Raw genomic sequence first — 113,975 nt, 5'->3', positions numbered from 1 at the left:
ACGACGCTTTGCGGCGGGGAGGACACGCGGCGAACCACCGCACAGGCGCAAACCGTCGCACGAACGGTGAGCACGCTCAGAGGAGACCGGCCACGCGTACGCGGATCGCTTCGGCGATCTCGTCGATCGGCGACGAGGCGTCGACGACGAGGAAGCGCTCGGGCTCGGCGGCGGCGAGCTCGAGGTACGCCCCGCGAACCCGGTCGTGAAACTCGGATGCCTCGGCCTCGAGCCGGTCGTACCGCGTGCGTGCCCCGTCGAGACGGGTACGAGCCGAGGCTGCGTCGAGGTCGAGCAGGATCGTGAGGTCGGGCAGGAGCCCTTCGGTGGCCCACTCGGACAGCCCGCGCACGGCTGCGGGGTCGAGCACGCGGCCCGCTCCCTGATACGCGACCGACGAGTCGATGTACCGATCCTGGATGACGACGTCGCCTCGCGCGAGCGCCGGCCGCACGACGGTCGCGATGTGATGTGCTCGATCCGCGGCGTAGAGCAGCGCCTCGGCGCGGGGCGCGATGTCGCCGCGGTGGTGCAGCACGATCTCGCGCACCTCCACACCGACGTCGGTGCCGCCTGGCTCGCGCGTGCGCACGACGGTGCGGCCCTCTCCGGCAAGCCACGCCCCGAGGCGTTCAGCCTGCGTGGTCTTGCCAGACCCGTCGCCGCCCTCGAGGGTGATGAATAGCCCGGTGCTCACTTCTTGGCCGCCGCCTTCTTCGGGGCACGCTTGGCCGGAGCCTTCTTCGCGCGCGGCGCGGCCGGACCCTTGTCTCGCTTGATCTGGAGCAACTCCACGGCGCGTTCGAAGGTGATCTCTTCCACCGACTCCGCGCGCGGGATGGTCGCGTTCGTGGTGCCGTCGGTGACGTACGGGCCGAACCGGCCGTCCTTCACCTTGATGGGCTTGCCGCTCACCGGATCTGCCTCGAACTCCTTGAGGGCACTCGACGCCGTGCGGGCGCCGTACTTCGGCTGAGCGAACAGCTCGAGCGCTCCGTCGAGGCCGATCTCGAGGATCGCGTCTTCGCTCGGCAACGTGCGGGTGTCGGTGCCCTTCTTGAGGTACGGACCGTAGCGACCGTTCTGGGCGGTGATCTCGACACCGGACTCGGGGTCGATGCCCACGACGCGCGGCAGGCTCAGGAGCTGCAGCGCGGTGTCGAGGTCGATCTCTCCGACCTGCATGTCCTTGAACAGTGACGCGGTGCGCGGCTTCTCGGCGACGGGCTTCTTCGCGGCGCGCTTCGCCTTCGGCTTCGGCGCGTCGGCCACCTCGCCTGTGACGGGGTCGACGGATGCCGCGGCATCCGCCTCGGGTGCTGCTGCGGGCTCCGGTGTTGGCTCGAGCTCGGTGACGTACGGGCCGAATCGGCCGTCTTTCACGACGATCTCTTTGCCGTTCTCGGGGTTCACGCCGAGCACTCGGGCCTCTTGAACCGGCGCAGCGATGAGCTCACGGGCCTTCGCCTCGGTGAGCTCGTCGGGTGCGAGACCCTCGGGCAGGTTCACTCGGCGGGGTGGCGCGTCGGGCGCCGCCGTCTCGTCGACCGTCTCGAGGTAGGGGCCGTACTTGCCGATTCGCAGCGTGATGTCGGGCGCGATGACGACGGAGTTGATCTCGCGCGCGTCGATCTCACCGAGGTTGTCGACGACTTGGCGCAGGCCCCGGTGCTTGTCGGAGCCGAAGTAGAAGCTCGAGAGCCAGTCGACGCGGTCGGCCTCGCCTGCGGCGATGTGGTCGAGGTCGTCTTCCATCTCTGCGGTGAAGTCGTACTCGACGAGGTCGCCGAAGTGCTCTTCGAGCAGTCGCACGACAGAGAACGCGATCCAGCTCGGCACGAGCGCCTGGCCGCGTTGCGTGACGTAGCCGCGGTCGAGGATCGTCGAGATGATCGACGCGAACGTCGACGGGCGGCCGATGCCGAGCTCTTCGAGCCGCTTGACCAGGCTCGCCTCGGTGTAGCGAGGGGGCGGCGAGGTCTCGTGGCCCTTGGCCTCGAGGTCGGCCATGTTCAGCGACTGACCCTCTTTCAACGGCGGGAGCTTGGCCTCACCCGGCGTCTCCTCAGCGTTGCGCTCTTCGTCGCGGCTCTCCTCATAGGCGGCGAGGAACCCGCGGAAGGTGATGACGGTGCCGCTCGCGGTGAATTCGGCGATCGTTCCGGCGACCGGCACCGATGCCTCGGCGGGAGCCGCAGCATCCGCTGCCGTAGGCCCGACCTCGATGGTGACGGTGGCCGTCTGGCCCTTCGCGTCGGCCATCTGGGATGCGACGGTTCGCTTCCAGATGAGGTCGTAGAGCTTGAACTCGCTGCCGCGGAGCACGCTCTGCAGCTCGGAGGGTGTGCGGAACACCTCGCCCGACGGACGGATCGCCTCGTGAGCTTCTTGCGCATTCTTCGATTTGCTGGCGTACGCGCGGGGCTTGTCGGGAATCGAGTCGGCGCCGTAGAGCTTCGTCGCTTGCGTGCGGGCCGCGGTGATCGCCTGCTGCGAGAGCGACGACGAGTCGGTACGCATATAGGTGATGTAGCCGTTCTCGTAGAGCGACTGCGCCACGCGCATGGTGTCACGCGCCGAGAGGCGGAGCTTGCGCGCCGATTCCTGCTGCAGGGTCGACGTCGTGAACGGCGCCGCCGGGCGGCGGGAGTAGGGCTTGGACTCGACCTTGGAGACGGTACGCGAGACCGTGTCGGCGGAGAGCGCGGCGACGAGCGCACCGGCCGTCGCCTCGTCGAGCACGACGGCCTTGCCCTTCAGCTTGCCGGTGTCGTCGAAGTCGCGGCCGGTCGCGACGCGGTCGCCGCCGAGCCGCACGAGCTTCGCCTCGAACGAGGGTGAACCGTCGGTTGCCTCGGCCGAGAAGCGCCCGGCGAGGTCCCAGTAGCCTGCCGCGACGAACGCGAGTCGCTCTCGCTCACGGTCGACCACGAGTCTCGTCGCCGCCGACTGGACGCGACCGGCCGACAGGCCGGGCCCGACCTTGCGCCAGAGCACGGGCGAGATCTCGTAGCCGTAGATGCGGTCGAGGATTCGCCGGGTCTCCTGCGCATCGACGAGGGCGGTGTCGAGTTCGCGGGTGTTGTCTTTCGCCTTCTCGATCGCCTCTTTCGTGATCTCGTGGAATACCATGCGGCGCACCGGAACCTTGGGCTTCAGCTCCTGCAGCAGGTGCCACGCGATTGCCTCGCCCTCGCGGTCCTCATCAGTGGCGAGCAGGAGTTCGTCGGCGTCTTTCAGCGCGCGCTTCAGTTCGGCGACGGTCTTCTTCTTCGAGTCCGACACGACGTAGTACGGCTCGAAGCCGTTGTCGACGTCGACCGAGAACTTGCCGAGCGGGCCCTTCTTCAGTTCGGGCGGCAGGTTCTTGGGCTCGATGAGGTCGCGGATGTGCCCGACCGAAGAGAGCACCTGATAGCCGTCACCCAGGTATTGGGCGATCGATTTCATCTTGGTCGGTGACTCGACGATGACCAGCTTTTTCGCGCCTGACACCAGACTCCTAATTGTTGACGATTGAGACGAGAACGCACATTGAATGCCGCGCCCCCGAGCGGTGTGCCATCAGCCGGCGAATGCTGCGCCGACAGCCACACCATACACATATCAGCCGGGAGGACGCGTACTCGGGGCGCCCCGAGCCGTCGCGACGAGGGCGCGTCCACCCCTTGCGGTTCGCCCGCGGTTGAGGAGAATTGGCCTCATGGAAACCTCAACGACGGGCTCCTACACGGCAAAGCTGATCGACGGACCGCTCGAAGGCAAGACGGTGGCCACCGCCTTCCTCGATTCGGGCGATCCGCGCCCGCGGCTCGAGCTGAATGCCGACCGGGGCAAGCGCTACGTGTACTCGCGTGCGGCTGGCCTCGAGTTCGCGGCATCCGACGACGATCGTCCGAGCGCCGTCGAGTACCGCTTCACCGAAACCGTCTTCGACTGACCCGGTTCAGCAGTCGGTGCCGACTCAGTCCGGCGAAGCAGGCGGCCCCGGCCACCCTGGTGGGCCGGCGCGGGCCGAGGCGACGAGTTCGAATCCCGGCATGGTGCCGACGGTGACGGTGACGGATGCCACCGCGCCATTGCTCTCGCACGCCCCGAGCTCGCCGCCGTTTCGGGCCGCGACAGCGGCTGCGAGCTGACAGGGCACACCCGCCACGGCACCAGAGACCGCGTCGGCTGCAGCGAGTGCCGCAGCATCCGCGGCATTCTCCGCCCGCTGCGACATGACGAAGATGCCGAGCAGTCCGACGAGCGCCACGGTGAGCGCAGTCACCGCCCCGATGATTCCGAGGGCGAGCACGGATGCCGCACCGGACTCCTCGGGCGCGCCGGCATTCCGGCGCGCAGGTCGCATCCCTGCGCGAGCAGCCGCCGCGCCCATCATCGTCCGCCCGTCACGGCACAGGACTCTGCGCGGAGGTCTATGGCGGCGAGGAGCCCGGCGCCCGAGGTGTGGAGCGTCGCGCAGACGAACTGGCCGTCGGTTGCGACCGAGAGCTCTGCGCCGCCCGAGATCCGGTCGGCAATGGCGCCCGCCGCGGCATCGGACTCGCCGCGCCCGAGCGCACGGGCGGCGTCGGCAGCGGCATCCGTCAATCGCACCTGCAAGGCGACGAGCTGTACTGAAGCGAGGCACGCGGCGAGCACCAGCGCGATGGCGGGCAGCGCAACCGCGAACTCCGCGGTCACGCCGCCTCGCTCGCCGTCAGCCGACCGTGAGCGCATTCCGCACGAGGTCGGTGAGGATGCCGCGCACCTCGTCACCACGCAGGATGATGACGAGGAGCCCCGCGAATCCGACGGCTGCCATGGTTGCCACGGCGTACTCGGCCGTCGCCGCGCCGCGTTCACCGGCGAGGCGACGGGCGACGCGACGGGCGACCCGGCGAGCGTGGTTGCGGCTCTCCTGCCCTCGAGCGCGGTCGGCGGTGGAGTGTTCGGACATGGTGTTCCTTCCAGTGATGCCGGCGGGCCGGCGGTCGAGTGGCACGAGTCGGGTCGGGTCATACGGCACCGCCGAGGGTGCCCGTGATGACCGAGATCATGAGCGGCGCAACGCCGAGCAGCACGAAGGCCGGCAGCACGCAGAACCCGAGCGGAAGCATGAGGCGCACCCCGAGCGCGGCCGCCCGTTCTGCGCCCGCCGCGCGGGCGGCTCGACGCACTCGGAACGCCTCGGCCCGCAGGAGCTCGGCGACCGGCGCCCCGGCTCTGGCCGCGAGACCGAGCACCACCTCGACTTCGGCGCCGTCACCAGCGTGCGGCACGTGCTGCTCGATCGAACGGCGCGCGAGTTCTCTGGCGAGGTCGATCGAGACCCCGCTCGACATCGCGATGGCGAGCAGCTCGAGTTCGAGACCTGCGTCGGCCCGCGATCGACCGGCTCGCGTGGCGAGCGCGGCGTTCCAGCGGTGGCCGCCCCACAGGCACAACAGCCCGAGCCCGAGACAGGCGAGGCCGATCGGGTTGCCGAAGAGCACTCCCAGCGTGTCGAACCCGAGCGTCGCACCGAACACGACCGCGATCACCGGCAGGGCCATGACGAGCCGGGCGCTCGCCTCGGGTCCGGCGAGCGCCGCACGCACCTCGCGACGCAGCTGCGCCTCGTCACGCAGCACGGCTGCGAATTCCCGCAGGCTGCCGGCCAGTGGCGCGCCCGACTCAGCGGCGACCGCCCAAGCGGCAGCCAGTACGGGCCATGCGGCGGATGCTTCGGGTTGCGCGTTGCGCGCCGCGGTGATGGCCGGCGCAACGGGCTCGCCGTTCAGCGCCGCAGCGGCAGCCCCGGCGAGCACCAGAGCATCGGAATCAGCGGCGGAATCGGGTTCGGCATCGGCACCGATATGGCTCCACGCACTGGACGCCGGCACCCCGGCTGCGAGCAGCACCGCGAGTCGTTCGGTGACGGCGGCGATCGCATCGACCTCTGCCGCGGGATCGGGGCGCCGCCTGAGACGGGCGATGCGTTCGGGCAGACGCGTCGCACGCGGCATCCGCTCGCTCACATCGCCTCGACGACGAGTCGGTCGCCGCGCAACTCGAACCGCCCCATCTGCGCGAGACGCCGCTTGCCGTCGATGCGTTCGAGATGCAGCACCAGGTCGAACGCGCTCACCGTCTGCCGGGCGAGCGCGTCGGGCGAGAGGCCCGCGATCGACCCGAGCGCCTCGAGCCGGGCGGGAACATCGGCGAGCGAGTTCGCGTGCAGCGTACCGGCACCGCCGTCATGGCCGGTGTTCAGTGCGGCGAGGAGCTCCCGCAGCTCAGCGCCACGGCACTCGCCGACGACGAGCCGGTCGGGGCGCATGCGTAGCGCCTCGCGGAGCAGCGCGTCGAGGCCGACGCTGCCGGCTCCCTCGAGGTTCGCCTGCCGCGCCTCGAGCGAGACGACGTGCGGGTGCTCGACCTGCAGCTCGGCGACGTCTTCGATGATGACGAGCCGCTCTCGTTCGGGAGCCTCGGCGAGAAGTGCCGCCAGCAGGGTGGTCTTGCCCGTGCCACCGGCCCCCGTCACCAACAGGTTCTTGCGGGCGGCGACGGCCGCTCGCAGCACCGGCTCGTGCGAGGCGTCGACCATGCCGGCTCGTGCGAGCGCGGCGAGCGAGAAGCCCCCGGCTCGCGGAACACGCACCGAGATCGCCGTGCCGGTCGCCGACACCGGCGGGAGCACAGCATGAACTCGGATGCCGCGCCCCAGCCGCACATCGACGGCCGGCGTCGCCTCGTCGATGTGCCGGCCGCCGCGGGCGATGAGCCGCACTGCGAGCGCACGCACCTCGGCTTCGTCTGCGACCCATTCGGGCTCGCGCTCGGCGCCCGCGCCACGGTCGATCCAGAGGCCGCGCTCGCCATTGACGAAGAGATCGGTGACCGGCCCGTCTGAGGCGAAGGTCTCGAGCGGGCCGAGCATCGAGAGGTCGGCGGCGCTGCGGGCGGGCCCGCCGGAGGCAGGCCCGTGGGGGGAACCTCCGACCGACCGCGATGCACGCCCCGAACTCGACGATGACGAACCGACTCCGAGCGCGCGCGGCGGCGCGTCGCTGTCGTGTGGCGCGAACGCCTCTTCCGCGGCGAACGACACGCGCGGCTCGCTCTGCCATGACGGCGTCGCTACGAAGGGAGTACTCATGTCGCGAGCGTACGAAGCTGCAGTGGCTCAGCGGCATCCGATGCGCCGCAGGTATGGAAAGAGCCTCCCCCACGCCGTTGTGGAGGAGGACTCGACCTGCATGCACCGCCGATTTCGCGATGCCCCTTAACGAGAAGGGGGCGGCACCCATTGGGGGGAACAGGTGCCGCCTCGGCAGCGCAAGGATTGGGGGGAATCACGAGCGCTGCAGGCCACGAAACGAGTGTCCGGGCGGTAATCAGCATACGGCCTGCGGAAGGATGCGCAAGCATTTTCTGTCCTCATTTGTGCCGACACACAGAATTCTCTGCGCTTGACCACAGGAAGGCGCGCAGATCGGCCCGTGGAAGTCCACTGCGACGCTACGCGACAGTGCGATTCTTCACCCGCTCCGGGCGGCCGGTAGTGTGCTGCGTGGGGCAGGCGACCCATCCGAAGAAGCACTCGCGAAGGAGCGACTGAAGAAACATGACCATTCAGATCGATCACGCGCTCGAGGAGATCAGGCGATTCCGCCCGAGCCCCGAGTTCGCCGCCCAAGCCGTCGCCGACGAGCGTCTCTACGAGGAGGCAGCGGCCGACCGGCTCGGCTTCTGGGCCGAACAGGCTCGCGATCTCCTCACCTGGAGCACGCCCTTCACGCAGACCCTCGACTGGTCGAACCCGCCATTCGCCAAGTGGTTCCACGACGGCGAGTTGAACGTCGCCTACAACTGTCTCGACCGCCACGTGGAAGCTGGGCTCGGTGACCGCGTCGCCCTCTACTTCGAGGGTGAGCCCGGCGACAGCCGCGCCATCACCTACGCCGAGCTGACCGCAGAGGTCAAGCGCGCAGCGAACGCGTTGCTCGAACTCGGCGTGAAAGATGGCGACCGCGTTGCGATCTACCTGCCGATGATTCCCGAAGCCGTCGTCGCGATGCTCGCCTGCGCGCGCATCGGCGCCGTGCACTCCGTGGTCTTCGGTGGATTCTCGTCGAAGAGTCTCCAGTCCCGCATCGACGACGCCCAGGCCGAGGTCGTCATCACGGCCGACGGCGGCTACCGCAAGGGCAAGGCGTTCCCGCTGAAGCCGACGGTCGACGAGGCCATCGAGGCGGCCGAGACCACGGTGCGCTCTGTGCTCGTCGTCAATCGCACGGGCGGCGACGTCGCGTGGACCGAGGGCCGCGACGTGTGGTGGAGCGAGCAGCTCGCGGCGGTCGACGCCGAGCACGTGGCCCAGCCCTTCAATGCGGAGCACCCGCTGTTCATCCTCTACACCTCGGGCACCACCGGCAACCCGAAGGGCATTCTCCACACCTCGGGCGGCTACCTCACGCAGACCGCGTTCACGCACAAGAACGTGTTCGACCTGCACCCCGAGCGCGACGTGTTCTGGTGCACCGCCGACGTCGGCTGGATCACCGGCCACTCCTACGTCGTCTACGGCCCACTCGCGAACGGCGCAACCCAGGTGCTCTACGAGGGCACCCCTGATACTCCCCACCCCGGTCGCTGGTGGGAGATCATCGAGAAGTACAAGGTCTCGATCCTCTACACGGCACCCACCGCCATCCGCTCCTTCATGAAGCAGGGCCGCGACGTCGTGCGCGATTTCAACGTGCGCTCCCTCCGCCTCCTCGGCTCGGTCGGCGAACCGATCAACCCCGAGGCCTGGATCTGGTACCGCCACGTCATCGGCGGTGGCTCGATCCCCGTGGTCGACACGTGGTGGCAGACCGAGACCGGCGCGATCATGATCTCGGCACTGCCGGGCATCACCGATCTGAAGCCCGGCTCGGCGCAAGTGGCGATCCCCGGCATCTCGATCGACATCGTCAACGACGATGGCACGCCGATCGAGGGCGAGGGCGGCGGCCTGCTCACCGTTACCGAGCCGTGGCCGTCGATGCTGCGCGGCATCTGGGGCGACCCCGAACGCTTCAAAGAGACGTATTGGGAGAAGTTCGGCGACAAGTACTTCGCCGGCGACGGCGCCCGCCGCGACGAAGACCGCGACATCTGGCTGCTCGGCCGGGTCGACGACGTCATGAACGTGTCAGGACATCGTCTCTCGACCGCCGAGATCGAGTCGTCGCTCGTCGCTCACCCCTGGACGGCGGAGGCAGCCGTCGTCGGCGCCTCCGACGAGGCCACGGGCCAGGCAGTCGTCGCCTTCGTCATCCTGAAGACGAGTCAGGCCGACCAGGTGACCGACATCGTTGCGGCGAGCGACGAACTTCGCAAGCACGTCGCCCTGCAGATCGGCGCGATCGCCCGCCCCCGTCAGGTGTTCATCGTCAACGAGCTGCCGAAGACGCGCTCGGGCAAGATCATGCGGCGACTACTGCGCGACCTCGCAGAGGGCCGCGAGATCGGCGACACGACGACCCTCGCCGACACCTCGATCATGCAGGTCATCAGCGAGCAGGTGCGCTGAGGGACGTCAGCACAGGTGACGGATGCCGCGGCCGGGAGCATTCCCGCCGCGGCATCCGTCGTTCTCGATCTCGCGCGCCCTCTCGCTCTCCCTGCGCCCGTCGTTCGCCTTCGCTCTCGCCTCGCCTTTTCTCGCCTCTCCCTCGCCGCCCCCTCGCCGCGCCCGACGTGTTTGTAGGTCGAACGCCTGAATGTAGGACGGACTCGCGCGGGAGCGTCCTACAAACAGGCGTTCGACCTACATACCTCGGCGTACCGCTTCGGTGGCGGCAGCGGCGAGCAGCAGCAGCAGCAGGGCAGACAAGCTGCAAGGCAGGGGCAGGCAGGTTGCAAGGCCGTCGCAGACAAGCTGCAAGGCAGCGGCAAGCAAGCTGCAAGGCAGTGGCAGGCAGGCTGCAGCGAAACCGCAGTCAGGATGCCTGCAGGCGCGTTCCCGTCAGGTGCTTGCCCGCACGCACGAGGCCGAGGATCGTCGTCTCGATCATCGACCACTCGCGCAGCACGAGGTCGCGGCTGTAGCGCAACACGATGTAGCCCTTCTTGCGCAGCCGATCGTCTTGACGAAGGTCGCGATTGTGCTGACGGCGAGTCGTGTGCGGCCCATACCCGTCGAGCTGGAGCACGAGTGCGGTGCCGATGAGCCCATCGACCGGGTGACCGTCGATGACGACCTGTGGAACCATCACAATGCCGCGCCGAGCGAGACGGGTCCGCGCAACCGTCTCCGAGTCGGAGTCCGACGTCGAGCCGGAGTGGGCGAGCACCCTCGCGAGTGCGGCATCGACCGTCGCGAGTTCACCGAGCTCGCCGAGCCCGATGTGTCCGCGCCGCAGCGCGGAGTCGACCACGATCACCGCTTGCTCGAACGGTTGGCAGTGCGCGATCGTCACCAGCAGACTCGCCGCAGACTGGATCGGTGCGCGAACACGCGGCGCGACGTCTGGTTCAGGATGCCGCGTCCAGTGCGTGCGCACGGGCAGGTCGCACTCGAGATTCGACGGCGTGCTGACGTCGAGACGCGGAGTGTTCCGCGCGACGCTGAGGTGGAGCTCATCGGGCCTGACATCCCACATGCCGTGCACGGCCGCCGCTGACACGCACCCGAGAGTCGCTCCGGCATGGGTCGCACGAATCAACCGAGCGTCGCATCGTTCGCCGACGAACCAATCACGTCGAATCTGCCGCAGCTCGCCTCCGGTGAGCGCCGCACGCAGCAGGTGCGCCGATACGCCGTGCGCTCGCAGTTGTGCACGGTGAGCGATCTGCAGCGGGCCGAGCGCACGGAAGACCGGCCGGAGATCATGTGCCCGGCGCAGCGCGGGTGCAGGTGCGGGAGCGGGAGCGGGTGCGGGAGGACTCATCCACGAATCATCCGCTCGCGAATGCGAACCTGCTCGCCCGCGCGTGAAGACTGTGGATGCGTCGCGTCGTTCGTCACCTGTTGAGGCGTGCACATGGAGCGGTTCACGTGGTCGCCTGCTGAAGCCCCGCACATGAATGTAGGACGTAGGCCGCTTCGTAGGACACACTTCATCGGAGGTGACCTACAAAGCGACCTACGTCCTACATCACAATGTTCAGAAGCGGCAGCGCGGCAGCGCAGCGCGGGCTACGCGAACTCGACCACGAGCTCGAGCTCGACCGGCGAGTCGAGCGGCAGCACCGCGACACCGACCGCCGAGCGGGCGTGACGGCCGGCGTCGCCGAAGATCTCGCCGAGCACCTCCGACGCGCCGTTGATGACACCCGGCTGGCCGGAGAACGAGGGGTCGGATGCCACGAAGCCGACGAGCTTCACGATGCGGGTGACCCGGTCGAGTGAGCCGAGCTCGGCGCGCACGGCCGCGAGCGCGTTGAGCGCCGCCGTGCGGGCGTACTCCTTCGCGTCGTCGGCGGGCACCAGCCCGTGGCCGTCGCCGACCTTGCCGGTGGCGGGCAGGGCGCCGGCTATGAAGGGCAGCTGGCCCGAGGTGTACACGTGAGAGCCCGTGATGACGGCGGGCACGTACGCGGCGACGGGTGGGGCGACCTCGGGCAGTTCGATGCCGAGCTCGGCCAGGCGAGCCTCGACGGCGGCCATCAGGCTTCGCCCTCGAACTGCTTGGCGGCCTGCGCAGAAGCGGCAGCGCCGGCGGATGCCGCGGAAGACGACTCTCCGCCGACCGGGCGCTTCAGGTAGGCGACGAGCCCGCCCTCGGGACCCTGCACGATCTGCACGAGCTCCCAGCCCTCCGACCCCCAGTTGTTCAGGATCGCCGCGGTGTTGTGGATCAACAGCGGAGTGGTGATGTACTCCCAGGTCGTCATGGGTTCCTGTCTCTCTGTCGCGTGGATGACGCGCATTCTCGGAAATGTCGAACGAAGTATGGGATTCGCGGGCATCGGCGCGCCTGCGCCACGAAACGGCACAGCGCCTGCATAGCGGGATTTGCCAGCATTCTCCGTTAAGCTCCACTATATGTCTGCCCAAAAACGTACGATGAGCGACGTCGGTGCCGGAATCCTCGGCTTCGTCGGCATGAGCGCTCTCGCCGGCGTGCTCGTCACGGTGGCCGTGACTCCGGCACTCGCTGTCACCGGCATGGCCGCGAACAACAGCATCTCGATGTTCGAGAACCTGCCCGGGTACCTCAAGATCGACAAGCTCGCAGAGAAGTCGACGGTCTACACGACCAATCCCGACGGCACCAACAACGAGCTGGCGTCGTTCTACACGCAGAACCGTGAAGAGGTCGCGTGGGAGGCCATCTCCCAGTACGTGAAAGACGCCGCGGTCGCCGGTGAAGACCCCCGGTTCTACGATCACGGCGGCATCGACGTGAAAGGCACCGTTCGCGGGGCGCTGAACACGGTGCTGAAGGGCGACACGCAGGGTGGTTCGTCGATCACACAGCAGTATGTGAAGAACGTGCTCATCCAGAAAGGCATCTCCGAGGCGACCACTCCCGAAGCGGAGGAAGCGGCTTACGAGGAAGCGACCGAGACGACGATCGACCGCAAGCTCAAAGAGATGCGCTACGCGATCACGATCGAGAAGGAGTACCCGAAGGACGAAATCCTCAAGGGGTATCTGAACATCGCCCACTTCGGCGGTCGCGTCTACGGCATCGAGGCCGCTGCGCAGTATTACTTCAACGGCACCACGGCCGCCAACCTCACGCTCGCGCAGTCCGCGAGTCTCATCGCGATCGTGAACCACCCCGAGAAGTTCCGCCTCGACTACCCCGAGAGCGAGGCGAACGGCGCTGCCACCGTCAACGACAAGGGCGAGCCGGTGCCGTATGCCGACAACAAGGAGCGGCGCGACTACATCCTCGGCGAGATGTTGAAGCTCAAGAAGATCACGCAGGAGGAGCACGACGCCGCGGTCGCGGAGGTCGTCGCGCCCGTACTGAAGGAATCGAGCACCGGATGCCAGACAGCGGGTGGTTCCGCGTACTTCTGCGATTACGTCACGTGGGTCATCAAGGACAAGTTCGACTTGCCTGAGACACCCGACGTCAACGAAGGTTCGCAGATGCTCCAGAAGGGGGGCCTGCAGATCTTCACGACGCTCGACCCCGAGATGCAGGCCCAGGCCGAGGGCGCGATCAACGAGAATGTTCCGTACACCGACGCGCGTTTCGACGTCGGCTCGGTCGCGGTGAGCGTCGAGGTCGGCACCGGCAAGATCCTCGCGATGGCGCAGAACAAGAACTACTCGCAAGACGCTTCGGTGACCGACGTCGACCCCTCGTACACTGGGCTCAACTACAGCACCGACTACGCGCACGGCGGCTCGCTCGGCTTCCAGCCCGGGTCGACCTTCAAGGTGTTCACGCTCGCCGAGTGGCTGAATGAGGGGCACTCGCTGCGGGAGTCGTTCAACGGCAAGCGACGAAACTTCACGTCGTTCCCTGCCGCGTGCTACGGCGGATGGAAGGGCAACTACGACCCCAAGAACGATGACGGCACCGGTGCCAACAACGCGGTCGACGCGACGAAGTACTCAGTGAACACCGCGTTCATCGCCATGGCGCAGCAGCTCGACCTCTGCAAGATCAAAGACACGGCGCAGGCGTTCGGTGTGAGGCGCGCCGACGGCCTCGACCTCGGTCAGAGGTTCGACTACGACAGCGAGACCGGTGAGGCGATCTACAACGCCGACGGATCGCGCGCCATCGACGAAAGCGCCGTCTTCGGACCGGGTGCGATCCTCGGCACCGAGGAGATCGCGCCGCTCAGCATGGTGAGTGCCTTCGCGGGTATCGCGAACAATGGCCTCACCTGCTCGCCCATCGCGATCGCACGCATCGTGGAGACCAACGGCGAGGAGATTACGCCACCCGCCACAGAATGCACACAGTCGGTCGCACCGAACGTCGCGGCTGCGATGGGCTACGCCATGGCGCAGACCTTCAGCGGCACCGCGAGCGCCGCGAACACCTGGAGCGGTGTACCGCACATCGGCAAGACGGGTACCACCGACGACAACAACGACACCTGGATGAACGGCGCGTCGACTCGCGTTGCCACGGCGATCTGGGTCGGCAACGTCACCGGCGATGCCAATCAGCGTCAACTCGACGATTGGGACAGCGGCCCCGTTGCCACGGCACGCCACCGCATGTGGAAGAAGATCATGACCTTCGCCGATGAGAAGTACGGCGGCGGCGAGTTCGCCCAGCCCGACGAGAGCGCGTTCAAGCAGGTGCTCGTCGACATCCCGCAGGTTGCGGGCCTGTCCCTCGACGCCGCGAAGCAAGCACTCGAGGCGGGCGGCTTCGTCTTCGAAGACGGCGGCCAGCAGGACTCGAACCTACCCGCCGGCACCGTGACCGGCACCGACCCCTCGGGTCAGGCCGGAAAGGGCACGACCATTCGGGTGTTCACGAGCAACGGTTCGATGACCGGCGTACCGAATGTCGTCGGAATGACCGGCGATCAGGCCGAGGCGGCCCTCAAACAGGCCGGGCTCAAGGTGAAGCGACAGAACGAGGACACCACCGATCCCACGAAGGTCGGCGTGGTGATCTCGCAGAACCCGGCGGGAGGCGGTTCAGCGAAGCCAGGTGACCAGATCACGATCGGCATCGGAAAGCTCACAGCGGGCGGCGGGGGCGACAACCCTCCCGGCGACGGATAGTCGGCGACCCACCCGTGACGAAGGCTCGAACCTCCCCCGTCGCGGCGATCGCGATCGCCGCCGCCGCGACGGGAGCCGCCGCGCTCGCATGGGGCACCCTCGTCGAGCGCACCCGCTGGACCCTCAGGCGAGTGGATGTCCCGGTGCTGCCGCCGGGCGCCGCGCCCATCCGCGTACTGCACCTCTCCGACCTGCACATGGCGCCCTGGCAGCGCGACAAACAGGAGTGGGTGCGACACCTCGCCGAGCTCGAGCCCGACCTCATCGTCGACACCGGCGACAACCTCGGCCATGAACGCGGCATCGAGGGAATCCGCCGGGCATTCGAGCCGTTCCGCGGCATCCCAGGTGTCTTCGTCAACGGTTCGAACGACTACTTCGGACCGCAGCTGAAAAATCCGTTCGCGTACTTCACCGGCCCGTCGCGGTTCAGCACCAGAGCCGAGCGACTTAATATCGCCGAACTGCACGCGTACTTCGCCGACCTCGGATGGAACGACCTCGACAACACCGCCGCTGCTCTCGACCTGCGCGGCACGCACTTCGAGTTCTTCGGCGTCGACGACCCGCACAAGGGATACGACCGGCTCGACCTCATCACGGCGGCGATCGACGAGTTGCGAGCCGACGACCCGCTCGGCGACGAGACCTGGCCAGACGAGGCATCCGTTCGACAAGCTCCGGGCGGCGCCGACGGACTTCGTCCCACCGTCACGGTCGGCGTGACTCACGCGCCGTACCAGCGGGTGCTGAACTCGTTCGTGAACCATGGCGCACAGCTCATGCTCGCCGGGCACACACACGGCGGCCAGGTGTGCGTGCCGGGGTTCGGAGCACTCGTCACGAACTGCGACATCCCCCGCGACCAGGTCAAGGGACTCAGCGTCTGGCGACACGGCTTCCGTGCGGCGTTCCTCAACGTGTCGGCCGGTCTCGGCACCTCGATCTACGCACCGGTGCGGTTCGCGTGCCCACCCGAGGCGACGCTGCTCACCCTCGTACCGACGGAGTGACACGGAGCTGGACCGGGTGCGAACCTTCGGCCCATCCGACACCGCGACCGGTCAGAACTTGGTCGGGCGAGCGCCGATTATCGGCTATTCTTGTTGAGGCCCGTAAGGGCCACCCCGGGGTGTGGCGCAGCTTGGTAGCGCGCGTCGTTCGGGACGACGAGGTCGCAGGTTCAAATCCTGTCACCCCGACCGGGTGAAACCCCCTCCTCCGGGAGGGGGTTTTCGCATGCACGGGCGAGCCCGCCTTTTCAGGGCCGCCCGAGTCCGCGATAGTGCCACCCGGCCGCCCGCCATGCGGCTGGATCGAGCACGTTGCGCCCGTCGATGATACGGCGCTCCCCCACCATCTGCCCGGTCTTCTCTGGATCCAGCGTGCGGTACTCGCTCCATTCAGTGGCGAGGATGACCAGTTCAGCACCGAACAGCGCTTCGCGTGTCGTCTCGGCGTATGTGAGCTCCGGCAGTTTGATGCGTGCGTTCGCGATGCCTTCAGGATCGGTCACCACCACGATGGCACCCCGCTCGCGCAAGTGCGCTGCGATGTCGAGCGCAGGCGAGTCGCGGACGTCATCGGAATCGGGCTTGAACGTGACCCCGAGCACCGAGATGCGTCTGCCGACGACCGAACCTCCGAGGTCGGCCGAAGCGAGGTCGACGACGCGCCGGCGTTGCCGCATGTTGATCGCATCGACCTCTGTGAGGAACGCGAGGGTGTCGCCGAGTCCGAGCTCGGCTGCGCGAGCGGTGAATCCGCGAATGTCCTTCGGCAGGCAGCCCCCGCCGAATCCGACGCCGGCGTTCAGGAAGCGCCGGCCGATACGGGCATCGTGGCCGATCGCGTCGGCGAGTGCCGTGACATCCGCTCCCGTCGCATCGGCGATCTCCGACATCGCATTGATGAAGCTGATCTTCGTGGCGAGGAACGCGTTGGCGGCGACCTTCACGAGCTCGGCGGTCGCATAGTCGGTGACGATGCGGGGCGTGCCGGCCTCGATCGCGGCACGGTAGACATGATCGAGCACGGATGCCGCGTGGTCATCGCCCTCGCCGACGCCGTAGACCAGACGGTCGGGCGAAAGCGTGTCTTTCACCGCGAAGCCTTCGCGCAGGAACTCGGGGTTCCAGGCGAGGCTCGCGTGGGGGGCGTCGGCAGCGAGCCACGTGGCGAGCCGGGTCGCGGTGCCGACCGGCACCGTGCTCTTGCCGACGACGAGCGAACCCTCGGCGAGGTGCGGCAGGAGACCGCGGAACGCCGCATCGACGAACGAGACGTCTGCGGCGCCGGTGTCGGCTGCTTGCGGAGTGCCGACGGCGAGGAAATGCACCTCAGCCTCTGCAGCATCCGCGATGTCGGTGCTGAACCGAAGCCGCCCGCTCGCGGTCGCCGAGGTGAGGATCTCCGGCAGGCCCGGCTCGTAGAACGGCGGGCGCCCCGCCGCGAGCGCCGCGATCTTCCGCTGGTCGACGTCGATGCCGACCACGTCGTGGCCGAGTTCGGCCATGGCGGAGGCGTGTACCGCGCCCAGGTAGCCGCAGCCGATGACCGAGATGCGCATGCCAGTCCTTCGTTTCGAGCGAACGGGTTCCATTCTGCCGCACGCGATGCACGAGACGCTGAACCGGTGGTGCGATCAGCCCGTCATCAGCGGCGTCGTGAAGACCAGCGGCATCCGTTGGCGGGGCTCGGCCGAGACGAACCGGTAGACGACCGTGGCGACCTGTCCGGGCGCGAGGTCGACTCCGACGTTGTTGGCGATGCGCCCGTCGGCCGTGACCGACTGGTAGCCCACCGCGACGCCATCGAGGACGACGCCGGCATCGAACGCGCCCGGCGGCGAGTACACGGCGACGTTCGTCGCGATGACGCCCGGGGGTACGCCGAACGCGCCACCGTTGGTCGTTCGGCGGGGCAGTGAAACGGCGGCGTCGGCCGGCGCGGTGCTGGTCATCCGCACCGTCACCTCGATCTCCGAGCGCCCGTCGCTCCGGGTGTCGGAGACCTCGACGTTCGTCGCGACGTCGAGGTACGCGCCCATCTTGCCGCCGGACCGGTCGTTCAGGTACACCGCGTAGGCCTGATCTCCGAGCGAGAGCTGTGTGGCCTGCATGCCTGCGAGCGTCGTGTCGGCGAGCACAGCCTGTTCGGCGTCGTGAGCACTCCAGATCGCGATCCGGTGCTCCTCGGCGACGCGGGTGACCGCCGAGATGAGGGCGACCGGGTCGGCACTACCCGAAGAGACGGCCTGGAAGACCGCCGCTGCGGCTGAAGCGAAGTACTCGTCTTGCGCGTCTTCATCGTCGAGACGTTCGTAGGTGTCGACGAGGAGTGACCGCACGGCGTCGCCTTCGCTCAGCAGGCTGCCACCGGCGAGCGTGACAGGGCCGGTGGCGCCGAGCACATAGCTGAGCCCCACGGGGTCGACGGCGATGACTCCGTCGACGACGGTGCCGTGGTCCCTCGCCCACATCGCCGCCGCGAGCCGGCCACTGAGTGCGAAGTCGGGGGTCGCCGTCACATTCTGGATGTAGGTGCCGAGTTGATTGCCGAACAGCGCGACATCGGCTTCTGGAAGCGGGAGCACCGGCTCGCTCAGGTGCTGCAGATCTCCCGACGCCGCCTGCGAGGCGAGCGAGATCACGCCGTCTGCGGTGTGCACGAGTGCGAGGGCTCCGATGATGCCTCCGCCAGTGCGCAGCTCGGCACTGTTCTGAAACAGGATGAGGTAGTTGCGTGGCCCCTCGGCGCCGAGCATCTCGGGCAGGATGCGAACCGCCCGATCGAGTGTGGCCATGGCATCGGAAGCCGACTCGAGCGCGCCGGCGAACTCGTCCGTCGCTTCAGCGACCGGCCCGATGAGTGCGTCGGCATCGATTGCATTCACGCGTGCGGATGCCTCGTCGAGCGCTTCGACCGCGTCGCCGACGACGGGCCGGGCCTCGACCAGTGGAGCCAGGTCGATGCGGCCGTCGGCGGAACGCAGCTGCGTGGTGTCGATGGATCCCGCGATCTCGGCGAGCGGCACGATGACGTGCGAAGAGACGCGATCGAGCTCGCTCGACAGTTCACGCACCACCGACAGGTTGATGCCCGCTGACGGCACCGACTCGGCCGCGCGCCAGATCGGATCGCTCGTGAGCTCGGTCGCCGTCGACGCGTGTGCGGCGAGCGCCGCCGCATGACTCGAAGCGGCCTCCGTGTCTCCGCCACCGATGTCCTGCTGGATCTGCGTTGCGAGCGGCACCGCGGCTGCGAGCTCGTTGCTCGCGAGCCAGCCCCGGACGCCGATCCAGACGAGAACGCCGACGAGCAAGCCCAGCGTCACCGCTGCGATCCAGATCGCGATGCGTCGGCCCTGCCCGGCCGTTGAAGCGGCCGCTGCCACGAGCTACCGCTTCACGAGCCGACGAGTCAGCAACACGACGCCACCGATGGCCATGAGCCCGAGAGCGCCGAAGGCGATCGTGAACGTGGCGTCGGAGACACCGGTCTCGCTCAGCATCGCGGTGTTCTCGACCACGGGTGCGGAGCCGGAGCCTCCGCCCGACGGGCCAGTCGCGCAACTCGGGGTGGACGGCGGGTACGACAACGGCACCGAGATCGACGGGTTCACCGTGATCGTGGCACTCGTGATGCTTCGCGTCCAGGCGAAGTTGCCGGAGGTCTCCACCCATGAACCGTCGACGAAGGCCCAGCCTGGCCAACCGCCGGGCGTGCCATCGCTGTTGACGGAGGCTCCAGGCCAGAGGACACGCCCTGAGAGCGTGCCGTTGACGATGGTGCCGAGCGGGATCGAGTACGAGTTCGAACCGTCACTCAAGACGAGCGTCGCGGTGTTGCCTGTGGAGAGGTTGTTGGGGTCGACCAGGTCGACGGTATAGCCGATGTAGGGAACGTCGCCATCGCAAATGCCGGTGACGGCGGACCCCGCGAGCGTGGGGTTCGCAGGCGGAGTGGTGGGCGGGTACTGTTCTGCGAAAGCCGCGGTGGGGACAGTGAGGAATGCCGCCACCACGACAACGGCTGCAATTTTGCGGAGCACGATTGCCTCTATGGGTTCGGGTAGAAATCGGGTAAATGGTCGGGTAACGCTCGGAGTCTACGCGCGGACCACCCGCCCCGTCTGCGCCCAGTTGAGGGGTCAACACGACCACCGCTTTCGGTTCACTAACCTGAACGGATGCAGGATGTCCCCTCGCCGCAGAACGACCGAGACGAGCCGCCAATCGACGCACGGCACGGCCCGCGTGCCGTTCGGCTGTCGCGGTGGATCCTCGCGCCCTACCTCATCGCGCTCGGGCTCATCGTCTTCCTCCCATCCCGCGACGCCGGCCGCATCACCGGCATCGTGGGTTGGGCCGCCGATGTTCTCGCCTCGTTCGGTGCGCCACGGGAGGCGAGCGCCGTCGTGCTCGAGTTCCTCGCGAACGTCGCGCTGTTCGTGCCGTTCGGCGTTCTGGTTGCGATCGCCTTCCCCGCCCTCTCGTGGTGGGTCGTGCTCGCCGTCGGTTGTCTCGCGAGCGTCGGAATCGAGCTCATCCAGATAGCGATCCCATCACGCTTTCCCACCGTCTCCGATGTGATCGCGAACACGGCCGGCACTGCACTCGGTCTCGTGCTCATCCTGTGGTGGGCGCGCGCGCGGCATCCGCTCGGCTCCGACCGCTCGCCAACCTGAGCAGGCGCTCGAGTGGGCCCCGGCCGAGATAACGTCGCCAAAGCCAGGCGAACAGCATCGAGCCGACGATCAGGCCGATGAGCAGCTCGGTGGAGTCGTCGGTGTAGAAGCCGTTCTCGACGCGCACGGATGCCGCGATCACCACGAGGTGCAGCGTGTATACGCTGAGCGGCATCGAACCCATCGCCGTGATCGGCGAGAGCACGGCAGCGGCGACGCGTCGTACGGGCGCGCGCGCGAACGAGGTGAGCAGCAGCATGCCGGCGACGACGAGCACGGCGACGCCGACGTTGCCGACGGCCTCGAGTGAAGTGCGCCATGCCGAGATCCACGGGTCTGACTCGCCCGCTGCGCCGTCGCCGAGTGGTGCGGAAGCCCCGACGTCACCACCCGGCATCAGTGCGACGATCGGCAGGAGCACGGCCGCCGTCGCGGTGCCCGCGAGTGCGGCGATCGTCACGACGCGCGCTGAGGTGAGATCGAGGCGGGCGAGCGCGAGCCCGATCAGCATCACGGGGATCCAGACCACGACGGGGTAGGCGCCGCTCACGACCCAGTCGACGACGATCGCGAGCGGTCCGGATTGCAGCTCGAGAACCGGGTCGGAGGCACTCGCGACCTCGGCGAGTGCCGGCATGACCGCGAGCAGGGCGATGCCCACGACCAACGCCACGCGCGGCGGCAGGAAGAGGAGCGGCAGCATCAACAGGAACGCGACGCCGTACACGTCGAGGATGATGAAGACGAGCGGATGCAATGTGATGGCGATGAGCAGCCCGAGGGCGATGAGTATCACCGCCCTGATCGCGATCTGGCGGCGGAGCCGCGCCCGGCCGGTCGTGACCGGTCGGGTCCCGCCCGAGATGAACGCCAGACCCATTCCCGCTGTCAGCGCGAAGAGCAGCCGAGGGCGTTCGTCGGCGATTTCGATGAGCGAATTGAGATCAGCGGATGCCGCGATCGGTGCGACATGCGCGACGAACATGCCGATGAGGGCGAGCCCCCTGGCCGCATCGACCGCGTCGATGCGGCGCCCGGCCTGCTCGACGGGTGCTGGAACGACGAGGCGGGCGGCAGGGCGACTCACCTGATGACGACCGTCGGCGCCTCGAGGTTGGCGAGCACGCCTTGGCTGACGGATCCGAGCAGGAACCTGGCCAACGGGCCGCGACCGTGGCTGCCGACCACGAGCATGGTCGCGTCGGCCGCCGCTTCGGTGAGGTCGTGCACCGGATCGCCGGCGACGACCGATCGCTGGATCTCGAGTCGAGGGTGTTCGGCGATCACCGGCGCGAGTGCCGCCTCGAGGATCTCGAATTCGGCTCGTGCGAGATCGTCGGTCGCGATGAGCGGGGCACCATAGCCGTACTCACCGCCGACCATCGCCACGACGTCCCATGAGTGCACCGCGACGAGCGGCTCTTCGAGGCGCGTGGCTTCGCCGGCCGCGAAGGCAAGTGCATGGTCGGAGGTGTGGGACCCGTCGACCCCGACAACGACACCTCGGCGGCCGATCAGGTCACGATCGGGAATGACCGCGACAGGAGCGTGGCTCGCCGCAGCGATGCGCAGACTGTGCACGCGACGACGACTGGCTCGCTGCCCGCCGTGCCAGTCGCTGCCGACGACCAGCATCGCGGCATCGCCCGAGATGCGCTCGAAGACTTCGACGGGCGATCCGCGTTCGAACGTCGTCGCCACCGCGAGGGAACCGTCGACGGCGGCAGCGGCCGCTGCCGCCTCGTCGAGGCATTCGCGTGCTCGGTCATCTGAAGCGCGACGCATCTCGCCGTCGTCTGCAACCCCTGCCTCACCATCGACGCGCACGGATGAGATCGAGGCGGCGTCGATGACATGCACCAGCCGGAGCGGCGCGCCGAGCGCTGATGCTCGCTCCGCCGCCCATCGCACGGCTCGCAGCGTGGCGGAACCTCCGGTGCTGACACCGACCGCGATCTCGTTCATGGCGCACCTCCGCGGGCTCTCAGTCCATCTTCACGCGCGATCCGGCGAATGCACCAGCCCTTGGCACCAAGAACCGGGCCGCACGACGACGTCGATGCGGCCCGACCTCGTGACCGGCCTATTCAGTCGTGCGATTTCGTCGAACGGTGCGGAGCACCACGACGAGAGCACCGCCGAGGATCAGTGCGCCGATGCCGATCCACGCGAGCAGCATCGGGAATTCGTAGCCGGTGCCCGGCAAGCCGGTGTCTGAATCAGCGGCAGTGTCGGCCGGAACGACGGTCAACGTTCCGGTCGCGACCGACTGGCCGGCGGTCACCGTGACCGTGTAAGTGCCGGGAGTGTTCGACGACGCCGAGTATGCGACGGTTCCCGTCGAACTCGTCGGCTTGGACGCAGTGGCGGTCTTCAATACCGCGAGCGTCACCGCATCGTCGGCCGTTGCGGTCGACGGCGTGTTGGGCGGCAGGCCCGAGAAGTTCAGTGTGCCGGTCTCACCGACCGTCACGGTGACCGAACTGCCTTGGCCGGTGTATCCCGCCGCGATTGCGGCTGTCGGAACAACGAACACAGCAGCGGCTGCGAGCAGCACCGCTGCGATTGCTTTGCGTGCCATGATGGTCCCCTCAGTAACCGATACGACGCGCAAGTCGAGTTACCAGAGCTGCGCGGCCCCCCGAACGCGTCACTGCCTACTGTAAGGCAATATCACAGGAAAGCGCGAGGGTAGATGTTTCGAATGCATGAATTCCGGGCGTGATCGCAAGTGCCGGTTGCCGCAGTCCGGGCGCTCCCCCGAGGAACGAGAACTCGTACGTTGCACTCTCGCCGGGTGCGAGCGTCAGCTGGACCTTGCTGAGCGTGTACCCCGATTCGGACGTCGGGTGGTACTCCGCAGTCGCCCCTTCACGGCGCACACCGAGGTTGTAACTGCCGGGTGTGGCGTAGACGTGCACCGATGTCGCGATGTGCCCCGGGGGCGTGCCGTACACGCCTCCGCCCGTCACATACTCGGGCAGGCTCGTCGCGGCATCGGCAGGTGCCATGTTCGTCAAAGTGACGCCGATGACGTAGTTCGCCAGGCCGTCATTGCGGCATACGACTCCGCCCGCCGCAACCGCCACATCGAGATAGGTGTCCATCTTCGACCCGGTCATGTCGTTCAGATAGACGCCGAACGCCTGCCGGTCATCGGTCGTGACGGGAAGCCCGCCTGCGAGCTCGGTGCCCTCGAGGATCGCCTGCTCAGCGGCATCCGCGCTCCAGACCAGGATGCGCCGCTCGTTGCCGGCGCGTACGAGCGCATCGATGAATGCTCGTGGCTCCAGGTTGCCGCCCGCGACGGCGCCGATGACACTCGCCGCCGCGCTCGCGAAGAACGTGTCCTGCTCCGCGGGATCTTCATAACGCCCGTAGACGTCACGCAGCAGCAGTTGCACTGCGTTCTCACTCGTGAGCACGTCGCCCGTCGGCAGCGTCACCGGGCCGGTCGCAGCGAGCAGGTAGGAGAGCACCACGGGGTCGAGTGCGACGACGGCCTCCACCTCTTCCCCGAACTGCAGCCGCCACATCTCGCGAGCGAGCGAGGCTGCGAGGGGGAACTGGGGGGTGAAGTTCACGTCTTGGAGGTAGCTGGCCAGATTGTCGCCCCAGAGCGCGCGAGTGTCGACCGGCAGCGTCGCCACGGGAGGCTCGAACTTCGGGAAATCTCCCGAGTTCGCCTGCTTCACGAGAGTGAACGACCCGGCGTCGGTTGCGACGAGCGCGAGTGCGCCCGTGATGCCGCCCGTCGATCGCAGTTCGGCGTTGTTCTGGAAGAGCAGCAGCGTCTGCCGCGGCCCGTTCGCTCCGAGCATGAGGGGCACGAGGCGAACGGCGCGGTCGAGGCCGTCGATCGTGCGCCCGGCGTCGACGAGCATCGCGCTCAGCTCATCACGGGCGTCGGCGAGCGGCCCGATGAGGTCGGCGGATGCCACGGCTTCGGCATCGACCAGGGCGATGGCATCGGCGAGCGCGACGGATGCCTCGTGCACCGGTTCCTGCGCATCGAGCAGTGGCTGCAATTCGACGTGCCCATCGACGGGCTTGAACGCTGCGAGGTCGATCGAGCCCGCGGCATCCGCCAGCGGAAGCACCGCACCCGACGCGACGCGATCGACAGCAGCGGCGATCGTTCGCATGCCCGCGAGGTTCTGTCCTGCCCAGGGGAGCACCTCGGCGGCACGCCACACCGGGTCGCTCGTGAGCGCGACGGCCTCGCGAGCGTGCGAGGCGAGTTCATCGGCCGTCTTCAGGGCCTCGACGGTCTCACCGCTGACCAGCTGAGTCTGCACGAGCCGGGCGAGCGGCACCGCCTGCTCGAGCCCGTCTTTCGCGAGCAGGCCTCGGATGCCGACCCAGACCGTGGCCGCGACGAGCACTAAGGCGACCGCACCGATAACCACCCAGATCCATCTGCGCCGTGGTGGGGGCCCGACATCGATCGCGCCGGCATCGCTACTCTCGGAGCGCGCCATGATGTGCCCGGTACCACTCGTGGAACCGGGCCGCACGGTCGAGCGGTCCGGGCGTGTACGCAGAATCGGCAAGCGTCAATGTGTCCTCCTACTCAACCGGGGAGCTCTGGGAGGGCGGAGAGATGTCCAAGAGTTCTCGATCGATACGGTCGAGGAGGAGCGCGCTACGACCGGTCTCGACCTTTCGAAGAAAATACATGTCTGACGCGACGACTTCCGACCAATCCTCCTCGGTGTACACCTTGACGAGCGACGGATGGATGTGGTGCAAATTCGCGTAACGCCAGTTGCCTGGGCCCGCATATGGCACGCGTCCGCCGGGAAGGGCACCGCCGGTCTCCTCACCGCGGGGGCTGCTCGCCGCGAGGCTCTGGTAGAACTTCTCCTCAGGCACGAACACCGCCCTGAAGTAGCGTTCGGCCTCGGGTGTGACGCGGCGCTCGAGGTGGGCGGCGAAGCTCGCAGTGAGGGCGAAGTGTGTGGGCCCATGAGCGACCGTGAGTTCGTTCGGTGGGCGGGGGGTGTCTCTCCGTGCCCGAGCCAGCAATTCGAGGGCTCGAATGACGCCGTTGCGAGTCTTCCGAAGGATCCTCGACGAAGTGTGCCGCTGCAATAGGCGGAGGTCACGGAAATGGCGAGCGTCGACTTGCGATTCGTACTTCCTCTCGGTGCCCGCGATCGTGAAGTAGTTCATGAGTTGTCGCCCGTCGAGGTCGTGAAGGTATGCATCAAGCGCCTCCACGGGCCTGATCGGGTAGTCCTGGCCCGACAGCAGGACAATGTACTCGTTCGGCGCTGCAATCTCTATCGCCCGCCGAACCAGTCGGCGAATCGCTTCGACTTGACTCCACCCACCCCAATTGACCAAGACTCGCTTCGGCACGAATTCCACACGCTCCGCATCTGCCGGCCTGATGGACTTCCGGAAGGCTTGCTCGTCGACCTTGGCATCGACATGGACGATGACGCGCTGAGGGCTGAGACGCGCAATGACTCGACCCAGGAGATCTGGCTCTCGGAAGGTGTAGATGACGAATACGGTCACAGCACCAGTCCCGCGATCGAACCCATGTCTCTGTCATGGTCCACGGCGAGATACGACCCGTCCTGTCCCGTGATGCCCGTGGTGAGTGCCCGCTTACCCACGTAGTTCCCCCAAAGAACGTGTTGCCCCCGCGCTCAGACTAACCCGGGCCGGACGAAGGCGCACGCACGACGGGCGCTCCGAGTACAGGCTTGCCGTCGCGGCCCGGAATCCCGCAGACAAGTGGGCGCCCTCCCATAGAGTGGCGCATGTGGGGACATCTCAGCGGATCGTTCACGGAGTGCGCACTCGACTGCGGAACCTGCGCCTGCGCGCAGCGGTTCGAGTGCACGACCCGCACGGCTTGGTGCGCCTCGGCAGCGAGTACGGAGGCTGGTGGGTGCCGATCGGCATGATCGATCAGGCATCGATCTGCTACCTGGCGGGCGTCGGCGAAGACGCGACGTTCGATCTCGCGCTCATCGAACGAACCGGGTGCGAAGTGTGGGCGTTCGATCCGACGCCCCGATCGGTGCAGTTCGCTTCGACGATCCGGGAGCCGCGGTTCCACTTCCTCCCGTACGGGGTGTGGAGCGAGGACACGGAGATGAAGTTCTACGCCCCCGCCGACGAGCGGCATGTCTCTCATTCGATCGTCAACATGCAGGAGACCGAGCAGTACTTCTCGGCACGGTGCCTCTCGCTTCTGACGATCATGCACGATCTGGGTCACGAACGGATCGACCTGCTGAAACTGGATATCGAGGGCGCCGAAGTCGCCGTGCTCGATTCGCTGCTCGCCTCCGACATCCGGCCGAGGGTGTTGTGCGTCGAATTCGACGCGCCCGAGCCTGTTGCCGATTCGATCCGCCGCGTCCGTCGGCTCGAAGCCGCGGGCTACGTGTGCCGGAAGATCGAACAGCGCAACCTCACGTTCACTCGTTGACGCGAGGCGCTCGTCGGCCAGCTGGGCGGCGACGATCGTGGTCGCCGGTTGCGCCGACGACCACGGCGCGGAAGCGATCGAGTGCGGTACGCGCATCCAGGGTCTCCTCGCGGAACGCTCGGCCCGCGTTCCCGAGCGCTCGAGAACGTTCAGGGTCCGCTGCAAGCTCTTGCACAGTGCGAAGGAGCTCTGCGGGGGCGTCCGGGTCGACCCGGACGCCCCCGCCCGAGACCGCGATCTCACCCGCCGTCGTACTGCCTCGAGTGGTCGCAGCGATGACCGGCACTCCGCTCGAGAAGTAGGACGTGAGCTTGCTCGGCACCGCGGCATCCGACAGTCCGGGAAGCTCATTCACGAGGAGGACGTCTGCTGCGGACAAGGCAGCGGCGAAATCGGCATCGGGAAGCGGATCGAGGAACTGCACCCGATCGATACCCGCGGCCGCGAGTTCGAGGGCAGCGCGCCGGTTGCCGTCGCCGAGGAGTACGAAACGTACCGGGGCTCCGGCCTCATCGGCGAGTCGAGCCGCCTGCACCAGGTTCTCGAGCCCTTGCTTGGCACCCTGGTTTCCGGCGTGGAGTGCCACAACCTCATCGAGCTGCCAGCCGAGTCGCTGCCGAACGGCCGCTGCGCTCTCTCCGGTGCTGTCTGCGACATGCGTCCAGTTTCGAATCACGGAGATCCGGTCGGTCATCACGCCGAAGTGGTCCGAGAGAGAGGAGCGGAATCGGTCGTGGATGACGACGACCCGGTCCGCGGCACGGAGCATCCTGGACTCGACGCTGCGTACGATCCACGCCCCGCCTGCACCAGCCGTGTTCGTCTCGACGACTCCGCGGGTGTAGATGTCCTGAATCCAGATGACGGTGGGCAACCGGCGGACCCGCGCCCGCGCGTGGGCGACCGCGCTGGCGAACAGCGCCGGCGATACCAGGATGACGACGTCTGGGTCTCCCCACCGTGCGGTGAGCAGTCGGATGCCGAACGTGACCTCGGACCAGAGCCGACGGATGCCGCTCGGCCGACGCGGCACGTAGTGGCGCTTCCGAACGAGGTCGACACCGTTCACGGATTCCCTGCGATTCCACTGGCCGAATCCGGTGCGGATGCGCCACTCTGGGTAGTGGGGGTGGGCCGCGATGACGCGCACCGTGAATCCAGTCGACGCGAGGGATTCTGCGAGCATCGTCGTGTACGGCGCGTTTCCCGAATGCTCTGGCGCATAGTGCAACGTGAGGATGGTGATTCGTTTGGCCTCGGCACTCACACCTGCAGACTATCGATGGCACGTTCGTCGGGTCACGTCACGATGAGCGATCAGGTTCACGCCGACGACGTGCCGGTGATCCCGCTCGCCGCCGCACCCGGCCAGCGCGTCGCCTGGGACCGCCCTCGAGCGGTCGTGTACCTCTGGGGCATCTTCGAGCAGTTGTTCGTCGTCAACGCCTGGCAGATCAGTTCAGCATTGCGCGTCGGCGTGCTGCGGATGTTCGGTGCCGAGATCGGCACCGGCGTCGTCTTCAGGCCCCGCACGCGGGTGAAGTTCCCATGGAAGCTCCACATCGGCGATGACTGCTGGATCGGCGAAGGCGTCTGGTTCCACAACCAGGACCACATCCGCATCGGACGAGATGTCGTCATCTCACAGGAGACCTTGCTCACGACAGGAAGCCACGCCCACCGGGTGGACATGGCCCTCATCACGAGCCCCATCACGATCAAGGACGGCGTGTGGATCACGTCGCGCTGCATCGTGCTCGGCGGCAGCCGGCTCGGCCGGTCCTCGATGGCGAAGCCGATGACCGTCGTGCGCGGTGACGTTCCGGCGAACGCCATCGTCTCCGGACCGGATTGCTCCATCGTGGGCGAACGGCACGCACGTCGACGGGCGTTGTGAATGCGCATCGCCCAGTTCGTCACCCTCGTCTCGGCCGGCGGTGAGTACGGAGGACCGGTCTCGGTGGCCATTGCACAATCGGAGGAATTGGTCCGGCGCGGCCACCATGTCACCCTGTACGCGGCATCCGACCTGCGAACGACTCCCTCGATCGCCGGTGTCGACCTGCAATTGTTCCCCGGCAGCTTCATCGCGGGCCGGCGGTTCGCGGGGCTCATCTCACCGCAGGCCCAACGTGCGTTTTGTGCCGAGCTCCCCCGCTTCGACGTCGTGCACGTGCATCTGGGCCGTGATCTGGTGACGCTCCCGGCAGCACGGGCGGTATCGCGGTCGACGACGCCGCTCATCGTGCAGACCCACGGAATGGTCATCCGCGATCGACGGATGAGCGTACGTCTCGTCGACGCAGTGCTGACTCGTCGTGTGTTGCGCAGTGCGCACGCCGTGCTCGCACTCACCACTGATGAACGAAGCGAACTGGATGCGATCTCGCGCGGCGCCGCGCGGATACGAATGACCGCGAATGGACTCCCCCCGCGCGAGGCGAGATCGCCCCGGCGGAAGAGTGGCCCTCCAGAGGTGCTCTTCCTCGCGCGCCTGCACCCACGGAAGCGGGTACTCGCATTCGCCGAGATGGCGAGCGTGCTCCTCGCCCGCGGTGTGGATGCGAGGTTCACGGTGGTCGGACCCGATGGCGGAGATCTGGCCGCGCTGCACGCGTTCATCCGCGACCGCGGGCTCGGCTCGCGACTGACCTACGAGGGTGCCCTTGCCCCCGATGTCGCCTCCCGGCGAGCGTCCCAAGCTGACGTATACGTACTGCCGAGCGTCGATGAGGTCTTCCCCATGACCGTGCTCGAGTCGATGTCGGTGGGTACGCCTGTGGTGTTGACTGACCGGTGCGCCATCGCCCCGGAACTCCGCGACCACGACGCGGCACTCGTGACCGACCCTTCCGTCGAAGCGCTCGCCGACGGCGTGGAACGGCTCGTCACGGATTCGAACCTTGCCGCCTCGATGGCTGCCAACGCCAGCGCGATGGTGGAGCGCCAGTACTCCATCGGCAGCGTGGTGGACGGGCTCGAAACCGTCTACGCCGAGGCGCGGGCATCCGCTGGGGAACCGGCCGGTAGAACCGCGCGCTCACGACCTGCCCAGTCCCCCACCCGACGCAGTCGCGAGTGAGTGGGGGCTCGTCGTGCGCATCCTCGTCACCCAGCCCTACGTCCCCGAGTACCGGGTGGCGTTGTTCGACGAGATCGAACGAATCCTGTCGGAGCACGGCGATTCGCTCCTGGTCGCGAGCGAAGGCGTCAGCGGTTCGCAGCTCCGACGCGGCGACCGTGTCAACGGTCGTCCATGGATGACGGAGCTTCCGACCCGGCGATCAGGCGCCCTCCGGCGCGAGATGGCGCGGCGCGACCCGTCGGTTCCGATTCCCTTCGACGTGCTCGTCTCGGAACTCGCCGGGTCGAACACGCTCGCTTGGGCCACAGCGTTGCGGAGGTCGGTGCCGCTCGTGCTGTGGGGCCACGGGAAGAACTACGTCGGCACCGGCGGCGTCGTCGCGGATCGGCTCAGAAGCGAGCTCGCGAAGCGAGCCGACATGGTCATGACGTACACGGACGGCGGTAGAGCGCACCTGATCGAGCGCCGAGTGCGTGCCGATCGCGTCGTCGCCATCGGCAACAGCACCGACACGCTGGCCCTTCGGGCGGCGCGGGGACGTTGGGAACGCACGGCGACCGAGGCGCCAGTCGCACTGTTCGTCGGCGGACTGGATGAGAGCAAGCGCATCCCCTTCCTCTTGGCCGCGGCCGAGCACGCGCACGCGAGGGACTCGAGCTTCCGGCTCGTCGTGATCGGTCGAGGCGACGAGGAGGAATCGGTGATCCGCGCTGCAGCCGCGACGAAACACATCGACTGGATTCCATCGGCCCGAGGTGATGACCTGGCGCGAATCGCGAGTCGGGCGCGAGCGATCTGGATGCCGGGCCGCGTCGGTCTGGTCGCGGTCGACGCGCTCGCCCTCGGCGTCCCGGTGCACACCACGCCGCACGCATCCCACGCCCCCGAGATCGAACTGCTCCGGCCTCGAGAACTCGAGTACCTCCCCGACGATCCCTCAGCGTTCGCCGAGCGCTCACTTGCGCTGATGCGATCCGATCCTCCGCTTCGGCCGACGTCCGAGCTTCCGACCGTCGAACGGGTTGCCATACGCTTCGTCGAGGCGGTGCGGCAGGCACGCGCGCGTCACCCGAGAAACGCGGCGCAGTGAGCTGAATCGCCCGTTCCTCACGCGACCGATACGGCTCACACCTGTTTCGACGCGCCCAGCCTCGCCAACGCCGTCTCGAACGGGCGCCGGAACGGCGCGAGCAGTGACCGGCCGCGCCCTTCGTACCTGGTCCCGTCGGTGCCCGACACCCCGATGAAGCTCGGTCGAACCGGGAACCTCGACACGCGCAACCGGTGGAGCGCCGACGCGCGGGCGACGGCCGCCGCAACCGCCTGCTCTGCGTACAGACCCGCGGCGTCGTCGATCACCGGAACGACCTCATCGAACAGGATGCTCCAAGCCGCACTCCGCCCGCCGACGAGGCGAGTGTCGGCGAACGTCCGATCCAGGGTCATCCGTACTCGAACTTCGTCGCGCTCGAGGCTCGAGACGCATCTCGAGCCATTCGACACGACCAGGCGCCCGGTGCATTTGAACAGCGTGCCGCCGCCATCGAGGAGCGAGCGATCGATCGAGTACTCGCGAATCGCGTGGAATTCGCAGGCTCCCTTGCCTCGAACCTCGATCTCGGGAGGGGGAACGACCACGCCGTACCCCACCGACGCGCGCTGCTTCGGCGTGAGTGCGCCGAGCATCTCGTCTCGGTCGGCTCCGCTCGTCTCGACGACGTGAAGGGCGAGATCGTGGGCGGTCGTGATCGCGAACCACGCCGCGATCGCCGACCGGTACTGCTCGAGACGCGCGACCGGATCGACCAGGCGCACAACGCTCGACGACGACGGAATGACGGTCGCCGTGAGGAGAATCGCGACGCTCATCCGGGTCTGCTCCGGCTGAGACGTGGCGGGTCGCCGTCACTTCCGCGACGGTCTGCAGATGGGGCGGCGAGGATCGGCCCGCTGCCGCGAAGGGACTCGGCGGCCGGTACCCCTCGTTCCATCGCCTCGCGCGCCGCCGCCCCGACCAGCACCGTGAGCAAAGCGACCGAGATCGCGAAACCCTTGTCTTCAGTAACCGACCCGAACGGCAGCAATGCGATCCAGGTGATCACCGCGCCTCGAGCCACGGTGAGCTCGACGAGCCATGGGCCGCCGGCCCTGGCGAGGAGCGACCGGACGATCAACCCGAAGGCGAAGAGCAGCACCGCCGCACCCACCAGGCCGAACTTCGCGAGGAACGTGATCGGGGTGTCCAGCGTGAAGAGCGAGCCATCCCGTCCCGTGAACACGTTCGGGAACGTTGCACCGACCCCCTGTCCCATGGCGGGGTTCGCCGTGAACGCCTCCCACGCGAGGGCGTACGCGTTCTGTCGAGCACGTCCCGATGCGTCGGAGCCGACGCCCCCGAGTACGGTCGCGCCGATCGACGAGAGCCGAGCCTCGACGAAGTCCCGCGACGAGAGGATGATCCCTGCGAGCGGTAGCGCCAGCACCAGCACCGCCGCGCTCGCAGCCCCGGCGAGCGCGGCCCGCGAGAAGGGAACTCTCGACTTCTTCGGCGACCCGACGATTGCGAGAAGCGAGACGACGAGCACGATACCGGTACGCGTTCCGGTGACGAGCACTGCGACCAGGATCCCCAGGGCACCGATGAGCCAGGCCGCATTGATGACCTTCGGCGCCAGCGCGAGGGTCAGGCAGAGCGCCAGCGGCACGGTCAGCGCGAGCAGCGAGGCGAGGAGGGGCTGATCCGCGATGTCGTCCGTGAGACCTCGTCGGGAGATCCAGGCGATCGCGAATCCGATCGCCGACAGTGCGCCCGCACCGACGGTGACGATGCGAGCGTATCTGGACGAGACCTCCGATGCCGCGTCGATTCCCAGCACGACCGCCGCTGCAGGGAGGAGCTGCGTGAGCCCATCACGAGCCCAAGCCTCGAGCGACAGGCCGCTGAAGGCGGCCTGCAAGAGTGAGACCCCGAGGATCCATGCTGCAAGGATGATCGCCCCGTATACCGCCCCTCGGAACCGATGCGCCCACGGCGAAGCGAGCACCTTGCCGAGCCGCACCCCCGAGATCAGCACCGAGACTGCGACGTACGCCACATACACGAGCTTCGGGGTCGTCAACCCTTCGCTCGTCTGGAAGACCGCCAACGCACCCACGATGAAGAACCCGAACCGGAACCACGCCCGCCCGAGACCCAGGATCGCGATCGCGGCAGGAAGGACGAGGAGCGACTCCGGCAGCAGGATCGCCGCGGAGACCACCGCAGCGACGACGAGCGCGCCGAGGGCGAGCACCGTCCAATGTCGATCGGGCCAGCGGAGGCGCACACCGTACAGGCGTCCGGTCACGCGCTACCCCCAGACGCATCGACGCCGGCACGGTCGGAGGAGCGCGTGATCACGAGCGTCGCGATCAACAGGCCCAGGAGGATCACCTGCATGACATTCAACGCGATGGCGGCGCTCAGCGCCCCGAGCGTCGCAGCGAGTGCGACGATGATCGCGAGTTGCACGACGACCGCTGACACCATGATGGCGCCGACTGCGCGATCGTGGCCACGCGATTGGAGGAGCACCGCCAATGGCTGGTTCGCCGTCGCCACGACGGCGGCGACGCACATGAGCTGCAGAACCGGGGTCGCCGCCGCGTACGCCGGTCCGAGCACCAACGGCACCAGCCACGGCGCGGCGACCGCGATCAGCACGCCGAGCGCGACGCCGACGACCGGCATCCAGATCGCCGTGCGCAGATGCGCCCACGACTCCGCTCGACTCTCGGCGCGAGCAACGAACGGCACCGACGCCGAAGTGAAAGACGAGGTCAGGAGGCCCAGCGGTTGGGTGATCTTGCTCACCGAACCGTAGACGCCCGCGGGGTGCGCTCCGCCGAAGGCGGCCAGCAACGGGAGATCCAGGCTCTGCCCGGCCAGCGCGAGATTGGTCATACCGAAGTAGGCGGTGCCGCGCCACGGATTCGAGAACCGGAAGGGCAGGCGAATCGCTCGCAGCGCCTTCGGCGTCATCGCGATGAGCGCAGCGATACCGACAATCGGGCCGAGTGACAATCCCGCCAGCAGGGCGAGGATCGGGTCGACTCCCAGCGGAATCAGTGCGAACGTCACCGCGACGCTCGCCGATCGATCGCAGATGGTGGCGATCGCGACCCGATCAGCACGAGCTATGGCACGAAGCGGCACCCCGAGCGACTGCACTGCGCTCACGGCGACGAAGAAGTACGGAGCGACCCACCAGTTCGCGCCGCCGACCGTCAGCTGGGCGACGACGACCCACACCACCGCCGCCGCGGACACGAAGACGAGTTTCGTCATGAGGCGATCGGCGAGCGCCGGGTGGCCGAGCGCACTTCGAGCGACGTCCCTGATCCAGAGGGAATTCGCTCCGAAGTCGGCAAGGATCGAAGCGGACATCCCGAAGGCCACGGCGGCGACGACGGCACCGAAATCCGCGGGCGAACTCATCCTTGCGACAACGAGATAGGCGAGGGCGATGATCGCCTGGCCCGTCGCTCCGGCGACCGCAAGCGAGACCGCCTGCACCCCGAGACTGCGAGACCGCGGAACCCGGGCCCGGCTCACGTCGCCCCCAGCAGGGCATCGACGAACTCGGCTCTGCCGACTTCGGTGGCGGAGTCGGTACCGGCCAACGGCGGCCACCGGCCCTCCCTCACGCCGGGAGCGAGCGAGCGCATCGCGTCGGCCAACTGCGAGCCCGCGAGCGGCACCCACACCACGTGCTCGGGATCCGCCGCGGCGGCGGCCCTCAGCGATTCCGCACCCGAACTCAGCACGGGAGTGCCGAGTACCATGGCCTTGCCCATGATCCCGCTGGCCCCCTCATTGGAGTGGGCGACGACCACCGCATCGGCAGCGAGCACGGCGGCGTCCAGTTCGACGTCGGTGAGCATGCGATCGACCTCGACGACGCGGATCCGTGCCATCGCAGCATGTGCGGCAGAGGAGATCGCGTCCGACGCGTCGGTCGTCTGCTTCCCGGCGACCAGCACGACCGAATGCGGAAGCCCTGCATGCGCGACGGCATCGATGACGAGCGGCACATTCTTCCGAGCGCTGACCGCCCCCACCACGGCGAACACGAGCTCGTGCGACTCGAGGCCGTAGGCCTCCCGTGCGCGCTGACGTGCTTGCCTGGTTCGTCCGACCGTGACCGTGATCGGGTCGACGACCGAGCGATGAGGCGTGACCGGTCCGCCGCTCGACGACCTGAGCACGAGTACCTCGACACCCGGCCGCCGGCTCGCACGACGTAACAGCGTGCGCTTCACGAACCACTTCAGCTTCGCGGCGCCCGGCACGGCCGACGGTTGGGGTGCGTAACGCATCACCAGACCTCGCATGACCGGCACGGTTCGCGATCGCCCGACTCCGGCCCGGACCAGCCATCGATCTCCGTTCGGCACGATGATGCGGTCTGCGCCGATCGAGGCCGCGAGCGCACGTGCCGACCGGGGAGTGACCGATGACCGCAGCGCGAGGGTGACATCCACCCCCCGCAAGTGAATGTCGAACTCCGCTGAGTCTGGCACGTCCGGCCTGGTCATCAACCATGGACGCAAGCCACGACGCCCCGCTTCCAGCACCAGGAGGCGCACATACGCGAGGCGGTGACCGCCCGCGAGCGGTTCCACGATGAGCACGACGCCGCGCCCAGCGGCACTGCCGGGCTCGCGGTCCATATGCCGAGGCGGTTCCAAGGTCACCGCGCTTCGGTCCCAGGCCACAGCACCACTCGCGCCGTGCGCCACAGCAGCACGATGTCGCCAGTGAGCGACCAGTTCTCGACGTAGTAGAGATCGAGTCTGATCGCGTCGTCCCACGCGAGATTCGAACGGCCGCTCACCTGCCAGAGTCCCGTCATGCCCGGTTGCACGAGAAGGCGGCGGCGCGCGGTCCGTTGGTACAACGCCACCTCGGACGGGCGTTGCGGACGCGGGCCGACCAGGCTCATGTCGCCGACGAGGACGTTGACCAGCTGCGGCAGTTCATCGAGCGAGTACTTGCGCAGGACCCGCCCGACTCGCGTGATCCTCGGGTCTTCATCGACCTTGAACAACGGAATGGAGTCCGTGCCCTGATCCGCAAGCAGATCCGTGAGACGACTGTCGGCACCTTCGACCATCGAGCGGAATTTGAAGAGCGTGAAGGAGTCCCCGTTCAGGCCGGCGCGCTCCTGTCGGTACATCACCGGGCCTGGGCCGGAACGCTTGACCAGGATGGCGACGACCGCGAACAACGGCGCCAGCAGCACGAGCAGTGCAAAAGCGCCGACGAGATCGAGCGCACGTTTCGTCACGCGATTGCGCCCCTCCAGTCGCGGTGTCTCCACATGGATGAGCGGCAACCCTGCGACCGGCCTGGTATGGATGCGGGGGCCACCGATGTCGATCAGGCTCGGTGCCATCACGAGATGCTCATGGCCGGGCACGAGTCCCCAGCTGAACTCGCGGGTGCGCTCGGGTGAGAGTTCGTCGGAGCTCGTGATGACGAGGGTATCGGCATCGAGTTGCCGCATGATGTCGAGGGTGAGGTCGAGGTCGCGCTCGACGAACACGCCCGTACCGGCGAGCGTGTCCGCGTCGGCATCCGGCACCACAGCGGCGACGACCCGATACCCGGCCTCCGGAGTCCGTTGGAGCTCGCGCGCGATCGTCGCCGCCGACTCCGCCGAGCCCACGAGCAGCACCCTCGACGTGTAGGCCCCTCGGCGGCGTTGCACTCCCAACCACTGCCGCCACATCCAGCGCGAGAACAGCAGCACGAGCACGCCGAGCGGGAAGGCGATGAGGATGTACCCGCGCGCGAGATCGATCTTGAACAGGAAGGCAACGATGGCGACGAGGCCGAACAGCCGAACCGAGGCATCCGTCACCGCACGGTACTCCTGCGAGCCGACGCCGAGCACACGGAATGATCGGGTGTCGAAGAGCTGCAACGCCACCATCCACGAAACCACGAGCAACACCGAGACGACGGTGTAGCTGATCGCGATGTCCTCGCGCGAACCGCTGAACCCCGTCGCCGACTGGTCGAGCCCGAGCCAGCCGATCTGCGTGCCGAACGCCACCCACAACAGCACGAGCAGGTCGGTGAGCGCCACCCGTCCGGCGTAACGCCCCGACCAGGTGCTCGTGTCCTCTCGGTCGACTCGCGCGAACGGTCGAGTCACCACCACGAGACACCACCCGGGCGGCATTCGACGGATGCCGCGATCTCACGCGCTCGCACGTCGCCCTCCCCGCACCCCGGCTGCGAGCGCCGCGACGATCGCGTCGACTGCGATGTCGATGATGCGGCCGGTCTCCGCATACGCCTGCTCCGACAGACCGAACGGGTCGGGCACGTCGTCATCGCCAGGCTCCGCCGGCGGCACCGCCAGACCGCGGCTGAGCGCAGCGAGTTCGATGATCGAAAGCACCTCGGTTCCGTCCGGCACCGTTCCGGCGGCATCCTCCGCCGTCAGGAGACCGGCGATCCGTTCGAGCTCCCGAAGCGTGAACGTGCGACGCGCCGCCCTCGGAATGATGGAGACAACGGCCGCGCGATGCTCCCTCGTCGCCGTGAGCACGAGATCGGCGGCCACGATCGACTCCGGCTCCAGTTGCGCGGCGACATGGCCCGACGGGTCGGCGCCGAGCGATCGAGCGGATGCCGCAGCGTCGGCTGTCATCGGACGACCGACGAGCGCAGCAGTCCCGGCGCTCGAGACGAGCGCGTCGATGCCCGCCCGCTCCAGGCGCGTCGCGATGAGCCGTTCGGCAAGCGGAGATCGGCACACGTTGCCCGTGCACACGACGAGGATCGACAGCGTCATGTGGCCACCCGCTCCGGGGAATAGCCGTAGCCGTACCCAGCTCCATAGCGGCCGTAGCCGTACGCGTCGGGCCCTTTCGTGGGCAGCATCGTGAGCACGATGCCCGACACGGGCGCGCCGACCGTCTCGAGCGCTGCGATCGCGCCCTTCAGGTGGCCCTTGTGGGCGCGGCCTGCGGCGACCACGACGAGCGTGCCGCCCACACTGCGGGCCAGCACCGCGGCATCCGTCACCGGCAGGAGCGGCGGGGAATCGAAGAGGACTATGTCGAACGCTCGGGTGAGCTCCTGGACGACGTCGGCCATCGCGGACGAACCGAGGAGTTCACTCGGGTTCGGCGGGATCCGACCCGCCGGCAGCACGTGCAGCGAATTCCGGCCCCAGGGCTGGATGACATCGACGAGTGAGGCCCGTCCGATGAGAACGTCGGTCAATCCGACCGCGCCTTCGATGCCGAGGTAGCTTGCGATCTTGGGCCGGCGAAGGTCGGCATCGACGAGCAGCACCCGCGAACCGGCATCGGCCAGGGCGATCGCGAGATTCGACGCCGTCGTCGACTTGCCCTCGGACTCCACCGACGAGGTGACCACGAACCCTCGCTTGGTTCGACCCGCCTCGAGGAATTGGAGGTTCGTGCGCAGGGTGCGGAACGACTCGGCGCGCGCCGAGTGCGGGTCGGCGTGCACGATGAGCGGCCGGTCCTTCGCTCTCGGATCCGCCGCGATGCCGCCGATCACTGGCGCATCGGTGATCTGCTCGACGTCGTGCTCGTTGCGGATTCGCGTGTCGAGGGTCTCTCGCAAGACGGCGATCGCGATTCCGAGGGCGAGGCCGACGAAGCCGCCGAGCAGGAGGTTGAGGGCGAGGTTCGGGCTCACCGGACTCTGCGGCACCGCCGCGTGCTGCACGAGAGTGAGCCGGACCTGCGACGGCACCGGCTCCGCCTCGTCGACCCCGGGCGTCGATTCGATGGACTCGACCACCTTCGAGAGGCTCTCCGAGACGCCGGTTGCGATCTCTGCGGCGAGTGCGGGGTCTTCGTCGACGACCGTGATCTCGATGAGGGTCGTGTCGAGTGGCGCCGTCGCGGACACTTCCCGCGCAAGTTGGTCGCCCGTCGCGTCGAGCCTGAGTTCCGCGATGACCGGCAACAGCACGATCGGCGTCGTCGCGAGGTCGGCGTAGGTCTTCACCCGCTGTTGTGTGAAGCTGTTGCCCTGTTGCAGGTCGGACACCGTCGTCGTCCCTGAGGTCGACACGAACACCTTCGCAGTCGAGCTGTATTTCGGTGTCTGCAGCATCGACACGAGCAGGGCGACGAGCACCCCGGCCACCGTCAGGATGACGATGAGCAGCCAACTCTGTCGCAGAATGCGGAGATAGTCGCGAAGTTCCAACCCTGCCTCCCCCCGAGGGCTACGCTGTGCAGCGTGGTCGATCCCCAAACTACCGTGCGGGAAGGCCGGAATGCCACGCATCCGGCCACCCAGTCTCGCTGGGGCGTCACGGATGTCGCGATCGGCGTGCTGCTCGCCCTCGCGCTCGGTTCCGGGTGGACGTGGTTGACCCGCACAGTCGTGATCGCCGAGGGCATGCAGGTCCTCGGCGCGTATCTCGCGATCTGGCTCCCCCTGTTCGGCACGTTGCTCGTTGCGAGCTATGTTCGCGGCAGCCGCTCGCTGGTGCGCGACTTCGGGCTGCGGTTCACCTGGCTCGATCTGGTGTGGGGCATCGGACTCGGTCTGCTCGTCCGCGGAGTGACGAGTCTCATCGAGCTCGCCGCGGTGGGGCGGACGTCATTCGCCGGGTCGGTGCTCGAGCCGCCGACCGGGTTCGCGTTCGTCTTCGGCGTACTGGTCGCGCCGATCCTCATCGGCCCGATCGTCGAGGAGCTCTTCTTCCGCGGGCTCGCGCTGCGAGCACTCGAGCGGTCTGCGAGCACCGCCGGAGGCGCCGGAGGCACTGCAGCACCGCGACGGATCGCGGTATCCGTCGCCGTCGTCGTATCGGCCGCCGTCTTCGCACTGCTCCACCTGTTCGACGGAGCCGCCATGACCGCGGGTACGGCGGTCGTCACGTTCAGCGGCCCGTTCGTGCTCGGCCTCGGCGCGGGTCTTCTCACCGTGCTGACCGGTCGCCTCGGTGGAGCAGTCATCGGGCACGTGGTCTACAACAGCGTGCTGATCGTCACACTCGTGAGCAACATAGGCTGAGGCGCGCTCACGTCTCAGGCGAGCATCAGTGGTGGCGCCCGTTCAGCACCCCGCCGCTCTCTTCGAGATAGCAGACTCCGCAGAGCGACTCGTAGGTGACCGCTTGAACGCCACTTGCGCTGAGGCCCGTCGAAGCGTCGATCGCGACCTGGTCGCCGTCGAAGACGAACCGGCCGTCGATGAGCCGGGCGTTGAAGATCGCCTTACGACCGCATCGGCAGATGGTCTTCAGCTCTTCGAGACTGTGCGCCACCTCGAGCAGCCGGCGGCTGCCGGGAAACGCAACCGTCTGGAAGTCGGTGCGGATGCCGTAGGCCAGCACCGGCACGCCGTCGATGAGGGCGATGCGCAACAGATCGTCGACCTGTTCGGAGTTCAGGAACTGCGCCTCGTCGACGAGGAGGCAGCTCACGTCGCGCCCGTGCTCCTCGACGACCCGGTTGCGATGCAACTGGAACAGGTCGAGCACGTTCGTGCCGGGCGCGATCGTGAAATCGACCTCGCGCACCACACCGAGGCGCGACACGATGTCGCGGTCGCCCTTCGTGTCGATCGCCGGCTTCGTGAGCAGCACCTGATGGCCGCGCTCTTCATAGTTGAACGCGGCCTGGAGCAGCGCCGTCGACTTGCCGGAGTTCATCGCGCCGTAGCGGAAGTACAGTTTCGCCATCTACTCGAACGACCTGTCTGCCGCCGCGCAGCGGATCGGCATCAGTCGCGGCTCACTCGATGTCATAGCTCAACTCCACCGTCACATTCTCTCGCGTCAGGCTCGATTCCGCTCGCAATGCGACGGCACGTGCCACCGCGACGAACCGGTCGAGCTCGCGCCGTGTCGGCGGCGACGTCCCGACCTCGGTGACGAGGCGGATGCGTCCGCGCTCACCATGCTCGCCGTCATTCGAGAACGAGGCCCTGATGTGCCGGGAGCGACCCGCGTCGCCGATCCACGAGATGAGGGCCGTGAGCGCCGAACGCTGGTCGGCCCGGAGGTCGCCGGCGACACCGGTGGGGTCGTCGATGATCGTGTCGACCCCGCGGTTCAACCGCACATCGGCGGCGAGATCGTCGAGCCAGGTCGACTCGATGCCTGCTCGGAGCGCCCGGCGCAGTGCCTCCGCGAGCTCGCGCGCCCGGTCGGCATCGGCCACCGAGATGCGTTCGGCCGTCATGACCCCGGCGAGGAAGGGCAGCACTTCTCGGCCCAGCACCGAGACGGGGCTCTGCCGCACCGACCTGGCGATGCCCGCGCGCAACTCCGCATCGCGTTGCAGCGCCGCCCGGTTCGCCTCGCGCTGCCAGGCCAGGGTCTCCGCGATGATGCCGTAGGAGTACCCGGCAGCCGCGGCCGACATCGCCAGCACCGGGGCCGAGCTCACCGCGATGAGCGCCGCCAACGGGGCATCCGATGCCGTGTACGCCGCCGCGCCCACGACGAGGATCGAGAGCACGGCCGCTGACAGCACCCCGGCGAGCGCCGATGACACCCATGTGCAGAACGGGGCGAGCGCGAGGATCAGCATGCCGATCACCGCCGGCCCGAAGTCGTCGTAGAGATACCGGTTGTTGCCGATGGTGCTCACATATTCGGCGATGGCCGCGCCGACCGACAGGGTCACGACGAGCCACAGCCGCTCGGCGGTGAACGGCGCTCGTGCCGGTGATGCGGAAACTGCAGCCGCTGTGCCGGCGCCGGCCACGAGCACGAGCGCGACGACCGCGGCGACCGGCGAACCGACCTCGTCCCAGTGCCACCACGTCAACGAGCCCGCCAGTGCGAACGCGAGTAGCGCACCGATCGTCACGATCGGTGACGCGGCGATCGCCCCGATCGGATCGGCCTCTTGTTGCGTGAGTCGCATGCGCCCGCTCATTCGCCGCCCTCGGGCACGGTCAACACGATGGTCGTGCCGATGCCTTTCGTCGACCACAGGCGCACCGTGCCATGCTCCTGCTCGATTCGCGCGCGAATCGAGGTGCGTAATCCGATGCGGTCGGGTGGCACCTCGGCCTCGTCGAAGCCGACGCCGCTGTCCATCACCGCGACCGTCACCTCGCCACCGCCGAGGCCCAGGGCGAGCTCGGCCTGCGAGACGCCGGCGTGGCGGGCGACGTTGATGAGGCATTGCGCCACCGCTGCGTCGAGGGCCGCCACCCGCCGCGGTCCGAGGGTGCCGAGCACCGCGAAGTCACCCGTGACCCGCACCTCGAGGCCTGCGTTCGCGGCGGAAGAGAATGCGTGGCCGAGCGAAGGTGCGGTCTCTTCGGTCGGCGCGCGAGGGTCGATGGATGCCGCGTTGCGGCCGCTGCGCTGGCTCGAACGCCGTGCGCTGGGCCGTCCGTCTGCTCCCGGACTGCCGCCGCTCCAACCTTGCGCGCCGCCGGCTCCGGCCGCGCCGACTGCTGCGGCCGGCGAGTCGTCCGAGGGCTGCTGGCGACCGAGCCCGACCCCCGCGAGCTCTGTCGGCGCGGTACCGGCAAGGGCCATCGCATGGTCGATCGCCCAATCACGGCCGACGATGAGACCGAGGTCTTGACGGATGCCCGCGCGCAGGCGTTCGTCGACCGGGCCCGATCCGTCCGCCGCAATCGCCACGAGATGGCTGAGCGCGGTGTCATGCAGACGGGCGGTGGCACGGACCTCGTAGTCGTGCCGGATCGAGAGCTCCCGAGTCTGCTGACTCGCCCGCTGCAGCCCGGTCTCCCGACGCATGTCGAGCCGGCGGGTGACACCGTCGAACACTCGCACGACGACGACCAAGCCGAACGCGAGCCCGGCTGAGGCACTCGGAGCGTACGTGCCGCCGATGAGAGCGACCCCGAGGAACGCGGCCGCCTCACCGAGTCCGTAGCCGAGGGTCGCCCACGTGAGCGCGATCACCGAGCCGCTGCCCGCGCCGCCGACGAGGAGCAGCGCGACCCGGGGCAGGGCGAGCACCGCGTTGTTCGTCGTCGTGAATTCGCCACCCGGCTCCATGACGATCACGGTCAGCGCGAAGACGACACCGGTACCGATGACGAGATAGATGACGGTGAAGATGACCGTGGGATACCGCACGACGAGGGCGAGCAGCACGATCATGACGAACACGAGCGCAGCGGCCGTCCATCCCTCGGATTCACGGCCGATGGTCGCCATGACGACGCCGAGGAGCGTGGCGATGCCGAGGCACGTGAATGCGGCGCAATGACCGGCATTCGCGAGCGCCCGACTCAGCGAATCTCGCGCAAGGTGTCCTGGCAACCCCAGGGTCATCCTGATCCTCCGCTCTACCCGCCCGGCGAACAGCGATGTTCGGGCTTCTGCGGATTATCCCAGTTTCGAGGCCATCCGCGCGGACGACGCGATCAGAACAATGCCGATGGATCGGGCGGCGACCCGAGCATGTCGGGCAGTTCACCCCGCGAGATGGCTCCGCGACGCACATCACCGGCCCGTTGAACGCCGCCCACGACACGCCCGAGCGCCGACGACCGCACGCCCCCGGTCACGGGGTCTTCACGCCCGTGCTCGAGCCCATGCGCCCTGATCAGCGGTCGAATGCGCTCGCCGAGCCACTGCCGATACGCCTTCGGCGCGTAGGCGTTGTTGCCGTAGTACATCGAGCGGTACTTCGGCACGAGTTCGGGGTGGGCTCGCTCGAGCCACTGCATGAACCAGGGCTTGACCGTGCCGCGAAGATGCAACGCCGTGTAGAGCACACTCGTGCCCCCCGCAGCCTTCACCTGGCGTAGTGCCTCGTCGAGGTGGGTCTTGCTGTCGGTGAGGTACGGCAGGATCGGCATGAGGAAGACGGAACAGTCGAGACCTGCCTCGCGCACGGCGGTGACCGTCGCAAGTCTCGCCTTCGCGCTCGGCGTACCCGGCTCCACCGATTGCTGCAACTCGTGATCGTAGATCGCGATCGACATCGCGAGATCGACGGGCACGTGCTCGGCCGCTTCGACGAGGAGCGGCAGATCGCGGCGTAGCAGCGTGCCTTTCGTGAGGATGCTGAAGGGCGTGCCGCTCGAGGCGAGCGCGTCGATGATGCCGGGCATGAGCGAGTAGCGCCCTTCGGCCCGCTGGTAGGGGTCGGTGTTGGTGCCGAGTGCCACGGGCTCGTGCCGCCACGACGGCTTCGCGAGGTCGGCGCGAAGCACCTCGTCGACGTTGACCTTCACGATGATCTGCCGGTCGAAGTCGTCGCCCGCATCGAGGTCGAGGTACTCGTGCGTCGGCCGAGCGAAACAGTTGTGACTGACGACTCCGTTCGCGACGAAGTCGCCGGTCGACGTCGTGATGTCGAGCATGTCGATGATCTCGCCGAGCGGCTCGATTGACACCACGCGGAGGTCGGCGATCGTTTTCACCGTCGCCCCAGTGAGCGCGAGCTTACGGGTAATGGCCGGCTGTGAGACCGCGAAGAACGCGTTTCGTGCTGAGAGTCCTCCGCGAACGCGGATGTTCGCGACGCCGTTCGATCTCGCCGACTCGCGGACGAACGGAATCTCGAACACCGACAGGGCTCGTTCGATGGCCACGAGGATCGAATCATCCGAGTTGCTGATACGCAGGATGCCCCGCGCGCACGAGCCCTCGGCATCGAAGATGCCCCCGAGGAATCCCGCCGACCATTCGAGATCGGGTTCAGTCGGCCAGTCGACCAGCGACGAGATCGCATCGAAGTCCACCGCCCGGCTGGTGCGGATGGCTGTTATCGCACGTCTCGTCGCGGTCGCCGGAGCGAACGCGAACGTCGAGGTCACCACGTCCATTCTGCTCAGGTACTCACGCGATCGGTCGAGCGCTTCAGTATCGGCGAGCGCCAGACGGAAGCGACTCGCGAGATAGGTTCCGCCCTTGGCTCTCGGGTAGCGCCGGCGAAGCATCATCGCATCACCCCGCACCATTCCGGTCAGGTATCCCCGCATGTATTCCAGGGAGGAGACCGATGAGGAACTGCGCAAGCCCCGGTCGCCGAACCCGATGAGCGAATTCGATGTCGTGAGATACGGACGCTGCCCCGGCCCTGACATCGCTCCGGTGACGTGCTTCCACCCACGATCAGTCAGGAACCGGTGATCTCCGCTCGCGACGAGGGTCGTGCCGTCGGCAAGGCGCACACGGTAGGCGAGCTTGCGCGTCGACCACTTCGCCAACACCTTCGACGGTGCACACCTTCGGTACGCGCCGACGATCTTCGTACCCATCACCTCATCACCGATCTCGACCGTCGAAAGCGACTTCTGGCGACCATCGGCGAGCGTGATCACCGTGTCGGGGTGCAGGCAATAGGCGCATGCATGTGTGCAGCCCCGATATGGGTTGATGGTCCATCCGAACGGCATCGACGATTGGCCGGGCACGCGATTGAGGGCCGACTTCGCGAGTATCTCGTGAAAGGTGACCCCGGCGAAGTCGGGGGTCTGCACCGAGCGCACGAGATTGTTGAGCTTGGCGAGGCCCGGCAACGCGCCGACCTGCTCGACGCCCAATTCCTGTCCACTCCACCGCATACGGACATTCGAACACATGTTCTGGGTATCTGTCTAACTGAAGTAGACTCGTGGCCGTGGCTGAGTCTGCTCATCCGGTCGGCGGGGTCGACTACCCGCGGACGTTTCAAGAACTGCGCGAGTGGTTCCCCGACGACGCGGCGTGTCTGGAGTATCTGGCGTTGCTGCGGTGGCCAGGCGGGTTCATCTGCCCTGGCTGCATGGGTCGTGAATCCTGGGCGACGGGTGCGGGCTTGTGGATGTGTCGGGCGTGCGGGCGGCGGACGTCGGTGACTGCGGGCACGATCTTCCATCGAACTCGTACCCCGCTGTCGACGTGGTTCGCGGCGGCGTGGTTCATCACGTCGCAGAAGAACGGGATGTCCGCGCAGAGCCTGCAACGGGTCCTGGGGCTGAAGTCGTACGAGACGGCGTGGGCGTGGATGCACAAACTGCGCCGGGCGATGGTGCGCCCGGAACGCGAACTGCTGCAGGGAGTGGTCGAGGTGGACGAGACGTTCGTCGGCGGCGTCAGCATCGGGCGCTCCGGCGCGAGTTCCACGAAGGCGGTCGTGATGGTCGCCGTTGAAAAGCCCGGGCCAGGTCGCAAGCTCGGCCGGATTCGGCTCGGGGTGGCGGACCGGCCGAACACGCTCGGACTGGTCGCCTTCGCGCAGAACAGCGTCGTACAGGGCTCGACGATCCACACCGACGGTGCCCGGATGATGCGCCGGCTGTCCGATCTCGGCTACGCGCACGAGTACGCCACCGGGTACAACGCCCCCGACCCATCCGCGGTGCTGCCGGGCGTGCACCTGACCGCGTCACTGCTGAAACGCTGGCTGACGGGTACCCTGCACTACGGCGTCGCCGAGCATCAGCTGCCGTACTACCTCGACGAGTTCACGTTCCGATTCAACCGGCGCAACGCGACCAGTCGCGGCCTGCTGTTCTACCGGCTCCTGCAACAGGCCGTACACACCGACCCGCACCCGCTCGACGACCTCCTCGACCCCGACTCGAATCCACACCTCAGCGCGAATGACTGACAGTGACTGATTTACGACTGCGTGCGGGAATGAAGGACCGTAGCGCGTGATGCGGTCCCTCATTCCCCACTCTTCAGTCAGAACTCAAAAATCGTTGCGAGTTCGTCTGATAGCAAGACCGTGCACGGGAGATTGCGCAAGATCTCGGCCTGAGTAGAGACTCCGCGAAGCCTCGCGGCCTGCACGTACTCCTCCCAGGGGAACGACCCGGGATGGGGGTCATCGGCTTTTACCAACGTCAGAACTTCTGAGACGACATCCGCCGGCGTGCGCTTCCACGATACGGCCTCCACGTTGCCGTGTTTGAAGGAGGAGACTCCGCGGTCCATGTCAAGTCGGAGCATCGAGTCATCCGACAATCGCAAGTACTGAGTAATCTTCATACTCAGTGACGGTCTGGGTTTTCCCCGCGGGTGCTCGTCGAGCTCGCAGATGATAACCAGACCAGTCACCGACAGCTTTGCGATGTCGAAGGGGAGGCGCTTGGCTGCTCCGGACCCCATCTCGTCCACACGGCTCGGCACAAAACGAATCTGCTCATCCTCACTCATGCAGGGGAGCAGTTCAGATCCTTCTGCACACCGTCGTCCGCTGCGAGCAGCAAACCGATCTTCTTTGAGTTCCTTGTCGCCGACACTTTCAACGAACCTCCTTGGTCTGGTACCTGCACCATCCTCGGAATGTTGATCAAGATCAACCTTGTATTCGCGGTCTCAGTTTGCTAACGAAGAGGGGCCGTCGTGGATCCAGGGCATCGCAACTCGTGAAGGCGTCGGGCGGCCCCGACATGGCGGAACATGCCGGGACCGGGTCAACGAAGGCACACTTCAGCTAAGCAGATACCCCGAACACATGTTCGAATGAGAAGCAAGCCGATGCCTCGGCGCGGCGTGCACACCGCGGCATCCGCTCGCACCGCGGCATCCGCTCGCTCTGCGGCATCCGCTCCCCCAGCGCGTGCAGTTTGTAGGACGATGGCGCCTTTGTAGGTCATTCACGAACCGACCTGTCCTACATTGCGACGTTCGTCCTACGAACAGTGCGACGTTCGCGGCGCGACCCTGCGGCGTTCGTCCTACGAACTCGCGAGGGCTGGGGCGATGAGCTCGGCCGCGCGGCCGGCGTCGAGCTCCAACGTCTCACCCGACCAGCGGCGTCGCAGCCACCGATCGTGGCTCGCGATGACGACCGCACCGGGGTAGGCGCCGAGCGCCTCCTCGAGATCGGTGGCCAGGGCGAGCGAGAGGTGGTTCGTCGGCTCGTCGAGCAGGAACACGTGCGGCGGCCGGGCGATCACGAGCGCGAGCGCGAGCCGGCGCTGCTGCCCCACCGAGAGCGACCCGATCGGGCGCGACTCGTCTCGCGGAGCGATGAGGCCGAGCCCTCCGAGCGGCACCTGCTCGGCGCGGCGCTCGCCGAGCACGCGTTCGTAGAGACCACGGGGCGAGGCCTCCGGGTCGGCAAATCGCACATCCTGTTCGAGCAACTGCACGCGAAGCCCCTTGCGCCGGTGCACGACGCCCCGGTCGACACGCTGGGTACCCGCGAGCACGTTCAGGAGTGTCGACTTGCCCGCGCCGTTCGCACCGGTCACGAGCAGCCTCGTGAGCGGCGCGACCTGCAGCGCGTCGAGCGCGAGCCGGCCGTCGACGGCGACATCCGTGACCTGCACCAGCAGGCCGGCCGCCGCCTCGAGTGCGTGCGAACCCGACGGGATGCCGGCGAACGCGAGCGGCGCCGGCGGCTTCCGCACCTGCTCACGCTCGAGCGTTGCGAGCCGGAGCTCGGCATTGCGAACCCGGCGGGAGACGGCCTGATCGACGTTCTCGCCCTTGAAATGGCGGATGAACTTGTCGTTGTCGGTCGCCGCTCGACCATGGGCGACGCGACGCGATGCGCCCGCGACGTCGCCGCGGAGCCGCCGCAGCTCCGCCTGCTCGTCGTCGTACTGACGCAGCCAGCGCACCCGCTCCTCCCCCTTGACGGTGAGGAACTCCGAGAAGCTCCCGCCGAAGACCGTGCCGCCAGATGCCGCGAGCGACTCCTCGCGCGAGGCGCCCGCAGCCGTGCCGCCTCGACTCGCGTCGGCACCCGAGCCGGCGAGCGCGAGCGCCCCTGCCCGCCCAGGGTCGAGGTCGAGCAGGCCGGTGGCCGCACGATCGAGGAACTCCCGATCGTGACTGGCGAACACGACCGGTCCGCGCCAGGCGCGCAGCCGATCCTCGAGGAACGTCGCGGCGTCGTCGTCGAGGTGGTTCGTCGGCTCATCGAGCAGCAGTGCGTCGGGCGCGCTGAGGAGCAGCGCGGCGAGCGCGAAGCGCGACCGCTGACCGCCCGAGAGCTCGTCGATGCGACGGTCGAGACCGAGCGTGCCGACGCCGAGCCCGTCGAGGAGTTCGTCGCGGCGAGCGTCAGCACTCCAGACGTCGGCGCGTTCGGCCGCGTCGAGCGCCGCCGAGTACCGCGCCGAGGCGCCGGAGCCATCGACGGCGAGCGCCGCCGCTGCGTCGTCGAGCTCGCGCTCGATGGCACGCACCTCGGCGAGGGCCGCTTCGAGCACCCCGCCGACGCGATCCTGCGGGTCGAACGCCAGCTCCTGCGAGAGCAGACCGGTGCGGTGCGGACGCGTGATGCGACCCGAGGTCGCGACGTTCGATGAAGCGGATGCCGCGGCATCCGCTCGCTCGAAGTCGCCGGCCAGCAGCCGGAGCAGCGTGGACTTGCCGGCGCCGTTCTCGCCGATCAGGCCGAGTCGTTGAGCCGGCGCGACGGCGAAGCCGAGGTCGGTGAACACACGTCGATCGGGGTACGAGACCGAGAGCCCGTCGACGCGGAGATAGTGGGAATGGGTGACGAATACAGCCATGGGTACGCCCTTTGCGGGAATGCCCCCGAGCGGTCGACGGATGCCGCGGCGCACGTCCGTTCGAACGATGCACCGAACTGGCGGAGCGCGGGCGCGCGGCGCCGACGACCGCCCGGGAGCGGAGAGAAGCCCCGCCGGGCATTGCCGTCGATGGGTGCGCGCAGATGCTGTCGCGATCAGCACGGTGTGATCAGAACCGTGGGCACACCCATGTCAACGGCGCCTCAGGCGCGGGACGATGGTGTGTACTCACTTCATAGCGGATACGACGGTACCAGACGTCACCGCAAAAGCAAAGGGGACAGTCTCAGGCCGCGAGGCCCAGCACCTTCGCGGTCTCTGCGAGCGTGGCCGACGCGACCGCCGGATCGGTCGAGAGCTTGGTGCCGTAGCTCGGGATCATCTCTCGCAGCTTCGGCTCCCATGCCGCCATGCGGTCGGGGAAGCAGCGAGCGAGCACGTCGAGCATGATCGGAGCCGCAGTCGACGCACCCGGAGAGGCACCGAGCAGACCGGCGATCGTGCCATCTGCGCCCGTGATGATCTCGGTGCCGAACTGCAGGATGCCGCCCTTCTCAGGGTCTTTCTTCATGACCTGCACGCGTTGGCCGGCGGTGATGAGCTCCCAGTCCTCGCTCTTGGCCGTCGGCATGAACTCCCGCAGCGCTGCGAGCTTCTTGTCGCGCGAGGCGAGCAGCTCGGAGACGAGGTACGTCACGAGATCGAAGTTCTTGAACGCCACTTGGAGCATCGGGCCGATGTTGTGCAGACGGATCGAGAACGGCAGGTCGAACCAGGTCGAGGTCTTCAGGAACTTCGGCGTGAACCCGGCGTAGGGCCCGAAGAGCAGTGCGGTCTCGCCGTCGACGACGCGGGTGTCGAGGTGCGGCACCGACATCGGCGGCGCACCCTTCGCGGCCTTGCCGTAGACCTTCGCCTGATGCTGTGCGACGAGCTTGGGGTTCGTCGTGCGGAAGAACTGGCCCGAGATCGGGAACCCGCCGAAACCCTTGATCTCGGGGATGCCCGAGTGCTGCAACAGTGCGAGCGCACCTCCGCCGGCACCGACGAAGACGAACCGCGCGTTCACCGTCTTCGGCGTGTTGCCGACGAGGTGGCGCAGCCGGATCTTCCACGTGCCGTCGCTCTTGCGCTTGAGCGAGGTGACCTGGTGGTTCGTCGCCACCTCTGCACCGCGCTGCTCGATGTCTCGCAGCAGCGACGTCGTGAGTGCGCCGAAGTCGACGTCGGTGCCCGCCACGATGCGAGTCGCTGCGACGCGGGCCTTGGGGTTGCGCTTCTTGGCGAGGAGCGGGGTCCACTCGGCGATGCGCTCGAGGTCTTCGGTGTACTCGACGTCGGGGAAGAGCGGCTGGTCTTGCAGGGCGGCGACGCGCTTCTTGAGGTACTCGATGTTGGCTTTGCCCTTGACGAACGTCATGTGCGGCGCCGAGTTGATGAAATTGTGCGGCTCGGGCAGCGCGCCGTGCTGCACGAGGTACGACCAGTACTGGCGGCTCACCTGGAACTGCTCGTTGATCGAGACGGCCTTGTCGGCACTGACCGTGCCGTCGGGGTTCTCGGGCATGTAGTTGAGCTCGCAGAGGGCCGCGTGGCCGGTACCCGCGTTGTTCCACGCGTTCGACGACTCCTGCGCGACCTCGCCGAGGCGCTCGTATACGCGGATCGACCAGTCGGGTTGGAGTTGCGAGAGCAGGGAGCCGAGCGTGGCGCTCATGATGCCGCCACCGATCAGCACGACATCGACGGTTTCCTCTGAATTCACGGATTCCAGTCTAGTTGGCGCCCGAGGTGCCACCGACCGGCCGTCGGCTGCTCGCCCTACGCCCGGTCCAGCACCGGGAGACCGCGCTCGTCGAGCGGCCAGGACGGGTTGTGCGCGAGCTCCCAGAGATTGCCGTCGGGGTCGGCGACGTATCCGCTGTAGCCACCCCACTCGGTCACGACCGGCGCTTTCGCGATCGATCCGCCCGCCAGCACCCAGTCGCCGAGCGCGTCGTCGACCTCTTCGCGGGAGGCGAGGTTGATGGCGAGCGCTACCGCGCGGAACCCGGGTGCGTGCGCGTGCATCGTCGGCAGCGCGGCATCCTTCGCGAGCTCGACGGTCTCCCAGAGCGCGAGCACTCCGCCCGGCGTCGCGAAGAACGCGACCTCGCCGGCGACCGATGACGGGGCTTCGCGCCAGCCGATCCTCTGGTAGAACGCCGCGGCGGTCTCGACGTCGGCGACGCCAAGCGTGACGAGGGAGAAGCGCTGCGGAATGGCCATGCACCGACGCTACGCCTGTCGCGCCGAACCCGCATCGTGCGCGCGAGCGGATGCCGCGGCGCAACGCCTGCAGCGACATCCGCTCGCCGAGTTGCCCGACTTTGTACAGAGTTGGGCAACTCGAAAGGTTCAGAGTGCAGCGATGCCACCGGCGATCAGGCCGATGCCCGCGGTGATCAGCGCCGCGGTGAGCGAGAGGACGCCGATCCAGAGCAGGACGATGAGTCGGTTCGGCTTCTCGGGGTCGCGGCCGAGCACCGAGAGGAAGAACCCGGCCGGCATGAGGATCGCGGCGACCGGCACGCCGACGCGGGCGAGCCACATCCAGAAGCCGTCGAGCGCGGCGTACGAGATGACCGCGAGGATCGCGACCGAGAGCACGAGCAGCACGGCCGCGTGCGCATGGCCGGCCCGGAAGAAGCTCAGCTGCAGTCGATTGGCGGGCACCTTTCCGCGCAGCACTTTGGTGAGGAAGTAGCCGCCGCTCTCGACGGTGACGAGGGCGAGCAGGAGAATGCCGATGAGGATGAGGTTGTCTGCGGACGGCATGGCCGGTCCTTCCTTCGGGGTTGGTTCATGATTGGATAGTTGTACTCGCCAATATTAGAGAGTTGCACTATCCAATGCAAGGAGCTCATCTGATGCGCATCTCAGCACTCGCGGCCGAAGCCGGTCTGCCCGTCGCGACCGTCAAGTACTACCTGCGCGAAGGCCTCCTGCACGCCGGCGCCGCGAGCTCGGCTACCCAGGCGAGCTACGACGAGAGCCACGTGCGCCGACTGCGGCTCGTGCGGGCCCTCACCGGGCCCGTCGGGCTCAGCGTGCAGCAGGCGCGCACGGTGCTCCAACTCGTCGACCACCCCGGCGACGACCTCTACACGACACTCGGCCAAGCCGTCGGCGCACTCCCCCCACCGGGCGCCGAACCGGGCGAGGCGTCCGACCCGTACCCGCGCGCCCGCGCCGCGCTCGAAACCCTCGGGCAGGTCTACGACCCCGACTTCGCCGCCGTCGCCCAACTCGAAGGCGCACTCGCCGCGGCAGAAGACGCCGGTATGCCGATCACGCCCGAACGACTCGCCCGATACGGGCGGACCGCCGCCGAACTCGCCGAGTACGACCTCGAGCGGATGCCTCCGGAGCCCCACGCAGCCGTCGAGTACACCGTGCTCGGCACCGCACTCTACGAACCGGTGCTGCTCGCCCTCCGGCGCCTCGCCCATCAGGACGCGGCGGTTCGCCGCCTCGGCGGTGTCGACTAAGTCTCCGGTCCTGCTTCGTGTGCACAAATCAGGTCGGGAGGTGTGTCGCCCCGGCCCGGCGCCGATTCGCGCGCGACGAGGCCTCAGCGCGCGGGGCGGTCTCAGCGCGCGACGGGCTGCCCCTCGGGCTCCGCACCCGATCGCGTCGCCGCGGCCACCGCGGTGCGGGCGCGGTCGAGCGCTTCATCGGTCGCGCCGGCGTGACTGAGCGCCAGCAGTGCCGCGCCCACGATCGGCGCCGTCTCGAGGATCTCGATGCGGGCCAAGGGCGCGACCTGCGCAAGCCCCGTGGCGATGCCGGCGATCAGCCGCTCGTCGCCGGAACGGATGATGCCGCCGCCGAGCACGATCGGGATCGGATCCGCCTCGAGGCCGAGACGCACGACGCAAGCCCGGGCGAATGCGACGAGCTCTTCGGCCTGCCGGTCGACGAGCGAACCGGCCACGGCGTCGCCGGAACTCGCGGCCGCGAAGATCGCCGGTGCAAGCGCAGTGAGTTCGGTCGAGTCGCGACGCCCGAAATGCAGGTCCTCGATGAGCGCGGCGATCGAGGTGACGCCCAGGTGATCGACGATCGCCGCACTGAGCGACGTCGCCGGACCCCTGCCATCCGCATCGCGCGCCGCATGCCAGAGGGCCTGCTCACCGAGGCCGCCGCCGCCGCCCCAGTCACCTGAGATGCCGCCGAGCGCCGGGAAGCGCGCGTCTGCGCCGTCGGCGCGCACACCGATCGCATTCACGCCCGTGCCGCACACGATGGCGACCGCGTCGGGCTCATCGGTACCGGCACGGAGCAGTGCATAGAGGTCGTTGTCGACCACGGTCGACGCATGGGCCCACTCGAGCCCGGCGATGGCGGCGGCATACTGCTCGATCTCGATCGGCAGGTCGAGTCCGGAGAGGTAGAGACTCGCGTGCACGACGCGCCGCTCGCCCGCGACAGCACGAACCAGCTCGTCGACGACTGCGACGGCCTCTGCGAGACCCTCGAAGTGCGGACTCGAACCCGGGCCGCGTCGGTGCCCGACCAGCACGCCGTCGATCGTGAGGGCGACCGCGTCGGTCTTCGAGCCCCCACCGTCAACCGCGACGATCACACCGCCCGCCCCACCGTCGACGACTCCGCTCGCGCCGATCATCGGGCCCACTCCAAGAACGGTGCATTCTCTGCCATGAGCAGGTCGGTGAGCTGCTCGGCCCGGTCGTGCTGCAGCACGAGGGGGTGGGCCCGCATCGCGCGCAGGACACGGTCTCGTCCGCCGTGTACCGCGGCGTCGAGCGCGAGCCGCTCATACCCGGCGACACCGGCGATCAAGCCGCGGATGTCGTCGGGCAGCGGCGCGACCGGTTCCGCGACGAATCCCCCGTCGCGGAACACGGCCGGCACCTCGATGACGTGATCGTCGGGCAGGAACGGCAGCACGCCGTCGTTGCGCAGGTTGACCACGCGGGCACGGCTCGCACCGTCGCGCATGGCGGCGAGCAACTCGATCGCCGCCTCGGAGTAGAAGGCGCCGCCGCGCCCCTCGAGCGCTGCGGGCTTCTCGTGCTGCGACGGGTCGGCGTACAGCTCGAGCAGCTCGCGCTCGATGGCGCGCACCGCCTCGGCGCGGGTCGGCTCGTGCAACTGCTCGCGCAGCACCTCGTCGTGCGCGTAGTAGTAGCGCAGGTAGTACGAGGGCACAACGCCGAGCTGCGCGATGAGCGCCGGTGCGAGGTGCACTTCGTCGGCCAGCTCGCCGAGGCGGTGCGCCAGCAGGCCGGGCAACCGGTCGTCGCCGTCGATGACGACGCTGCGCTCCCACGTGAGGTGATTGAGGCCGACGTGGCCGAGGCTCACCCGGTCGTGTTCGACATCGAAGAGCGACGCGAATCGACGCTGGAACCCGATCGCCACGTTGCAGAGCCCGACCGCACGGTGACCGGCTTCGAGCAGCGCCCGGGTCACGATGCCGACAGGGTTCGTGAAGTCGACGATCCAGGCGTCGGGCTTCGCATGCGCCCGTACGACCTCGGCGATGTTCAGCACGACCGGAACGGTGCGCAACGCCTTCGCCAGCCCGCCCGGGCCGGTCGTCTCCTGACCGATGCATCCGGCCTCATGCGGCCACGTCTCGTCGGCGTGACGGGCGTCCTGCCCCCCGACCCGCAGCTGGATCAGCACGGCATCGGCATCGGCGACGCCCGCGACGAGATCGGTCGTGCCGATCACCCGTGCGGGGTGCCCGGCGTGGGAGAGCATCCGCCGCGACATCCCGGCGACGAGCGCGAGTCGGCCTTCATCCGGGTCGACGAGACGGATCTCCTCGAGCGGCAGCGTGTCGCGGAGTCGGGCGAACCCGTCGATGAGTTCTGGCGTGTACGTCGATCCACCGCCGACGATCGCGAGCTTCATTGGTCCTCATTCCAGTGCGTGGTGCGCCCCGCACTCTCGAGTGCGGAGACGGGGTTTCAGGGTCGGGCGAACGGATGCCTCTGGGACATCCGGATGCCGAAGGGGCAGGTCAGATGGCGAGTGAGATGTCTGCCTCGAGATGGTCGCGGATCTGATCGACGAGCTGCTGGCGCGCACCGAGCAGAACAGGCTGCGTACCCGTGCCGCTCGTGCGCACCGCGAGCTTCGGGTGCGCCGCCGAGTCGACGCGGGCCGCGACGAGTTCGGCTAGGAGATCGCCGCCCGCGTTGCCGGTCGGGCCGCCGAGCACGATCACCGACGGGTCGAGGATCGCGAGCAACGGGTTCACGGCGAGGATCACGCGGTCGGCGAGCGCCGAGAGCACGGCGCCGTCACCCGCGAGTCGAGGCAGCATCTCGGCGAGCGTCTCGCTGTCGGTGCCGCCGAGCAGCTTCGCGACGGCCGGACCGCCCAACAGGTCGGTGAAGTCGTTCGCGGCCGGTGCGAGCATCGCCGCTGTGCAGGGCACCGCGAGGTAGCCGATCTCACCGGCGCCGCCGGATGCACCGCGGTGGACCGCGCCACCGAGATCGACGCCGACGCCCAGGCCGTCGCCGATCCAGAACAGCGCGAAGCTCGTGGCGTCGGGGGCGGCACCGGCCGACCGCTCGGCCATGGTCGCGAGGTTCACGTCGTTGTCGATCGTCACCTGCAGTCCGAGCGCCTGCTCGATGCGGCGACGCGCGCCCACCGCCGGCCACCCCGGCAGCGTGTCGGTGAACGAGAGCTCATCGCCGTCGACGAAAAAGGCCGCCTGCACGCCGATCACGACGCGACTGACCGAGGAATCATCGATGCCGGCCGCCGCGCACGCGGCACGGACGGCGGCGCGCACGTCGCCCTCGGGGGTGCGGTCCACCGCCTCCGTCGCGATCTGCACGATCGGGTGTTCGTGGTCGACGGCGTCGACGACGACGGCCTGGATCGATCGCTCGAGGATGGAGATCGCGACGCCCGTGATGCGGTCGGTGCGAACGCCGTAGGTGACGGCGTTCGGCCCCCTGCCGCCCGAGAGCTCGCCGACCGGACGGATCAGGCCGACCCGCTCGAGCCGCGCGAGCATCTGCGACGCGGTCGGCTTTGAGAGACCGGTGAGTTCGCCGAGGCGTGACCGGGTGAGCGGACCGTGTTCGAGCAGGAGGCGGAAGGCGGTGCGGTCGTTGCGCGCTGCGAGCCACGTCGGGGTGCCCGGGTCGATCTGGTTCATATCGTCCGCCTCTCTGTGTCATTGTCGCTGGTCGTCACTCTATCTGAAAACATTCTTTACTGATTGTCGCCTCACCCGCCGCTCCGCACCTCGTCTCGCAATTGCCCGAGCCGGTCAGGATCGGCCGCCGCCTCCAGCAGGGTCTTCGTGTACTCGTGCTGTGGATCGAGGATCACGCGCTCGGCCGCGCCGCGCTCGACGACCTCACCGCGGTACATCACGAGGATCTCGTCTGAGAAGTGCCGCGCGGTGGCGAGGTCATGCGTGATGTAGAGCACCCCGAGATGCTCTTGGCGCTGCAGCTCGGCGAGCAGGTTCAGCACCTCGAGCCGGATCGAGACGTCGAGCATCGAGACGGGCTCGTCGGCGACGATGAATCTCGCGCCGGGTGCCAGGGCACGCGCGATCGCCACCCGCTGGCGCTGCCCGCCCGAGAGTTCATGCGGCCGCCGCTCGGCGAAGCGAGACGCGGGCGTCAGCGCCACCCGTTCGAGCAGCTCGTACGCCCGCTCGCGCACCTGCCGACTCGACAGCCGTGGATTGTGGATGCGCACCGGCCGCTCGACGTGATGCAGGATCGTGTGGAACGGGTTCAGCGAGCCGAACGGATCCTGGAAGACCATCTGCACGTCGCCGCGATAGCGGGCGAGACCCGCCCCGTGGTTCGCACTGCGCCGGCCGTCGAGCAGCACCTCGCCCGAGCTCGGCGTCTCGAGTTTGGCCATCATGCGCGCGATCGTCGACTTGCCCGAGCCGCTCTCGCCCACGAGCGCGACCGTGCGACCGGGCTCGAGGGTGAACGACACATCCCTGACCGCGTGGAGGGTGCGCACCTGGAACCCGCTCCGGAGCCGGAAGTTCTTGACGAGGTGGCGCGCTTCGAGGCTCGGTGACCGATCATCGACGGCGCTCATGCCGCACCCCCTGCAGTCTCGATGCCGATGCCACCGATGCCGCCACCGATACCGGCGCCCGTGCGCACGAAGTCGCCCCGCTCGCCGCGCAGGCTCGGGAAGCTCGCGAGCAGCCGTTTCGTATAAGCATGGCCAGGTTTGCGATAGATCTCCTCTGCACTGCCCTGCTCGACGATCTCGCCGTCGAGCATGATCGCGATGTGATCGCTGATCTCGATGAGCAGCGGCAGGTCGTGCGTGATGAAGATCACCGCGAAGCCGAGCCGCTCGCGCAACCGCATGATCTCGCGGATGATGCCGCGCTGCACGACGACGTCGAGAGCCGTGGTCGGCTCGTCCATGATCATCACCTGCGGATCGAGGGCGAGTGCCATCGCGATCATCACGCGCTGGCGCATGCCGCCCGACAGCTCGTGCGGAAAGCTCGAGAGCCGCGCAGGGTCCACGCCGACGAGGGAGAGCAGATCTGCGCTGCGCGACTCGCGCTCGGCCCGCGGCATGCCCGGGCGATGCGTCGTGAACACGTCGTGCAATTGCTTACGCACGTTCATCACGGGGTTCAACGAGTTCATCGAGCCCTGGAAGACCATCGAGACCTTGTTCCAGCGGAACGCCCGCAGCGCCTCACCGTCGAGCGAGACCACGTCGATGTCATGACCGGATGCGTCATGGAACACCACCTCGCCGCCTGTCATGAGCGCGGGCGCCTTCAACAGTCGATTCAGCCCGTAGGCGAGGGTCGTCTTGCCGCAGCCCGACTCGCCCGCCAACCCGAGGATCTCCCCGCGGTGCAGGGTCAGCGACGCCCCGCGCACGGCCTTCACCGGCGGGTCGACCTCGTATTCGATCGAGACCTCACGTGCGGTCAGCACGGGTTCTGCGGTCATGGTCATGCGAACGCTCCTGTGTCGGCGATGCCCTTGCCGGCCTTCGCGGCCTTTCGCTGGCGCTTCGCGTTCTCAGGCGCGAGCCTGAGCTTCGGGTTCACGACCTCGTCGATCGCGAAGTTGATGAGTGAAAGGCCCGCGCCGAGGGCAGCGATGATCAGGCCCGGCGGCACGAACCACCACCAGGCTCCGGTACCGACGGCCTGACCGGTCTGCGCATCGTTCAGCATCGTGCCGAGGGTGATCGAGCCGGTCGGGCCGAGGCCGAGGTACGACAGGCCTGCCTCGCCGAGCACCGCCAAGATGATTCCGAAGATGAACTGCGCGGCGAGCAGCGGCACGAGGTTCGGCAGGATCTCGACGAAGATCACGCGCATGGGCTTCTCACCGGCCACGCGCGCCGCTGCGACGTACTCGCGGCTACGCAGCGACTTCGCCTGTGCTCGCAGCACCACGGCCGAACCCGCCCAGCCCGTGATGCCGAGCACGAGTGCGACGAGCAATGAACTTCGTGCGAGCGGCCCGAGGCCCTCGCTGTTCTGCACGTAGGCGGCGATGACCATGACGAGCGGCAGCCCGGGAATCACGAGCATGATGTTCGTGAACAGCGTGAAGACCTCGTCGAGCACGCCGCCGAAGTAGCCGGCGAGCACGCCGAAGACGATAGCGAGCACAAGGGCGACCACGCCGGCGACGACGCCGATGAAGAGCGAGCCCTGCGTGCCCCACGCCAATTGCGAGAACACGTCGTAGCCGAGCTTCGTCGTGCCGAGCCAGTGCTCAAGGCTGGGCGGCAGCAGCGCGGGATTGTCGGAATCGCGCGGGGGCTGGGCGATGAGCGGGCCGAAGACGCCGAAGACGACGACCAGCCCGACGATGACGAGGCCGGTGATGAGCTTGGCCGAGCGGCTGGGCAACAGGTGCCGGAAACGCCCGGCGCGACTGGCGGCGGCGACGGCCATGGCCGAGGTCGCCGTCGCTTCGCGTGCGGCCTCCCTGGCCGCCTCGGCCGAGACCGGTGCCCGGAACGGCGTGAGGTCGGCGTTCTCGTCGAGACCGTCGAGGGCCTGATCGAGCGTGCGCTGCTGGTCATCCATTGTGTCGCACCCTCGGGTCGATGAAGCCGTAGACGAGGTCCATGATGAAGTTGGCGGCGAGCACCGTGAGCGTGATCACGAGGAACACGCCCTGCATGAGCGCGTAGTCGAGCCCTTGCACCGCCTGGATCATGAGCTTGCCGATGCCCGGGTAGCTGAACACCTGCTCCATGACGATCGATCCGGCCACGACGAAGCCGAGCGCGATGCCGAAGCCGGCCAGGCTCGGGATGGCGGCATTGCGTGCCGCGTAGTTCGTACGCACCCGACGCGGGGTGAGGCCCTTCGCCTCGGCGGTCACGACGTAGTCCTCCGACATCGTCGAGACCATCATGTTGCGCATGCCGAGGAGCCACCCGCCCACCGATGAGAGCACGATCGTGATCGCCGGCAGGATCGCATGGTAGATCGCGCTGCCGATGAATGCCCAGCTCAGTTCTGGTCCGGCTGGGAACGCGAAGACGTCGTAACCGCCGACGATCGGGAACACGCCGAGCTGCACCGCGAAGACGGCGACGAGCACGAGCGCGAGCCAGAAGTACGGGATCGACTGGAAGACCGTCGTGACCGGCACGAGGTGGTCGAGCCAGGTGCCGCGCCGCCACCCCACCCACGCGCCGACGATGATGCCGAGCAGGAATGAGATGACGGTCGCGACACCGACCAGGACGATCGTCCACGGCAGCGCGCTCGCGATCAGATCGGCGACTTGGGCCGGATACCTCGTGGAGGAGACGCCGAGGTCTCCTTGAAGCAGCCGGCCCCAGTATGCGATGTACTGGTCCCAGAGGCTCATGTCCTTGCCCGCGCCGAGGATCGAGGTGATCGCCTCGATCGTCTCTTCGGAGAGCGGGCGCCCGCCGCTGGCGCGCCGGAGCTTGCCGAGCATGATCGCGGCGGGGTCGCCCGGCAACAGCCGCGGCAGCATGAAGTTGAGCGAGATCGCCGCCCAGAGGGTCACCAGATAGAAGGCGACTCGCCGAAGGTAGAAGCTCATGTCGCTGCCGTCCTCAGGGTTGGGAAGGTACGTTCCATGGGATCGGTGGGGCTACTTCGCCGGTGTGAGGTGGGCCAGCACGATCGCGTTCGCCACCGCGAGGTACGGCAGCGGAGCGGCGTACAGGTCGTCCTCCGACGGCCAGCCCGAGAACTTCTCCGTATTGAAGAACGACTGCGAGGCGTTCAGCACCACGGGGATGTACGGGAGGTCGCGTGCGATCTCGGTCTGGATCGTCGCGTAAGCGGCGTTCTTCGTCGCCTCGTCCTGCGTCGCGCCAGCGGCGAGCACCGCGGCATCAACCGCCGGGTTCACGTAGCGCGAGTAGTTCTGGCCATGAAGCGGGCTCTCGCCGACCTTCGCGGTCGAGTTCCCGGCGAAGTACTCGTGGTAGTTCGAGTACGGGTCGGCCACGAGGCTCTGGGCGAGCCCGTAGAGCGCCAACTGGAAGTCGCCCGCCTGAACAGGGGTCCAGTACTCGGCGTCGGAGACCGTCCGGGCATTGATGCGGATGCCCGCGTCGGCCGCCTGCTCCGAGATGAGCTTCGCCGCGTCGTTGTAATCGGTCCAGCCGTCGGGCGAGAACAGATCGATCTCGAAGGCCGTGCCGTTCTTGCCGTAGAACCCGTCGGAGTCCTTCGAGTAGCCGGCGGCTTCGAGGATGGCGCCCGCTTCGGCGGCATCCGAATCCTGCGGGCTCGTCGTGAACTCGGGGTCGCTCAGCCACTGCTCGTCGCGCGGCAGCAGCATGAACGACGGGGAGGACTCGCCGGCGAGACCGGCGAACGCCTTCTCGCGGATCGTGGTGCGGTCGATCGCTGCGTTGATCGCCTGGCGCACGGCCGGGTCGGTCTGCGGACCTTCGCAGCCGAGGTCGGCGTTCGCGCACGTCATGATCGCCGTCGGATCCTGCTGCAGGTTCAGGGTGGAGATGTTGCCCTTGCCGGTGACGGCATCGGGGTTGGCGATGAACTGGCCGACCCAGTCGATCTTGCCGGTCGTCAGCAGGTCTTGCGCTGACTGGTTCGAATCGAGTCCGAGGTACTGCACCTCCTCGACCGTGGGTGCGCCGTCGCGGAAGTTCTCGTTGGCCTCGAGCGTGTACGCAGCCTCGGAGAAACTCTTCAGCATGTACGGGCCCGACCCGACGGGCTCGGGGTTCGTCTCGGACATGAAGTCGTCGATTCCCTCCCAGATGTGCTTCGGGAGGATGTACGTTCCGCCGAGCGTGAGCGATGCGCTCGTGAACTGCGGCTCGGTGTAGGTGAGCACGACGGTCGTGTCGTCAGTCGCCTCGGCCGAGATGAACTGCTCGCCCTTGTTCGAGCCGTAACCGAAGGTGAACGCGACGTCTTCTGCGGTGAGGTCTTCGCCGTCACTCCACTGCTGGTCGGGCTTGATCGTGACGGTGAGGGTCTTGCCGTCTTCGCTGTACTCGTAGGTGTCGCCGACGAGGCCGACGGGCGCGTCGGCCGAGACCTGGTTGAAGAAGAAGAGCGGCTCGTAGATCGCGCCGAACGTGGCGTGCACGGCCGTGTCGGCGGCGAACGGATTGAAGTTGTTGTTGATGGGGGTGGTGCTGCCTGCCCAGACGCGGAGCACGGGGGCGTCGCCGCCGTCGCCTCCCGTCGAGGGCGAACACCCGGACATTCCCAGGGCGAGTGCGGCCGCTCCGGCGGCGAGTGCCACCGCGAGGGAGCGTTTGGTTCGAGTCATCTCCGGCATTCCTCTCGTGCTTCGTTGCGTGGAAGGTGGTGCGGTGACGCCGCTTGCAGGATCTCGGTGCGCGGCGTTACTGGAAGTGACCCTAACAGAAAAGATAGTAACTAGAAACAAGTCATTCAGTTTCTGTTTCCCGCGCGTTTCCGGCTGATTCGGGGAGATGGACGGCGTCGAGCGCACGCAGATCGCCCCGTCTCGGAATCCCGAGACGGGGCGATCGAGAAACGCTGGTCGGGTGCTAGTTCGCGATGATCTCGGCGAGCGCGGTCAGCTGCGCCGAGTCCTCCAGGGCGGAACCGACGGCGATCGTGCGCACGCCGCGCGCGAGGAACTCGCGCGCATTCGAGGCATCCATGCCGCCGGTCGCCACGAACCGGGCGCCGGGGAACGGCCCCGCCATCGCGGGGAACCACGCGGATCCGAGCAGGGACGCCGGGAACGCCTTCAACCACGTCAGCCCCGATGCCATCGCCGCCTGCACCTCGGTCGCGGTCGCCACGCCCGGCAGCGGCGGCAGGCCGGCCTCGGCCGAGGCGCGTGCGACGAGGGGATCGAACCCGGGGCTCACGGTGAACGCGGCGCCGGCGGATGCCGCGAGCTCGACGTGCCGGATGGAGACCACGGTGCCCGCTCCGACGAGACGGCCCGCCGCGCGCCCGGCTGCTGCCACGACGGTGAGCGCTTCGACATCGGCGACGGACTGGATCGGCAGCTCGACGACATCGATGCCGAGGCTCCACGCCCGTTCGGCGAGTTCGAGGCTGCGTTCGGCGCCCATGCCTCGGAAGATCGCCATGAGCGACTGACCCTCGAAGATCTCGTCGAATCGGGCGTTGTCGATGCTCATCACGGGGTGCTCCTCGAAGTGGCTGCAGTGCGGGGGAAGTCTGCAGTGTCGCCCAGTACCGTCACGGCTCGGGCATGCCCCGCGGCGAGCCGCTCTTCAGGGCCGCCCCCGGCGAGCAGCGCGGCGAGGTACCCGGCCGCGAAGGCGTCACCGGCGCCCACGGCCTCGACGACTTCGACCGACCTGGCCGGCACATGTGTCTCGCCCGGCGCACCGGGGGCTCCGGCCAGTGCGTCGACGGCGTGCCCCCTGAACTCGGTGGCTCCGACATCGCCGTCTTTCACGACGAGGAGCGCGGGCTCGGGAAGGAGCGCCCGCACGTCGTCGGGCGTCGCCGTGCCCCAGAGCGTCTCGGCCTCGTCGAGGCCGACGAAGACCAGGTCGGCACGCGCGGCGAGTTCGCGAAGACGGCTCGCCGCGACATCCGCAGGCCAGAGTGCCGGCCGGTGATTGACGTCGAAGCTCAGCATTGCCGGCGACGTGGCTACCTGTGCGAACAGCTCGTCGACGAGGGCGTCGCACGACGCGGAGAGAGCCGGCGTGATGCCGCTCGCGTGCACGACGCGCGCCGAGGCGAGCGGCAACCCGTCGAGGAACGCCGGCGTCATGCGCGCGGCCGCCGAACCTGCACGGTAGTACAGCACCCCACGGCCGGGGTCTTTGAAGTACACGCCCGTCGGGGCCTCGGAATCGACCTCGACCCAGCGAGTGTCGACGCCGCGCGCACCCAAGTGCCGCACGACCCGACGACCGAGCGCATCGTCGCCGACTCGGCCGACCCATGCTGCTCGACGGCCGAGCGCTGCGAGGTGCGCGGCGACGTTGGCTTCGGCGCCCGCGGTATCGACGTGGAAGTCTTCGGCCGACTCGAGCGGCTCGGCGAGCGCGGGCGCCACGAGCGCCATGGTCTCGCCGAGGGCGACGACCTCGGGCAGCGGTGCAGTGGTCACGACCCTTATGCTGTCGGGTGTGCAGGATCGATGCAAACGCGTTGCAACATGCGCAACATATTCGACGTTGGAGGTATGCGGATGCCGCGGAGCACGAGGCTCGCCGGGCTCGCCGGACTCGCCGACGAACGACTCAGCGGAACCGACAAGGGCTTGCCCGCCCGCGCTGCCGGCCTCACGGTGCGCGAGTTCCTCGCGACCGAGCCGCGACTCGCCGAGTTCTGGACCCCGCTGCTCGCGCTCGACGACCGAGCCCTCGCCCGCAACGCGGCCGTGATCCAGAACTGGTGCGACGACCACGGGCTCGAGCTCATGCCGCACGGCAAGACCACGATGTCGCCCGCGCTCTGGCAACGCCAGCTCGACGCGGGCGCCACCGGCATCACGCTCGCGACCCCGGGCCAGGTGCGCACGGCGCGCGCGTTCGGCATGACGTCGATCATGCTCGCGAACGCACTCGTCGCGCCGGCAGCCCTCGCGTTCATCGCCGCCGAGCTCGCCGACCCCCGCTTCACGTTCCATGCCTGGGTCGACTCGCTCGAGACCGTGGAGGCGATGGAGCGGGGCCTCGCGGATGTCGCACTCCCCCGCCCCATCGACGTGCTCGTCGAGCTCGGCGCGGCGGGCGGCCGCACGGGTGCGCGCAGCGTCGACGAGGCCGCTCGCATCGCCGAACGCATCGTCGCCTCTCCGGTGCTGCGGCTCGCCGGCACGGCGGGATACGAGGGCAGCCTCGGCCACGACCGTTCCCCCACCGCGCTCGACGCCGTGCGCAGCTACCTCGCCGAGATGCTCGAGCTGCACGAGCGAGTGGGCGTCCTCGCCGAGGGCCCGCTCGTGGTCACCGCCGGGGGCAGTGCGTACCTCGACCTCGTCGCCGAGGTGTTCGCCCCGCACATCCGTTCCCTGAGCCCGTCGAAGGGAGCACGCGGGCCCACAACCTCCCTTCGACAGGCTCAGGGAGCGCCGACTACTCAGGGGGCGGACGCCCCGACCCGCTGGATCCTCCGCTCGGGCGCGTCGCTCCTGCACGACGACGGCTTCTACCGCGGCATCTCGCCGCTCGACGGGCAGCTCGCCCCCGCGATGCGAGGCTACGCGCGCGTCGTCTCCCGCCCCGAACCGGGTCTCGCCCTGCTCGACGGCGGCAAGCGCGACTTCCCGTACGACGAGGGGCTGCCCGTGCCGTTCGGCGTCGGCGCGTCGCCGGGTGCCGCGGAACGGCAGCTCGCCGGGGCATCCGTCACCGCCCTCAACGACCAGCACGCCTACCTGCGTGCTGATGCCGCGTTGCCGGTCGCGATCGGCGACGTCGTGTCGCTCGGCCTCTCGCACCCGTGCACGGCGTTCGACAAGTGGCGCTTCATCCCGGTCGTCGAGGGCGGCGGCTCCGACCGGGTCGTCGAGCTCGTGCGCACGTTCTTCTAGGAGTCAGCCGTGTCCGTACTCATTCGCCCTGTGCTCATTCGCCCTGTGCTCATTCGAGACGTGATCGTCGTCGACGGCGACGGCGTGGGCGCAGATGCATCCGACGTGCTCATCGACGGTGAGCGCATCGCACGCATCGCGCCGACCGGCAGCCTCGATCGCACCGCTATTCGAGGCGCCCTCGTGATCGACGGCCACGGCCGCCTGCTCATGCCCGGATTCATCGACGCCCACTCGCACGCCGACGGCCGATTGTTCGACCCGGAGGTACAACTCGCGCTGCTGCGTCAGGGCGTCACGACGGTCATCGGCGGTCAGGACGGCGTGTCGTACGCACCTGGCTCCGGCGACTACGCGACCGAGTACTTCGCGGCGATCAACGGCGCGCATCCCACGTACCGAGACGGCGGGGTCGAGGCGCTGCTCGACGCCTACGACGGCACCACCGCGCTGAACGCCGGGTATCTCGTGCCCGCCGGCACCGTGCGCTACGAGGTCATGGGCCGGTCGACGGATGCCGCTTCACCCGCCGAACTCGATCGCATGCGCGCGATCGTGGCCGATGGCCTCGCGGCCGGCGCCCTCGGCCTCTCGACCGGACTCGACTACACGCCAGGCATCTTCGCGTCCACCGACGAGCTCGCCGCCCTCGCGGCACCGGTGGCCGACGCCGGCGCAGTGTACGTGTCGCACATGCGCGGCTACGAGCACAACTCGGCGGCGGGCATCGCCGAGGTGGCGGCGATCGCGCTCGCGTCCGGCGCTCAGGTGCACGTGTCGCACTTCCACGCCGAACCGCAGCTCGTGCGCGACCTGCTCGGCGGCCTCGCCGACGCGGGCATCGACGCGAGCTTCGACGCGTACCCCTACAATCGCGGGTGCTCGATCCTCGTGATGCCGATCCTGCCCGCGGCGCTCACCGTGCGCCCGGTGGACGAGGTGGTCGCGATTCTCACCGACCCTGCAGGGCGCGCACGGCTTCGCGAGGAGTGGTTTCCCACCATCAGCTGGCACGCGAGCCTCGGACCCGACTGGCCCTCGATGCTCACGCTGGCACACATCGCCGCCCCGGCCTACGAGTGGGCTCACGGCCTCACGATCGCGGACGGCGCGGCCGAGGCATCCGCTCGCGCTGGTGCCGATGTCGGTTCTGGCACTCTGGCCGACGTCGACGCGATCGAGTTCGCGCTCGACGTGCTCGTCGCGTCGCGGCTCGAGGTCAACGTCGTCATGGCGGTGCAGCACGAACGCGGCGACGCTGGACTCGCCGAGATCCTCGCCCACCCGGCCGCGATCGGAGGCTCCGACGGCATCTTCCTCGGCAAGCATCCGCACCCCAGGGCGCGCGGCTCGTTCTCCCGGTACCTCTCGCTCCTGGTGCGCGAGCAGGCAGCGCTCGGCTGGGCGGATGCCTCGGCGCTCGTGTCGGCACGCGCCGCCGCGCGATTCGCGCTCGGCGACCGCGGGTTCGTGCGCGAGGGCTTCCTCGCCGACCTCGTGCTCGTCGACCCCGATGCGGTGCGCGCGACTGCGAGCTACGACGAACCTCTCGGTGTCGGAGTCGGCATCGACGATGTGCTCGTCGCGGGCGTGCCGGTGCTGGCGGGCGGCGAACTCACCGGGGCGACGCCGGGCCGGGGCATCCGCCGCTCCACCGCCGGTCGAGTAGCGACGAAGGAGCGTATCGAGACCCAGCCTTCCGAGAGCGTGTCGCCGGGGCTCGATGAACGACTTCCTTCGCCGGCCGCGACCCGACCGACGGATTTCGGCGAGGACGACTGACATGTCGCAGAGCGTGAAACGCGCGACCCGCATCATCGATGCGATCGCCGCCGACCCGCGCACCGTCGCCGAGCTCGCCGCGGCCTTCGAACTGCACCGGTCGACGATGTTCCGCGAACTGCAGGCACTCCAAGAGGTGGGCTGGGTTCGCAAGCTCGGCTCGGGCCGCTACACGCTCGGCGCGCGGCTCGCCGCGCTCTCGAGGGAGTCGCTCGAATCGCTCGACCTGCGCGAAGTGGGATCCGAGCACGTGCGCCGGCTGCAGCGCCGAACCGGGAACACCGTACACCTCGCGGCACTCATGGACCGGTCGATCGTCTACGTCGACAAGGCCGAGAACGAGTCGGGGGTGCGCATGTACTCCCGCATCGGCCGCGCCGTCATCCCGTACTGCTCGGCGGTCGGCAAGGCCATCCTCGCCGATCTCGACACCGCAGGCCGTGACGCCGTACTCGCCGGCGTCACCTGGGAGCGCCACACCGACCACACGATCACCACCCGGGAGCACCTCGACCGCGAGCTCGCGCTCGTGAGCGCGCGCGGCTGGGCCACCGACGATCGCGAATTCGAGACGTTCGTCAACTGCATCGCCGTGCCGATTCGCTCATCGATGGGTATCGTCGGAGCGCTCTCGGTCACCGCGATCCGCATGGTCGCCGACCTCGAGCGATTGAAAACCGACCTGCCCGCGATGCGCGAGACTGCCGAGCTCATCGCGCGCGAACTCGGTTGAGCGAGCGGATGCCGCGGCATCCGTTCGCCTGAATTCCACCACCCACCAACATCACCACCCCACCAACCAAACCACCACCGCGTTGCCCGAATACGTACAGAGTCGGGCAACTCGAGAACATCGCCACACAGGAGGAACCATGTCCAAGATCGCCGTCACCCTCTCGAACGCCCCGAAGCCCGCCGGCCCATACAGCCACGGGGTCGTCGCGAACGGCTTCCTCTACACCGCGGGCTTCGGCCCGCAGGATCCGGCGACCGGCGAGGTCGTGCCCGGCGGCGCCGCCGAGCAGACCCGGCAGGTGCTGCGCAACATCGGCGCGGTGCTCGCCGAATACGACCTGACCTTCGACGACGTCGTGAAGGTCACGGCCCACCTCGAGGATCTCGCGGACTTCGCCGAATACAACGTGGCCTATGCGGAGTTCTTCACGGAGCCCTACCCCGTACGCACCACGGTGGGCTCGCGCCTCGCGAACATCCTCGTCGAGATCGATGTGGTCGCGGCGATCCCGCAGGGCTGAGCGACGACGTTGAACGACGGATGCCGCGTGGTCGATCGACCACGCGGCATCCGTCGTTCGTGAGTCACAGACCGAGCCGCGAGAGCTCCTCGTCCATGCGGCGCGCGATCTCGGCGTACCCCTCGTCATTCGGGTGGATGACGTCGGCGGCCATCCACTCCGGATGCCCCTCGAGCCACCGCGAGGCGCCCGTGATGAAGTCGGCGCCCACGTCGGCGGCCGCATCCTCCACCCACCCGGTGATCTGTTCGACGGAGTCCGGCCGGTCGTCCTGGTACCAGAACGGCTCGACCACGATGAGCCGGGCATCCGGCAAATCACCGGCGAACCGGCCGAGGTCGGCAGCGATGGCCGCCTCGATCTCGGCGGCGTAGGTCGGCATCGAGAAGTTGTCGTTCAGCCCCATCGTCACGATCACGATGTCGGGCTGCGGTTCGTGCTCGACGATCTGGTCGACGAGGTCGACACCGAGGCCGACCATGCCCGAACCGCGGTTGTTCACGAAACCGAGGCCGTCGACGCTCGGATTGAACTCGTACCAGCCGCGCTCACCGCAGACGACGGTCGACCAGCGCCGGTCGGGTGAACTCGCGCCCGTCCCTCGCGTATACGAGTCGCCGTAGAACGCGACCACGGGCGCATCTTCGCTGAGCGGCGACGGAGGCGTGAACTCGGACGCCGCTGGCGTGCAAGCGGTGAGGAACAGGCACGCCGCGCCGAGCACCACGCCGACGGCACGGCCCGTGAGCCTCGCCTTCGGCCGGTGTCGCGATCGCTCCGACATCACGTCATCTCGCCTCGACTCGCCTCGCGAACCTCTGCTCGCCCGCCGTCGCTCAGACGCGCGCGGGCACCTTCGCCGCCACGAGCTCCGCGATCTGTACGGCGTTCAGCGCCGCACCCTTGCGCAGGTTGTCGTTCGAGATGAAGAGCACGAGGCCCTTGCCGTCGGGCGCCGACTGGTCTTGCCGAATGCGGCCGACGTAGCTCGGGTCGGTGCCGGCGGCCTGCAGCGGCGTGGGCACGTCGGAGAGCTCGACGCCCGGGGCATCCGCCAGCAGCTCGGTGGCCCGCTCGGGCGTGATCGGGTTCGCGAACTCGGCGTTGATCGAGAGCGAGTGACCCGTGAAGACGGGCACGCGCACGCACGTGCCTGCAACTCGCAGGCCGGGCAGTTCGAGGATCTTGCGGCTCTCGTTGCGGAGCTTCTTCTCTTCGTCGGACTCGTAGTCGCCGTCGTCGACGATCGACCCGGCGAGCGGGATCACGTCGAACGCGATCGTGCGTGGGAACTTGTCGGCAGCCGGGAACTCGACGGATGCCCCGTCGTGCACGAGCCCGATCGTGTCTTGCGCGACGGCGGCACGTGCCTGCTCGAGCAGCTCTTCGCCACCGGCGAGCCCGGCGCCGGAGACCGCCTGGTACGTGCTCACGATGAGTCGCTCGAGGCCCGCCTCCTCATGCAGCACCTTCAGCACGGGCATCGCGGCCATCGTCGTGCAGTTCGGGTTCGCGATGATGCCCTTCACGGCCTCGTCGATCGCGTGGGGGTTCACTTCGCTCACGACGAGCGGCACGTCGGGGTCCATGCGCCAACCGCTCGAGTTGTCGATCACCGTGACGCCGGCAGCGGCGAACCGCGGCGCCTGAGCTTTGGAGAGCGTGGCTCCGGCGGAGAAGATCGCGATGTCGAGGTCACTCGGGTCGGCCGTCGAGGCGTCTTCGATGACGATGTCTTCGCCCTTCCACGGCAGGGTCGAGCCCGCCGAGCGAGCCGAAGCGAAGTAGCGGATCGACGCGACCGGGAAGTCGCGCTCCTCGAGCAGCTTGCGCACGACCGCGCCGACCTGGCCTGTCGCGCCGACGACGCCGATGTTCACTCCGTTGGTCATTTGCTCTTCCTCATTCCCGGCCGGCTACCTCAGACGCCGCCCGTACATCAGTTCCAGTTTGTATGACATTTGCCGCTTTGGAGGACGAACAGGTCCCCAGGTGTCCTACAAAGGCAGGATTGTCCTACAAAGCGGCAGAGAATCGGTGAGCGGATGCCGCGGCTTCCGCGTGATCACGCGAACGCGATGACGCGCTCACGCGAACGCCGGTCGCGGTCAGCGACCGGTGCCGCCGTGCACGATCGCGTCGTCGTCGCCGTCGAGCTCGAACGCCGAGTGCACGACCCGTGCCGCGGCGTGCACGCTGTCGGCACGCGTGACGACCGAGATGCGGATCTCGCTCGTCGAGATCATCTCGATGTTGATGCCCGCCGTGGAGAGCGCCTCGAACAGTCGAGCCGAAACACCCGCGGCCGAGCGCATCGCGGCACCGACGAGCGAGAGCTTGCCGATCTGGTCGTCGTACTGCAGCGAGAGGAAGCCGACGGCCTCCTGCGCGCTCGCGAGTGCGGTGAGGGCCTTCTCGCCGTCGGATTTCGGAAGCGTGAACGAGATGTCGGTGCGCCCCGTCGAGGCGGCCGAGACGTTCTGCACGATCATGTCGACGTTCGCGTTCGTTCCGGCCACGATCTTGAAGATCTTCGCTGCGACACCCGGCTTGTCGGGCACTCCGACGACCGTGATCTTCGCCTCGGTCAGGTCGACCGCGACACCGGCGATGACGGACTCTTCCACAGCTTCTCCTTCAGGCAGGCGCGCGGGATCGTAGACGATCGTCCCCTCGCTGTTGTTGAACGACGAGCGCACATGCAGCGTCACACCGTGGCGGCGCGCGTATTCCACCGCGCGGATGTGCAGGATCTTGGCTCCGGATGCCGCGAGCTCGAGCATCTCTTCGCTCGTGATGCGGTCGAGCTTGCGCGCCCGCTTCACGATGCGCGGGTCGGAGGTGAACACGCCGTCGACGTCGGTGTAGATCTCGCACATGTCGGCGCTGAGCGCGGCCGCGAGGGCGACAGCTGTCGTGTCGCTGCCACCGCGGCCGAGCGTCGTGATGTCGCGGGTGTCGCGGTTGAAGCCCTGGAAGCCGGCGACGATCACGATCGCGCCGTCGTCGAGCGCTTCGCGCAGGCGCACCGGGGTGACATCGACGATGCGGGCGGCGCCGTGCGTGGCATCCGTGATCATGCCGGCCTGGCTGCCCGTGAAGGAACGCGCCTCGTGCCCCATGCTCTTGATCGCCATCGCGAGCAGCGCCATGGAGATGCGCTCGCCCGCGGAGAGGAGCATGTCGAGCTCGCGCGGCGCGGGAATCGGCGTCACTTCATTGGCCAGATCGAGCAGCTCGTCGGTCGTGTCGCCCATGGCCGAGACGGCCACGACGACGTCGTTGCCGGCCTTGCGGGTCTCGACGATGCGCTTCGCGACTCGCTTGATGCTCTCGGCGTCGGCGACGGATGACCCGCCGAACTTCTGCACGATCAAGCTCACGTGGTCTCCTGGGGGTGGTCTCGCTGGCAGCCGCTCGAGTGGCCGGCGCCGGAAGAACCATCATACGGCGGGCCGCATACGCGCCCGGCTATGTGACGTTCGCACGGCGACGGTAGCGTTGGCACATGTCGGAGGCGCTCGATGGGTGGTCGGAGTTCAACGTCGCGATGGTCGGGGCGACTGCCGCCCTGGCCGGCCTGCTCATCGTCGCGATGTCGGTGAATATCGCGACGATCATGAAGTCGGTGACGCTGCCTCCGCGCGCAGCCTCCTCGATCGCGGCCCTCGTGCTGGCGATCACTGCCGGCGCATTCGGATTGGTCCCCGGCCAGCCGATCGTCGCGTACGGCATCGAAGTGCTCGTCGCGGCTCTGCTGGCCGGTGCCTTCCAGGTGCATGCGATCCGGGTGGTCATGCGTGAAGACCACGTCTCTGCGATGGAGCGGGTGCTGAAGAGCATCGCGGGCGTGCTGCCGATCGCCGCCTTCCTCCTCGGTGCCGTGCTGGTCATCGTCGGCACGGCGGAGGCCGGGCTCATCGCCATGGCCGTCGGTTCGGTGCTCAGCATCATCGCCGCACTCCTGATGGCGTGGGTCGTGCTCGTCGAGGTGCTGCGCTGAGTGCACTGCCGCATTTCGACGACGGATGCCTCGATCACCCCTTGTGGGGCCTCGGCATGTACCACTCTGTGAACTCGGTGGCTCGGCCGTCGGCCGCGAGCCGGATGATCCAGAGGTTCAGGTAGTCCTTCTCAGCCGGATACTCGGTGCGGCCCTGCACGACGACGAAGCCGTCGTCTTCGTGCTCGATGTGCCAGTCGAAGGCCCACGTTCCCGGCTCATCGAGATCTTCGACCCACCCGGCGACGATCGCCTCACGACCGACACGGGGCTCGGAGTCGGGACTCGTGAGGTACCGTGCATCGTCGGTGAAGAGCGCCCCGATCTGCGCCGGGTCGTTCGATTCCCACGCCGCTACGTATCCCGCGACCCACTCCGCGCCCTTGCTCGCCATGTGCTCCGTTCTATCCCGGGTGTGTTGGAACGTCAAGAGGTCACGTGACGACGCGACGGCCTTCGAACGCTCGGCCGAGGGTGACCTCGTCGGCGTACTCGAGGTCGCCTCCGACCGGCAGACCCGACGCGAGTCGTGTCACGCGGATCTCGAGGGTGGTCAGCAGGCGACTGAGGTACGTCGCGGTCGCCTCGCCCTCGAGGTTCGGGTCGGTCGCGATGATGACCTCGGTGACGGTGGCATCGGCGAGGCGTTGCATCAACTGCCGGATGCGGAGCTCGTCGGGGCCGATGCCGTCGATCGGGCTGATCGCACCGCCGAGCACGTGGTAGAGCCCGCGGAACTCGCGGGTGCGCTCGATGGCGACGACGTCTTTCGCCTCTTCGACGACGCAGATGAGCGCCGGGTCACGTCGCGGATCACGGCAGATCAGGCAGGTCGCCTCTTCGGAGACGTTGCCGCAGATCTCGCAGAACCGCACCTTGTCGCGGATCTGCAGCAGGATCTCGGCGAGTCGGGTGACGTCGAAGTGCTCGGTCTGCACGATGTGGAACGCGATGCGCTGCGCCGACTTCGGGCCGATGCCGGGAAGACGCCCGAGCTCGTCGATCAGTTCTTGAACGATGCCTTCGTACACGGACTACCCACGCTCCCCGAAGCCGGGGCGTGGCGACGCCTCGACTTCTTCGAGGAAGGTCGCACCGAGCACCTCGCGCACGACCGCCTCGCCGTAGCGCTGGATTCCACCGTTGACGGAGGCCTGCGAAGTGGTTGGCAATGGTCGTGCGCTGCGCGCCTTGGCCGGGGCCGGCTTGCGCACAGGCACTGATGGCTGAGCCACGGATGCCTCGGCGACGACTTCTGCCTCGGGCCCGGGGTCGAACCACCCTTCGTCGTCTTCGGGCGGAGCGTCGGCGTCGTCGGGCAGATCGTCTGCCGCGGGCTCGGAGCGACCGGATGCGGGCGACGTCGAGCCCTCGAGCGCGACGGACGGCGTCTCGGCAGAAGTCCGCGGCCGCTCAGCGAGCGCGGTCGCGGTCGCGGTCGCAGTCGCTGCGCGGGCGTCGGCGGACGAAGCCCCTGTTTCTGCGTCGGCGGCCGGGTCGCTCGGGATGGCGACCGTCGCCCACGAATCGACGGGGCCGGCGTTCGGCGGTGCCACCGGCTGGGCGGGAGCGACCGGAGCGGAAGGAGCGGCGGGCGTGTTTCGTGCGCCGGGCGACGCGGCCACCTCTTCGATCGGCGCGGCCGGCCCTTGCGGTACTGACTGACCTGGAGGCGCCGCCGGCGACGGAGGCGCTGCTGGGGCAGGCCCGCCCCCGGAGCCGTCGACCCTGGCGATGAACTTCACGCGAACGCCGAGTACCTCGGTGATCGCACCGCGGAGGAGTTCGCTGACGCTCTGGCCGGGTGCGCCGCCGCGGAAACCGGCGACGTCTTGCTCGCTGGGGAAGGTGAGCACGAGCACATCGCCATCGCGCAGGTCGCGCACTTGCGCCGTGAATGCCACCATCCACGCGCTGCGCTTCGTGCGCTGCAGGGAAGCGAGCACTTCGGGCCATGCATCGCGGAACTGCTGGAGCGTGACCGGACCAACGGGTTTCGCGGATGGGGATGCCGCTGCGGAAGCAGCTGCCGCCGGCTTCTCCGCCGGCGCGGACTCCACGGCGGGTGAAGTGGTGGACGGGGCACCTTGTGCGGATGCTGTACCTGACGCGGCGGGGCGTGCGCTCTGCGAGCTCGAGTCCGCCGTGCCAGGAACGTCACGAGCGGCAGGAGCGTCACGAGCAGCAGGAACGTCACGAGCAGCAGGAGTCGACTCCCCTGCAGCCTGGCGTGCGGCAACAGGCGCCGCCGCGGCTCGAGCGTCAGACGCCGACGCAGGCTCGACCCGCGCGACGGGACGTGGCTCGGACGTCGCCGGCCCCGACACGGCATCGGCGACCCCGACTCGGCGTTCGAGCCGCTCGACGCGGGCCAGCGCACCGCGCTCGGTGTCGTCGGCGGCAGGCACGAGCACGCGCGCGAGCATGAGCTCGAGGTGCAGCCGCGGCGACGTGGCGCCCGTCATCTCGGTGAGCGTCTGGTTGACGAGATCGGCGACCCTGGAGAGCTCGGCCTGGCCGAAGACGGCTGCCTGCGCCGCCATGCGCGCGAGTTCGTCTTCGGGCACCCCGCGGAGTACCGCGGCCGCCGTCTCGGGTGAGGATGCAGCGACGACGATGAGGTCGCGCAGGCGCTCGAGGAGGTCTTCGACGAAGCGCCGCGGATCTTGCCCGGTCTGCACGACCCGGTCGGCCGCGGCGAAGGCGCCTGCCGCATCGCCCGCCCCGATGGCGTCGACGACCTCGTCGAGCAATGCGCCGTGCGTGTAGCCGAGCAGCGCCACCGCCCGCTCGTAGTCGATCGTCGGGCCCTCGGAGCCGGCAATGAGCTGGTCGAGCAGCGACAGCGTGTCGCGCGGAGAACCGCCGCCGGCGCGCACGACGAGGGGCAGCACGCCGGGCGCGACCTCGACGCCTTCTTCGGTGCAGAGCTGCTGCACGTACTCGAGCATCGGCCCGGGCGGCACGAGCCGGAACGGATAGTGGTGGGTGCGCGAGCGGATCGTGCCGAGCACCTTGTCGGGCTCGGTCGTCGCGAAGATGAACTTGATGTGCTCCGGCGGCTCTTCGACGAGCTTCAGCAGCGCGTTGAAGCCCTGCGGCGTGACCATGTGGGCCTCGTCGAGGATGAAGATCTTGAACCGGTCACGGGCAGGGGCGAACACCGCGCGCTCACGCAGGTCGCGCGCGTCGTCGACACCGTTGTGCGAGGCGGCGTCGATCTCGACGACATCGAGCGAACCACCGCCGCCCCGGGAGAGCTCGACGCAACTGGGACAGACGCCGCACGGGACATCCGTCGGGCCCTCTGCGCAGTTGAGGCAGCGCGCCAGAATGCGCGCCGATGTCGTCTTGCCGCAGCCACGGGGGCCGCTGAAGAGGTAGGCGTGATTGACACGATCGGTGCGGAGCGCCGTCATGAGCGGCTCCGTCACCTGGGACTGGCCGATCATCTCGGCGAATGTCTCGGGCCGGTAGCGGCGATAGAGGGCGGTGACCACGCATCAATCGTAGTTGCCGCGTCCGACACCACGGCCGGATGTCTCTGGCGTACCATTCGGGAATCGGAAGGGGGCGTGATTTGTCTACGATGACTCAGGCACAACTCGAGCGGTTCCAGGTGAAGCTGCTGCAGGAACGAGCGGATGCGGAGGGGCGCTTCGCCGAGTTCGGCGACGTCATGAGCGAGGTGCGCGCCGCGAGGTCGGGCGCCTCCGCCGATGACGAACACGACCCCGACGGCCCGACGATGACCCAGGAGTGGTCGCAGCGCACCGCTGTGCTCGCCGACGCGCGCGCCGAGCTCGCCGACGTCGATCACGCACTCGCGCGAATCGCCGACGGCACGTACGGCATCTGCCGGAACTGCGGCAAGCGCATCACCGTAGGGCGCCTCGACGCACGGCCGACAGCCGAGCTCTGCATCGATTGCGCCCGGCTCGAGCGCTGAGCGAGCAGCGCTGCAGCGGTGCTCGCCCGCTCGCGCGCGAGTCGCGCGTCAGCAGCGCCTCAGCTGTGCGTCAGTCGCGGCGGCGGTACGAGTTGATCATGGGGCAGTCGAACGGGTCGCGCGCGGCGAGTCCGACACGGTTGAGATAGGCGATGACGATCGCGTACGACTCGATGAGCCCGGTCTCGGTGTACCGCACGTCGTTCTCGAGGCAGAACTCGCGCACGATCACTTGCGTGCGTGCCAACGCGGGGCGGGCCATGCTCGGGAACAGGTGGTGCTCGATCTGGTAATTGAGCCCGCCCATGAATGCGTCGATGAACCGTCCGCCGCTGATGTTGCGACTGGTCAGCACCTGACGTTCGAGGAAGTCCACTCGCACCCCACGCGGGATGAGCGGCATGCCCTTGTGGTTGGGGGCGAACGAAGCGCCCATGTAGACGCCGAACACCCCGAACTGCACGAGCAGGAAGACGACGGCCAGCAGCGGCGGGAACGCCCAGAAGACGAGCGCGATGACCCCGGCGAGGCGAACGGCGATGAGCGTGAACTCGAGCCAGCGGCGCTTGACCGTGCCCTTTCCCAGCACGTGACGGATGCCGTGCACGTGCAGGTTGATGCCCTCGAGGAGCAGCAGCGGGAAGAACAGGTAACCCTGCTTCCGCGTGATCAGCCGAATGAGTCCGCGGCTCTCCGCGGCATCCTCTTCGAGGAAGGAGATCGTGTCCTTCTCGATATCGGGGTCCCGGCCGATGACGTTCGGGTTGCCGTGGTGGCGGGTGTGCTTGTTCATCCACCAGCTGTAGCTGATGCCGACGACGAAGTTGGCGAGAAACAGGCCCGCCCAGTCGTTCCTCGGCCCGGAATGGAAGATCTGGCGGTGCGACGCCTCGTGCGCCATGAACGCGAACTGCGTGAAGACGACGCCGAGCACGCCCGCGATGACGAGCTGCCACCACGAGTCGCCGATCATGACGGATGCCGCCACCGTCGCGCCGAGCACGACGGCCCAGAAGAGCGCCTTGCGCACGTAGAAGCCGACGAATCGATCGAGCAGGCCCTCGGACTTGATCTGGCGTGAGAGCTGTGCGAACCCGCTCTGCGCCGGGTCGACGCCCTCTGGACGGCGACCGGCCGTGCGGATGACGGGCGACATGGTGCCTTCGGTACCGTCGGGGCGTTCTACGAGTTGGATGCTCACGAGCGGCTCATCTCATTGTCCGAACGCACGAATGAACTCCAGTCGAACGCGTCGGGTGTGTGTGCTTCACGGGCCGGTGTCGACCTTGATGAAAGCGTATGGAGATGCAGCTGTGAATCGCATCACACCGGTGAGCCATTTCTCACCCCCTACCCCGGTACGGGGTGCGAGGCCAGCCCGGTGAAGGAGCGGAGGTAGAGCGGGCTCGACCCGAGCACGAGATAGACGATCGAGCACACGAGCACCGTCGGCGCGAGACCGAACTGCTGGGCCGCGAAACCGCCGAGGAACGCGCCGAGCGGCATCGAGGCGACGACCCCTGCGGTCAACGCGCCGAATACGCGGGCGCGCATGCCGTCGGGCACGAGCCCGTACATCGCCGTCGACATCATCGGGTTGAGCGCACCGGCCGCGAGGCCCGACGCCGCGAGCACGGGCAGCAGCACGGGCACCGGCGCCCCGAGCGCCATCGCGAGGTACGGCGGCGTGCCGGCGAGCACGAAGCACAGGGCGAAGACCACTCGCCCCGAATAGCGGTGCCCGACGGCCGCGAAGATCGCTGAGCCGGTGAGGGCACCGGCGGCGAAGCATCCGACCATGAAGCCCAGCACCGCCGGGTCGCCGAGCACTTCGGTGGCGTAGACGGGCTTCAGCACGGTCATGCCAGCGGCGTCGATCGCGTTCGTGAGCGTCACGAGCAGCACGATCGAGCGCAAGAGCGGCGAGCGGGCGATGAAGCGGATGCCGACGACGAATCCGCCGTGCACCGGTGCATCGGCATCATCGACGGCGCCGTCCTGAGCGGGTCGAACGGATGCCGCGACGCGACGCGGCACGAAGAGCAAGACGAGCACGGCCGACACCGCGAACCCGGCGGCATCGACGAGGAGCGCCGGCATCGGTCCGGCGATCGCGACGAGCGCGCCCGCGATGCCGGCCCCGATCATCGTCGCGGTGCGCTGCACCGTGGATTGCGCGCCGGCCGCCCTCGACAGCGGCATTCTCGCGAGCGCGGCGAGGTCGGGCATGAGCACGGTCTTCGCGGTGTCGCCGGGCGCGTCGAGCAGGCCGCCGAGGAAGACGAGGGCGAGCAGCACCCCGAAGTGCAGCCCGACCGTCGCGGCGAGCACCGGGATCGCGAGCACGGTGACACCGCTCGCGACGTCGGCGACGATCGACGAGGTGCGGTAGCCGAACCGGTCGACGAGCACTCCCCCGAGCGCGCCGCCGATGACGAGCGGCACGGTCGCGAACACGCCCGCGACACCGGCCGCGAGCGGGGAGCCCGTTTCGGTGAGGGCGATGATCGGGATCGCGATGAGGGCGATCGCGTTGCCCGAGAGCGAGAAGAGCTGCGCGGCGAAGAGCGCGATGAGCGGGGTGCGGCGGCGCGGAGCATCCGTCGCCGCTGTCGTCGTCGTCTCGAGCGCCGAGTCGCTCGTCATCGTTCGGGCCTCGGGTACGTGTGAGTCATCCAGCGCACGGCTCTGGTGCCCGGGCGCGGCTCCCGGCCGACGCCCCACCACTTCTCTCGCACAGCGTCGAGTTCGGCGTTCAGCTCACGGAACTCGTCGAGCGTGAGGCGTGCCGCGCCGTCGCTGGAGTCGGACGCGGCGACCCACTCGGGCTCGAGCTCGGCTTCGGCGTCGATGGCGTCGAGCAACTCCTGATGGTAGGACTCGAGCACCGCGCGACGCATCGCATCGGATGCCGCATGGCGCTCGGGGTCGCCGAGGAACTCCTCGGGGCGCCAGCTCGTGATCAGGTGCGCGGCTCGCCACCAGCGTTCGCGCTTGTCGCGGGCGAGCTCTGGCGCCTCGACGACGAAGCCGTGCTTGGCCAGCGTCGCGACGTGGTAACTCGCCGATCCAGGCGCCTCGCCGGTGCGTTCGGCGAGTGCGCCGACCGTGCTCGGCCCTTCGACGCGCAGCAGGCCGAGGATGCGCAATCGCATCGGGTGCGCGAGCGCCCGCATGGCGCCCGCATCGTGCAGGTCGATGGTCTCCCGGGGGTCGTTCACGAGGCCAGCCTAGACTCACAAGAACCATTGTGCAATAGTTCTTGTGGGTATTCGCATCTCTTCCCGCGATGCTTTCCGGGCCGGAGGACGCCCGCGAACCCACCGCGGAGGCGGAAACCGTCGCGGGAGGCGGGCGCAGCGCCGGGACTCTACGCCTGCACGAGCTCCAGCGTCTGGCGGGCGATCTCGAGCTCTTCGTTCGTGGGCACGACGAGCACGGCCGTCTTCGAGGCGTCCGTCGAGATGCGCCGCGCGACGCTCCCCCGGGCGTGATTGCGCTCGGCGTCGAGCTCGACGCCGAATGCCTCGAGCCCGGAGAGCGCGAGCTCGCGCACGTCGGGCGAGTTCTCGCCGACACCCGCGGTGAAGACGATCGCGTCGACCCGACCGAGTTGCGCAGCGTACGCGCCCACATAGGAGCGCACGCGGTGCGCGTACACGTCGAGGGCGAGCGTCGCCGCCTCGTCGCCCGAGTCACGCGCCGCCACGAGGTCGCGCATGTCGGCATGCCCGCTGAGCCCGAGGATTCCGCTCTGCGAGTTCAGCAGGCGATCGAGACCGTCGGCGTCGAGTCCGGCTCGGCGCTCGAGGTGCAGCAGCACCGCAGGGTCGATGTCGCCCGAGCGCGTGCCCATGACGAGCCCCTCGAGCGGAGTCATGCCCATGCTCGTCTCGACCGAACGACCTTCGGCGATCGCGCAAGCGGATGCACCGTTGCCGAGGTGCAGCACGATCATGCGCAGCTCTTCCACCGGGCGGCCCAGGAACTCGGCCGCCGCCCGCGAGACGAATCGGTGCGAGGTGCCGTGGAATCCGTAGCGACGGATGCGGTGCTTCGCCGCGAGCTCCCGGTCGATCGCGTAGGTGTACGCGGCAGGCGGCATCGTCTGGTGGAACGCCGTGTCGAACACCGCGACGTGCGGCACGTCGGGGAACGCACGCTGCGCCGCCTCGATGCCCTCGAGATTCGCCGGGTTGTGCAGTGGCGCAAGGGCCGACAGCTCGTCGATGTTGATCTTCACGAGATCGGTGATCACCGTCGGCGCGAAGAAGCGTGCACCGCCCTGCACGACCCGGTGCCCCACTGCGATCGGGGCGTTCGACTCGAGCGACGGCCCGTGCGTCGCGAACGCCTCGAGCATCACGGCGAAGGCGGCCTCGTGATCGGGCACTTCGGCGGCGGTGTTCCACGATTCGCTCGCTGAGCCCGTCGAAGCGGATGCCTCGGCGGGCCCGCCCCCTTCGACAGGCTCAGAGGACTCGACGGGCTCAGGGGACTCGAGGCGCTCAGGGCGCGTGTGCCGGGCGTGGCCGACACCACGGCCGATGCGCTCGACGAGCCCGCTCGCGAGGGTCTGCGACGTCTCGACGTCGATGAGCTGGTACTTCAGCGACGAAGAACCCGAGTTGACGACGAGCACGATGCTCACGAGGCATCCGCCGCCTGGATCGCCGTGATCGCCACGGTGTTGACGATGTCCTGCACGAGCGCACCGCGCGAGAGGTCGTTGATCGGCTTGCGGAGCCCCTGCAGCACGGGCCCGATCGCCACGGCGCCCGACGAGCGCTGCACCGCCTTGTACGTATTGTTGCCCGTGTTGAGGTCGGGGAAGATGAAGACCGTCGCCCGGCCCGCGACATCCGACTCGGGCAGCTTCGTACGCGCGACCGCTGCGTCGGCGGCCGCGTCGTACTGGATCGGACCCTCGACTGCGAGCTGCGGCGCGCGCTCGCGCACGAGCTCGGTCGCCCGTCGCACCTTGTCGACGTCGGCGCCCGAGCCCGACTCGCCGGTCGAATACGAGAGCATCGCGATGCGCGGCTCGATGCCGAACTGCGCCGCGGTCTCGGCCGAGGAGATCGCGATGTCGGCGAGCTGCTCGGCGGTAGGGTCGGGCACGATCGCGCAGTCGCCGTAGACGAGCACCCGATCGGCGAGCGCCATGAGGAACAAGCTCGAGACGACCTCGACGCCCGGCTTCGTCTTGATCACCTCGAACGACGGCCGGATCGTGTGCGCCGTCGTGTGGGCGGCGCCCGACACCATGCCGTCGGCGAGGCCGAGCTCGACCATCATCGTGCCGAAGTACGAGACGTCTTGCACGGTCTCGCGCGCCTGCTCGAGCGTCACGCCCTTGTGCGCCCGGCGCCGCTGGTACTCCTCCGCGAAGCGGGCGACGTGCACGAAGTCGTGGTTCGAGAGCACCTCGGCCTTCGAGATGTCGAGGCCCAGGCTGATCGCGCGCGAACGCACCTCGATCTCTTCGCCGAGGATCGTGAGCTCGGCAACGTCGCGTGCCAACAGGGTCGCTGCCGCGCGCAGCACCCGATCGTCGTAGCCCTCTGGCAGCACGATGCGCTTGCGCGTCTGCCTGGCCCGCTCGAGCAGGTCGTACTCGAACATGAGCGGCGTGACGACCTCGGGCCGGGCGACGTCGAGCAGGTCGAGCAGCGCCTGACCGTCGACGTGCTTCTCGAAGAGGGCGAGCGCAGTGTCGCGCTTGCGCTGGGAATCGGCGGCGAGCCGCCCGCGGGTGTGCGTGATCGCAAGTGCCGTGTCGTAGCTCGAGAGCTCGGTACGGATGATCGGCAGCCCGGCCTTCAGCCCGTCGACGAGCCGGTCGACCTGCTCGGCGATCGGGAACCCGCCGTTCAGCACGATGCCCGACAACGACGGGAAGGTCGCGCTCGCGTGCGCCGTGAGCACTCCGAGCAGCACTTCGCTGCGGTCGCCCGGCACCACGACGACCGCGCCCTCGGTGAGGCGGGTCAGCACGTTCTCCATCGACATGGCCCCGATGATGACGCCGAGCGCCTCGCGGTTCAGCAGTTCGGGGTCTCCGGCGTGCAAGGTGCCGTCGACCGCGGTCATGATCGCGAGCATCGAGGGTGCGACGAGGTAGGGGTCTTCGGGAATGGCCCAGACGGCGACGGCGCCGCCCTGAGCCTTCCGATGGGATGCCACGGGGCTGACGGCACCGCCGCTCGCGGCCACCCCGTTCGGTCCGGCCGCGGCGGTCACGGCCTCGACGATCTCTTGCAGCCGCTCGGGGTCGGCACGGTTGGCGACGATGCCGAGCAAGGTCGCGTGTTCGCGCTCGAGCTCTTCGACGGCGAGTTCGGTCAGCTGGGCGAGCTCTTGCGGACTGCGGGCGTCGGAGTAGCCGAGCCGCTCGGTGCGGCTGCGCCCCTGGCCCTGCCCGACCCGACCGCCGAGCACGAGCAGCACGGGCGCACCGAGGTTCGCCGCGATGCGCGCGTTGTAGGCGAGTTCGGTGGGGCTGCCGACATCCGTGAAGTCCGAGCCGATGATGACGACGGCGTCGCAGCGGTCTTCAACGGCCTTGAAGCGGGAGACGATCGTCGCGAGCGCCCCTTCAGGGTCGGCGTGCACGTCGTCATAGCGCACCCCCACGGCGTCGTCATAGGGAATCGGCACGACGCCCTCGTGAGCGAGCAGCAGCTCGAGCACGTAATCGCGTTCCGCGGTCGATCGCGCGATCGGCCGGAAGACGCCGACACGGGTCGCCCGCCGGGTCAGGGTGTCGAGTGCGCCGAGCGCAACGGTGGACTTGCCCGTGTTGCCTTCAGCCGAGCAGATGTAGATGCGGTGCGCCACCACTCCAGCCTACGTGGCCCCCGCGGGACTCTGCGGGTTGAGGTCGTCGAGCGTCTGCGGGTTGAGCTCGTCGAGCGCCTGCGGGTTGAGGTCGTCGAGCGTCTGCGGGTTGATCTTGTCGAGTGTCTGCGGGTTGAGCTTGTCGAAACCCGTCAACGCACAGAAGGGTTTCGACAAGCTCAACCCGCACAACAGGGTTTCGACAAGCTCAACCCGCACAACAGGGTTTCGACGAGCTCAACCCGCAGAACACGGTTTCGACAAACTCAACCCGCACAAACACGGTTTCGACAAGCTCGACCGACAGGGCCGGGCAGAAAGCGAACGACATTCGCTTATGCTGATCGGGCACATCGCCGTGCCGTGCCGACTCCCAATCGGCGCGTACTCCCCACCCAGGAGCATCCGTGAACCCCATCGCCCTCATCGGAGCGGGCCCGTCCGGCCTCGCCGGCGCCCGAGCGCTCGCCATCGCCGGCATCCCCTTCGACGGTTTCGAGGCCGGTCCCGATGTCGGGGGCCTCTGGAACATCGACAATCCGCGCAGCACCATGTACGAGTCGGCGCACCTGATCTCGAGCCGCACGACGACCGAGTTCGCCGAATTCCCGATGGCCTCGACCGCCGACTACCCGAGCCACCGTGCACTGCTCGAGTACTTCCGCGCCTACGCCGACACCTACGGGCTGCGAGAGCGATTCCGATTCGAGACGAGGGTGACGGATGTCTCGCCGGTGCCCGACAGCGGGCCCCTTCGACAGGCTCAGGGAGCAGAGCCGCGGTGGCGCGTCACTGCCGTCACGGCTGACGGCGAGACGATCACGGGCGACTACTCGGGCGTCATCCTCGCGAACGGCACCCTCGCCGAACCCAACGTGCCGGCCTTCGCGGGCGAGTTCGCGGGCGAGATCATGCACACGAGTTCCTACAAGTCGGCGAAGGTCTTCGAGGGCAAGCGCGTGCTCGTCATCGGCGCCGGCAACTCCGGGTGCGACATCGCGGTCGATGCGGTGCACCACGCGGCATCCGTCGACCTCAGTGTGCGCCGCGGGTACTACTTCGTGCCCCGGTACCTCTTCGGCCGGCCGTCGGACACCCTGAACCAGGGCCGGCCGCTGCCGGCCCGCATCAAGCAGTTCATCGACGCCCGCGTGCTGAAGGCGTTCACGGGCGACCCCGTGCGGTTCGGATTCCCGAAGCCCGACTACAAGATCTACGAGTCGCACCCGATCGTCAACACGATGGTGCTGAACCACCTCGGGCAGGGCGACCTGCGAGTGGTGCCCGACATCGACCGGTTCGACGGGCACACTGTTCGCTTCGCGGACGGCACCTCGGGCGAGTACGACCTCATCATGCTCGCCACCGGCTACACGCTCGACTACCCCTTCGTCGATCGAGCTCACCTCAATTGGACGACCGCCTCGCCCTCGCTCTTCCTCAACATCTTCCCGCCGTCGTTCAACGGCCTCTTCGTGCTCGGCATGATCGAGGCGTCGGGCATCGGCTGGCAGGGCCGCTACGAGCAGGCCGAACTCATCGCCGCCTACCTCGCAGCAGCCGCCGATGCGCCCGACGACGCTGCGCGGTTCCGCGCACGAGCGGATGCCCCGTGGCCCGACCTCACCGGCGGCTACCGCTACCTCGGTCTCGACCGCATGTCGTATTACGTCAACAAAGACGCCTACCGGCGCACCGTGCAACGCATGCTCGGCTCCCTGCCCCCGGCGTTCGCCCGCGGCATCATCTCGCGAGGGCTCGCGTCGACCCGACCGAGCGGTTCGACGAGCTCACCGAACACCGACGAAGGTGGCCGCGCATGAACATCGACGAGGTCGTCCTCAACTTCGCCCCGGGCTCGCTCATCGCCCTGAACGTGGTGCTCGGACTCATCATGTTCGGCATCGCGCTCGACACTGCACCATCCGACTTCAAGGCCGTCGCGAAAGCGCCGAAGGCGATGCTCATCGCGCTCGCGGCGCAGATCATCCTGCTGCCCGCGGTCACGTTCGGGCTCACGCTGCTGCTGAACGTGCAAGGGTCGATCGCGCTCGGCATGATCCTCGTGGCGTGCTGCCCACCCGGCAATATCTCGCAAGTGCTCACCTACCGCTCGGGCGGCAACGTTGCGCTTTCGGTGTCGATGACCGCGGTGTCGAACGTCGTCTACATCTTCCTGCTGCCGGTGAGCCTGTCGTTCTGGGGCGGACTGCACCCGACCGCGGGCGAACTCGTGCGGGCCGTGAGCCTCGACGGATGGCAGATGCTCGTCGAGATCTTCCTCATCATCGGACTGCCCTTTTTCGTCGGGCTCCTGATCAGGGCCCGCTGGCCGAAGTTCGCGGCGAAGGTGCAGCCGTACGCTCGCTGGGTGAGCCTCCTCGGGCTCGTGGGATTCATCGCGGCCGCACTCATCGGCAACTGGGCGATCTTCATGGCGTTCATCGGCGTCGTGCTGCTCGCCGTGTTCCTGCACGATGCCGTGGCACTGGGTCTCGGCTACGCGAGCGCCCGCATCGGCGGCCTCGGAGTGCGCGATCGCAAGGCGATCACGTTCGAAGTCGGCATCCGCAACGCGGGCCTCGGACTCGGCCTCGTCTTCGCGTTCTTCGGCGGGCTCGGCGGCATGGCGATCGTCGCCGGCTGGTGGGGCATCTGGGACATCATCGCCGGCCTCACGGTCGCGACACTCTGGGGCAGGCATTCGAAGCGAGCGGATGCCGCGGCAGCATCTCGCTCGTCGGTCGACGCGCAGGCCGAATCCGACGGCGCCGGGGCGACCACGGCGGAGCCCAGCGCATGAGGCGCGTGCTGGTCACCGGCGGCGCCGGGTTCCTCGGATCCAACGCGGTGCGGGCGCTCGCGGAGCATCCGGAGGTCGAATTCATCGTCGCAGGCGACGTGCGCACACCGGCGTCGGTGCCCGACGGGGTGATCGTCGAGCGGTGCGACGTGACGGATGCCGCGAACGTGGCCGTGGTCGTCGGTCGCCACCGCATCGACACGATCGTGCACCTCGCGGCGATCGTGAACCCCGGCCACCAGAGCGAAGAGCTCGAGCACCGTGTCGACGTGGAAGGCACACGCAACGTGCTCGACGCCGCCGTCGCATTCGGGGTGACGCGAATCGTCGTGTCGTCGTCGGGCGCCGCGTACGGGTATCACGCCGACAACCCCGAGTGGCTCGTCGAGACCGACGTGATCCGCGGCAACGAGGAGTTCAGCTACTCGCGACACAAGCGTCTCGTTGAAGAGATGCTCGCCGGGTATCGCGTCGCGCATCCCGCGCTCGGGCAGGTCGTGCTGCGCATCGGAACGATCCTTGGGCCGACCGTGGCGAACCAGATCACCGCACTCTGGGAGGGACCCCGCATCCTCGCGATCCGCGGCTCGGAGAGCCCGTTCGTCTTCATCTGGGTCGACGATGTCGTCGGCGCGATCGTGCACGGCGCCACCGGCGACGTGACCGGCGCGTTCAACGTGGCCGGCGACGGCCGCGTCACCGTCTCGGAGATCGCGCGTGCCATCGGCAAACGCACGCTGACGCTGCCCCCGTCCGTGCTCACGTTCGCGCTGCGCATCGGACATGCCCTGAAGCTCACGGTGCACGGGCCCGAGCGCGTCGGGTTCCTGCAGCACCGCCCCGTGCTCGACAACTCGCGCCTGAAGTCGGAGCTCGGCTACACGCCGACGAAGACGAGTCGGGAGGCGTTCGACGCCTATCTCGCCGCACGCGGGGCGCGTGCCGCGACCGAGTAGGCGCGGCGGTTGCCCAGTCGATGCGGGGTGCGACGCCGTATCGAGGCCCGCCGTCATCCAGACGGTGCAACCGGTCGACGCACCGCTCATCGATGCGCACAACTCCGGATGCGTCGCTCGACACGCCGCCCGTTGCAGCCACTCTGTCCGCATGGCGCGTCGAATCTCCGGAGTTCTGCACACGCGGATGCCTCGGCAGGCACGTGCCGCCGAGGCATCCGCTCGCTGAACACGCCGCGGTCAGAGGCGCCACTCGCGCTCGGGTAGACTATCTCCGGCTCCTCACGTGGCGCCATCCAGGCCAACTCCCCCAGGGCGGAAACGCAGCAAGGGTAACCAGGCTCTGGCGGGTGCGTGAGGAGTCCCCGGGAGGATTCGCCTAGTGGCCTATGGCGCACGCTTGGAAAGCGTGTTGGGTGCAAGCCCTCGGGGGTTCGAATCCCCCATCCTCCGCAGACAGGAATAACCCTCACCTCGACTTTCACGGTCAAGGTGGGGGTTTTCTTGTCAGCGCGCGGGATCCGGTGCGGAACACCTCGACAGCCCACTCGCGGGAAGATCATTCGGCGTTGCACGGCTCAGAATGAAGAGTCTTCCCGCGCCCTGCGCCCGCATGCAGGCGCGTTGTGCCCACCGAAGATGCCGTCGAGCGCGCCACAGACGGGGCGACTCCGAGGGCGTCGCCTTCGACCTCGCACCGCTGAACATCAGCGCCAGAGCGTCAGCTTCTCCGGGTTCATCATGATCCAGACGTTGGAGACGAGAAGAGCGCCGGACGCGTGAGGATGGCCGGAAGGGGGAGCAGGAAATGCGGCGACCCCGAGGGTCACGACGCCCGCAACCACTCCGCCGTAGCCGAAGGTGAGTGTGATGCCGTCGGCCGTGACGCGCTGCTGCACCTCGGCCTCGGGTTGCTTCTCGAGGATGCCGAGGAGGAAGCGGGCCACGTTGAGCGCACCGAGCACAGGTCTGCGCGCCGCCGAAACGAATCCCCCGCCGTCGGAACGCAGCTCGACTGCGGGGTCGAGTACCGCCGTGAGCGCCGCGAGATCGCCGCCCGCGCATGCCGCCACGAAAGCGCGCACCACCTCGTCATGCAAAGCGGTCGATACCTGACCTGCCCGACACTCACGCACGTGCCGCCGGGCCGCCGTCGCTAGCTGCCGGCACGCGTCCACCGACCGGCCGGCGATTACGGCGATTTCGGCGAACGGCACCGCGAACACGTCATGGAGCACGAACGCCACCCGTTCGGCCGGGCTCAGCGACTCGAGGACGACGAGCAGGGCGATGCTCACCGATTCGTCGAGCGCAACCCTCTCGAGCGGGTCGGCGGCGGATGCGACGAGCGCGCCGAACTGGCCACCGGCGACCCCCGCGGGTACTGGCTCGGGCAACCACTCGCCGATGTACTGCTCGCGGCGCGCGCGGGCGCTGCCGAGCTGATCGAGGCAGATGCGGCTCGCCACCCGGGTGAGCCAGGCCGCGGGCGTCTGGATCAGCGCCCGTTCGGAGCTGCTCAACCCGTGCCAGCGCAGGTACGTCTCCTGCACCGCGTCTTCGGCGTCGGCGACCGTGCCGAGGATGCGGAAGGCGATGCCAGTGAGCCGCGACCGTTCGCGCTGGAACTCGTCGGTGATGGTGAGTGTCACGCGTCTATTCTGTCGCCACCTCACATCCGCACCGGCTGTTTCGTCAATCTTGTATGACCTTGATTGCACGCCGCACCATCCTCGCCGTTTCCGCTGCAGTTGGGGTGTTCGTGGGGGTGTGGGCTGCGCTCTGGCCCGCCTCGTTCTACGACTCCTTCCCTGGATTCGGCCGCATCTGGATCGCGATCGACGGCCCCTTCAACGAACACCTGATCCGCGATGTCGGCACGCTCTACCTCGCCCTGGCCGGCGCGAGCGTGGCGGCGATCTTCTCCCGCACGCCCGACGCCAGCCGAGTCGTGGGCATCGCCTGGACTGTATTCGGCATCCCGCACCTGGCGTATCACCTCGCGCATCTCGAGTCGCTCGCACCGCTCGACGTGGCCGCCAATGTGGTGTCGCTCGGCGGCAGCCTCGCGCTCGGCATTGTGCTTCTGCTGCCGGGGCCACGGCAAACGCGAGGTACCGGCCGGGCCCCCTCGGCTTCACTCGAGCCCACCCCCGCCGGAAGGAACACCACCTCATGAGAATCGCCATCGCTGGAGCTACGGGAGCGGTCGGCCGACATGTCGTCGACATCGTCCGCGAGCACGGCCACGTGCCCGTCCTTCTCAGCCGCTCCGCCGGCGTCGACCTACTGGACCCGGCCGCCGTGGCCGGCGCCCTCGCAGGTGCCGACAGTGTGATCGACGTGGCGAGCATCTCGACAACCTCAGGCACCGCTTCCGAGCAGTTCTTCCGCGCCACCACGACGAACCTGCTTTCCGCCGGTGCCGCAGCCGGCATCGGGCACCATGTTGCCCTCTCGATCGTGAATGTCGACCGGGCACCCTCGGGCTACTACGCCGGCAAGGTGGTGCAGGAGCGCCTCGTCGAGAGCGGCCCGCTGCCTTGGAGCATCCTCCGCGCCACCCAATTCCACGAGTTCGCCGCGCAGATGCTTGAGCGCGCGACGCTCGGCCCCGTACACGCCATCCCGATGATGCGCACGCAGCCTGTGGCCGCCCGCGAGGTGGCCGTGCGTCTGGTCGAACTCGCCGAGACGGACGCGCGGGGCCGCGCCACCGACCTCGCTGGCCCCCGCAAAGAGCGACTCCTCGAGCTCGCCCGCGCGTATGCAGCGGCCATGGGGATTCGGGGACCGATCGTGTCGGTTCCCCTCCGCGGCGGCATGGGAGCGGCGATGCGCAGCGGGGCGCTGCTCCCCGGACCGGGAGCGCAGCTTGGCATGCTCACCTTCGCCGAGTGGTTGGGCACCATCGCATCGCCCACTCCAGGTCCTGCCGGTACTCGAGGCCGGGGCGGCTCCACTCGATGACATCCATGCCCGCCGTGTCGCGGCAGCATGGCCCACCTCATCCGTCTCCTCAGCACCGACCGGGTATTCGACTACACCCGGACGGACTTCACCGAGGAACAGAACTCCGAGGTGGCGCCCACCGCCCGCGAAGCTGGCTCTTCCCGGGTCGAAGTCTCAGGTACACAGCGCCATCGAAAGTCGTCCTTGTCCTCATTAATGCGGAATAGCGCAGATCGGCGCGGTCCCCCATGATGTGAGAGATGTCAGCAGCGGCGATGGAAACGAGGAGTGGGGACGCAGGGGGCTCCTCCATCGGAGCGGCGACAGTAGGGGGCGACGGCCTCAGGGTTCAAACCCTGAGGCCCCGTCGCACGCTCGTGTGGAGCATCGGTCTCCCCGTTGCGGCTCTCGCCGTTCCATTGCTCGCCGCCGAACTCTGGCTCATGGATACCCGCGAAGCGTGGCCGATCGTCGGCGCCACCGCCGCGGTCGTCGTGCTGCTGATCCTCGGCGCCTGGATCGGCTACCGGCGCGCTCGTGCCTCGATCAGCAAGTACGGCATCGTCGAACGCGGCTTCTTCGGTGGTGTCTCGACGGTCGCCTCACGCGACGTGGCCGGTGTGCTGCGCGTACAGCTCTACCGCGCGAACAGCCTCGACACGACACAGGAGCTCTTCGTCGTCGAACGCACCGGACGTGGCGCATTCCGCATGCGCGGCCGTTTCTGGGACGAACCCGCCATGGACCAGGTGGCGGAAGTGCTCGGCGTGGAGGAGACCGTCGGCAGCGAGCCGATGACGCTCTCAGAGTTGCGCGAGGCCAACCCGCGCTTGCTCTACTGGTTCGAGCGGCGTTTGCTCAGTCGCTGACGGCAGCGCCTGTGCCACCGGTCGCACCAGGGCCGTCGGTCGCACCGGGGCCGTCGGTCACGCCGAGGCCGTCGGTCGCACCGGTTGCGATGCCGAGCAGCGGCGAACTCGGGCGGCTCGAGGGCAGCTCGTGAAACCCGAGTCGGCCGTAGAACGCCCGCGCACCGGTGTTCGAGGCGGCGACGCCGAGGTGCACGGCGGGCACACCGCGCGCCGCGAGCGCCGCCCGGAGCATGTCGATGAGGCGTCGGCCGAAACCCTGGCCCTGCACTTCGGGCAACAGGTCGATGTGGAGGTGCGCGGGATACTCGTCGAGCTCGTCGATGAGCATGCGCTCGGGCGTCGTACCGGCTTCGACGAGTTGCGCCTCGGTGAACCGTGGGTTGCGGCCCGTTGGCGCACCGGGCGACGGATGCCGCGCAGCGAAGCCTGGGGCCCACTCACGTTTCCACCACTCCACGAACACCGCAGTGTCGGGCACGCCGATGACGTAGCCGAGCACGCGCTCACCACGCTGCCCTGAGCCCGTCGAAGTGTCGGCCACGACGAACGCGAACTCGGGCGCGAACTCGACGTACGGCAGGGCGAACACCTCGGGCATGAGCGTGTCGTCGGAGTAGTCCCCCGTCGCGTCGCCGCCGCCGGCTGCGGTGAGCAGGCAGATACGGGCGACCTGGTCGCGGTCGTCGGGGTGGTACGGACGGATCACAGGCACCCGACCATCCTCCCCCAGATCGCGCCGGCGAGGAGCGAGACCCGCGTGGAGGGTTCGAGACGACGCTGGCGTGCCGTCTCAACCGACGAAACGGGCTCAGCGGCGCTTGGCCATGCCGAAGATGCCCGTGATCACCGTGGTCAGCACGTTCTGCGTGGCCCTCGAGCCCAGCACCTGCTCGAGCGCGGACCGCTCCTTCGATTGCGACGAGCGCGACCCCGACCTCGACCTCGACCGCGAGCTCCCCGAGGTCTGCTTCATGAGCCGGTCGTACTCGGCCTGTGCCTTCTTGTCTGCCTTCGCGGCATCCGCAGCGATCTTCGCCTGCATCTTCTCGTACTCCGCATCGGCCCTGGTCTTCGCGGCGGCGGCCTCTTCGGCATCGACCTTCGCCGCGGCATCCGCGAGCTTCTTCGTGAGAATCTCGTGCGCCGACTCGCGATCGATGCCGGTGCCGTACTTCGCGAGCAGCGGCGATGCGGCCACGGCGGCGTCGATCGAAGCATCCGGCGACGGCGACATCGAGGCCTGTGGTGCCCGCAGTCGCGTCCACGCGACGGGCGACGGCGCGCCCTTCTCGTTCATGACCGTGATGATCGCCTCGCCCGTGCCGAGCTGGGTGAGCGCCTCCTCGAGGTCGTAGCCCGACTTCGGATACGTCGAGACGGTCGCCCGCAGCGCCTTCGCATCGTCGGGCGTGAACGCGCGCAACTGGTGCTGCACGCGAGAGCCGAGCTGGGCGAGCACGTCGGCGGGTACGTCTTTCGGGGTCTGCGTGACGAAGAAGACGCCGACGCCTTTCGAGCGGATGAGACGCACGGTCTGCGTGATCTGGGCGAGGAAGTCCTTCGACGCGTCCGTGAAGAGCAGGTGCGCCTCGTCGAAGAAGAACACGAGCTTCGGCTGGTCGAGGTCGCCGACCTCTGGCAGGTCGGTGAAGAGATCGGCGAGCAGCCACATGAGGAAGGTCGAGTAGAGCGCCGGCTTGTCGGCGACACCCGGAACCTCGAGCAGGCTGATGATGCCGCGCCCATCGGATGCCACGCGCAGGAACTCGGCCGTGTCGATCTCGGGTTCGCCGAAGAACACGTCGGCGCCTTGATCGGCGAACGTGATGAGCTCGCGGAGGATCACCCCGACGGTCGCCTTCGACAGCCCGCCGAGGCCCTCGAGTTCGGGTTTACCCTCGTCGCTGACGAGGTAGGCGAGCACCGCCCGCAGATCTTCGAGGTCGAGCAGTGCGAGGTTGCTCTTGTTCGCGTAGTGGAAGACGAGTCCGAGGCTCGACTCCTGCGTCTCGTTCAGGCCGAGCGCCTTCGAGAGCAGCAGCGGCCCGAAGCCCGAGATCGTCGCCCGGATCGGCACGCCTCGGCCGACACCACCGAGCGAGTAGAACTCGGTCGGGAAGCTCGCGGCGGTCCATTGCTGCCCGATACCGGCGGTGCGCTTCAGCAGCTTCTCATTGCCGTCGCCCGGCGTCGCGACGCCCGAGAGGTCACCCTTGATGTCGGCCGCGAACACGGCGACGCCATTGGACGAGAGCTGTTCGGCGAGCACCTGCAGGGTGCGGGTCTTGCCCGTGCCCGTCGCACCGGCGACGAGCCCGTGTCGGTTCGTCATCGCGAGCGGGATGCGCACCGGCACGTCGGGCAGCGCCTCGCCGTTGACGAGCGCACCCATCTCGAGCGCGGCGCCCTCGAAGGTGTATCCCACGCGGATCGCGTCGATCTGCGACTGGTCGAGGGGGCCCGCGGATGCCGCGGCGGTGTTCCCGCTCCCCGCGCCTGCCGAAGAGGCGGGCGCGAGAGTCGCGGGTGCACTCGTCGCTTCGACAGTCTCAGCGAGCGATGGTGCCGCAGCCGCGGCATCCGTCGCCGCGGCCGCAGCGGCCGCCGTCGCGAGCGCTGCGGCCTCCTCGGCCTTCTTGATCGCTTCGGCCGCCTGCGCCTGCAGGGCCTTCGCTGCTTCCGCCGCCGCGACGGCAGCCTCCTGAGCTTGCTTCACCGCGTCATCGGCCATGCGGCGATCTTATCGAGGGGTCGGCCTGACGACCCCTCTGCACCGCAACGACACTTCGCATGGAACGTGACCCGGCGAAGTGCCGTCACGGGGATCGGCGACGACAGCGTGTTCACGCAGAAGGCGTCACGACGGGAGGCGTCACGACGGGAACGGCAGGGCGCGTCCCGTCTCGATCCACGATTTGACGCTCGAGAGCAGGAGCGGCCATGTGTCGGAGGCCTCCGCCTCGGACGGGTGGCCGTCACTCCACTCGTCGTTCGTGAAGGTGACCTTGGTGAGGTCCTCCCCGGCCGGCTCGAGTCGCCAGGTCATGCGGCTGCGGAGCTCGGCGTGGTTCTCACGGTAGGTGGGTCCGGGGTGCTCCGAGAGCTGCAGCACGCGGCCAGGCTCGGCCGCGAGCACTTCGCCGTAGACGTGAACGGTCTCGTCGCCGTCCTGACCGGGCCCGACGTACTCGTATCGGGCGCCCGGCGTGAGTTCGCCGCGAAGCACCGACCCCCACATGACGGCCCGGCTGCCCTCTTCGCCCGTGATCGCGTCCCAGACGCGCTGCGGGTCGGCGGCGATATAGGTGGTCATCTCGAAGTCGGGCATGCGAGTCTCCTCATGTTGATCAGCAGTGGGTACGAGATCGACGGTACGGATGCCCCGGTGCCTGCGTCTTGCACAAACGCGACCCATCGCTCCCCAGCGGCACAGCCGTCGCGCCGCTTCCCGGCGCGCCGGAACCGGCCGCCGTGGGCCCAGGTTCAGGCGGCCGCGTCGGTGGCGCTGGCCATACTGGGGGCATGCCCCGCACCGACGACTACTGGCGCTCACGCGCCGGAGCTGCCACGAAGGGCGTGCTCGCGCCGCGCGGCGGCGAGCCGGGCATCGCGCCGCTCGCGGGCGATACCGCCGAGCAGGCACGGTCAACCGAGGCGCCGGTGCGCCTCACGCGGTACCCGGTGAGCCCCGAGCTCGCCGGGCTCGTACGCCACATCTGGATCCCGCGCTGGCGACTTCCATCGGGCGTCGTCGTCGAGCAGGGCGTGCTCGAATACCCGTCGGCGAACCTCGTGATCGAACGCGACACCGCCGCACTGTACGGCCCAGAACTCGGCCGCGGCCATCAACGCCTCGAAGGCGAGGGGTGGGCGTTCGGCGTGCTGCTGCAGCCTGGCGTCGCGCATCGGCTCGTGCCTGACCCCGTGCGTTCCCTCGTCGGCTCATCGGTGGCGCTCGAAGAACTGCGCATGACGGATGTCTCGGGGCTCGTGACATCCGTTCGCCGCGCGGTCGCCGCAGATGACGACAGCGGCGCGATCGCGGCGTTCGAGCGGTGGCTGCCGAGCCAGCGCATCGAGGTCGATGCCGACGCGGCGCTCGTGCGTCGGGTCGTCGAGCTCGCCGAAACCGATCGGGCGATCCTGCGCGCAGATGACCTCGCCCGCGCCGCGGGGCTGAGCCTGCGCGCGCTCGAGCGGCTCGCACGCGACCGGGTCGGCCTGACGCCGAAATGGCTCATCGGCCGATACCGCATGCAAGAGGCGGCGCAGCTGCTCGCGGCATCCGATTCGCCTGCGCTCGCCGAACTCGCCGCGACGCTCGGGTTCGCCGACCAGGCGCACTTCACCCGGCAGTTCCGCGCGGTGATCGGCGAGACCCCGCGTCGCTACGCGCTCGCGGCACGATCGGCCGCCACGGGCTGACCGGGCGACCGGGTCTCCCGTTCTCGGCGACCTCGCCAGAGTGCCCGGCCTCGCCATAGTGTGGAGGTGTGAGCCCGAAGGCGAGTGCGGCCGAGATGCTCGAGATCGGCGACCGAGAGGTGCGCATCTCGAGCCCTGACAAGCTCGTCTTCCCCGCGGTCGGTCTGACCAAGCTCGACCTCGTGCGGTACTACCTCGCCGTGGCCGATGGCGCGCTGCGCGGTGCCGGAGGCCGGCCGATGGTGCTGAAGCGCTTCGTCAAGGGCATCGACCAGGAGGCCTTCTTCCAGAAGCGCGCCCCCGAGAACCGGCCGGAGTGGATCGAGACGGCGACACTGCACTATGCTTCCGGCAATTCGGCCGAAGAGGTCGTGGTTCGGGATGCCGCGGCGCTCGCGTGGGTCGTGAACCTCGGCTGCATCGACCTCAACCCGCATCCAGTGCGCGCCGAAGACCTCGACCACCCCGACGAACTGCGAGTGGACCTCGACCCGATGCCGGGCGTCGATTGGGCGCAGATCGTCGACGTGGCGATGATCTCGCGCGAGGTGCTCGCCGACCACGGCCTCGTCGGCTGGCCGAAGACGTCGGGCTCGCGCGGCATCCACATCTCGGTGCGCATCGAACCACTGTGGAGCTATCACGACGTGCGGCTTGCTGCAGAGACGATCGCCCGCGAGGTCGAACTGCGGGCGCCCGGTCTCGCGAGCGCGAGATGGTGGAAGGAGGAGCGCGGCGAGAGCGTGTTCGTCGACTTCAACCAGAACGCGAAGGATCGCACCGTGGCATCCGCTTACTCGGTGCGCGCCCTGCCCGATGCTCGCGTTTCGACCCCGCTCGACTGGGACGAAGTGCGAGGCAGTCATCCCGAACGGTTCACCGTGCCGACCGTGCTCGAGCGATTCGCCGAGCGCGGCGACGTCGCGGCCGGCATCGACGAGGCCGCCGGAAGCCTCGACGCGCTGCTCCGGCGAGCAGAGGAGCTCGGTCCGGCCGAAAAGCCTCCCGCGCGCGGAGACGGCTCGGGCCGTCGCGCATCGACCATGCCGCTCATCGAGATCGCACGCACGAAGACCAAGCCCGAGGCGCTCGACGCCCTCGAGCGGTGGAAGGCGAAGCACGCCGACGCCGCGGCGCTGCTCGAACCCGCCGACGTGCTCGTCGACGGCATGCGTGGAAGCTCGTCGCTCTGGTACCGCATCCGGGTGAACCTGCAACACGTGCCCGAGGCGTCGCGACCGGCGCAAGAGGCACTCGAAGCGGACTACGACCCGTGGGCGGGCCGCGGCGACGATCGACCGCAGTCGTGAGCGATCTTGGCCCCGTCGATCCCGGACGCGGAGCGGATGTCGCGTGGCTGCGCCGATGGCGACTGCGCCCCGACGGCGACGCACGCACCACCGCGTCGAGCACGCTCATGCCTGTACGCACGGAGGACGGCGCATCCGCGATGTTGAAGGTCGCGCACATCGACGAAGAGGTGCGAGGCGGCGAGCTGCTCGAGCGGTTGAAGGGCGAGGGCGTCGCGCGCGTGTTGCGGCGGCTCGGGCCCGCGGTGCTGCTGGAGCGAGCGACGGGCCCCCGGGATCTCGTGCGAATGGTCGAGCTCGGGCACGACGACGATGCCACGCGTGTGCTCTGCGAGGCGGCCGATCGCATTCACCACGCGCCCGTCGAGCCGCTCCTCGCCGCCCCAACCCTGCTCGTAGACCTGCCGACCTGGTTCGGCGAGCTCTTCGCCCGCGCCGACGACCTCGGCCCGCTGCATCGTCGAGGTGCCGAATTCGCCGCGGCGCTGCTCGCCGATCCGGTTGACAAGGCGGTGCTGCACGGTGATATGCACCACGGCAACGTGCTCGACTTCGGCGACCGAGGTTGGCTCGCGATCGACCCGAAGAGCCTCGTCGGTGAGACCGCGTTCGACTACTGCAACCTGCTCTGCAATCCGTCGTACGAACGCGCGCTCGTGCCCGGGCGGCTCGAACGGCAGTTCGGCGTGGCCATCGCAGCCACCGCGCTCGATCCGGCCCGATTCGCACGCTGGCTCGTCGCGTGGTGCTCGCTCTCATCGACATGGTTCGCGATCGACGACGACCCGATGCACGCCGACTCGGCGGCGGCGATCGGTGAGCGCGCGCTCACGCTCGTCTGACCACCCTCGCATCGCCCGCTCAACTCCATCGAGAGTGCGCGCCACGTCGTTCTCAGGCGGATGAAGCAACCCGACGCGCACTCTCGATGCCCCGTGACTGTGCCCCGCCACGCCTCATGCCCAGCCGCGGGTGACCAGCGCGTGACGAAGGAGCCCGAAGACCTCGCCTCGACGTGTGTCCTTGTTCACCCGGATGACGATCCATCCGTTCGCGGCGAGCTCGTTCAGCCGATCGACGTCCTTCGCCCATTGGGCCGCATCCGCTCGGTGGTGCTGGCCGTCGTACTCGAGAATCACGCGGTACGCGCGGAACACGAGATCGGCGCGCGTCCTGCGTCCGGACGCAAGATCGATGACGCCGTTCGGCTCGGGTTCGGGGAATCCCGCGTCGATCACATCGAGGCGCAGGAGAGTCTCCCGAGGCGACTCGGATCGCGACCTGAGGCGCTCGCGTGCCCGGCGCAGTGCACGAGCACCGCGCTTGCCCCCGTGCCGCGAGATCGCCGCATCGATCTCGGAATCGCTCGCAAGCGCTCGCGGCAGGCCGATCAGCCGATCGCCCGCGACGATGAGGTCGCGCTCACTGAGGTCGGCGGCGAGCTGGCACCACGCATCCGCTGCGGCGACGACCCGCAAGCCTCGTCGCCGCGCGATCCGCGGTTCAACGTGCGCCCGGTGGCCGACGACGGCACCGGCACGCGTCGGATGTGCGCCATTCCACACCACGGTGTGCAGACGCGGATCGGCCTGCACCCTCCACGGGAGCGGAAGTCCCCAGAGCTCAGCAGCGGTCGCGTGACTGAACGCCTCGGTCGGTCCGAGTCGAAGGGAATACGCCTCGCACAGCGCGAAGCGCCCGTGCATCGTCGACGATGAGCGGATGCCCCGGAACGGAACGACGAGATCCCTCGAGCGGAGACGCGCTGAAGTCACACCCGCTGCACGCGCCGTGGCAAGGGTGAACGGTCCGGAACCGATGCTCGCGGGGAGCGGTGAGGGTGCACGCATGCACCCACCCTCGACGATCCTGCGAGTGGTCGGTGTCGTTCTCGGGCCGCCTGTGGAACCGAATCCGCGTTGTCCACAGGCCCGAGCGGGTCGGTCGTCGCCAGATCGTCATCGAAAGTGCGCTTCCGGTCGCTTCGATGAGATCAGAGCGACACGAAGCGCACTTTCGACGAAGGGGATACGAAGAGGATACGAAGAGGATAGGGAATGGGCGGGGATGGAGCGAGGGATCGAGTGAGGGCGAGGGACGGGAAACGGGCGGACGGGACGGGAAACGGGCGGATGGACGGGAAACGGGCGGATGGGGCGAGGCTCAGGCGAGGCGGTCTTCGAAGCCCCAGGGTTGGCCGTAGCCGCCGTCGGTGATGGGGCGGGCCATGAGGTCGAGGAAGGGTGCGGCGTCGAAGGCTTCGGGTCCGAGCACGCCCCGGCCCGACCACGCACCGGTCGCAAGGAGCTCGAGGGCGATGACGGGGTTCAGGGCGGTCTGCCAGACCACGCACTGGCTGTCGTACTCGGCCATTGTCCATTCGTTGTCGGCGACGTGGTACAGGTACACCTCGCGCGGTCGCCCGTCGATGCCGATGCCCGTGACCCAGAGCCCGGCGCAGGTCTTGCCCGTCATGCGCGGGCCGATCGTTGCGGGGTCGGGCAGGGACGCGGCCACCACGTCGCGCGGGGCGACGTGCACCGGGCCGTCGTCACTGCGTACTCTGACGGGGCTCGTCGAGTCGAGGCCGAGCAGGTGCAGCACCTGCAGCACGTTGATGAACTCGGCACCGAGGCCGTACTTGAAGGTGACGCGTTTCGCGTCGATCCAGCGAGGCATGAGCAGCACCTCTTCGTGCTCGACGTTGACGCACTCGACCGGCCCGATGCCCTCGGGGAAGACGAAGACCTCGGGCTCGGAGAACGGCATTGTCGTGTACCAACCGGTCTTCATCTCGAATATGACGGGCGGGTTCAGGCACTCCTCGATCGTGGTCCAGATCGAGAACGAGGGCGCGAAGATCTCGTTTCCCGCCTCGTCGGTGACCACGAGGTTCGCGCCGTCGCGCACGCCGAGCTCGTCGATCTCGGCGAAGAGGTGATCGGCGGCGTACCGGGCGAATACGTCGCTGAGGCCCGGCTCGACGCCCATGCCCACGAGGGCGAGCCGGCCCGCGGCATCCCAGTCACCCGATTGTGCGAACTGGTCGTCGCCGAGCTTCACACCCGTGATGTCGTACGGGGCGACCGGATGCGGCTCTGACAGGCTCATCGCCATGTCGAGGTAGTCGGCTCCCGCAGCGAGCGCTCCGGCGAAGATCGACGGCACGAACTTCGGCTCGACCGCGTTCATCACGTGCGTCGCATCGAACTCGAGGGCGACGGCAGTAACGACGTAGGGGTCGCTCGCGTCGATCTGGGCGGTGTCGAATCGACTCGCGACCTCGTCGCCGTGCCTGGCGCGGATCCACGCGAGCGTGCGCTCGGCGCGTGTCTCGTCGTAGTCGGCGATCACGAGCAACTCGAAGAAGTCTCGGCGAGCGGCGATCTTGGCGATGGAGTCTCCGACGCCTCCGGCGCCGACGAGGAGGATGCGCATGAGCCGACGCTATCGTGACCCGGCGCAGGCGCCAACGGTCGATCCTGCCCGTATCACCGCCTCAGCAGAAGCCCGCGATGCCCTCCCAGGCGACGGCAGCGGGAGCGAGGCCCTCGCGGGTGACCGTCGCCTCGATGAGCCCGTAGGGCCGGTCGGCGGCGAAGAACACCTCGTTCGGGTTGTCGAGGCCGAACGCGCCGAGGTCGACGACGAAGTGGTGCTTGTTCGGCATCGAGAAGCGGATCTCGGCGATCTCGGAGTGCGCCTCGAGCACACGAGCGCCCATGTCGAAGAGGGTCGTCTGCAGCGCCGCCGAGTACCCGTCCGTGAACGCCTCGAGCAGCAGGGCCCGCACGCTGTCGTAGACGTCGTTGTACTCGACGTCGGCGCTGGAGTACCGCCATCTGGCGGCGACATCCGTTGCGAGGATGCGGTCGGTCGTCTCCTGCAGGGTCGTGTAACGGTCTCTGGGAAAGCCTTCGAAGCCCGACTGTGTGGTCTTCAGCACCGTGAGTCCCTTGAGCCCGGCGATGACGTGCCGGTCGGAGCCGTCGGCGACGACGACGGCAGTGCGGGTCTCCTGCCCGGACCGCACGAAGGAGTGGTCGTGCGGCACCCCGTGCGCCTGAATGCGCTGCCACGGGAAGCTCTCGGCCTCCCAGCGACCGCCGGTCACCCAGTCGAACGACGAGGTGAAGTGATCGGCGAGGCGCAGGAGGAACGCCTCGGGCGAACCGATTCCATCGCGGGCGAACGCGAAGACGGTGTTCTTCTGCGTGTCGGTGGCCACGACGTGCGAGTTGTCGCCGACGAGGTGCGCCGCGACGAAGTCGCCGCGCAACTGGGAGGTGACGCTCAGGTCTTCGATCTCGTGCCGCGCCGTGTCGCGGGTGACCTTCACGACGCGAACCTCGGCCTTGCCGTACTGGTTCGCCCCGAGCACGATGGCGGGTTCGTCCATGGTCAGCTCCCTCGGTAACTCGAATAGGCGAACGGGCTCAGCAGGAGCGGCACGTGCACGTGCCGTCCGTCGTCGGCCACGACGAAGCTGATCTGCACGTACGGGTAGAACGTCTCGGTGTCTCGAGCGGCGAAGTAGGCGCCCGTGTCGAAGCTCAGCCGGTACTCCCCGGCCGCGATCGTCTCGGGGCCGAGCCGGGTCACGCGACCGTCGGCATCGGTGACGGATGTCGCGACGAAACGCCAATCGTCACCGTCGCCGTCGCGGGCGTGGAGCTCGACGGCGACGCCCTCGGCCGGGCGACCGACCGTCGTGTCGAGCACGTGCGTGGTGATCCGGGAAGTGCTCATGCGAAGAGTCCCTTCAGTCGCAGCACGGCGATCTGACGCAGCTGCTCGGCGACGACGAGGTCCTCTTCGACGCTCGTGTGCCGCAGTCGCTCGGTCAGCACCTCGAGTATCTCGCTCGAGGTGCGGCCTGCGGCCCGGATGAGGAAGATCCGGCCGAACCGGCGCTCGTACGCGGCGTTGCCCGCCGCGAGTGCTGCCGCGACGGAGGCATCGCGCGGGTCGACTCCGGCCTGTTCGGCGCGCGAGAACGCCGCTTCGCGGCGCTCGCCGTCGCCGCGCTCGCCATCGTCGCGCTCGCTCGCAGCGTGCTCGCTCGCAGCGTGCTCGCCCGTTTCGTGCGCTCCCGCATCGCGCCGGCCCGACCCCCGCCCGCCCGCAGCGCGCTCGCCGATGCGGGGATGGCGCGCAAGCGCCGCGTCGACCTCCTCGCCGCTGAACGGCGACGCCGCGGTACCCGCGCGCGCGACGAGCTCGCCGACGGAGTCGTAGGGGCGCCCGTCGACGAGAGCCTCGCACCAGCGGGTGATGTCGAGGCAGGGCCGGAGCAGCGCGATCGCCGCTTCGCGGTCGGCGGCATCGAACTCCTCAAGCAGCATGATGTTCCCCCTGCTCTTCGACATTCCGGCGCAGTAGCCGGCCGCGCGGCGTCGTGCGGTCGATCGGCGTGCCGGCGAGGTACGCGGCTCGCACGACGCCCGTGAGCTCACGACCGTCGTACGGCGTGATCGGGTGCCGGTGCTCGAGCGCCTCGGCATCGACCGTGAACGTCGCGTCGGGGGCGACGACGGCGAAGTCGGCCGCGGCCCCCTCGATGATGCGGCCCTTGGTCGTGAGGCCGACGCGTCGGGCAGGTTCGGTCGACATCCACTCGACGACCCTGGCGAGCGGGATGCCGCGGCGCCTCGCCTCCGTCCAGACGAGGGGCAGTCCGAGCTGGAGTGAGGCGATGCCGCCCCAAGCCGCTTCGAAGTCGCCGTCGCCCGCGTACTTGAGTTCGGCCGGCGCGGGTGAATGGTCGGAGACGACGAAGTCGATGACGCCCTGCTCGAGGCCGTGCCAGATGGCGTCGCGATTCTCTGCCTCACGGATCGGCGGACAGCACTTGAACTCGGTGGCTCCCGGCGGCACCTCCTCGGCGGCGAGCACGAGGTAGTGCGGGCACGTCTCGACGGTGAGCCGCACGCCGTGACGCTTGGCCGCCGCGATCCGATCGAGGGCGTCGGCCGCGCTCAGGTGCACGATGTGGGCGCGCACCCCGGTGCGTGCTGCGCGCTCGATGACGGCGGCGATGGCAACGCCCTCGGCCTCGCGCGGGCGGGAAGCGAGGAAGTCGGCGTAGGCGGGGCCGTGCCGGTGGGGCGCCCCGCCGATGACGGCTGCGTCTTCCGCATGCACGACGAGCAGCGAATCGGCGGCACCGGCGAGCACCGACATCGCGGCCTCCATCTCGTCGGCGCTGAGGGCGGGGAACTCGTCGACCCCCGAGTGCACGAGGAAGCACTTGAACCCGAACACGCCCTCGGCGACGAGCGGCTCGAGATCGGCCGCATTGCCGGGCACCGCACCGCCCCAGAACCCGACGTCGACGAAGACCTGCCCCTCGGCCGCAGCACGCTTCACTGCCAACGCCGCCACGTTCGTCGTCGGCGGGATGCTGTTGAGCGGCATGTCGATGATCGTCGTGACGCCGCCCGCCGCGGCCGCCCGGGTCGCCGAGGCGAACCCTTCCCACTCGGTGCGGCCGGGCTCGTCGACGTGCACGTGCGTGTCGACGAGCCCGGGAATCAGCACCTCGTCGTCGGCGAGCTGCACGACGCGCGAGGCGCCGAGCCCGCTGCCGAGCCCGGCGCCGAGTGCTGCAATGCGCGCCACGACGCCGTCGCGCACGCCGACCTCCGCGGGGGAGAACGCACCGTCGACGAACACCCGATCGCCCCTCAGCACGAGATCGAAGTCGAGGTCGGGGTCGAGGTCGAGATCGGGGTCGGGCCCCGCGGCATCCGTCATCGCAGTTCGCTCGGCTGCCGGGCGCCCGCTGCAGGGCCCGTCAGCCGAACCTGCCGATTGACGTCTTTGTAAAGCAGGTACCGGAACGGCCCGGGCCCGCCTGCGTAGCAGGCCTGGGGGCAGAACGCCCTGAGCCACATGAAGTCGCCCGCCTCGACTTCGACCCAGTCCCCGTTCAGTCGGTAGACGCCCTTGCCCTCGAGCACGAAGAGGCCGTGCTCCATGACGTGCGTCTCGGCGAACGGGATCGACCCGCCCGGCTGGAACGAGACGATGTTCACGTGCATGTCGTGCGCGAGGTCCTCGGGATCGACGAACCGGCTCGTCGCCCAGGCGCCATCGGTGCCCGCCATCTCGTCGGGCGTCACCTCGGCATCGCTCGAGATGAACGAGGCGGGCGGCCCCTCGCCTTCGAGCGGCTCGTAGGCCTTGCGGATCCAGTGGAAGCTCGTGAGCACGGCGCCGTCGTTCGCGAGCGACCACTCGGATCCCGCCGCGAGGTAGGCGTAGCCGCCGGGCCCGAGCACGTGGCGCTGCCCGGCGAGCGTCAGGCCGATTTCGCCGGAGGTCACGAATACGACGCCCTCGACGCCCGCCTCCTGCTCGGGGTGCGGGGCGCCGCCGCCGGGCGCGATCTCGACGATGAGCTGCGAGAAGGTCGTCGCGAAGCCGGCGATCGGTCGCGCGAGGATCCACGATCGGGACTTCGCGAACCCCGGCAGCCTGCTCGTGACGATGTCGCGCAGCACTCCCTTCGGGATCACCGTGTACGCCTCGGTCACGATCGCGCGGTCGGTGAGGAGTTCGGTCTGGGCGGGCAGCCCGCCCTGCGGGGTGAAGTAGCTCATGCGACCTCCTGGTGGCGTCTCGGATGTGCAAGCCCGACGAGCGCCCCCTCGTCGAGGCCGGTGCCGGCGGTGACCTCGGCGACGGAGATCGCGCCGCAGCGCACGCCACGAAGCACGAAGCCCGCGAGCGCCCGCACACTGGCCGGTTCGTCGAGCACTGCACCGGAGATGCCGGCGCGGTGATCGCGAAGCCGGGCGGATGCCTCGGGGTACCCGCCGCGGTAGAACGCGTAGGTCGCGATGAACCGCGTGGGCAGCTGGTGGGCGTGCAGGTCCCAGCCCTGGGGGAAGCCCCGTTCGAGCGACCGCTGCACGAGCCGGGCGTGCAGCCGCCACGCCTCTGCGGCTCGATCGCCGACCGGCAGGATGTTCGTCGAACCGTCGGAGAGCCGGATCCCCGTGCCTGCGACCGCGAGCTGCATGACGCCCTTCGCGAGGTCAGCAGCCGGGTGCTCCAGCGACTGGTGGCCGGCTGCGATCTGCAGCGCGGCGCTGTAGTCGTAGGTGCCGTAGTGCAGCCCACTGATGCGGCCGGGCGCAGCGAGTGGCAGCTTCGCGACGGGCGACGTGCCGTCGGCGCCGAGAACCAGTTGCGGCGTCTCGACCTGCACCTCGAACCTGAGCCGGCCCTCGGCCAGTCCGTGCGCGCTCTCGAGGGCCGCCGCGACCTCCGCCATCGCTTCCACCTGCTCGACGGTCGAGACCTTCGGCAGCGTCAGCATCAGGCCGCTCGGCAGGCCACCGCGCTCCATGAGGGCCGTCACGAACACATCGAGGGTGCGGATGCCGCGGGCCCGCGTCGCCGCTTCGAAGCTCTTGAACCGGATGCCGATGAACGGCGGTGAGAATCCGGCGCCCGCCGCGGCGAGCACCCGTCTCGCGGCGCGGACCGCGTCGGCGTCCTCGACGTCGTCGCTGCGTTCGCCGTAGCCGTCCTCGAAGTCGATCCGCAGATCCTCGATCGGTTCGCGGTCGAGCTTGTCTCGCACGCGGGGCGCCACTTCGGCCGCGAGCGCGGCATCGAGCCCGACTTCGACGGCGAGCGCTTCGAGCCCTCCGAACCGGTCGGCCGCGACGAGCGCTGCCCGCCCCCATTCGACGGACAGCTCGGGCGTGAACCGGTCGGCGGGCACATAGACGGTGTGCACTGGCTGACGCGATCCGTCGTCGCCCGGGTACGCGGTCGCGAGCAGCCGGTCGCTCGCGCTGAGGCGGGCTTCGATCGCGGCGAGCTCGGCAGCGCGCAGGACGGTGCGCACGCTCACTCCAGCAACTCGTAGGCGGGCAGGGTGAGGAAGTCGACGTAGGCGCCCCCGAGGCAGAGCTGGGCGACGAGCTGGGCCGCAGGCTCGTAGTAGGCGACGAAGCGTTCGGGCGTCACGCCGGGGCGGAGCGCCTCGACCTCCTCGGCGAGCGCGGCGCTGACGAGGTCGAGTGTCACCGTGCGTCCCGTGTCGGCGAGCACGACCCTGTGGTGTCGCTGCTGCCACACCTGCGAGCGCGAGATCTCAGCCGTCGCGGCATCCTCCATGAGGTTGTGGAGCGCGACCGCGCCATTGCCCGAGAGCCACACCGCTGTGTAGGCGACGGCGATGGAGAGGTTGTCGCGAAGGCCGGCCTCGGTGACCTCGCCGCCCGCGGAGGCGACGTCGAGCAGTTGCGCCGCGGTGACCTCGACCTCGGGCCGCAGTCGGTCGATCTGGTTCGGCCGGTCGCCGAGCACGGTGTCGAAGACCTCGCGGCAGACGGGCACGAGGTCGGGGTGGGCGACCCAGGATCCGTCGAAGCCGTCGTTCGCCTCGCGGGCCTTGTCTGCGCGGACCTTCTCGAACGCCGCGGCCGTCACTTCGGGGTCCGCGCGATTCGGCACGAAGGCCGACATGCCGCCCATCGCCACGGCACCGCGCCGATGGCAGGTCTTCACGAGAAGCTCGGTGTACGCGCGCATGAACGGCGCCGTCATCGACACGGTCGCGCGATCGGGCACGATGAACTCGGGCCCGGCGTCGCGGAACACCTTGATGAGGCTGAACAGGTAGTCCCACCGGCCGGCGTTCAGGCCCGAGGCGTGCTCGCGCAGTTCGAAGAGGATCTCGTCCATTTCGAATGCGGCGGGGATGGTCTCGATCAGCACGGTCGCGCGGATGCTGCCGACTGGGATGCCGAGGTGCTGCTCGGCGAAGGTGAACACGTCGTTCCAGAGCCGAGCCTCGAGGTGGCTCTCGAGCTTGGGCAGGTAGTAGTACGGGCCGTGGCCGTTCTCGATGAGCCGGTGCGCTGTGTGGAAGAAGTGCAGCCCGAAGTCGACGAGCGAGCCCGAACCCCGCTCGCCGTCGATGAGCACGTGACGCTCGGGCAGGTGCCAGCCGCGCGGCCGGGTGACGACCGTCGGGCGACGGATGTCGGTGCGGAGGGTGTACGTCTTACCCTCGGGCGACGTGAAGGCGAGCGTGCCGCGACCTGCATCGCGGAGGTTCAGGATGCTTCCCACGACGTTGCCCCATGTGGGGCTCGACGCGTCCTCGAGGTCGGCGAGCCAGACCCGAGCACCCGAGTTCAGGGCGTTGATCGCCATCTTCGCCGGCGACGCAGGGCCGGTGATCTCGACCCGCCGATCGAGGAGCGCCTCTGGCGCGGGCGGCACGCGCCACTCGCGCTCACGGATCTCTGCCGTCTCGGGGAGGAAGTCGAGCCGTTCCCCGTTCGCGATGCGCTCACGGCGGGCGTGCCTCGCGGCGAGCAGCTCACGACGTCGAGCGTCGAAGCGGTGATGCAGTTCCTCCACGAAGGCGAGCGCGTCGGCGGTGAGGATCTCCTCGCCGCCCGCGACGTCATCGGCACGGGCGATCTCGATGGTCATATGGCTGCCGCTCCCTTCGAGGGATTTGCTCCAGACGCTCAGCTCATCTTCGCGCAGATGCCCTCGCGACGTAACCGGAATGTCGGGAATGCCGCGGCGTAGACTCGCGGCACGAGGAGAGACCATGGATCACATCGCTGTGACGGTCAACGGGCAGGAGCGCCCGTTGCGGGGCATCACGCCGCACACGACGGCGCTCGACTGGCTGCGCGAGACCGGCCTGACGAGCGCCAAGGAAGGCTGCGCCGAAGGTGAGTGCGGTGCCTGCTCCGTGCTGCTCGCGACATCCGACGATCGAGGCGGCACCGCCTGGACGGCTGTGAACGCGTGCCTCGTGCCCGCTGCCGCGCTCGACGGCCAGGAGCTCGTCACCGCCGAGGGGCTCGGCTCCCCCGACTCATTGCACCCCGTGCAGGCGGGGCTCGCCCAGGGCGGCGGCTCCCAGTGCGGATACTGCACGCCCGGGTTCGCCTGCAGCATGGCGGCCGAGTTCTACCGCGCCGGCCGCGTGCGTGCGGCTGCTGCTGCTGCTGCGGCTTCTGAAGAAGGTGCAGCGGGCGAAGCGGATGCATCCGCCGATGAGCACGGACCGAACGGCTTCGACCTGCACGCGCTGAGCGGCAACCTCTGCCGTTGCACCGGCTACCGGCCGATCCGCGATGCCGCCTACGCCCTCGGCGAGCCCGAACCGGGCGACCCGCTCGCTGAGCGACGCGCGCAACCGGCGCCGGAGCCCCGGGCGACCCGGCTCGAGGCCGATGGCGAGCGGTTCCTCCGTCCGCCATCGCTCGACGAGGCGCTTCGGGTGCTGCACGTGCAACCCCACGCGGCGGTCGTCGCGGGCTCCACCGACTGGGGCGTCGAGGTGAACCTCCGAGGCCGGCGCGCGCCGCTCACTATCGCGATCGAGCACCTGCCCGAGCTCCGCACCGTCACGTTCGGCGACGCCGCGATCGAGATCGGCGCGGCACTGTCCCTCACCGAGATCGAGCGCCGCCTCGACGGTCGCGTGCCGCTGCTCGCCGACGTCTTCCCGCAGTTCGCCTCCCCACTCATCCGCAATCGCGCCACGATCGGCGGCAACCTCGGCACCGCCTCGCCCATCGGCGACACCACCCCGGCCTTGCTCGCACTCGAGGCGCGCGTCGTGCTCGTCTCCGCCGCCGGCGAGCGCGAAGTCGACCTCGCCGACTACTTCACCGGCTACCGCCAGACGCTGCGCCGACCCGACGAGCTGATCCGCGCCGTGCGCATCCCCCTGCCGCTTGCCCGACTCACCGCCTTCCACAAGATCGCGAAGCGCCGCTTCGACGACATCTCGAGTGTCGCCGTGGGCTTCGCCCTCGATCTCGACGACGGCGTCGTCGCCTCGGCCCGAATCGGGCTCGGCGGCGTCGCGGCCACCCCGCTCCGCGCCCGTGCAACCGAAGCCCTGCTCGTGGGCCGGCCGTGGAGCCTCGAGACCGTCCGCGACGCGGCATCCGTGCTCGGGTCGGAGGGCACCCCGATGTCCGACCACCGGGCGAGCGCCGAGTACCGCTCGCTCATGCTGGGCACGGTGCTCCTGAAGCTCTTCCGCACCCATCCCCGCATCGCCGAGGAGGTGAAGGCATGAGCGAGCTCGCCGCCCGCCCCGCGTACCCGGTCGTCGGTACCCCGATGGCGCACGAGAGCGCTGCCCTGCATGTGACGGGCGCGGCCGTGTACACCGACGACCTCGCCGCACGACGCCCCGATGTGCTCACCGCCTGGCCCGTGCAGTCAGAGCACGCGCACGCGATGGTGGCCCTCGAGGTGCAGGCTGCACTCGCGGTTCCCGGTGTCGTGCGGGTGCTCACCGCCGACGACGTGCCTGGGCACAACGACGCCGGCGTCAAGGACGACGAGCCGCTCTTGCCGAGCGAGGCGATGTTCCACGGGCACGCGCTCGCGTGGGTCCTCGCCGAGACGGCCGAGGCCGCGCGACTCGGGGCCGCTGCGGTGAAGGTCGAGTACGAGCCGCTGCCCTCGATCATCACCGTGCCAGAGGCGATCGAGGCGGGGTCCTTCCAAGGCATCCCCCGCACCGTGCGCCGAGGCGACCCCGAGACCGCCCTGACGACGGCGCCGCACGTCTTCGAGGGCGTCGCCGAGATCGGTGGCCAGGAGCACTTCTACCTCGAGACGCATGCCTCGCTCGCCCACGTCGACTCCGAGGGCCAGGTGTTCGTCGAGTGCAGCACCCAGCACCCGTCCGAGACGCAGGAGATCGTCGCGCACGTGCTCGGCGTGCCGAACAACCGGGTCACGGTGCAGTGCCTGCGCATGGGCGGCGGCTTCGGCGGCAAGGAGATGCAGCCGCACGGCCTCGCCGCGATCGCCGCGCTCGGTGCCGTGCTCACTGGCCGGCCGGTGCGCCTGCGCCTGAACCGCACGCAAGACCTCACGATGACCGGCAAGCGGCATCCGTTCCACATCGTCTGGAAGGCGGGGTTCGACGACGACGGCCACATCCTGGCGCTCGCGACGACGCTCACCTCCGACGGCGGCTGGAGCCTCGACCTCTCCGAGCCCGTCATGGGCCGGGCGCTCTGCCACGTCGACAACGCGTACTGGATCCCGAACTTCGTCGCGCAGGGGCGCATCGCGAAGACGAACAAGACCTCGCAGACGGCGTTCCGCGGCTTCGGTGGCCCGCAGGGCATGTTCGTGATCGAGAACATCTTCGGCCGGGTCGCGCCGGTGCTCGGCATCGATGCGGCGACCCTCCGCCGGCGCAACTTCTACGAGCCCGGCCAGACGACGCCCTACGGTCAGCCCGTGCGTCACGCCGAACGCCTGCACGACATCTGGCAGCAGGTGCGCGACGACAGCGAATTCGACGCGCGACGAGCGGCGATCGCCGCGTTCAACGTCGATCACCCCGACACCAAACGGGCGCTCGCCATCACACCCGTGAAGTTCGGCATCTCCTTCACGCTCACCGCATACAACCAGGCCGGCGCGCTCGTGCACGTCTACAAAGACGGCTCCGTGCTGATCAACCACGGCGGCACTGAGATGGGGCAGGGGCTGCACACCAAGATGCTGCAGGTCGCGGCCACCGCCCTCGGTGTCGAAGTCGAGACGGTGCGGCTCGCACCGACCCGCACCGACAAGGTGCCGAACACCTCGGCGACGGCCGCCTCGTCGAGCGCCGACCTCAACGGCGGCGCCGTGAAGGATGCCTGCGAGCAGATCCGCGACCGCATGGCCACGGTCGCCGGGCGGCTGCTCGGCATCGACCCGCGCGATGTGCGATTCAGCCGCGGGCAGGTCTCGGGGCTCGGGGCATCCGCGCCCTCGCTGCGCTTCGCCGCACTCGCGACCGCCGCCTACGACGCGCGCGTGCAGCTCTGGGCCGCGGGCTTCTATCGCACCGAGGGTCTGCACTGGGACACCGAGGCGATGCAGGGCTCGCCGTTCAAGTACTTCTCGTACGGCGCAGCGGCGACCGAGGTCGAGATCGACGGCTTCACCGGCGCGACGCGCATCCTGCGCGTCGACATCGTGCACGACGTCGGCGACACGCTCTCGCCGCTCATCGACCTCGGCCAGATCGAGGGCGGCTACGTGCAGGGCGCCGGCTGGCTCACGCTCGAAGAGTTGCGCTGGGACACAGGCGACGGCGCCGGGCGAGGCCGCCTGCTCACGCAATCGGCGAGCACCTACAAGCTGCCGAGCTTCTCGGAGATGCCCGAGGTGTTCAACGTGAGCCTGTTCGAACGCGCGACCGAAGACGGCGTGGTCTACGGGTCGAAGGCGGTGGGCGAGCCGCCGCTCATGCTGGCGTTCAGTGCACGCGAGGCGATCCGCGAGGCCGTGGCCGCGTTCGGGCCCGTCGGGCACAGCGTCGAGCTCGCCTCACCGGCAACGCCCGAGGCCGTGTTCTGGGCGATCACGGACGCTCATCGTGCGACCGAGTCGGTCGAGGCGGATGCCCCGGCAGAAGCCGCGCACGAACTCGCGCCCTCCAAGCATTGAGCGGCAGGTCACGCGATGGACTGGTTGGAGGCCGTGCAGCAGCTGCGGGCGGCACGCACGCCGTCGGTGATCGTGACCATGGCGATGGTGCGCGGGCACGCACCGCGCAACGGCGGCGCGAAGCTGGTCGTCTCTGCCGACACCCTCTTCGGCACGGTCGGCGGCGGCAACCTCGAGGCCACTGCGATCGCGCGGGCCCGCGAGATGCTCAGCGGCGGCGGCGCCGAGCCCGAACTGATGACGCTCACACTGAGCGACAAGGCCACGACGGAGTACGGCGTGCAATGCTGCGGAGGAGAGGTCACCATGCTGCTCGAACCGGTGCGGGTCGCTCCCGTGGTCGCCGTCTTCGGAATCGGGCACGTCGGGCTGGAGCTCGCGCGCATCCTCAGCCGACAGCAGCTCGAGCTCCATCTCGTCGACTCCCGTGCCGAGATGCTCGCCCCTGAGCGCATCGGCGCGCCGGGATCGAGCGGTCCCCTCGCGGACGCCGAGGCCGCCGTGCTGCTGCACCACCTGCCCGTGCCCGAGTCGGCGCTCGGATTGCTGCCCTCCGGCGCCCATGTACTCGTGATGACGCACGATCACGTCGAGGACCTCGCGATCGTCGAGGTCGCGCTGAACACCGACGGCATCGCCTCGATCGGGTTGATCGGCTCGAGATCGAAATGGGCGCGCTTCGAGAAGCGGCTCCGCGAGGCCGGTCATGATGACGCGTCACTCGCGCGCGTCGCGACTCCCATCGGCATCGCCGGCATCAGCTCGAAGGATCCCGCCGCGATCGCCGTGAGTGTCGCGGCACGCGTGCTTCAGCAGATCGAGGAGCAGTCGATGGCGGATGCGCCAGTCGATCACGAATCCACTGAGCCCGAACCCGCCGCATCGGCGGCGCCCACCGCGCACGCTCCGGCGTCGGCGGCGTCGACGACTCAGTAATCGATGCGCGCGGCGTCGTGCTTCCACGCGGTGAACGGGGCGACGGCTTGCTCGTGGCCGAGGTCGATGCGGCCCACCGGCATGGTGCGGCGGTCCTGCTCACCGCCCTCGAAATAGCGATAGAAGACCGCATCGTCGAAGCCGGCGTCCGCCGCGTCGTCGCGGTCCGCTGCGAAGTAGACGCGATCGATGCGCGCCCACAGTGATGCGGCGAGACACATCGGGCACGGTTCGCAGCTCGTATAGAGCGTGGCACCGCTCAGGTCGAAAATGCCGAGGCCCTGGCACGCGGCCCGAATCGCGGTGACCTCGGCGTGGGCCGTCGGGTCGAGGTTCGCGGTCACGCGATTGACGCCCTCGAAGATCCGCCCGTCGGCGGCGACGACGATCGCGCCGAACGGGCCGCCCCCGCCCCGCACATTCTCGGTCGCGATCTCGATGGCGCGAACGAGGTGGTCGGTCGTGGTGGGCCCCGCGTCGGCGGCTCCGTTCCCGGAGCCGGACCGAGGTGTGCCGGTGCCTGGCGAGTCCATGGGTCGACGGTACCGCGGATCCGTCGCCGCGCCGAGGCGCCGACCCGGCCGCCCGAGCCGCGGTGCCCGGTTCAATGGCACCGTCCCAGTAACGTGGACGCATGGACGCGAAGCGTGTCAGGCGCGGCGCATGAGCCGCGGGGCCCACGAATCGGTCGGGGCCCATCTCGATCATGTGCTCGCGGGCATCCGTCCGCTCACCGCGATCGACCTGCCGCTCGCCGAAGCCACCGGACTCGTGCTCGCTGAGGCGGTCGTGACCCGGCTTCCCATCCCCGCCTTCGACAACTCCGCGATGGACGGCTACGCGGTGCGCCGAGCGGATGTCGCGGGCGCAAGCATCGATCGACCCGTCACCCTCTCCGTCGTCGCCGAGGTCGCGGCCGGAAGTTCGCTCGATCCTGCGATCGGGCCGGGCGAGGCGGTGCGGATCATGACCGGCGCGGCGGTGCCCTCCCAAGCCGACGCGATCGTGCCGTTCGAAGACACCGACTCCGGCATCAGCACGGTACGGGTGACGACGGCGCCGAAGCCGCCGGCGCACATCCGTCGCGCCGGTGAGGATGTCGCGGCGGGCCGGCCGCTCCTCGATGCGGGTGCGATCCTGACCGGCGCGCGCCTCGCCGCAGTGGCGGCGGCCGGACACGCGCGGGTGGCGGTGCACCCGGCGCCGCGGATCGCCGTCATCGTGACGGGCAGCGAACTCGTCGATCCCGGCACCCGGCTCCGGCGCGGGCAGCTCCCCGAATCGAACTCGCTGCTCCTGACCGGCTTGGTGGTCGAAGCGGGCGGCACCGTGGTTCGACTCGAACACGTGCCCGACGACGATGCCTCGTTCGCCGCGGCGCTCGCCCGGGCCGCCGCCGAGGGGCCCGACCTCGTCGTGCTCTCGGGCGGGGTGGGCCGGGGCGATCACGACATCGTGCGCGCGGCCCTCTCGCCGCTCGGCAGCGTCGACTTCCACTCCGTCGCGATGCAGCCCGGCAGTCCGCAGGCATTCGGCACCCTGCCCGGCGGCGCGTTCGCCTTCGGCCTGCCGGGAAACCCCGTCGCGGTTGCCGCGTCGTTCGAGGCGTTCGTTCGGCCGGCGCTGCAGCAACTTCGCGGCGCGGCGCGGCGCGACCGCCGGCGGCTCACCGCCATCGCCGACACGGGATGGCGTTCCCCGCCGTCGCGGACGCAATACCTGCCGATCGCACTCGTCGACGAGTCGAGCGCCGCGACCGCCGCGAGCGACCGCGCCGTCACTCGGCCGGGGCAACTCCTGGTGCGGCCGGCGACCGCCGGCGGGTCCGCCTCGCACCTCGTCGGCGGACTCGCCGCAGCTGATGGCTTCGCCATCATCGGGCCGGGCATCGACGAGGTTCGCCGGGGTGACGAGGTGCAGATCGTGCTGGTCGGCGGATGACCGAGCGCACACCCCCGCAGGCCGCGAATCCGACTCGGTTCGCGCTCGACGCGGTGATCCTCGCGGGCGGTCGCTCC

At 68.7% G+C, this 113,975-nt stretch carries 103 protein-coding genes, 2 tRNA genes and 1 other RNA gene (1 of these 106 cut by a window edge); 35 read left to right on the top strand and 71 right to left on the bottom strand.

All coding sequences use genetic code 11. The annotated features are described in order from the left end of the window. Positions 1-76: 76 nt before the first annotated feature. Positions 77-697 (bottom strand): dTMP kinase, encoded by a 621-nt coding sequence (gene tmk / locus AC1C2T_RS09400; RefSeq protein ID WP_495362305.1) that lies wholly within the window; start codon positions 695-697, stop codon positions 77-79. Continuing rightward, the gene (topA, locus tag AC1C2T_RS09395; RefSeq protein ID WP_495385098.1) at positions 694-3,495 is read right to left on the bottom strand and encodes a type I DNA topoisomerase; all 2,802 of its coding nucleotides are present in this window, start codon (positions 3,493-3,495) and stop codon (positions 694-696) included. The genes tmk and topA overlap by 4 nt, the downstream gene beginning before the upstream one ends. 208 nt (positions 3,496-3,703) lie before the next feature. Here topA and AC1C2T_RS09390 point away from each other — a divergent pair, with 208 nt between their 5' ends. Then, positions 3,704-3,940: a hypothetical protein gene (locus tag AC1C2T_RS09390; protein WP_495362304.1), complete on the top strand. Its 237-nt coding sequence runs from the start codon at positions 3,704-3,706 to the stop codon at positions 3,938-3,940. 24 nt (positions 3,941-3,964) lie between these two features. Here the strand turns inward: AC1C2T_RS09390 and AC1C2T_RS09385 are convergent, their stop codons facing one another. From AC1C2T_RS09385 to AC1C2T_RS09365, 5 genes are read right to left on the bottom strand one after another with little or no spacing between them, the layout of a single operon-like run. Next, positions 3,965-4,384 carry an Rv3654c family TadE-like protein gene (locus tag AC1C2T_RS09385; protein WP_495385097.1) on the bottom strand — a complete coding sequence of 140 codons (420 nt, stop codon included), beginning with the start codon at positions 4,382-4,384 and terminating at the stop codon, positions 3,965-3,967. Then, positions 4,381-4,689, bottom strand: coding sequence for a TadE family type IV pilus minor pilin (locus tag AC1C2T_RS09380; RefSeq protein ID WP_495385096.1), 309 nt, complete (start codon positions 4,687-4,689; stop codon positions 4,381-4,383). Before AC1C2T_RS09380 ends, AC1C2T_RS09385 begins: the two co-directional genes overlap by 4 nt. 16 nt (positions 4,690-4,705) lie before the next feature. Continuing rightward, entirely contained in the window at positions 4,706-4,945 is a 240-nt protein-coding gene (locus AC1C2T_RS09375; protein WP_495385095.1) for a DUF4244 domain-containing protein, read from the bottom strand. 58 nt (positions 4,946-5,003) lie between these two features. Continuing rightward, positions 5,004-6,005 carry a type II secretion system F family protein gene (locus AC1C2T_RS09370; protein WP_495385094.1) on the bottom strand — a complete coding sequence of 334 codons (1,002 nt, stop codon included), beginning with the start codon at positions 6,003-6,005 and terminating at the stop codon, positions 5,004-5,006. Continuing rightward, entirely contained in the window at positions 6,002-7,129 is a 1,128-nt protein-coding gene (locus AC1C2T_RS09365) for a TadA family conjugal transfer-associated ATPase (RefSeq protein WP_495385093.1), read from the bottom strand. Before AC1C2T_RS09365 ends, AC1C2T_RS09370 begins: the two co-directional genes overlap by 4 nt. A gap of 468 nt (positions 7,130-7,597) precedes the next feature. Between AC1C2T_RS09365 and acs the strand changes: the two genes are divergently transcribed. Continuing rightward, positions 7,598-9,550, top strand: coding sequence for an acetate--CoA ligase (gene acs, locus AC1C2T_RS09360; RefSeq protein WP_495362298.1), 1,953 nt, complete (start codon positions 7,598-7,600; stop codon positions 9,548-9,550). A gap of 409 nt (positions 9,551-9,959) precedes the next feature. Here acs and AC1C2T_RS09355 read toward each other — a convergent pair whose 3' ends face one another. The 3 genes from AC1C2T_RS09355 to sp36 all read right to left on the bottom strand — a co-directional run bounded on the left by AC1C2T_RS09355 (position 9,960) and on the right by sp36 (position 11,856). Next, the gene (locus AC1C2T_RS09355) at positions 9,960-10,910 is read right to left on the bottom strand and encodes a DUF559 domain-containing protein (RefSeq protein ID WP_495385092.1); all 951 of its coding nucleotides are present in this window, start codon (positions 10,908-10,910) and stop codon (positions 9,960-9,962) included. Between the two features lie 248 nt (positions 10,911-11,158). Then, positions 11,159-11,629, bottom strand: coding sequence for a RidA family protein (locus AC1C2T_RS09350; RefSeq protein WP_495385091.1), 471 nt, complete (start codon positions 11,627-11,629; stop codon positions 11,159-11,161). Continuing rightward, positions 11,629-11,856 carry a Sp36 family protein gene (gene sp36 / locus AC1C2T_RS09345; protein ID WP_495362295.1) on the bottom strand — a complete coding sequence of 76 codons (228 nt, stop codon included), beginning with the start codon at positions 11,854-11,856 and terminating at the stop codon, positions 11,629-11,631. Before sp36 ends, AC1C2T_RS09350 begins: the two co-directional genes overlap by 1 nt. Before the next feature lie 172 nt (positions 11,857-12,028). On the opposite strand from sp36, the gene AC1C2T_RS09340 reads away from it, so the two are divergent. The 3 genes from AC1C2T_RS09340 (at position 12,029) to AC1C2T_RS09330 (ending at position 15,876) form a co-directional block, all read left to right on the top strand. Further along, on the top strand, positions 12,029-14,674 hold the full coding sequence (locus AC1C2T_RS09340) for a transglycosylase domain-containing protein (RefSeq protein ID WP_495385090.1): 2,646 nt from the start codon (positions 12,029-12,031) through the stop codon (positions 14,672-14,674). A gap of 14 nt (positions 14,675-14,688) precedes the next feature. Continuing rightward, positions 14,689-15,687, top strand: a complete 999-nt coding sequence (locus tag AC1C2T_RS09335) for a metallophosphoesterase (protein WP_495385089.1) — start codon at positions 14,689-14,691, stop codon at positions 15,685-15,687. A gap of 115 nt (positions 15,688-15,802) precedes the next feature. Continuing rightward, positions 15,803-15,876, top strand: a tRNA-Pro gene (locus tag AC1C2T_RS09330). Positions 15,877-15,935: 59 nt separating this feature from the next. Here AC1C2T_RS09330 and AC1C2T_RS09325 read toward each other — a convergent pair. From AC1C2T_RS09325 to AC1C2T_RS09315, 3 genes are all read right to left on the bottom strand, one after another. Then, entirely contained in the window at positions 15,936-17,243 is a 1,308-nt protein-coding gene (locus AC1C2T_RS09325; RefSeq protein ID WP_495385088.1) for a UDP-glucose dehydrogenase family protein, read from the bottom strand. Between the two features lie 75 nt (positions 17,244-17,318). Next, positions 17,319-19,070 (bottom strand): DUF4012 domain-containing protein, encoded by a 1,752-nt coding sequence (locus tag AC1C2T_RS09320; protein WP_495385087.1) that lies wholly within the window; start codon positions 19,068-19,070, stop codon positions 17,319-17,321. 3 nt (positions 19,071-19,073) lie between these two features. Next, the gene (locus tag AC1C2T_RS09315) at positions 19,074-19,727 is read right to left on the bottom strand and encodes an LPXTG cell wall anchor domain-containing protein (protein WP_495385086.1); all 654 of its coding nucleotides are present in this window, start codon (positions 19,725-19,727) and stop codon (positions 19,074-19,076) included. A 138-nt stretch (positions 19,728-19,865) separates the two neighbouring features. On the opposite strand from AC1C2T_RS09315, the gene AC1C2T_RS09310 reads away from it, so the two are divergent. After that, on the top strand, positions 19,866-20,363 hold the full coding sequence (locus tag AC1C2T_RS09310; protein ID WP_495385085.1) for a VanZ family protein: 498 nt from the start codon (positions 19,866-19,868) through the stop codon (positions 20,361-20,363). On the opposite strand, the gene AC1C2T_RS09305 is transcribed toward AC1C2T_RS09310, so the two are convergent. From AC1C2T_RS09305 to AC1C2T_RS09285, 5 genes are all read right to left on the bottom strand, one after another. Further along, positions 20,305-21,450: a heparan-alpha-glucosaminide N-acetyltransferase domain-containing protein gene (locus AC1C2T_RS09305; RefSeq protein ID WP_495385084.1), complete on the bottom strand. Its 1,146-nt coding sequence runs from the start codon at positions 21,448-21,450 to the stop codon at positions 20,305-20,307. The two genes, AC1C2T_RS09310 and AC1C2T_RS09305, sit on opposite strands and share 59 nt — an antisense overlap. Then, entirely contained in the window at positions 21,447-22,328 is an 882-nt protein-coding gene (locus tag AC1C2T_RS09300) for a universal stress protein (RefSeq protein WP_495385083.1), read from the bottom strand. Before AC1C2T_RS09300 ends, AC1C2T_RS09305 begins: the two co-directional genes overlap by 4 nt. 118 nt (positions 22,329-22,446) lie before the next feature. Beyond that, positions 22,447-22,944 (bottom strand): hypothetical protein, encoded by a 498-nt coding sequence (locus tag AC1C2T_RS09295; protein WP_495362286.1) that lies wholly within the window; start codon positions 22,942-22,944, stop codon positions 22,447-22,449. 76 nt (positions 22,945-23,020) lie between these two features. Beyond that, on the bottom strand, positions 23,021-24,772 hold the full coding sequence (locus AC1C2T_RS09290) for a DUF4012 domain-containing protein (RefSeq protein ID WP_495385082.1): 1,752 nt from the start codon (positions 24,770-24,772) through the stop codon (positions 23,021-23,023). Positions 24,773-24,932: 160 nt separating this feature from the next. Further along, complete coding sequence (locus tag AC1C2T_RS09285) at positions 24,933-25,889, bottom strand: beta-1,6-N-acetylglucosaminyltransferase (RefSeq protein WP_495385081.1); 957 nt, start codon at positions 25,887-25,889, stop codon at positions 24,933-24,935. Positions 25,890-26,169: 280 nt separating this feature from the next. On the opposite strand from AC1C2T_RS09285, the gene AC1C2T_RS09280 reads away from it, so the two are divergent. Further along, a complete protein-coding gene (locus AC1C2T_RS09280) occupies positions 26,170-26,814 on the top strand; it encodes an FkbM family methyltransferase (protein WP_495385080.1) in 645 nt (214 codons plus the stop codon). Here the strand turns inward: AC1C2T_RS09280 and AC1C2T_RS09275 are convergent. After that, positions 26,804-28,081 carry a glycosyltransferase gene (locus tag AC1C2T_RS09275; protein ID WP_495385079.1) on the bottom strand — a complete coding sequence of 426 codons (1,278 nt, stop codon included), beginning with the start codon at positions 28,079-28,081 and terminating at the stop codon, positions 26,804-26,806. The two genes, AC1C2T_RS09280 and AC1C2T_RS09275, sit on opposite strands and share 11 nt — an antisense overlap. Before the next feature lie 42 nt (positions 28,082-28,123). On the opposite strand from AC1C2T_RS09275, the gene AC1C2T_RS09270 reads away from it, so the two are divergent. From AC1C2T_RS09270 to AC1C2T_RS09260, 3 genes are read left to right on the top strand one after another with little or no spacing between them, the layout of a single operon-like run. Beyond that, positions 28,124-28,711 carry an LbetaH domain-containing protein gene (locus AC1C2T_RS09270; RefSeq protein ID WP_495362282.1) on the top strand — a complete coding sequence of 196 codons (588 nt, stop codon included), beginning with the start codon at positions 28,124-28,126 and terminating at the stop codon, positions 28,709-28,711. Beyond that, positions 28,712-29,896 carry a glycosyltransferase gene (locus tag AC1C2T_RS09265; protein ID WP_495385078.1) on the top strand — a complete coding sequence of 395 codons (1,185 nt, stop codon included), beginning with the start codon at positions 28,712-28,714 and terminating at the stop codon, positions 29,894-29,896. It begins immediately after the preceding gene. 13 nt (positions 29,897-29,909) lie between these two features. Continuing rightward, a complete protein-coding gene (locus tag AC1C2T_RS09260; protein WP_495385077.1) occupies positions 29,910-30,989 on the top strand; it encodes a glycosyltransferase in 1,080 nt (359 codons plus the stop codon). 35 nt (positions 30,990-31,024) lie between these two features. Here AC1C2T_RS09260 and AC1C2T_RS09255 read toward each other — a convergent pair whose 3' ends face one another. From AC1C2T_RS09255 to AC1C2T_RS09225, 7 genes are all read right to left on the bottom strand, one after another. Beyond that, on the bottom strand, positions 31,025-31,768 hold the full coding sequence (locus tag AC1C2T_RS09255) for a hypothetical protein (RefSeq protein ID WP_495385076.1): 744 nt from the start codon (positions 31,766-31,768) through the stop codon (positions 31,025-31,027). Then, positions 31,765-33,246, bottom strand: a complete 1,482-nt coding sequence (locus tag AC1C2T_RS09250; protein ID WP_495385075.1) for an O-antigen ligase family protein — start codon at positions 33,244-33,246, stop codon at positions 31,765-31,767. The genes AC1C2T_RS09255 and AC1C2T_RS09250 overlap by 4 nt, the downstream gene beginning before the upstream one ends. Next, positions 33,243-34,454, bottom strand: coding sequence for a lipopolysaccharide biosynthesis protein (locus tag AC1C2T_RS09245; RefSeq protein WP_495385074.1), 1,212 nt, complete (start codon positions 34,452-34,454; stop codon positions 33,243-33,245). Before AC1C2T_RS09245 ends, AC1C2T_RS09250 begins: the two co-directional genes overlap by 4 nt. 35 nt (positions 34,455-34,489) lie before the next feature. After that, a complete protein-coding gene (locus tag AC1C2T_RS09240) occupies positions 34,490-35,611 on the bottom strand; it encodes a glycosyltransferase (protein ID WP_495385073.1) in 1,122 nt (373 codons plus the stop codon). Between the two features lie 20 nt (positions 35,612-35,631). Beyond that, positions 35,632-37,032, bottom strand: a complete 1,401-nt coding sequence (locus AC1C2T_RS09235; protein ID WP_495362275.1) for a sugar transferase — start codon at positions 37,030-37,032, stop codon at positions 35,632-35,634. A 114-nt stretch (positions 37,033-37,146) separates the two neighbouring features. Then, complete coding sequence (locus tag AC1C2T_RS09230; protein ID WP_495385072.1) at positions 37,147-37,746, bottom strand: arsenate reductase/protein-tyrosine-phosphatase family protein; 600 nt, start codon at positions 37,744-37,746, stop codon at positions 37,147-37,149. Beyond that, positions 37,743-39,143 carry a tyrosine-protein kinase domain-containing protein gene (locus tag AC1C2T_RS09225; protein WP_495385071.1) on the bottom strand — a complete coding sequence of 467 codons (1,401 nt, stop codon included), beginning with the start codon at positions 39,141-39,143 and terminating at the stop codon, positions 37,743-37,745. Before AC1C2T_RS09225 ends, AC1C2T_RS09230 begins: the two co-directional genes overlap by 4 nt. A gap of 33 nt (positions 39,144-39,176) precedes the next feature. On the opposite strand from AC1C2T_RS09225, the gene AC1C2T_RS09220 reads away from it, so the two are divergent. Continuing rightward, complete coding sequence (locus AC1C2T_RS09220; RefSeq protein WP_495385070.1) at positions 39,177-39,959, top strand: CPBP family glutamic-type intramembrane protease; 783 nt, start codon at positions 39,177-39,179, stop codon at positions 39,957-39,959. A gap of 25 nt (positions 39,960-39,984) precedes the next feature. On the opposite strand, the gene AC1C2T_RS09215 is transcribed toward AC1C2T_RS09220, so the two are convergent. The 4 genes from AC1C2T_RS09215 to AC1C2T_RS09200 form a co-directional block, all read right to left on the bottom strand. Further along, complete coding sequence (locus AC1C2T_RS09215; protein WP_495385069.1) at positions 39,985-40,629, bottom strand: thymidine kinase; 645 nt, start codon at positions 40,627-40,629, stop codon at positions 39,985-39,987. Between the two features lie 52 nt (positions 40,630-40,681). Then, positions 40,682-41,821, bottom strand: coding sequence for a hypothetical protein (locus AC1C2T_RS09210; protein ID WP_495385068.1), 1,140 nt, complete (start codon positions 41,819-41,821; stop codon positions 40,682-40,684). Between the two features lie 8 nt (positions 41,822-41,829). Further along, the gene (locus AC1C2T_RS09205; RefSeq protein WP_495385067.1) at positions 41,830-43,215 is read right to left on the bottom strand and encodes a sensor histidine kinase; all 1,386 of its coding nucleotides are present in this window, start codon (positions 43,213-43,215) and stop codon (positions 41,830-41,832) included. Positions 43,216-43,307: 92 nt separating this feature from the next. Further along, positions 43,308-45,458 (bottom strand): intein-containing Rv2578c family radical SAM protein, encoded by a 2,151-nt coding sequence (locus AC1C2T_RS09200; RefSeq protein ID WP_495385066.1) that lies wholly within the window; start codon positions 45,456-45,458, stop codon positions 43,308-43,310. A gap of 56 nt (positions 45,459-45,514) precedes the next feature. Here AC1C2T_RS09200 and AC1C2T_RS09195 point away from each other — a divergent pair, with 56 nt between their 5' ends. Further along, complete coding sequence (locus tag AC1C2T_RS09195; RefSeq protein ID WP_495353313.1) at positions 45,515-46,486, top strand: IS1595 family transposase; 972 nt, start codon at positions 45,515-45,517, stop codon at positions 46,484-46,486. Positions 46,487-46,563: 77 nt separating this feature from the next. Here the strand turns inward: AC1C2T_RS09195 and AC1C2T_RS09190 are convergent, their stop codons facing one another. From AC1C2T_RS09190 to AC1C2T_RS09170, 5 genes are all read right to left on the bottom strand, one after another. Beyond that, positions 46,564-47,037 carry a hypothetical protein gene (locus AC1C2T_RS09190; protein WP_495353312.1) on the bottom strand — a complete coding sequence of 158 codons (474 nt, stop codon included), beginning with the start codon at positions 47,035-47,037 and terminating at the stop codon, positions 46,564-46,566. A 524-nt stretch (positions 47,038-47,561) separates the two neighbouring features. Beyond that, positions 47,562-49,352, bottom strand: coding sequence for an ATP-binding cassette domain-containing protein (locus AC1C2T_RS09185; RefSeq protein ID WP_495385065.1), 1,791 nt, complete (start codon positions 49,350-49,352; stop codon positions 47,562-47,564). A gap of 307 nt (positions 49,353-49,659) precedes the next feature. Continuing rightward, positions 49,660-51,138 (bottom strand): malate:quinone oxidoreductase, encoded by a 1,479-nt coding sequence (locus AC1C2T_RS09180; RefSeq protein ID WP_495362266.1) that lies wholly within the window; start codon positions 51,136-51,138, stop codon positions 49,660-49,662. A 56-nt stretch (positions 51,139-51,194) separates the two neighbouring features. Further along, complete coding sequence (locus AC1C2T_RS09175; protein WP_495362265.1) at positions 51,195-51,641, bottom strand: VOC family protein; 447 nt, start codon at positions 51,639-51,641, stop codon at positions 51,195-51,197. A 129-nt stretch (positions 51,642-51,770) separates the two neighbouring features. Beyond that, complete coding sequence (locus AC1C2T_RS09170) at positions 51,771-52,190, bottom strand: hypothetical protein (RefSeq protein WP_495385064.1); 420 nt, start codon at positions 52,188-52,190, stop codon at positions 51,771-51,773. A 92-nt stretch (positions 52,191-52,282) separates the two neighbouring features. Here AC1C2T_RS09170 and AC1C2T_RS09165 point away from each other — a divergent pair, with 92 nt between their 5' ends. Beyond that, positions 52,283-52,903, top strand: coding sequence for a MerR family transcriptional regulator (locus AC1C2T_RS09165; protein WP_495385063.1), 621 nt, complete (start codon positions 52,283-52,285; stop codon positions 52,901-52,903). A gap of 101 nt (positions 52,904-53,004) precedes the next feature. On the opposite strand, the gene AC1C2T_RS09160 is transcribed toward AC1C2T_RS09165, so the two are convergent. The 10 genes from AC1C2T_RS09160 to AC1C2T_RS09115 all read right to left on the bottom strand — a co-directional run bounded on the left by AC1C2T_RS09160 (position 53,005) and on the right by AC1C2T_RS09115 (position 63,979). Then, positions 53,005-54,042 (bottom strand): N-acetylglucosamine kinase, encoded by a 1,038-nt coding sequence (locus AC1C2T_RS09160; protein ID WP_495385062.1) that lies wholly within the window; start codon positions 54,040-54,042, stop codon positions 53,005-53,007. Then, on the bottom strand, positions 54,039-55,298 hold the full coding sequence (locus AC1C2T_RS09155) for a family 4 glycosyl hydrolase (protein ID WP_495385061.1): 1,260 nt from the start codon (positions 55,296-55,298) through the stop codon (positions 54,039-54,041). Before AC1C2T_RS09155 ends, AC1C2T_RS09160 begins: the two co-directional genes overlap by 4 nt. Before the next feature lie 109 nt (positions 55,299-55,407). Further along, positions 55,408-56,565 (bottom strand): ROK family transcriptional regulator, encoded by a 1,158-nt coding sequence (locus AC1C2T_RS09150; RefSeq protein WP_495385060.1) that lies wholly within the window; start codon positions 56,563-56,565, stop codon positions 55,408-55,410. A 71-nt stretch (positions 56,566-56,636) separates the two neighbouring features. Continuing rightward, the gene (locus AC1C2T_RS09145) at positions 56,637-57,479 is read right to left on the bottom strand and encodes an ABC transporter ATP-binding protein (protein WP_495385059.1); all 843 of its coding nucleotides are present in this window, start codon (positions 57,477-57,479) and stop codon (positions 56,637-56,639) included. Continuing rightward, positions 57,476-58,366: an ABC transporter ATP-binding protein gene (locus AC1C2T_RS09140; RefSeq protein ID WP_495385412.1), complete on the bottom strand. Its 891-nt coding sequence runs from the start codon at positions 58,364-58,366 to the stop codon at positions 57,476-57,478. The genes AC1C2T_RS09145 and AC1C2T_RS09140 overlap by 4 nt, the downstream gene beginning before the upstream one ends. Before the next feature lie 2 nt (positions 58,367-58,368). After that, on the bottom strand, positions 58,369-59,463 hold the full coding sequence (locus tag AC1C2T_RS09135; RefSeq protein WP_495362258.1) for an ABC transporter permease: 1,095 nt from the start codon (positions 59,461-59,463) through the stop codon (positions 58,369-58,371). Then, complete coding sequence (locus AC1C2T_RS09130; RefSeq protein ID WP_495385058.1) at positions 59,456-60,460, bottom strand: ABC transporter permease; 1,005 nt, start codon at positions 60,458-60,460, stop codon at positions 59,456-59,458. The genes AC1C2T_RS09135 and AC1C2T_RS09130 overlap by 8 nt, the downstream gene beginning before the upstream one ends. Positions 60,461-60,511: 51 nt before the next feature. After that, positions 60,512-62,176, bottom strand: a complete 1,665-nt coding sequence (locus AC1C2T_RS09125) for an ABC transporter substrate-binding protein (protein WP_495385057.1) — start codon at positions 62,174-62,176, stop codon at positions 60,512-60,514. A 244-nt stretch (positions 62,177-62,420) separates the two neighbouring features. After that, complete coding sequence (locus AC1C2T_RS09120) at positions 62,421-63,029, bottom strand: bifunctional 4-hydroxy-2-oxoglutarate aldolase/2-dehydro-3-deoxy-phosphogluconate aldolase (RefSeq protein ID WP_495385411.1); 609 nt, start codon at positions 63,027-63,029, stop codon at positions 62,421-62,423. After that, positions 63,029-63,979, bottom strand: a complete 951-nt coding sequence (locus AC1C2T_RS09115) for a sugar kinase (protein ID WP_495385056.1) — start codon at positions 63,977-63,979, stop codon at positions 63,029-63,031. Before AC1C2T_RS09115 ends, AC1C2T_RS09120 begins: the two co-directional genes overlap by 1 nt. A gap of 81 nt (positions 63,980-64,060) precedes the next feature. Here AC1C2T_RS09115 and AC1C2T_RS09110 point away from each other — a divergent pair, with 81 nt between their 5' ends. From AC1C2T_RS09110 to AC1C2T_RS09095, 4 genes are all read left to right on the top strand, one after another. Next, positions 64,061-65,407, top strand: a complete 1,347-nt coding sequence (locus AC1C2T_RS09110) for an alanine racemase (protein ID WP_495385055.1) — start codon at positions 64,061-64,063, stop codon at positions 65,405-65,407. Between the two features lie 9 nt (positions 65,408-65,416). Next, positions 65,417-67,189, top strand: a complete 1,773-nt coding sequence (locus tag AC1C2T_RS09105; protein ID WP_495385054.1) for an N-acyl-D-amino-acid deacylase family protein — start codon at positions 65,417-65,419, stop codon at positions 67,187-67,189. Between the two features lies 1 nt (position 67,190). After that, the gene (locus tag AC1C2T_RS09100) at positions 67,191-67,922 is read left to right on the top strand and encodes an IclR family transcriptional regulator (RefSeq protein ID WP_495385053.1); all 732 of its coding nucleotides are present in this window, start codon (positions 67,191-67,193) and stop codon (positions 67,920-67,922) included. Positions 67,923-68,061: 139 nt separating this feature from the next. Then, positions 68,062-68,445 carry a RidA family protein gene (locus tag AC1C2T_RS09095; protein ID WP_495362250.1) on the top strand — a complete coding sequence of 128 codons (384 nt, stop codon included), beginning with the start codon at positions 68,062-68,064 and terminating at the stop codon, positions 68,443-68,445. A 64-nt stretch (positions 68,446-68,509) separates the two neighbouring features. Here the strand turns inward: AC1C2T_RS09095 and AC1C2T_RS09090 are convergent, their stop codons facing one another. The 3 genes from AC1C2T_RS09090 to AC1C2T_RS09080 all read right to left on the bottom strand — a co-directional run bounded on the left by AC1C2T_RS09090 (position 68,510) and on the right by AC1C2T_RS09080 (position 71,828). Next, positions 68,510-69,229 (bottom strand): SGNH/GDSL hydrolase family protein, encoded by a 720-nt coding sequence (locus AC1C2T_RS09090; protein WP_495385052.1) that lies wholly within the window; start codon positions 69,227-69,229, stop codon positions 68,510-68,512. A gap of 52 nt (positions 69,230-69,281) precedes the next feature. Continuing rightward, a complete protein-coding gene (locus AC1C2T_RS09085) occupies positions 69,282-70,337 on the bottom strand; it encodes an aspartate-semialdehyde dehydrogenase (protein WP_495362248.1) in 1,056 nt (351 codons plus the stop codon). A 216-nt stretch (positions 70,338-70,553) separates the two neighbouring features. Continuing rightward, positions 70,554-71,828, bottom strand: coding sequence for an aspartate kinase (locus AC1C2T_RS09080; RefSeq protein WP_495362247.1), 1,275 nt, complete (start codon positions 71,826-71,828; stop codon positions 70,554-70,556). Positions 71,829-71,953: 125 nt separating this feature from the next. Between AC1C2T_RS09080 and AC1C2T_RS09075 the strand changes: the two genes are divergently transcribed. Then, positions 71,954-72,448, top strand: a complete 495-nt coding sequence (locus AC1C2T_RS09075) for a hypothetical protein (RefSeq protein ID WP_495362246.1) — start codon at positions 71,954-71,956, stop codon at positions 72,446-72,448. A gap of 34 nt (positions 72,449-72,482) precedes the next feature. On the opposite strand, the gene AC1C2T_RS09070 is transcribed toward AC1C2T_RS09075, so the two are convergent. From AC1C2T_RS09070 to AC1C2T_RS09060, 3 genes are read right to left on the bottom strand one after another with little or no spacing between them, the layout of a single operon-like run. Further along, positions 72,483-72,842, bottom strand: a complete 360-nt coding sequence (locus AC1C2T_RS09070; protein ID WP_495362245.1) for a nuclear transport factor 2 family protein — start codon at positions 72,840-72,842, stop codon at positions 72,483-72,485. A gap of 40 nt (positions 72,843-72,882) precedes the next feature. Beyond that, positions 72,883-73,479: a recombination mediator RecR gene (recR, locus tag AC1C2T_RS09065; RefSeq protein ID WP_495350984.1), complete on the bottom strand. Its 597-nt coding sequence runs from the start codon at positions 73,477-73,479 to the stop codon at positions 72,883-72,885. 3 nt (positions 73,480-73,482) lie between these two features. Beyond that, positions 73,483-75,948, bottom strand: a complete 2,466-nt coding sequence (locus tag AC1C2T_RS09060; RefSeq protein ID WP_495385051.1) for a DNA polymerase III subunit gamma and tau — start codon at positions 75,946-75,948, stop codon at positions 73,483-73,485. A gap of 89 nt (positions 75,949-76,037) precedes the next feature. On the opposite strand from AC1C2T_RS09060, the gene AC1C2T_RS09055 reads away from it, so the two are divergent. Next, entirely contained in the window at positions 76,038-76,397 is a 360-nt protein-coding gene (locus AC1C2T_RS09055; protein ID WP_495362748.1) for a TraR/DksA family transcriptional regulator, read from the top strand. A 70-nt stretch (positions 76,398-76,467) separates the two neighbouring features. On the opposite strand, the gene AC1C2T_RS09050 is transcribed toward AC1C2T_RS09055, so the two are convergent. The 6 genes from AC1C2T_RS09050 to AC1C2T_RS09025 all read right to left on the bottom strand — a co-directional run bounded on the left by AC1C2T_RS09050 (position 76,468) and on the right by AC1C2T_RS09025 (position 83,393). Next, complete coding sequence (locus AC1C2T_RS09050; protein WP_495385410.1) at positions 76,468-77,553, bottom strand: fatty acid desaturase family protein; 1,086 nt, start codon at positions 77,551-77,553, stop codon at positions 76,468-76,470. A gap of 194 nt (positions 77,554-77,747) precedes the next feature. After that, the gene (locus AC1C2T_RS09045; protein ID WP_495385050.1) at positions 77,748-79,043 is read right to left on the bottom strand and encodes an MFS transporter; all 1,296 of its coding nucleotides are present in this window, start codon (positions 79,041-79,043) and stop codon (positions 77,748-77,750) included. Then, on the bottom strand, positions 79,040-79,618 hold the full coding sequence (locus AC1C2T_RS09040) for a helix-turn-helix domain-containing protein (protein WP_495385049.1): 579 nt from the start codon (positions 79,616-79,618) through the stop codon (positions 79,040-79,042). Before AC1C2T_RS09040 ends, AC1C2T_RS09045 begins: the two co-directional genes overlap by 4 nt. A 149-nt stretch (positions 79,619-79,767) precedes the next feature. Continuing rightward, positions 79,768-81,048: an acetate/propionate family kinase gene (locus tag AC1C2T_RS09035; protein ID WP_495385048.1), complete on the bottom strand. Its 1,281-nt coding sequence runs from the start codon at positions 81,046-81,048 to the stop codon at positions 79,768-79,770. Next, positions 81,045-83,237: a phosphate acetyltransferase gene (gene pta, locus AC1C2T_RS09030; protein ID WP_495385047.1), complete on the bottom strand. Its 2,193-nt coding sequence runs from the start codon at positions 83,235-83,237 to the stop codon at positions 81,045-81,047. The genes AC1C2T_RS09035 and pta overlap by 4 nt, the downstream gene beginning before the upstream one ends. A gap of 9 nt (positions 83,238-83,246) precedes the next feature. Beyond that, positions 83,247-83,393 carry a hypothetical protein gene (locus AC1C2T_RS09025; protein WP_495385046.1) on the bottom strand — a complete coding sequence of 49 codons (147 nt, stop codon included), beginning with the start codon at positions 83,391-83,393 and terminating at the stop codon, positions 83,247-83,249. 251 nt (positions 83,394-83,644) lie between these two features. On the opposite strand from AC1C2T_RS09025, the gene AC1C2T_RS09020 reads away from it, so the two are divergent. The 5 genes from AC1C2T_RS09020 (at position 83,645) to AC1C2T_RS09000 (ending at position 87,449) form a co-directional block, all read left to right on the top strand. Further along, positions 83,645-85,060 (top strand): flavin-containing monooxygenase, encoded by a 1,416-nt coding sequence (locus tag AC1C2T_RS09020; RefSeq protein WP_495385045.1) that lies wholly within the window; start codon positions 83,645-83,647, stop codon positions 85,058-85,060. Further along, complete coding sequence (locus AC1C2T_RS09015) at positions 85,057-86,040, top strand: bile acid:sodium symporter family protein (protein ID WP_495385044.1); 984 nt, start codon at positions 85,057-85,059, stop codon at positions 86,038-86,040. Before AC1C2T_RS09020 ends, AC1C2T_RS09015 begins: the two co-directional genes overlap by 4 nt. Continuing rightward, positions 86,037-86,996, top strand: coding sequence for an SDR family oxidoreductase (locus tag AC1C2T_RS09010; RefSeq protein WP_495362227.1), 960 nt, complete (start codon positions 86,037-86,039; stop codon positions 86,994-86,996). The genes AC1C2T_RS09015 and AC1C2T_RS09010 overlap by 4 nt, the downstream gene beginning before the upstream one ends. Before the next feature lie 273 nt (positions 86,997-87,269). After that, an RNA gene (ffs, locus tag AC1C2T_RS09005) (signal recognition particle sRNA small type) lies at positions 87,270-87,366 on the top strand. Then, positions 87,365-87,449 (top strand) — tRNA-Ser (locus tag AC1C2T_RS09000). Before ffs ends, AC1C2T_RS09000 begins: the two co-directional genes overlap by 2 nt. A gap of 254 nt (positions 87,450-87,703) precedes the next feature. Here the strand turns inward: AC1C2T_RS09000 and sigJ are convergent. Continuing rightward, positions 87,704-88,648 (bottom strand): RNA polymerase sigma factor SigJ, encoded by a 945-nt coding sequence (gene sigJ, locus AC1C2T_RS08995; protein ID WP_495362226.1) that lies wholly within the window; start codon positions 88,646-88,648, stop codon positions 87,704-87,706. A 53-nt stretch (positions 88,649-88,701) separates the two neighbouring features. On the opposite strand from sigJ, the gene AC1C2T_RS08990 reads away from it, so the two are divergent. The 3 genes from AC1C2T_RS08990 to AC1C2T_RS08980 all read left to right on the top strand — a co-directional run bounded on the left by AC1C2T_RS08990 (position 88,702) and on the right by AC1C2T_RS08980 (position 90,817). Beyond that, positions 88,702-89,175, top strand: a complete 474-nt coding sequence (locus tag AC1C2T_RS08990; protein ID WP_495362225.1) for a hypothetical protein — start codon at positions 88,702-88,704, stop codon at positions 89,173-89,175. Next, positions 89,172-89,966 (top strand): SDR family oxidoreductase, encoded by a 795-nt coding sequence (locus AC1C2T_RS08985; protein WP_495385043.1) that lies wholly within the window; start codon positions 89,172-89,174, stop codon positions 89,964-89,966. Before AC1C2T_RS08990 ends, AC1C2T_RS08985 begins: the two co-directional genes overlap by 4 nt. A gap of 425 nt (positions 89,967-90,391) precedes the next feature. Continuing rightward, a complete protein-coding gene (locus AC1C2T_RS08980) occupies positions 90,392-90,817 on the top strand; it encodes a hypothetical protein (RefSeq protein WP_495362223.1) in 426 nt (141 codons plus the stop codon). Here the strand turns inward: AC1C2T_RS08980 and AC1C2T_RS08975 are convergent. The 3 genes from AC1C2T_RS08975 to AC1C2T_RS08965 all read right to left on the bottom strand — a co-directional run bounded on the left by AC1C2T_RS08975 (position 90,807) and on the right by AC1C2T_RS08965 (position 94,148). After that, entirely contained in the window at positions 90,807-91,532 is a 726-nt protein-coding gene (locus tag AC1C2T_RS08975) for a GNAT family N-acetyltransferase (RefSeq protein WP_495385042.1), read from the bottom strand. The two genes, AC1C2T_RS08980 and AC1C2T_RS08975, sit on opposite strands and share 11 nt — an antisense overlap. A 96-nt stretch (positions 91,533-91,628) precedes the next feature. Beyond that, complete coding sequence (locus AC1C2T_RS08970) at positions 91,629-93,551, bottom strand: helicase HerA-like domain-containing protein (RefSeq protein WP_495385041.1); 1,923 nt, start codon at positions 93,549-93,551, stop codon at positions 91,629-91,631. Positions 93,552-93,692: 141 nt separating this feature from the next. Continuing rightward, positions 93,693-94,148, bottom strand: coding sequence for an SRPBCC domain-containing protein (locus AC1C2T_RS08965; RefSeq protein ID WP_495362220.1), 456 nt, complete (start codon positions 94,146-94,148; stop codon positions 93,693-93,695). A gap of 194 nt (positions 94,149-94,342) precedes the next feature. Here AC1C2T_RS08965 and AC1C2T_RS08960 point away from each other — a divergent pair, with 194 nt between their 5' ends. The 3 genes from AC1C2T_RS08960 (at position 94,343) to AC1C2T_RS08950 (ending at position 97,397) form a co-directional block, all read left to right on the top strand. Next, positions 94,343-95,245: a helix-turn-helix domain-containing protein gene (locus tag AC1C2T_RS08960; RefSeq protein ID WP_495362219.1), complete on the top strand. Its 903-nt coding sequence runs from the start codon at positions 94,343-94,345 to the stop codon at positions 95,243-95,245. 68 nt (positions 95,246-95,313) lie between these two features. Then, the gene (gene ligD, locus AC1C2T_RS08955) at positions 95,314-96,555 is read left to right on the top strand and encodes a non-homologous end-joining DNA ligase (protein WP_495362218.1); all 1,242 of its coding nucleotides are present in this window, start codon (positions 95,314-95,316) and stop codon (positions 96,553-96,555) included. Beyond that, positions 96,552-97,397 (top strand): aminoglycoside phosphotransferase family protein, encoded by an 846-nt coding sequence (locus AC1C2T_RS08950; RefSeq protein ID WP_495385040.1) that lies wholly within the window; start codon positions 96,552-96,554, stop codon positions 97,395-97,397. Before ligD ends, AC1C2T_RS08950 begins: the two co-directional genes overlap by 4 nt. 114 nt (positions 97,398-97,511) lie before the next feature. Here AC1C2T_RS08950 and AC1C2T_RS08945 read toward each other — a convergent pair whose 3' ends face one another. The 9 genes from AC1C2T_RS08945 to aceB form a co-directional block, all read right to left on the bottom strand. Next, on the bottom strand, positions 97,512-98,405 hold the full coding sequence (locus AC1C2T_RS08945; protein ID WP_495385039.1) for a DUF559 domain-containing protein: 894 nt from the start codon (positions 98,403-98,405) through the stop codon (positions 97,512-97,514). Between the two features lie 313 nt (positions 98,406-98,718). Next, entirely contained in the window at positions 98,719-99,993 is a 1,275-nt protein-coding gene (locus AC1C2T_RS08940; RefSeq protein ID WP_495362215.1) for a saccharopine dehydrogenase family protein, read from the bottom strand. Positions 99,994-100,054: 61 nt separating this feature from the next. Further along, the gene (gene pucL, locus AC1C2T_RS08935; RefSeq protein ID WP_495385038.1) at positions 100,055-100,954 is read right to left on the bottom strand and encodes a factor-independent urate hydroxylase; all 900 of its coding nucleotides are present in this window, start codon (positions 100,952-100,954) and stop codon (positions 100,055-100,057) included. A 2-nt stretch (positions 100,955-100,956) separates the two neighbouring features. Then, positions 100,957-101,304, bottom strand: a complete 348-nt coding sequence (gene uraH / locus AC1C2T_RS08930) for a hydroxyisourate hydrolase (RefSeq protein ID WP_495385037.1) — start codon at positions 101,302-101,304, stop codon at positions 100,957-100,959. After that, a complete protein-coding gene (locus AC1C2T_RS08925; protein WP_495385036.1) occupies positions 101,301-101,900 on the bottom strand; it encodes a 2-oxo-4-hydroxy-4-carboxy-5-ureidoimidazoline decarboxylase in 600 nt (199 codons plus the stop codon). The genes uraH and AC1C2T_RS08925 overlap by 4 nt, the downstream gene beginning before the upstream one ends. Further along, complete coding sequence (allB, locus tag AC1C2T_RS08920) at positions 101,890-103,311, bottom strand: allantoinase AllB (protein WP_495385035.1); 1,422 nt, start codon at positions 103,309-103,311, stop codon at positions 101,890-101,892. The genes AC1C2T_RS08925 and allB overlap by 11 nt, the downstream gene beginning before the upstream one ends. Beyond that, positions 103,308-104,159 (bottom strand): bifunctional allantoicase/(S)-ureidoglycine aminohydrolase, encoded by an 852-nt coding sequence (locus AC1C2T_RS08915; RefSeq protein ID WP_495385034.1) that lies wholly within the window; start codon positions 104,157-104,159, stop codon positions 103,308-103,310. Before AC1C2T_RS08915 ends, allB begins: the two co-directional genes overlap by 4 nt. Continuing rightward, positions 104,156-105,418, bottom strand: a complete 1,263-nt coding sequence (locus AC1C2T_RS08910; RefSeq protein ID WP_495385409.1) for a DUF6986 family protein — start codon at positions 105,416-105,418, stop codon at positions 104,156-104,158. Before AC1C2T_RS08910 ends, AC1C2T_RS08915 begins: the two co-directional genes overlap by 4 nt. 2 nt (positions 105,419-105,420) lie before the next feature. Beyond that, positions 105,421-107,019, bottom strand: a complete 1,599-nt coding sequence (gene aceB / locus AC1C2T_RS08905) for a malate synthase A (protein WP_495385033.1) — start codon at positions 107,017-107,019, stop codon at positions 105,421-105,423. Between the two features lie 124 nt (positions 107,020-107,143). Between aceB and AC1C2T_RS08900 the strand changes: the two genes are divergently transcribed. Genes AC1C2T_RS08900 through xdhC form a run of 3 tightly spaced genes read left to right on the top strand, consistent with a single transcriptional unit; the run spans position 107,144 to position 111,957 of the window. Beyond that, positions 107,144-108,634, top strand: a complete 1,491-nt coding sequence (locus AC1C2T_RS08900; RefSeq protein WP_495385032.1) for a xanthine dehydrogenase small subunit — start codon at positions 107,144-107,146, stop codon at positions 108,632-108,634. Then, a complete protein-coding gene (gene xdhB / locus AC1C2T_RS08895; protein WP_495385031.1) occupies positions 108,631-111,021 on the top strand; it encodes a xanthine dehydrogenase molybdopterin binding subunit in 2,391 nt (796 codons plus the stop codon). Before AC1C2T_RS08900 ends, xdhB begins: the two co-directional genes overlap by 4 nt. A gap of 15 nt (positions 111,022-111,036) precedes the next feature. Beyond that, complete coding sequence (xdhC, locus tag AC1C2T_RS08890) at positions 111,037-111,957, top strand: xanthine dehydrogenase accessory protein XdhC (RefSeq protein WP_495385030.1); 921 nt, start codon at positions 111,037-111,039, stop codon at positions 111,955-111,957. On the opposite strand, the gene AC1C2T_RS08885 is transcribed toward xdhC, so the two are convergent. Then, the gene (locus tag AC1C2T_RS08885) at positions 111,951-112,490 is read right to left on the bottom strand and encodes a nucleoside deaminase (protein ID WP_495385029.1); all 540 of its coding nucleotides are present in this window, start codon (positions 112,488-112,490) and stop codon (positions 111,951-111,953) included. The two genes, xdhC and AC1C2T_RS08885, sit on opposite strands and share 7 nt — an antisense overlap. A gap of 130 nt (positions 112,491-112,620) precedes the next feature. On the opposite strand from AC1C2T_RS08885, the gene AC1C2T_RS08880 reads away from it, so the two are divergent. Continuing rightward, positions 112,621-113,898: a molybdopterin molybdotransferase MoeA gene (locus AC1C2T_RS08880; protein ID WP_495385028.1), complete on the top strand. Its 1,278-nt coding sequence runs from the start codon at positions 112,621-112,623 to the stop codon at positions 113,896-113,898. Beyond that, on the top strand, positions 113,895-113,975 hold the start of the coding sequence (locus tag AC1C2T_RS08875; RefSeq protein WP_495385027.1) for a DUF6457 domain-containing protein. 924 nt of this gene lie beyond the right edge of the window; only the first 81 of its 1,005 coding nucleotides appear in the window; the start codon lies at positions 113,895-113,897; its stop codon lies beyond the right edge, outside the window. Before AC1C2T_RS08880 ends, AC1C2T_RS08875 begins: the two co-directional genes overlap by 4 nt.

Source organism: Agromyces sp. Y558 (genome assembly GCF_059445415.1).
Note: the sequence above shows the minus strand (reverse complement) of the source record. Positions and strands in the feature narration are given on the sequence as shown.

What these genes read in the sequence shown, in the direction of transcription:
- AC1C2T_RS09390 (WP_495362304.1), top strand. Translation starts at nt 3,704, where the DNA reads ATGGAAACCTCAACGACGGGCTCCTACACGGCAAAGCTGATCGACGGA.
- AC1C2T_RS09385 (WP_495385097.1), bottom strand. Translation starts at nt 4,384, where the DNA reads ATGATGGGCGCGGCGGCTGCTCGCGCAGGGATGCGACCTGCGCGCCGG.
- AC1C2T_RS09375 (WP_495385095.1), bottom strand. Translation starts at nt 4,945, where the DNA reads ATGTCCGAACACTCCACCGCCGACCGCGCTCGAGGGCAGGAGAGCCGC.
- AC1C2T_RS09365 (WP_495385093.1), bottom strand. Translation starts at nt 7,129, where the DNA reads ATGAGTACTCCCTTCGTAGCGACGCCGTCATGGCAGAGCGAGCCGCGC.
- acs (WP_495362298.1), top strand. Translation starts at nt 7,598, where the DNA reads ATGACCATTCAGATCGATCACGCGCTCGAGGAGATCAGGCGATTCCGC.
- AC1C2T_RS09355 (WP_495385092.1), bottom strand. Translation starts at nt 10,910, where the DNA reads ATGAGTCCTCCCGCACCCGCTCCCGCTCCCGCACCTGCACCCGCGCTG.
- AC1C2T_RS09350 (WP_495385091.1), bottom strand. Translation starts at nt 11,629, where the DNA reads ATGGCCGCCGTCGAGGCTCGCCTGGCCGAGCTCGGCATCGAACTGCCC.
- sp36 (WP_495362295.1), bottom strand. Translation starts at nt 11,856, where the DNA reads ATGACGACCTGGGAGTACATCACCACTCCGCTGTTGATCCACAACACC.
- AC1C2T_RS09340 (WP_495385090.1), top strand. Translation starts at nt 12,029, where the DNA reads ATGAGCGACGTCGGTGCCGGAATCCTCGGCTTCGTCGGCATGAGCGCT.
- AC1C2T_RS09325 (WP_495385088.1), bottom strand. Translation starts at nt 17,243, where the DNA reads ATGCGCATCTCGGTCATCGGCTGCGGCTACCTGGGCGCGGTACACGCC.
- AC1C2T_RS09310 (WP_495385085.1), top strand. Translation starts at nt 19,866, where the DNA reads ATGCAGGATGTCCCCTCGCCGCAGAACGACCGAGACGAGCCGCCAATC.
- AC1C2T_RS09300 (WP_495385083.1), bottom strand. Translation starts at nt 22,328, where the DNA reads ATGAACGAGATCGCGGTCGGTGTCAGCACCGGAGGTTCCGCCACGCTG.
- AC1C2T_RS09295 (WP_495362286.1), bottom strand. Translation starts at nt 22,944, where the DNA reads ATGGCACGCAAAGCAATCGCAGCGGTGCTGCTCGCAGCCGCTGCTGTG.
- AC1C2T_RS09270 (WP_495362282.1), top strand. Translation starts at nt 28,124, where the DNA reads ATGAGCGATCAGGTTCACGCCGACGACGTGCCGGTGATCCCGCTCGCC.
- AC1C2T_RS09265 (WP_495385078.1), top strand. Translation starts at nt 28,712, where the DNA reads ATGCGCATCGCCCAGTTCGTCACCCTCGTCTCGGCCGGCGGTGAGTAC.
- AC1C2T_RS09255 (WP_495385076.1), bottom strand. Translation starts at nt 31,768, where the DNA reads ATGAGCGTCGCGATTCTCCTCACGGCGACCGTCATTCCGTCGTCGTCG.
- AC1C2T_RS09240 (WP_495385073.1), bottom strand. Translation starts at nt 35,611, where the DNA reads ATGGACCGCGAGCCCGGCAGTGCCGCTGGGCGCGGCGTCGTGCTCATC.
- AC1C2T_RS09230 (WP_495385072.1), bottom strand. Translation starts at nt 37,746, where the DNA reads ATGACGCTGTCGATCCTCGTCGTGTGCACGGGCAACGTGTGCCGATCT.
- AC1C2T_RS09215 (WP_495385069.1), bottom strand. Translation starts at nt 40,629, where the DNA reads ATGGCGAAACTGTACTTCCGCTACGGCGCGATGAACTCCGGCAAGTCG.
- AC1C2T_RS09210 (WP_495385068.1), bottom strand. Translation starts at nt 41,821, where the DNA reads ATGCGACTCACGCAACAAGAGGCCGATCCGATCGGGGCGATCGCCGCG.
- AC1C2T_RS09205 (WP_495385067.1), bottom strand. Translation starts at nt 43,215, where the DNA reads ATGACCCTGGGGTTGCCAGGACACCTTGCGCGAGATTCGCTGAGTCGG.
- AC1C2T_RS09200 (WP_495385066.1), bottom strand. Translation starts at nt 45,458, where the DNA reads ATGCGGTGGAGTGGACAGGAATTGGGCGTCGAGCAGGTCGGCGCGTTG.
- AC1C2T_RS09190 (WP_495353312.1), bottom strand. Translation starts at nt 47,037, where the DNA reads ATGAGTGAGGATGAGCAGATTCGTTTTGTGCCGAGCCGTGTGGACGAG.
- AC1C2T_RS09185 (WP_495385065.1), bottom strand. Translation starts at nt 49,352, where the DNA reads ATGGCTGTATTCGTCACCCATTCCCACTATCTCCGCGTCGACGGGCTC.
- AC1C2T_RS09175 (WP_495362265.1), bottom strand. Translation starts at nt 51,641, where the DNA reads ATGGCCATTCCGCAGCGCTTCTCCCTCGTCACGCTTGGCGTCGCCGAC.
- AC1C2T_RS09170 (WP_495385064.1), bottom strand. Translation starts at nt 52,190, where the DNA reads ATGCCGTCCGCAGACAACCTCATCCTCATCGGCATTCTCCTGCTCGCC.
- AC1C2T_RS09165 (WP_495385063.1), top strand. Translation starts at nt 52,283, where the DNA reads ATGCGCATCTCAGCACTCGCGGCCGAAGCCGGTCTGCCCGTCGCGACC.
- AC1C2T_RS09160 (WP_495385062.1), bottom strand. Translation starts at nt 54,042, where the DNA reads ATGATCGGCGCGAGCGGAGTCGTCGACGGTGGGGCGGGCGGTGTGATC.
- AC1C2T_RS09155 (WP_495385061.1), bottom strand. Translation starts at nt 55,298, where the DNA reads ATGAAGCTCGCGATCGTCGGCGGTGGATCGACGTACACGCCAGAACTC.
- AC1C2T_RS09150 (WP_495385060.1), bottom strand. Translation starts at nt 56,565, where the DNA reads ATGAACCAGATCGACCCGGGCACCCCGACGTGGCTCGCAGCGCGCAAC.
- AC1C2T_RS09145 (WP_495385059.1), bottom strand. Translation starts at nt 57,479, where the DNA reads ATGAGCGCCGTCGATGATCGGTCACCGAGCCTCGAAGCGCGCCACCTC.
- AC1C2T_RS09140 (WP_495385412.1), bottom strand. Translation starts at nt 58,366, where the DNA reads ATGACCGCAGAACCCGTGCTGACCGCACGTGAGGTCTCGATCGAATAC.
- AC1C2T_RS09135 (WP_495362258.1), bottom strand. Translation starts at nt 59,463, where the DNA reads ATGGATGACCAGCAGCGCACGCTCGATCAGGCCCTCGACGGTCTCGAC.
- AC1C2T_RS09130 (WP_495385058.1), bottom strand. Translation starts at nt 60,460, where the DNA reads ATGAGCTTCTACCTTCGGCGAGTCGCCTTCTATCTGGTGACCCTCTGG.
- AC1C2T_RS09125 (WP_495385057.1), bottom strand. Translation starts at nt 62,176, where the DNA reads ATGACTCGAACCAAACGCTCCCTCGCGGTGGCACTCGCCGCCGGAGCG.
- AC1C2T_RS09120 (WP_495385411.1), bottom strand. Translation starts at nt 63,029, where the DNA reads ATGAGCATCGACAACGCCCGATTCGACGAGATCTTCGAGGGTCAGTCG.
- AC1C2T_RS09110 (WP_495385055.1), top strand. Translation starts at nt 64,061, where the DNA reads ATGCCGCGGAGCACGAGGCTCGCCGGGCTCGCCGGACTCGCCGACGAA.
- AC1C2T_RS09100 (WP_495385053.1), top strand. Translation starts at nt 67,191, where the DNA reads ATGTCGCAGAGCGTGAAACGCGCGACCCGCATCATCGATGCGATCGCC.
- AC1C2T_RS09095 (WP_495362250.1), top strand. Translation starts at nt 68,062, where the DNA reads ATGTCCAAGATCGCCGTCACCCTCTCGAACGCCCCGAAGCCCGCCGGC.
- AC1C2T_RS09090 (WP_495385052.1), bottom strand. Translation starts at nt 69,229, where the DNA reads ATGTCGGAGCGATCGCGACACCGGCCGAAGGCGAGGCTCACGGGCCGT.
- AC1C2T_RS09085 (WP_495362248.1), bottom strand. Translation starts at nt 70,337, where the DNA reads ATGACCAACGGAGTGAACATCGGCGTCGTCGGCGCGACAGGCCAGGTC.
- AC1C2T_RS09075 (WP_495362246.1), top strand. Translation starts at nt 71,954, where the DNA reads ATGTCGGAGGCGCTCGATGGGTGGTCGGAGTTCAACGTCGCGATGGTC.
- AC1C2T_RS09070 (WP_495362245.1), bottom strand. Translation starts at nt 72,842, where the DNA reads ATGGCGAGCAAGGGCGCGGAGTGGGTCGCGGGATACGTAGCGGCGTGG.
- AC1C2T_RS09055 (WP_495362748.1), top strand. Translation starts at nt 76,038, where the DNA reads ATGACTCAGGCACAACTCGAGCGGTTCCAGGTGAAGCTGCTGCAGGAA.
- AC1C2T_RS09050 (WP_495385410.1), bottom strand. Translation starts at nt 77,553, where the DNA reads ATGTCGCCCGTCATCCGCACGGCCGGTCGCCGTCCAGAGGGCGTCGAC.
- AC1C2T_RS09045 (WP_495385050.1), bottom strand. Translation starts at nt 79,043, where the DNA reads ATGACGAGCGACTCGGCGCTCGAGACGACGACGACAGCGGCGACGGAT.
- AC1C2T_RS09015 (WP_495385044.1), top strand. Translation starts at nt 85,057, where the DNA reads ATGAACATCGACGAGGTCGTCCTCAACTTCGCCCCGGGCTCGCTCATC.
- AC1C2T_RS09010 (WP_495362227.1), top strand. Translation starts at nt 86,037, where the DNA reads ATGAGGCGCGTGCTGGTCACCGGCGGCGCCGGGTTCCTCGGATCCAAC.
- AC1C2T_RS08990 (WP_495362225.1), top strand. Translation starts at nt 88,702, where the DNA reads ATGACCTTGATTGCACGCCGCACCATCCTCGCCGTTTCCGCTGCAGTT.
- AC1C2T_RS08985 (WP_495385043.1), top strand. Translation starts at nt 89,172, where the DNA reads ATGAGAATCGCCATCGCTGGAGCTACGGGAGCGGTCGGCCGACATGTC.
- AC1C2T_RS08980 (WP_495362223.1), top strand. Translation starts at nt 90,392, where the DNA reads ATGGATACCCGCGAAGCGTGGCCGATCGTCGGCGCCACCGCCGCGGTC.
- AC1C2T_RS08970 (WP_495385041.1), bottom strand. Translation starts at nt 93,551, where the DNA reads ATGGCCGATGACGCGGTGAAGCAAGCTCAGGAGGCTGCCGTCGCGGCG.
- AC1C2T_RS08965 (WP_495362220.1), bottom strand. Translation starts at nt 94,148, where the DNA reads ATGCCCGACTTCGAGATGACCACCTATATCGCCGCCGACCCGCAGCGC.
- AC1C2T_RS08960 (WP_495362219.1), top strand. Translation starts at nt 94,343, where the DNA reads ATGCCCCGCACCGACGACTACTGGCGCTCACGCGCCGGAGCTGCCACG.
- AC1C2T_RS08945 (WP_495385039.1), bottom strand. Translation starts at nt 98,405, where the DNA reads ATGCGTGCACCCTCACCGCTCCCCGCGAGCATCGGTTCCGGACCGTTC.
- AC1C2T_RS08940 (WP_495362215.1), bottom strand. Translation starts at nt 99,993, where the DNA reads ATGCGCATCCTCCTCGTCGGCGCCGGAGGCGTCGGAGACTCCATCGCC.
- pucL (WP_495385038.1), bottom strand. Translation starts at nt 100,954, where the DNA reads ATGGACGAACCCGCCATCGTGCTCGGGGCGAACCAGTACGGCAAGGCC.
- uraH (WP_495385037.1), bottom strand. Translation starts at nt 101,304, where the DNA reads ATGAGCACTTCCCGGATCACCACGCACGTGCTCGACACGACGGTCGGT.
- AC1C2T_RS08925 (WP_495385036.1), bottom strand. Translation starts at nt 101,900, where the DNA reads ATGCTGCTTGAGGAGTTCGATGCCGCCGACCGCGAAGCGGCGATCGCG.
- allB (WP_495385035.1), bottom strand. Translation starts at nt 103,311, where the DNA reads ATGACGGATGCCGCGGGGCCCGACCCCGATCTCGACCTCGACCCCGAC.
- AC1C2T_RS08915 (WP_495385034.1), bottom strand. Translation starts at nt 104,159, where the DNA reads ATGAGCTACTTCACCCCGCAGGGCGGGCTGCCCGCCCAGACCGAACTC.
- aceB (WP_495385033.1), bottom strand. Translation starts at nt 107,019, where the DNA reads ATGACCATCGAGATCGCCCGTGCCGATGACGTCGCGGGCGGCGAGGAG.
- AC1C2T_RS08900 (WP_495385032.1), top strand. Translation starts at nt 107,144, where the DNA reads ATGGATCACATCGCTGTGACGGTCAACGGGCAGGAGCGCCCGTTGCGG.
- xdhB (WP_495385031.1), top strand. Translation starts at nt 108,631, where the DNA reads ATGAGCGAGCTCGCCGCCCGCCCCGCGTACCCGGTCGTCGGTACCCCG.
- xdhC (WP_495385030.1), top strand. Translation starts at nt 111,037, where the DNA reads ATGGACTGGTTGGAGGCCGTGCAGCAGCTGCGGGCGGCACGCACGCCG.
- AC1C2T_RS08885 (WP_495385029.1), bottom strand. Translation starts at nt 112,490, where the DNA reads ATGGACTCGCCAGGCACCGGCACACCTCGGTCCGGCTCCGGGAACGGA.
- AC1C2T_RS08880 (WP_495385028.1), top strand. Translation starts at nt 112,621, where the DNA reads ATGAGCCGCGGGGCCCACGAATCGGTCGGGGCCCATCTCGATCATGTG.